Below are 115343 nucleotides of genomic sequence, written 5' to 3' on the forward strand. Positions count from 1 at the left end.
TTTTAATTGTAAACCAGATTGACGGATGTTTTGAAAACGACCAAAACGTTCAATAATCGCAGCGGTTTGTTGCTTAACAATAAAAAATGAAGATAATAAAACGATAACCCCGATAGCAATAACCGGATACATGTAAATTGACATAGTTTTTAATATTTAAATGTTAGTAATTTTTTTGATAAAGATACTACTTAATAGTAGATATTTATAGGACGAATTTTTTCATAATTGTTACAATTATTTTTTTAAAATTACATTTGTAAAAAATCAATTACATGGAACTTATACAACAAAGCATAACAGAAATTTTAATCTTACTTTTTTTAATCGTTACTTTTTTACAATCGGGAATTGATAAAGTGAGTGACTGGAAAGGAAATTTGTCTTTTATTAGAGGCCACTTTAAAGATTCACCTTTAAAAAATTCAGTACCAATTTTATTAGCCGTTATTTTAGTGATGGAATTATTAGCAGGTGCATTAATGTTTGTTGGAATTTTCCACTTATCAACAACAGGAAATCATAACATCGCTTTAATTGGTGTAGAATTATCTGCAGTAACATTAATCTTTTTATTAATTGGTCAACGATTAGCAAAAGATTATGCAGGGGCGATGACCTTAGCAGTTTACTTTATAATTGCAGTTTTAGGCGTATATTTATTAAATAGATAAAAACTATTAAAAACATAATAAATAATTAATATTTATTATTTAAAAACCTCTTAAAAATCTAATTTTAAGAGGTTTTTAAATTTTAACAAGGTATTTGTATGTTTTAGTGTTTAAAACTACTTAAAATAGCTTTAAATTTAGTTTTACTTACTTTTTAAGATGTAAATTAAAGAAGAATATTCACCAGAACGTTTTGCTTTCATATTTGACTTTAAACCTGTTAAAAAAGCATGAATAGGTCTTGATTTTTTTGTTTTATATTTTTCTGATAATAAAGAAACATAATATGAATCAAACTTCATTGGAAGTATTTTTTCAACTTTTATTTCAACGAATGAAAATATTTTTGAAATAGTTGTTTTTGAAAAATGCCATAAATGTCTTGGAACATCATAAGCAGCCCAAAACTCTTTGTAGTGTTCTGAATCAAAGCTTTTATAATTAGGAACAGCAATAATTAAAAATCCATTTGGTTTTAAAAGTGATTTAAGTTGTTGTACATACTCTGTTAAATTAGGAATATGTTCTAATACATGCCAAAGTGTAATAACATCAAATTGCTTATTATCTATTTTAGAAATATCCTCTACAAGATTTATGTTTTTGTTTTTAGCAAAATCTCTAGCTTTTTCAGAAGGTTCTACTCCATTAATTCTCCATCCACCTTTTTCACATACTTTTAAAAAATCACCAGTACCTGCTCCAATATCTAAAATTGATTTTTCTTCTGTATTAAAAGAGTTAATCAATTTTAGTTTTTTCTTTAAAGTGTAATTTTTTACAAACTGATATGTTTTATCAAAAAGAGAAGTTTTACTATCTGTGTGTGAAATATAATCTTCACTAGCATAATATTTTTCTAAGTTGTTAGGTACAGGTGAAGTTACCAACATATCGTAATCTTCATTTCTCATTACCTCATAACTTTCTTTTGATACTGTATGATCAATACAGTTTAAAAAAGGTTTTAAGTTTCTGTAGAATTCTTTATCTGTAATCAAACTAATAAAATGTGTTGAGTGTTCCTTGTGGAACATTATTTTTTATCGAACAATTATACATAAAAAAACAAAACGTTCCACATGGAACATTTTGTTTTTTGTAACTCTAAATTAGAATTTACCTACCCATGTAAACAAGTAGTACTGATATATCACTTGGTGAAACACCACTTATTCTACTTGCTTGTGAAATGGAAGTAGGTTGAATTTTTGTTAACTTCTCTCTAGCTTCATATGATAAAGACTTTACTTTAGTATAATCAAACGTAGAAGGAATAGGTACGTTTTCTAATCTATTTAATTTATCGGCATTATTCTTTTCTTTTTCGATGTAGCCAGAGTATTTTAAATGAATCTCAACTTGCTCTATTATTTCTTCATCAATATCGTTTTCTTGAATATAATTTTCAAGCTTATCAATCGATCTAAAATCTGAAAAAGATAATTGTGGTCTAGCAGCAATCTTATATAATTTCATAGATTGATTAATGGTTGCTAAATTCTTATTCTCTAAAATAGGATTTACCTCTTCTTTTGTAATACTTAATTTAGTGATAAAATCTATTAAGTTTTGAGTTTTGTTTTGCTTCTCTTCTACTCTATCCATTCTTTCCTGTGAAGCTAATCCTAATTTATAAGATCTTTCAGTAAGACGTAAATCAGCATTATCTTGTCGTAATAAAGTTCTATACTCTGCACGAGAAGTAAACATTCGATAAGGTTCTTCTGTTCCTTTTGTAATTAAATCATCAATTAAAACACCTATATAAGCTTCACTCCTTTTTAAGATAAATGGTTTTTTATTTTGAGTTTTTAAGGCTGCATTTACACCTGCCATTAAACCTTGTGCAGCTGCTTCTTCATAACCCGTTGTACCGTTTATTTGTCCAGCGAAAAATAAGTTGTTAACTAATTTAGTTTCTAAATTGTGTTTTAATTGCGTAGGTGGAAAATAATCATATTCGATGGCATAACCGTATCTAAAAAACTTTACGTTTTCAAAACCAGCGATAGAACGAATAGCTTTGTCTTGAATATCTTCTGGAAGCGATGTTGAGAAACCATTTACATAAATTTCAACTGTATTCCAACCTTCTGGTTCTACAAAAATTTGATGACGTTCCTTCTCTGCAAAACGATTAATCTTATCTTCTACTGAAGGACAATAACGAGGTCCTGTAGATTTAATTCTACCATTAAACATTGGCGAGCGTTCAAACCCTTCACGAAGTATATCATGTACTTCAGGATTGGTGTAAGTAAGATAACAAGAACGTTGCTTAGTTAATGTTTTTGTAATAGGTAAATACGAGAATTTTTCTGGAGAATCATCACCAGGTTGTTCCGTCATTTTAGAATAATCTAAAGAGCGTCCATCAACACGAGGAGGAGTTCCAGTTTTCATTCTACCAGCTTCAAAGCCTTTCGTAACTAAATCTTCAGTAATACCTGTTGAAGCTCCTTCACCTGCTCTACCTCCACCAAAAGTTTTATCACCAATATGAATTAAACCATTTAAAAAAGTACCCGCTGTTACGATTACTGTTTTAGCTTTTATTTCTAAACCTAAAGCAGTTTTAACACCTCTAATAATATCTCCATCAAACAATAATCCATTAACAGAATCTTGATAAAAGTCTAAATTTTCTGTTTGCTCTAACATCGTTCTCCAACACTCTGCAAATTGCATCCTGTCTGATTGAGCTCTCGGACTCCACATAGCAGGCCCTTTTGATTTATTAAGCATTTTAAACTGAATAGCTGTCTTGTCAGTTACAATAGCACTATAACCACCCAAAGCATCAATTTCTCGTACTATTTGCCCTTTTGCAATTCCACCCATAGCAGGATTACAACTCATCTGAGCAATGTTTTGTAAGTTCATTGTAATTAACAAAGTGTGTGCTCCCATGTTTGCACTTGCTGCAGCTGCTTCGCTTCCAGCATGTCCACCTCCTATTACAATTACATCGTATGTCGTATTAACTAAACTCATTTTTTATAGTCAGTTCCACGTGGAACTCTTTTATATTTTATCTAAAATTTCTAAACATTCATTTTCCTTAGAGCGCATCATTTGCTTCTCTTTCTCAGTCTTGTCTTTGTATTTCATATAATGTAAAATACCATGAATTATCACTCGGTGTAATTCATCTTCAAAAGAAGTATCAAACTCGTTAGCATTATCATTTACTCTTTCTATAGAAATAAAAATATCGCCCCCTACTAACTTACCCAACGTATAATCAAAACTGATAATATCAGTTAAAGTATCGTGTTGTAAAAACTCAACATTGAGTTTATGTAAATAGGCATCGTCACAAAAAATATAGTTGATTTCTCCTAATTCAAAACCTTCTTTTTCGATACATTCTTGTATCCATTTAGAAGTGTTTTCTTCATTGTTTAATTGAAACTCGGTTTCGTAATTAAATGCAATCATTTCTTTATATCAAATACTATTGTTAATGTCTTAAAAAAAATCAATTAAAAAGCGATAGTATTTGTATAATCTAAAGGCTTTTTAATGTATTATTTTTTATCCTTTGGAAGGCTAAAATACTCTTGCACCTTCTTTTTGTAATTTTGGCGCAAAGGTAGTGATTGTCTGTTTAATATCTCTGTTTGGTTATAAAACAACTTTTTAAACTTCAATTCTTTAGAAGTATTGTTATTAAACTCTTGTAAATTGGTATTCGATTTACGTTGCTTATCTTTATTTTGTTCAAAAGATGCTTTGTCTAATTTTAGTAACTCATAGTTTAACTGTTGCATTCTATTTATACTTTCTTGTGTAAACCCTTTTTCTAAAATCTCATTTTCTAATTGCTCCATTTCCTTTAATGCTTTTTTAGCTTCACCATTCCCTCTTTTTCCTTTCCTAATAGCATTTTCTAATTGCTCTCTTAACTGTGATTGTTCTTTATAAATTTGATATAACTCGCGATCTAAATCATCACTTTGTTCTCCGTTTTGTCCTTCTTTTTCACCTTCTTTATTACCGTCTTTTCCATCCTTTGGGTTTCCTTGATTTTTCTTTTGCATACCTTGTTTCATCTTTTCCATCAATTCGTTTTGTTTTTGAATGATGTCTGGTAAGCTAAACGATTTCCCTTTGCCCTTTCCTTTTCCGTTACCAGGTTTAGGGTTTTGCATGGCATCTAAAGTATTACTCAACATATCTGCCAACGTATTAGCAGAAGTCATTACATACTGCTGATTGGAGATACCGTTCTGAAAATAATTATCTGCAAAGTTCTCTAAAGACTGATCTAAATTATAATGTGCCTGTGCTAGATGATCTTGAATTTTAGAAGATATACTGGGAACCCTCATAGAAAGCACAAATAGACTATCGTCAATATGTTCAAAATAGGTTTTAAGCTGATGTTGTTTTTGTAGGTTTTTACCAAAATTTGGATGCGATGAATTCGATGAAGAAAACTCATCCATTAGTGCTTCTTGGTCAAAAGAAAATGTAATTAAATTTTCTAAAATTTGACGTAATCCTTCCATGTTCTCCTCCTCCATTTCAGCACTCATCGATTGCATTGACTGTTGCATTTTTTGACTCATTTCCTGCATCTTTTTAGCAGCTTTTTTCTGATTTTTTTTAGTTTCAGAAGCATTATTTTTATCTAAGTTTTCTTCAGCTTTATTCAGTTCTTCTTGAGTTTGTTTTTCTAAATTTTCCATAGAAGGCATATCCATGGGTTGTTTTAACTCTTTATTGTCTTTTTCTAAGTCGTCCAATTCTTTCTTTGCTTTTGTAAACTCTTCATTAACCTCTTGCTGTTCTTCTTTACTAGCTTTTTTTTTACTTAACTCTTCTTGTTTTTTAGATAAATCATCAAGTTTATTAGCTAGTTGATTCATCTTTTGTTCAACATAAAAACGTTTAGTCATTTCTAAAATACGTTCCAAACTACGCTCCTGTTGTTTGTTTTGTTCAGCTAGTTCTTTAGTCTTTTTAATTAAATCTTCTTTCTTCAGTTTATCTGCTAGCTTATATAATTCATCTAGTAATTTTTGCTGCTTTTCTAACTTCTTAAGTTCTTCAATACGCTTTTTAAGGTTCTCTTTTTTCTCTTGAAGTGTTTCATTTTCCTCTTTCTTTTCAGAAAAATTTTCTTGTAATTTTTGTGTTTGACGTTGCATCATTTGCTTGTATTGCTCTTGACGCTTTATTAAATTCTGAATTTTTTTCTGATCATTCCAGTTGATATTCTTTTTGTTTTGTAAATCAAACTGAATCTTTTCTAAATCTTTCTTGCTTTTTTGTTGCTGATCTAACGAGTTAGTGATGTTTTGAATGTAGTTTTTTTGCTCTTGCAATAGTTCTTCTTCTATTTCCTCTTCAGTTTTTTGACGATAACTAAATTTTCTACTGATGGCCTTTTTACTACCATTTACAAGATCATTATCGTATACCTGAAAGTACATTTCATAGTCTATTCCTTTCTTTAAATCTAAGCTTCCAGGAAACTCTAAATAAAAGGTCTGAATAATCTCTTTGTTAATGTTAATTAATTTATTATCAGTTTTTTGAATATTATTTTTATCATAATAAACCAATTCTAACATCTTAAAACCGTAATCATCAGAAATTTGACCTATAAACTGAGCATCTCCACGAGAAATACTATCAATATTTGAATTTACATTGATAGTTGGATATTCATCTTTAGTTACATTAATAGAAAACTGTAGCTGTTCGTAATCTGTTAGATTTTTGTTAGATGTTGTAATTTGATAATTAGTATTGTTCAGTACACGTTTAGAAAACTCGAATTCGTTGTTTTCTTTTTGTTTAAAAATTGTTCTTTTTTCTTTTTCTATAAAGGTAACTGTATCGGTTTCAGAAGTTTTAATATCCCATTTTATAATTGTTCCTTGTGGAACATTTAAGTTTCCGGTGTTGTTAATTGTTTCAGAAGCTTTTCCTATGTATGATGGATAGGTTAGATTTAATGAAATATTTTGAATCGATGGAGTTTTAATAATCGTTATGTGATACTTATTAGATTCAATTCCGTTGGCACTTGCATAAAAAGTAATTGGGTTTTGAACTTCTGAAAATGTATACGAAAACAAACCATTTCCTTCATTCTCCATAAAGTATTGTTGATTATTAAAATGAATTTTGGTTTCCTGTGGTATTACCTCCCCTTCTGTTTGTAAATACACGGTTACATCTTTTCCTTTAATAACACGTAAATCTTTTGCAGTTAAATTAAAATAAAAAGGAGCTGGAGGATTATAAGCTACGGAATGATTTACCACACGATTAAAACTTTGCGAAAGCTTAGTAGAAGTTCCTGTAAGCAAAGAAATACCCCAAATAAGAAAAGGAATTAAAGCATACTTTATATATTTTTTATTTCCACTAAAATCGATAGCTTTATTAAAAGAAACAGGTTGTAACTCTTTCGACTTTTGTTCAATACTAGCAGCTAATAAATCAGACTGCTGATTGTTTTGCTGTAATTGTAAAACATTTAATAATTTATCTTTTACTTCAGGAAAATGATTTCCGATGATTTTAGAAGCCTCTTCAAAAGAAATTCCTTTCTGTAATCCCACAATTTTAAAAATAGGAAAACAAATAAAACGGAATAGTAAGAATACTTCCACCACAATAAATAACCAAAACAAAATAGTTCTAGCTGTAGGTTTTAACCATAAAAAGTATTCAATAAACAGTGTGAAAAGTAAATAGATTAATCCTAATGCAACAAATAAAATGCTTCCTTTTATCAATTCATTAGTGTAAAACTTCTTGCTAAACTGCTGTAGCTTTTGTTGTATTTTATTAAAATCTTTCATATCTAAGTATAAAAATACATGTTTTATGAAGAAATCTTAGTTAAAGATTTATTTAAACGCACATATCCTCTTAATAAATCATTTTAAAATAGTATTTAAAGAAAAAATAAGGACTTTCCATACCTTTTATAAGGTAAAATAGGTGATTCGTATTTAAAGTTGAATTAAATTGCTAGTACTAATTTAAAAACTTTAAAGATGTTAAAAAACATTTCAAACTTAGGTATTCTACTGAATAAAGTAGCTCAAAAAAATATTAATGGAGGGTTTTCAGGAAATAATGAATGTGATATTACAGGTTGTCATGAAAGATACCCTGGAGGAAATGGGTATGTTGGTTTTGGAGAAGGAAATCCATGTGCATTTGATACGCCATATGATATAAGCTGTGTAGGAATTATACAAAATGGATTGTGTTGCATAAGTTAAAAACTTCAAGTAGAATGTATGAAAGCAGTATTAAATTTAATGCTGCTTTTCTGTGAAGTGTAATTAATAATAAAAAAATGTTACTTAAAAAATAAGTCTTTTGTAAGGAACGAAAGCTTTTGTAAACTAATTATAAAATCTTTTTAGCATGAAACAACTAGTTTTACCAGCATTATTTTTAATTACACTTAATGCTTTTTCTCAAAGTCCATGGACAAAAAATAAAAACGAAGGATATATTCAAGTATCATATACTACCATTGGAAGCTATGATAAAATCTATGGAAACCCAGACTATAAACCACAACGAGAAATAACCGATAATACAGTACAACTATACGGAGAATATGGTGTAACTGACAAAACAACACTATTTGCTAACATTCCTTTAAAAATGGTAAAAACAGGCGATTTTACCGAAGACATGTCAGTAATTTTTCCTTCTTTTACCATTGATGAAGCTTCAGAAACTTTATTAGGGAATATTCAATTAGGAATAAAACATAATTTTTCTAATAATAAGTGGTTGCTTTCAGGACAACTTTCTATAGAAGCAAATACAAGTACCTATAAAGAAAATTCAGGATTACGAAGTGGTTACGATGCGTGGACATTTACCCCGTTGTTTTTAACAGGTAGAGGTTTTGATTCATGGTATATACAAGCGTTCACAGGGTTTGATATTAGAACTAATGATTATAGCTCTAACTATAAACTCGGAGGAGAAATAGGGTATAAAGCACTAAATTGGTTATGGATAGCTGGGTTTTTAGATGGTGTTGCTTCTTTAAAAAATGGAGATATAGTATTATCTAAGGAAAATTTAGCTACAGGTTTGTATGTAAACGATCAAAGCTATGCTGCCTTTGGATTAAAACTTATAGGTGAGTTCAATAAATCTTTTGGAGCTAATGTTGGTTTCGGAGGAGCTTTTGCAGGAAGAAATGTTGCCAAAGCCCCAGCATTGAGTTTCGGATTGTATCATAAATTTTAAAAAGTATGGTTTTTCCTTACTTTTTGTAAGGTAAAATAGACGAGGAGTGTTTAAAGTTTAATTAAATTGCTAGTACTAATTTTAAAAACTTTAAAGATGTTAAAAAGCATTTCAAATTTAGGTACTACCCTAAAGAAAAAAGAACAAAAAAATATCAATGGAGGGTGGAGAAACATTAGATGTCATACCGATAAAGATTGTCCACCTTGGGATTCTTTTTGTCTTAATGGTTACTGCCAGTATAAATAAGATAACACAAAGCGAGCATTAGCTCGCTTTTTTATTGATCAATAAAAAAGTAAGGTTTTGCCTTACCTTTTGTAAGGCAAAAAAAGTGTTAAGTATTTAAAGTTTAATTAAATTGCTAGTATTAATTTTAAAAACTTTAAAGATGTTAAAAAACATTTCAAATTTAGGTACTACCCTAAACAAAAAAGAACAAAAATTTATTAATGGTGGTTCTAGAGGAGGACGTATGCAATGCAATTCGAATAGTGATTGTAGTATTCTTAATTCTTTACCAGGAATGGAAAATGAAGTTTTCTTTTGTTACTGGGGTTATTGTCAAATATCTTAAAAATATATTATGCTAAAGAACATTTCAAATTTAGGTACTACCTTAAAAAAGACTGAACAGAAAAATATTAATGGAGGTTTCGGACTTACTAGGTGTAGATATGATCAAGACTGTCCGAGAAGGGATATGTATTGTTTCCATGGTTACTGCCAGTATAAATAAGATAACACAAAGCGAGTTTAACTCGCTTTTTTTCTTTTTTCTCTTTCCTCCTTTTTCTTTTCTATTAACATACAACTATCTTTGCGCTTTCAAATCAATAAAAAAATGACTGAGAACGTAAGAGTACGCTTTGCTCCGAGTCCGACAGGACCATTACACATAGGTGGTGTAAGAACTGCTTTATTCAATTATTTATTTGCTAAAAAACATAACGGAACCTTTGTTTTACGTATCGAAGATACAGACCAAACTCGTTATGTAGCCAATGCAGAAAAATATATCATCGATTCTTTAGAATGGTGTAACATTCCGTTTGATGAAGGTCCAGGTAAAAACGAAAAATTCGGACCATACCGTCAGTCAGAACGTAAAGATTTGTATAAAAAATACGCTGATCAACTAATTGGAAGTGGTTGGGCGTATTATGCATTTGATACAGCTGAAGAGTTAGATGCACATCGTAAAAATCACGAAGAGCAAGGAAAAACGTTTATCTATAATTGGCATAATCGTTTAAAGTTAAATAATTCGTTGGCTCTTTCTGCTGATGAAGTTGCAGCTAAGATTAGTGCAGGAGAAAAGTATGTAATCCGTTTTAAAACTCCACAAGATGAAACGTTGATTTTACAAGATGAAATTCGTGGTACGATTAAAGTGGAAACAAACACGTTAGATGATAAAGTATTGTTTAAATCTGATGGAATGCCAACCTATCACTTAGCAAATATTGTAGATGACCATTTAATGGAAATTTCGCATGTAATTCGTGGTGAAGAATGGTTACCTTCTCTCCCACTACATGAGTTATTATATCGTGCGTTTGATTGGAAAGCACCAAAATTTGCACACTTACCATTAATTTTAAAACCAGTAGGAAAAGGTAAATTAAGCAAGCGTGATGGTGACAAATTAGGTTTCCCAGTATTCCCGTTAGAATATACCAATGAGCAAACAGGAGATGTTTCACGTGGATATAAAGAAGACGGTTATTTCGCTGATGCTTTTATAAATATGTTAGCGTTCTTAGGGTGGAACCCTGGAACAGAACAAGAAATTTTTAGTTTAGAAGAATTAACAGAAGCGTTCGATTTAGCGCGCGTAAGCAAATCAGGAGCTAAATTTAGCCCTGATAAAGCAAAATGGTTTAACCAACAGTATTTACAGCAAAAGTCTAACGAAGAGCTTACAGCGTTATTCTTACCTATTCTTGAAGAAAAAGGTATAAGTACATATAAAGATCAGGCAGAAAAAGTAGTTTCTTTAATAAAAGAGCGTGCGACGTTTGTAGCTGATTTTTGGGAGTTATCTAGCTTTTTCTTTGAAAACCCTTCAGAATACGATGCTAAAGCAGTTAAAAAGCAATGGAAAGACACTACGAGTGAGCTAATGCAAGAGTTAATAGAAGTCATTTCTAATATAGAAAACTTTTCAATTGAAAATGCACAAACAGAAATTAAAGGATGGATTACCTCTAAAGAAATAGGCTTTGGTAAAGTGATGCAGCCACTTCGTTTAAGTTTGGTAGGTAAATTAGCAGGACCCGATTTGTTTGAAATTATGACAATGATTGGTAAAGAAATGACCATGACAAGAATACAAAATGCAATAAACGCATTATCATAAAAATAAGAAAGCCGCTTTTAAAGCGGCTTTCTTATTTTTATAAAATTAGAGAAGTTTAAAACATACAACCTCCTAAATGTTTTGCAGCATTACGACCATTGTTATCACCACCATTGTTCCAGTTTAATTTGAAAACAACACCTAAAGTTCCTTGAATGTGCGAACGCATACTTTCATAACCTTCAAAAGAATGTTTATAGTATAATTGTGGATTAATACCGATGTTATCGCTAACCCAGTAAATTCCACCAGCACCAACATTAAGTGTAGGTGTCATTTTACGTTCAGAATCTACTACACTTCCTCCTATAAAAACATACGGAGCAAATTTATCTAACACTGCATTTAAGTTATAACGAAATGAAGCATCCATAGAAAAATACTTTGCCGAATTTTTAATAAAACCAACATCATCAATAGTATTAAAAGACACAGCACCATCTAAAGAAAAACGATCACCAATAGGCATAGTTAAACTTACAGTAGGTACTTGAAATAAATATTGATCGCCAATAAAAGCAGCGTCACTTTCACTAAATTTTGTTATTCCAAAACCTACACCTATTTGCCAAGAGTCGTTTAAATTTTGAGAAAAAACGGATGTTGTTAAACAGGTAAAGATTGCTATGAATAAAATTTTATGTTTCATCGGGAGATAAGTGTTTAGAGTAATAACTGGTTTAATAAGTTTTTAGTATAATTAAATTAATTGGCATTCACCTTTTTAATAGCTGCGGTAAAATCATCTAAGTTGTTATCATTTAAAACTAAATGAACGGCTTCATCACAAACTTTCTCAGCATTTTCTGCAGAGAAATGCAAAGCTACTGCAATTTTACGAAGTATACCAACTTCTTCTTTAGCTACATTTTCATCAGCAAAAATCATTCTTGTTAAACGATATAAGCGCTCAATACGCTCATCATAACTTACAGGGGCGTTTATTGGATATTTTTCAGGACTTTTTAAAATTAGCTTATATTCTTCTTCACTAATATTTAACTTCTTTGCGGTTCTGTCTAATAATAACTGTTCCCCTTCTGAAATAATTCCATCAGTCTCAGCAATTTTTACTACACTAGCAAAGTGCCCTATTTCTTGTTTATGTTTTCCGGTTGAATATAAATCTGATATTGACATAATTTTTTGTTTTTTTATGATTGAAAGTAAGTGGTATTTATTTAGAAGCAAAGTTTAAATAAAGTCACATAAATACCGCCGAAAGTTAACAATTCTAACCAAAAACAAAGTATTATTTTTTTTTATTGTAATTTAAAAACACATAAAAACTACTAATAAATAACAGCTATTTTTTAGGTGTTTTAAAGAGTTTTTATTTTTAGTTAATACGAATGTTTATACTAGTGTTTTTTTATTCTTTAAAATAGCGATTAAACAGGTTTTAATAAAAAAAATAGAAAAAAGAAAATTTAATAGAGAATACTTATAGAACACATAAAAAGAATCAATAAATCTTAATTTCGTTTTTAAAATTACTAACTTGTTAACAAATGAATTTTTAATCTTATCAAAGTGAAAACGGCATACACTATTTTAATTTTTCTAATTTCAATTACGTTTAGTTTTTCACAAAATAAAGGAGTAATAGAAAAAGAAGTCAACCAACAAATATGGCAACCATTTAAAAAATCTTTTGAAGCTAGAGATTGGAATACATTTAATAGTTTGCATACTAATGATGTTTTAAGAGTTAATAAGTATGGAATTCGTATAGGTGAAGAATACAAAACATCAGTGCAAACATCTTATCAAAAACCAACGACTAAGAAAAGACAAATAGATTTTTGTTTCAATCAAAGAACTTACAAAGAAAGTACTGGTTATGAAGTAGGTTATTACCGAGTTATATATACTGAAAAAGACAAAGAACCACGTATTGTATACGGTAGGTTCCACGTGGTACTTAATAAAAAGAATGGTGTATGGTTAATTTCACAAGACTGGGATACTGATACAATTAACGGAGAACCAATTACTAAAGAAGGTTTTGAATCAGGTAAATGTTTGTAAATTAGATAGCAATTTTCTTTTATATGATCTCAACAAACAGATTGTTTTGGTCACCTATTCCTTCGAAATAACGTTGAGGTGGTATAACCGATTAAAATAAGGGAATAAAAGCATAAAAATAATTTTCAAAATACCTTATTTTTATGAGCAGAAGCTTTAAAACCAGCCTATGAACAACGAGAAGAATTCTGAAACTTGGAAAAAACTCTATCAAAACTCACAAGAACTCACCAAACCAACCTCTGTAGATAACATACTTTCTGATGACGATGTAATCTTTTTAAAACAAGAATTAAAAAACATCATCAATCGGTTTTTAGACAAGGGAGAACTCCACAAAGGCATTAAAGTATATATAAACCACGAACTTCAAAACGGAATAGCAGAAGAAATGGTAGCCAATAGACCAAAAGAAGAGGAAACTATTGAGCAATGGTGTAGGAAGCTCTTCGGAGATCAGAAATTCGGAGTTGTTTTCAATAGTTTAGAAAGCTTTAGCAATGAGTTTACCGAGAGAATGTGTCACATTGTTTCTCCACTACTTGAAAAAGCAGGAATGCCTTTAGGCGGACTCTCTTTTTTATTTTTTATGGGAAACTATGGTTTTACCCCTTTCGGAATTCATAAAGAAGCCAAAGGAGAAGAAGGTTTTTTGTTTCATTTAGGTCCAAACTCTAAAGACTTTTATACTTGGGATATTGAAAAATACAACCAAATAGAACACAATACTCAGGTGTTCCACGAGGTAGATGCAATGTTATCAACATCTACAAAATACCCGTTAAAAGCAAAATCGGCGATGTTTATTCCGCATCATGTATATCATATTGCAAAAACTGATGAATTTTCGCTAAGTGTGGTAATGGATTATATCAATCCGTCTAGAGACTATTTAGAAAAAACAATTGCTACACAAATAGCGTCTAGTGAATTAATAAAAAATCCAAAAGTAGGGTACTTACCACCCGTAGATATCACAACCGAAGAATTGGATTGGAATCCCTTATTAAACCCTGAAACGTGGGAACAGCAATATAAAAACACACTTTCAAAATATATTACTAGGCTAAAAAGTAACGCAGGAGTTTTACAGCCTTCAATAGTTGAAAACAAAAAAGGTTTACCTAACCCGCCATTTCAAATTATGGGAAAAACAATTTTTCCGTTGTTGCTACACACAGAAAACACAGAGAAAACCTGTATAATGGCAAGAGGAAATGAAGTTGTTGTTAGCAATAACTCACAACTAAGCACAATTATAAAAAAGCTAAACACAGGAGAAACCATAAGTTTTGACGAACTACAAAACCACCTCACTCCTACTTGGGAATTAATGGATGTATTTGATTTTGTAAGTCAGTTAGCACGAGTTGGAGCGATTACTATTTGTAAGGAATAAAACCTTTTTTTGTACAAACTTTTTTCTACAAAAAAAATCCTTGTACAACATAAGAAAGACGTTGAGGTTGCATGGTGTCCTGTCATTTTCTGTAAAGGTTAACTAATTCGTTGACAGTTTTGGTTAAAAATATTAGGAGCCACACCATTTAAACTTTGGTGTGGTCTTTCTTGATTATAATAATAAATATATTGTAATATTTCTTCTTTCAAATGTTCTTTAGATTCAAAATAAGTTCCATGGATTACGTCCTCTTCAATTGTTCTCCAAAAACGTTCAATTTTTCCATTGGTTTGTGGTCTATAAGGTTTAATATATCTATGCTTTATTTCTAATTCAGTAAGCATTCTTTCAAAAGGATGGCCTGCCTTAGATTTACTTTCTTTTTTACCAAACTCAGGACCATTATCAGTTAAAACTTCCTTGAACTTAATATTATAATGACTGGCAAGAATGTTAAAGCTTCTAAGCCCAGAGAACATAGTTGTTAACGCTGTTAAATCTTCTGTTAACTCTACCCAAGCAACTCGAGTACAGGAGTCTATAATACCGTACAAATAGTAACGTTTTTTAGGTTCTGAGTTAACAATTCCTTTAGGCAAGTAGTGAGTATCAATATGACCTAACTCTCCTGCTTTCTTCTTAATGATTCTTCTTTTGTTTTCAACCATTTTTGGACTTAATCTATTTAGACCATGACGTTTTAATATATTATAAACTCCAGAGGGTGTAGGTGTAAACTGTTTTAATTTAGGCTTTAAAATACAACTAATCTCATATTTATTATTGCCTTGCTCTCTTAAAGCTAATACTTTTTGTTCAATAAAAGGTAATGGTCTTCTAGTTTTCCATTTAGGTCCTCGTTTTCGAGGTAATAAATCCCTTTGATTACCACTTTGTTTGAAACGATTATAATACTTCAAAAAAGTACGTCGATCTGTGCCATTGGCTTCATAAAATTCTTTTACAAAACGATAACGAGGATGTGTTTTGTTTTTTACTTGTTCATACTCACTTATCAAAAATTGATACTTCTGTAAATAGCTTCGAACTAGAGTTAAATCATCTGTATTTATACGCATAACAAAATATAAGATTTTGTCAACGAATTAGTTAACCTTTACAATTTCGACCGTAGGGAGAAATCTGCTTAATTTGAGTAGGAAACACTCTTTTAAATACCTAACATGCGACTGTAAGATTTCTCAGTCATGCCTCCTTCGAAATGACGTAATGAGTTGTCATTTCGACCGCAGCGAGAAATCTGTTTAATTCTAGTTAGAAGCATTATTGAAAATACCTAATAGACCATTATAAGATTTAGCTCTGCTGAATCTTGAGACTTCTCAGTCGTAGCTCCTTTGAAATGACGTTTAGAATTTTTCATATCTTTAAAATAAAAAATGCTAGACAAATATGTTGTGTACATCATCACAAACAAGAACAAAACCACGCTGTATATTGGTGTGACTAACAACCTCCAAAAACGATTATCTCAGCATTATTTTGATAGTGAGCATGCTAAAAAATCCTTTGCAGGAAAATATAATTGCTATTATTTGATTTATTACGAAGCTTTTGAAACGATAAACGAAGCAATTTACCGAGAAAAAGAATTGAAAAAATGGCGTAGAGAAAAGAAAGAAAGCCTGATTAATAATTTCAATCCTGAATGGAATTTTTTAAATAATGAAGTGTTTTAATTAATACTGTCATTCCAATTCTTTCTGTCATTTCGAAGGAGCGATTTTATGAGCGACAGAGAAATCTCAATAATGGGAGTCAGAAACACTCTTGAAAGTTCCCTACACACAACAATAAGATTTCTCACTTCCGTTGTACTTCAGTTCGAAATGACGTATAAGTTGTCATTTCGAGCGATAGCGAGAAATCTGCTTAATTAGAGTCACGAATACCCTTTAATATTTCTAATACATAACAATAAGATTTCTCAGTCATACTTCCTTCGAAATGACGTAATGAGTTGTCATTTCGAGCGATAGCGATAAATCTTTTTAAAGAGAGTTACAAATACTCTTAAAAACTACAAACACCCTTACAAACTCACACACAAATAAATAACCCTTGCCTCTCTCCTCTTTTTTTACTATGTTTAACACGCTAAAAAACAAAAAGTAGTACTACCCCTTATCTCAACTATTTTTTTATTAAAAAAGTAACAACAAACACTTCTTTATGGATTGTCGTAAAGAATCGTGGTTGTGTATGTTTAGTTTTGAAGATAACGTAGATAAAATATACTATGATAAAGAAAATTAAAGAGATAGAAAACTTTGGAATATTTGAAAGTATTTCGAATCAATCTAATTATTTAGAATTTAATAGATTTAATTTATTTTATGGACATAATGGAAGTGGGAAATCAACATTATCACATCTTTTTTCTTTATTAGAGTCAAAAGATATTCAAACAAGATTCCCAGATTCTAAATGGGGTTTCCATATTGACGATACAACAATATTATCTAATCTTAATGATATTGATAATGAGTTAAATATAAAAGTTTTTGATAAAGGGTTTATGGAAAGAAATATAAATTGGAATAAAGTAATCAAAGGAATTCTAGTTGTTTCTGAGGATAAAAAAATAGAAATACAGCAGAGAGATAATAAGATTAAGGAAGAGAAAGGAATTAAGAGTTCTATAGAGAAATTAACTCTTGTTCTAGAGGGTGATGGCAAATCCAAGGGAGAAAAGGGGCTTGTAAAGGATAATAGTAGTTTTTTATCAGAAGCAGCCAGAAACATAAAACAAAAATTCCAACTAATTGAAGTAGATGATACTTACCTTTCTAATTATAATAAAACCAAATTAGAGAATAGACTTAAAGAAAAACAATTAGATATACAGAAACCTCAAATGAATGTTTCTGAAATTGAAAAATTAGCTCAAACAATTAAACCACAAGATAAAGATATTATTAACAAGCCTGACTTATCTAAGTTAGAGCAAGTAGATAAAGCTTACGATAGGATAAACCTTATATTAGAGTCTACAGTTGCTTCTAAAGTAATAGATATATTAAAAGATTCTCCTGAAAAAAGTGAATGGGTAAAAAAAGGACTAGATATTCATAAAGAAAATGAAGAATGTTCTTTTTGTGGTAATCAAATAACAGATAAACGAATAGAAGAGTTAAACAGTTATTTTAGTGATTCTTATCGAAACATAATAGAACAGATTGATAGTGTTATTAAATGGATAGAAGATTTTGAATACCCATATATTCCAAGTCAAAACTCATTTTATAAGGAGTATCAAAAAGATTATAAAAAGTTTTTTGATTTTATTCATGATGAATTAAAAAAACTTGAGTTAGTTAAATCTGATTGGAAACAATTACTTGAAACAAAAAGAAAAGACCCTTTTAAAATTATTGAAGGTAAGTTATTAGTTTTTGATAGTACTTTAATATTAAAGTATTTTGGAGAGATAGATTCATTAATTAGTTACCATAACGATAAATTTAAAAATGCAGATTCTATAATAAAAAAGACAAAAATAAATTTAGAATTAGAATATATAAAAGAGGAGTTGAAAAGGTATGATTATTATAAAAAATCAAAAGAAGAAATTAATAAACTGAACGAACAAGAAATTTTAAAAGAGAAGAATAAGGAAATAGAAGTTGAGATTAAGCAATTGAATAAAAAGATTTCAACTGAAGCCCTTGGTGCTGAAAAATTTAATACTGATTTATGGAAGTTTCTTGGGAGAAAAGATATTTCTTTAGTTCCACAAACAAAAGGAGGTTATGTTATTGAAAGAAATAATGACCCAAATACTAAGGGACAGTTTTTAAGTGAAGGAGAAAAGACAGCTATAGCTTTTGTATATTTTATAAATAAACTTAAAGAGCAAGATAATCGTATTAATAATTCAATAATTGTTGTTGATGATCCTATATCCAGTTTTGATTCAAATAATTTATTTAGTTCATATTCTTATTTAAAGTTAAATTGTAATGAAGCCAAACAATTATTTGTTTTAACCCATAACTTTAATTACTTCAGGCTTGTTCGTGATTGGTTTAATGCCAAAAATAAAAAGCAAAAAGAAAAAAATATAAAAGATAGTTCAAAACCGAAATCAATTTGTAATTTTTACACATTAGAGGTACAATTAAATAAAAAAAATATAAGGTATTCAGAGATTAGAAACGCAGATGAAACACTTTTAAAATATTCATCGGAATATCATTACCAATTTAAAAAGCTAATTGATTATTCGAGTGAAGTAAAAGTAGATTTAGATAAGGCATACCTTACAGCAAATGCAGCTAGAAAAACATTAGAAACTTTTTTAAAATTTAAATATCCTAAAAAAGTAAATGATTTTAGACAGCTGTTTGAGAAGTCAATAAAGAATACAACTTTAAAAGAAAAAGAAGAGTATATATATAAATTTATTAATAAATATTCCCATGCCCAAGATTTTGATAATGATTCATCAGATAATCAATTAGATGAGGGGATAAATGTAGCTAAAGATGTGTTAAATTTAATAAAAGAGATTGATGAAACACACTTTGAAGAAATGGCAGAGGTATGTGCTAATTAAAATAAAACCTAATTAGATTCAGTTAAAAATTATAATTCTTAACCACAAAAAAATAATCCTCGTACATTTGCGTAAAATTTTTGTACGTTGAGCAAGCAAGCAATTGTAAATCACTATCAACAATCTGAGAATGTAAAACAGATTGTTCATCAGCTTCAACAAGATCCACACCATTTTCAAATAACGAATTTGGTCGGTTCTTCGTTGTCTTTTGTCATTTCCGAAACTTTTAAACAAGCCGATAAACCTTACTTGTTAATTTTTAACGACAAGGAAGAAGCCGCTTATTATCTGAACGATTTAGAGCAGTTATTGGGCGATAAAAACGTATTGTTTTATCCGGGTTCGTATCGCAGACCCTACCAGATAGAAGAAACCGACAATGCCAATGTACTGCTGCGTTCAGAGGTGTTAAACCGTATCAATTCTCGTAAAAAACCTGCGGTTATTGTTACCTATCCTACTGCCCTGTTCGAAAAAGTGGTGACCAAAAAAGAGTTAGAAAAAAACACGCTAAAAGTGATGGTGGGCGAGCAAGTATCGCTCGATTTTGTCAACGAAGTACTGTTCGAATATCATTTTAAACGTGTTGATTTTGTGACCGAACCAGGAGAGTTTTCGGTACGTGGTGGAATTATTGATGTGTTTTCGTTTTCTCACGACGAACCCTATCGTATAGAGTTTTTTGGCGATGAGGTAGACAGCATCCGAACCTTTGATGTAGAAACGCAACTTTCTAAAGAAAAACTGAAGAAAGTGAGCATTATGCCGAATGTAGAAAACAAAACATTGCAGGAATCGCGAGAAAGTTTTTTAAAATACATATCGGCTAAAACGGCTGTTTTTGTGAAGAATGTAGACTTGTTAAGCGATTCATTAGACAAATTTTACCGAAAAGCAGAATTGTCGTTCAACGAACTCTCTACAGAAATCAAGCACGCAAAACCCGAAGAACTGTTTTGCAACGGCGAGTTAATTCGAAGCCAGTTACAAGATTTTATAACGGTTGACATCGGTAAAAACCTTCATTCTGAACGAAGAGAAGAATCTCATGAAGGTGTTCCAAGTATCAACTTCGATACCCACCCCCAACCGTCTTTCAACAAAAAATTCGACCTGTTAATTCAGAATTTCAACGAGTTTTCGGCAAAAGGATTTACCAACTATATTTTATGTTCTAACGAACAGCAAGCACAACGTTTCCACGATATTTTTGATGACCACGAAGAAAAGGTTTCTTATGAAACCATTGTGTTTCCGTTGTATCAAGGGTTTGTGGATATTGATAGCAAAATTGTTTGTTATACAGATCATCAAATCTTTGAGCGTTATTACAAATTCCGATTGAAAAACGGATACGCGAAAAAGCAATCCATCACCCTACAAGAGCTCACCAAATTAGACGTAGGTGATTATGTAACCCACATCGACCACGGAATTGGAAAGTTTGGCGGACTTCAAAAAATAGATGTAGAAGGCAAAAAACAGGAAGCCATCAAGTTAATTTATGGCGACCGTGATATTTTATACGTAAGTATTCACTCGCTACACAAAATATCAAAATTCAACGGAAAAGACGGAAAACCGCCGAAAGTATACAAACTAGGGTCGAACGCTTGGAAAAAAGTCAAGCAAAAAACCAAAGCCCGCGTAAAACATATTGCGTTTAACCTTATTCAGCTATACGCAAAACGAAAACTACAAAAAGGATTTGCTTTCGGACCCGATACGCACATGCAACATGAGTTGGAAGCGAGTTTCTTATACGAAGACACGCCCGATCAGTTTTCTTCTACCCAAGAGGTAAAAGCCGATATGGAAAAAGAACAACCGATGGATCGTTTGGTATGTGGTGATGTTGGTTTTGGAAAAACAGAAATTGCCATCAGAGCCGCTTTTAAGGCGGTAGATAACGGAAAGCAGGTTGCGGTGCTCGTACCAACGACGGTTTTAGCATTTCAGCACTTTAAAACCTTTTCTAAGCGATTAAAAGACTTTCCGGTTACGATTGATTACCTAAACCGTTTTAGAACCACAAAACAGCGCAAAGGCGTGTTAGAAGGTGTTACCGATGGAAGTGTAGATATTGTAATAGGAACACACCAGTTAACCAATAAAGCAGTTCAGTTTAAAGATTTGGGATTATTGGTTATTGATGAGGAACAAAAATTTGGGGTAGCAGCGAAAGACAAACTAAAAACCATTAAAGAAAACGTAGATACGTTGACCTTAACGGCAACGCCAATTCCACGTACTTTACAGTTCAGTTTGATGGCGGCGCGAGATTTATCGGTAATTAAAACACCACCACCTAACCGTCACCCCATAGAAACTAATGTAATTCGCTTTAGTGAAGAAACTATTCGCGATGCGATTTCGTACGAGGTTTCACGTGGAGGACAGGTGTTTTTTATCCATAACCGTATTGAAAACATCAAAGAAGTAGCAGGATTGTTGCAACGTTTGGTACCAAGTGCTAAAATTGGTATTGGTCACGGACAAATGGAAGGAAAAAAGTTAGAAGAACTCATGCTAGGTTTTATGAACAATGAGTTTGATGTACTAGTTTCTACTACGATTATTGAAAGTGGATTGGATGTACCGAATGCGAATACGATTTTTATCAACAATGCGAATAATTTCGGACTGTCAGATTTACACCAAATGCGTGGTCGTGTAGGGCGTTCAAACAAAAAAGCCTTCTGTTATTTTATCACGCCACCGTATCATCATATGACCGACGATGCACGTAAACGAATTCAGGCATTAGAACTGTTTTCTGATTTAGGAAGCGGATTGAATATTGCCATGAAAGACTTGGAAATTCGTGGTGCTGGAGATTTACTAGGAGGGGAACAAAGCGGATTTATCAATGACATTGGTTTTGATACTTATCAGAAAATATTACACGAAGCGATTGAAGAACTGAAGGAAAATGAGTTCAAAGATTTATATCCTACGGATGAAAATGCACCAAAAGAGTATGTAAAAGAGGTGCAAATTGATACCGATTTTGAAATTCTGTTCCCAGATGATTATGTCAACTCAGTAACCGAACGTTTAAGTTTATACAACAAATTAGGAACCTTAACTACAGAAGAAGAATTAGAAACCTTTGAAACTGAAATTATCGATCGTTTTGGAGAATACCCAACCCAAGTGGCCGATTTATTAGACAGTGTTCGTATTAAATGGTTAGCGAAAGAATTAGGCTTAGAAAAGGTGGTTTTAAAGCAAAAAAGATTAATTGGGTATTTTGTATCCGATCAGCAAAGTGCTTTTTATCAAACGGAAGCATTTACGAAGATGTTGAAATACGTACAGCACAACCCGAAAAGTTGTGTAATGAAAGAAAAGAAAACCAAAAACGGATTGCGTTTACTCATTACATTTATTAAAATTGATAGTGTACATAAGGCATTAGAAACCTTACAGAAAGTGTAAAACGTCATCACTCGCAATGAAGGAACAAAGAAGTTGTCTGTTCGAGTAATTTTCACGATTAGAATGAGTGAAAATTGTATCGAGAACTAGTTTATATGCATCTCGATACAAATTTCTTTTCTCTATCGAAAAAGAAATTCACTCGATGTGACAATTAAATTCATAACCAAAGGATGGGGTACGTTGCCCCTAGCAATGAAGGAGTAAAGAAATTGTCATTCTTGAAAAAGGGTAACTAATTCGTTGATAAACTTTAAAATGAAAATATACTTTGTTTACATATTACAATGTTCAGATAAAAGCTATTATACAGGAGTAACTTCAAATCTATCTCAACGAATATTTCAACACCAAAACGGAACTTTTAAAGATAGTTATACTTCAAAAAGAAGACCTGTAGAATTAGTCTTTTATTGTGAATTTACTAACGTAGAAATGGCTATTGAAAAAGAAAAACAAATTAAAAAATGGTCAAGAGCAAAAAAAGAAGCTCTTATAAATAATGAGTTTGAAAAACTACCTAATTTAGCAAAAAAGAAGTTTAATAGTTAAGATTGTCTGTTCGAGTGGTTTTTACGATTAGAATGAGTGAAAACTGTATCGAGAACTAGTTTATATGCATCTCGATACAAATTTCTTTCCTCTATCGAAAAAGAAATTTACTCGATGTGACAGCTAAATCTAAAACAATTTTGTTTGTTTTGAAATAACATACATTTACGCCCATGCAAACCAACCACGTAAAAAATATTTCAGGGTTATTATTAGCCACTTTTTTTATAAGTACTTCAAGTGTGTTGGGTAAGTATATTGCAATGCCTTCGGAAGTGATTGTTTGGTTTCGTTCAGTATTTGCCATGGTAGTTTTATATGCTTTTTGTCGGTTTAGAAAGATTGATTTAAAAATACAATCGAAAGGGCATGTACTTCCGTTTATTATAGGTGGTGTTTTTATGGCAGCGCATTGGATTACATATTTTTATGCTTTAAAACTATCTAATGTTGCAATCGGAATACTTTCTTTATATACCTTTCCGGTAATGATTGCGTTTTTAGAACCCTTGTTTTTAAAGGTAAAATTCAATCCAATTCATATAATTTTAGGCTTGTTAGTACTACTTGGGTTATACATTTTAGCACCAGAGTTTGATATTAAAAACACGCAAGTACAAGGAGTATTGTTTGGTTTACTTTCCGCATTGTGTTATGCTGTTAGAATTTTAATTTTAAAGCAATATGTACAGCAATATAACGGAGTGATGTTAATGTTTTATCAAACGGTAATTATTACCGTTTTATTGGTTCCTGTACTGTTTTTTATGGATATTTCAGGTTTTAGAGAGCAACTCCCCTATTTGTTACTATTAGGGTTGTTAACTACGGCTATCGGACATAGTTTAATGGTACACTCACTACAATTTTTTTCAGCATCAACGGCAAGTATAATCAGTAGTATTCAGCCCATTTTCGGAATTTTGTTGGCGTTTATTTTTTTAAACGAAATCCCCACATGGAACACTTTTATTGGTGGAAGCTTAATTTTAACAACGGTACTTATTGAAAGTATTCGAAGTAGAAAAGGTTAGTGCAACTTTTGTTGTTGTTGAATAATGGTTTTCATACTCACATCTTCATAATTTCTACGAACAAAAGTGAGTGCACTGTCTAGAACCTCTCCCATACCATCACTGTCTCTAAAATTAATATCACCTGTGAATTCAAAAATTTCAGACTTTAGCTTTTCAATATTTTTAGGAGTAGAAATATTATCAGATTTCATGGCAGTAAGCAAACGGTTTAATCGAGAACGTGAACCTAAAATTCTTTTAGCAACAATTGATCGCTCTTCTATTTGATATTGCTCAATAGACTCTGAAGTAAGCTTATCTCCTACTAGTTGAACGAGTTTTATGTTTTCTTTAAAAAACTGCGGATAATACACTTTAAACTTTCCTTCGTAACACTGTTGGTCAAAATCTATCGGACGAATTTTATACACAACATTTTCAAAATCGTGTGTGGGTACTACTACATAGTTATACGAACGCATGTCACCCAACAAACGAATCATACAACGTTCATTAAACTTTACAAACTCTTTGGCTAATTGCGCTTTTTCAATATCTAAACAATCCTCTAAATAATCGTTAATAAAAACATCACCTGGAATTCCTGATATATGTTCTTCTATCAAGGTGTCTTCATATACCAAAAAGTTTAAGTTATAAGGTGATAAAATATCCTCTAACTCCAGCCCGTAAATACGAGAAGCATCAGTTTTTTTTACGTAAAAATACGTATAATTATCATTTAAAATATTTCTAATTTTAATACGAAAAGGTTTAGAGTTACCAAATGTACAAAAGTCGATAGCATCAACATTTAGGTGTTTAATACTGGCATCAGAACCGTTAGAGTGTAAAATATTATATACCTTTTTAAGGTATAAATCAATTTCGGCTCGCTCAAACTCATTGTAAAAAACGCGTATCCATAAGGTATCATTATCGTGTTTATCATACACAGCAACTGCTCCTTGAAAACGTAACAAATCATCATAAAAAATAGGGATTTTAATAGTTCTGTTATGCCTTTTTAAGTAGTTTCCTAGTTTTTTGTTAACAGGAAACGCTGGTTTTTTTTGTGATATGAGTTTATATTCTGACATTAAAAAGCCTTTTTTTTCAAAGATAATTCAATTTATTTTTTTGGAATAATATTTGTTGATTCTTAACAAAAACTACTTACTATGAAAAGCTACAAACTTACGATTCCAAAACCATGTCACGAAGATTGGAATACTATGACACCTAATGAAAAAGGAAAATTTTGCAGCTCTTGTGCAAAAACAGTCGTTGATTTTACCCAAAAATCATCAAAAGAAATTCAAGAATATTTACTAGCGAACAAAGGACAAAGAGTTTGTGGTCACTTTTACAGAAAGCAATTAGATAGTATTGTAATTCAGCTACCAGAAACAACTTTTTATCAACCGTTGACGTTTCAAAAACTGTTTATTTTATCGTTGTTATTTGTAATGGGAACTACGTTGTTTAGTTGTAAAACTGATACAGGAAAAACACAAAAAATAGAAAAGGTTGAAATAATTAATTCTATTCCTAAAATTGAAATAACAATAGATTCTTTGAAGGTTGATAAAGACACAATTATTCAAAAAAAGAAACGTAAAGTTCCTCCACCGCCTTTAACAAAGGGAATATTTGTTGTAGATGATACTAAAATGAAACCATTATTTCAAAAAGATAGTGTTCCAGAAGTTGTAATTATGGGAGATATTGTTGAGGGTGAAATTGAAATAGAACCAAATGAACCGTACGCTTTTATTCAAGTTGATATCAAGCCTAAATTCAAAAACTCTAAAGTTAGCTTTGGAGAAGACATTAATCGTCTTATCGAAAAAAAACTTGATAATGATCTACTCAATAAACTTGAAGTATATAAAAAAAAAGAAATAGCGTATGCACAATTTATAGTAGACACAATGGGCAATATTTCTAACATAAAAACAAGAGCTCCACGCCAAAAAGTAGAAGATTGGATAATAAACTTTGTTGAAGATTTACCCCAAATAATACCAGCAAAGATTGATGGAAAAAATGTAAATGTACGATATACACTACCGATTACTTTTGAAGTAGATTAAACTTCAAACATTTTTCCGGGTAAAGGTTTTATGGCTCCTTTCAACTCCATTTGAACTAAAATAGATGATAATTGATAGGTAGGAAGATTACAGTCTAATGCAATAACATCCAGTAACTGCTTACCATTTACTTGTAAATAATCATATATTTTTTGTTCGATTTCACTTAAGTCAACAAAAAGTTTGCTTTGAATGGGAGTCGAGGTTCTCGGTAGATCCCAGTTGAGCATTTTTACAATATCTTCAGCTGAAGTGAGTAAATGTGCCTGATTATTTTTAATAAGGTTGTTACAACCTTTGCTATACATATCAGTAGCTCTACCGGGTAGCGCAAAGACATCATGATTGTAAGAGTTGGCAATATCAGCAGTAACTAACGAGCCACCTTTTTCAGCAGATTCTATAATGATAGTTGCTTTTGAAAGCCCTGCTACAATACGATTTCGTTTTAAAAAGTTCTCTCTCATAGGTTGCTCATCGTGCCAAAACTCGGTAATAAAACCACCATTCTCATTCACTTGATGAATATATTTTTTATGAGTTTTCGGATAAATTTCATCTAACCCATGCGCTAATACAGCAATAGTTTGCAAGTTATTTTTTATTGCGGCTTTATGCGCAGAAATATCTACTCCGTAGGCAAATCCACTTACAATTATAGGATTATGTTCTTTTAAATCCTCAACTAGTTGATTGCAGAAATTGCGCCCGTAGGAACTCATTTTTCGAGTTCCCACAATTGAAATAATTTTATTGTTGTTGAGGTTGAGGTTTCCATCCTTAAAAAGTAAGATAGGAGCATCTATACAATGTTTCAAGTGTTGCGGGTAATCAGGCTCTAAAAAATAAGAAAAAGGAATGTTGTTTTGTTGAATATAGGCTAGCTCTTCTTCTGCTCTTTTTAGGTTGTTTTTATCAAAAAGATGTTGGGTTACGTGAGTTCCAATTCCGTTAATTTTATGTAGCGCATTTTTCTTTTCTAAAAACACTTGTTGAACACTACCTGTAGCGGTAATTAGCTTTTTTGCCAAAATATCACCTACGTTTTTGGTTGCTTGTAATCGTAGAATGGCTAGTAATTTTTCTGAGTTCATATAGCAATAATTTGAGTATCAATATACAAAAAACTGTTAATAAAAATTAAGAGATTACTTGAAAGTAATGGACTAAAAAGCTATATTTGTTCTTATGACATTAGCCAACTACATTAACGATTTATTATATAGATACGATTGCGTAATTGTTCCTAATTTTGGAGGGTTTGTAACCAATAAAATTGGTGCTAGAGTAAATACTACTACACACACTTTTTACCCACCCAAAAAACAACTTACATTTAATGCGTATTTACAGCATAATGATGGTTTATTGGCTAATTATATAGCTTCAAGTAAAAATATCTCTTTTGAAGAAGCTGTTGCTTTCATTGCTGAAGAAGTTACGAAATGGAATGAGAAATTGGAAACGACAAGTGTTACTGTTGCTTCTGTAGGAAGTTTATCTTTAAACGAAGCTAAACAAGTTGTTTTCGAACCTAACCCAACTAGTAATTTTTTAACGGAATCTTATGGATTAGCTGAGGTTTCAACACCATCTGTAGAGAGAGTAAAAGAAGTAACAATTAAGTCGTTAGCCACTACAGCCACTGAAGAAAATAAAAAAACAATTCCGTTATATGTAAGAAGAGCTGCAGCAGCGGCTGTTTTTGTGGGAATTGCTTATGTGGGTTGGAATGGCGTTCAAAATCAGGAACAGCAGAAGGTACTAGCAAACCAAGAAAAAGCTGTTGAGAAGAAAATTCAATCAGCAACTTTTGTAATCGATAATCCGTTACCAACCATTAACTTAAACGTTAGTAAAGAAGCTAGAAATTTTCATATCATAGCAGGAGCTTTTCAAGAAGAGCACAATGCTGAAAATAAGTTAGCTGAACTACAAGATAAAGGTTATGATGCTTCTATAGTTGGAAAGAATGGATTAGGCTTAACTCAAGTAGCTTTTGCGAGTTATGCAACAAGGGATGAAGCTAGAAAAGCCTTAGGAATTATTAAAGAATCAGTAAGTGAAGACGCTTGGTTATTGACCAAATAAACTGCATTTATTCTAGGTAGATTTTTTTGTTGCTGTATCTTTGCAGCAAAATTTAATTGATGAGAGCAAAATCACCAAAAGAATCGTTAACTGTACTTACCGATTTAGTTTTACCAGGAGAAACAAATTATTTAGATAACCTTTTTGGAGGAGAATTATTAGCTCGTATGGATAGAGCTTGTAGTATCGCTGCACGACGTCATTCGAGAAGAATTGTAGTAACCGCCTCTGTAAACCATGTAGCATTTACGAAATCGGTGCCTGTAGGAAGCGTGGTAACTTTAGAAGCAAAGGTTTCACGTGCTTTTAAATCATCAATGGAAATTTATGTAGATGTTTGGATTGAAGACCGTCAATCAGGTGAAAAAACAAAAGTAAATGAAGGAATTTACACATTTGTTGCCGTTGATGAAACTGGTAAACCAGTGCCAATTCCTCAAATTGAACCAGAAACCGAATTAGAGAAAAAACGTTATGAAGCAGCGTTGCGAAGAAAGCAATTAAGCTTGGTTTTAGCAGGTAAAATGGATCCTAAGGAAGCTATAGAGTTGAAGTCTATTTTTATAGATTAAAACAGGTTATATTTCATCTACATTGCCGCTTTCAGATAAGAAAATGGCAATGTCTTTTGTTTTCTCAAACTGAGAAAAGATAATAATCATAATTACTGTAATAGGTACAGAAAGTATCATTCCTGTAATTCCCCAAATTTCTCCCCAAAGAGCTAAAGAAAGTATGGTGACTAACGGACTTAAGTTCAGTGACTTTCCGAAAACTCTAGGTTCTACAATATTACCAACCACTACTTGAATACTACCTACTGCAAACAATACAATTAAAAAAGGAGGAAATTCTCCAAATTGAATTAAACAAAATATGGCAGGAAATGCAGTTGCTACAAGTGAACCGATAGTAGGGATGTAATTCAGTAAAAAGATAAGAAATGCCCAAAATGGAGCACCGTCTACTCCTACTAATAACAAAACAAAATAACTAAGTATACCTGTTAATAAACTTACGTAGGTTTTTAGTCGTAAATAGTTTGAAATAGAGTCTTCAATCTTTTTTAAGATAGACTGAAAGCTTTTAGAGTTGTTTTGAGAACTCATAAATACCTTTTGTAATTTCTTTTTAAAATTACTTTCCTCTAAGAAGATAAATAAGGCATAAATAATAATCATAAAGGTGTTACCTAGCAAACTGCTAATTCCGTTTGCTATATCGCCTAAAACAGAGCCATAATCAAAGTCTCCAACAACAGATTGTAACGACTTGATAATATCTATGTGAAAATAGGCGTCTAAACGTTTTATAATAGCATCAACATTAGGTTCATATTTTGAGTAAGAAGTGGTTAAGTTAGAAATACTATTGGTAATTATTTCTGAAACAAAACCAAACCCTAAAATAATGAATGTAAAAACAAATACATTACTTAACCAAAACGGGATAAACCGTTTGGCAAAGGGGATTTTGTATATGGTTTTGCGGATTTCACGAGTTAAAAACCAAAAAATTAGTGCAAAAACAAAAGGAATTAAAATCCCTTTTCCAATAACCAACGTTGCAATGATAGCTACGGTTACAATAATAAAGTTTGATGCGTTTTTCACACGTTTAAATTTTGATTACAATTTAAAAATAAAATTTATTAATGTTCTTGTTTTGGGGTTATGAACGAATCCATTTAGCAGGATTCAGTCGGTTTTTGTTTTTATATAGCATAAAACTAAGTTGTGTTTTACCAGTTACTTTGTTAGTAAATACTTTACCTAACTTATCACCAGTTTTAACAACATCACCTTTTTTAACGTATACTTCTTTTAATTTGTTATATGCAGAAATGTAATTACCGTGCTGTACTAAAACTGATTTTCTACCATCAGAATGTAATTGAATAACCAATACTTTTCCGTTAAAAATACTTTTTACATCGGTGTTTGCTTTAGTCGCAATGTATAATCCGTGACTATTGATACTGATTCCGGGAAATGTAGGGTGTGGTTGCACTCCATATTTTCGTGTAATTACGCCTTTTACTGGCCAAGGTAAATTACCTCTATTTTGTTCAAAGTTGGCGAGCAAAGCTTTTTCTTCAGCATTTAAAATAAAACCGGAACTTTTAGTTTTACCTTTCGCTGTTTTTTTACCCTTATTTGCTTTAGCAATAGCATCTCTAATTAACTTATCAATTTTGGCAGCAATTCTTTTTTCTTCTCGTTGCTTTTTCTGTAAATCACTTTTATATTTTTTTTCTTCTTTTTTAATTTTAGAAATGAGTTTCTCTTGGTGTTTTTTATCACCTTCGATTTCTTTTTTCTGACTTTTCTCGTCAGAAAGTAAAGCTTCTTTTGATTTTTTTTGCGCAGTTAACGAGTCGTTTAATTGTTCTACTTCTTTTGCTTTAACTATAATTTCTTCTCCTTGTTTTTTCCTAAAGTCTTTATATTGCTGCATATATTTTAGCCGCTTGTAAGCTTGGTAAAAGCTTTCTGAAGACAACAAAAACATAGTTTTGCTTTGTTGCGATTTGCTTTTGTATGACTTTACTACCATGTCTCGGTAGTCATTTTTCAAGTTCTCTAACTCGTCATTATATTTTTTTAATTGTCGCTCGTTTGAATTGATTTCTTTTGAAAGTAATTTAGCTTCTAACTCAATAGTTTTAATTAAACGTTCTCTAACACTTATTTTTTGGTTTAAGTCTTTTAAATCATCTAAAGCACTGCTCTTTTTTTTCTTTGTTTTAAATAATAGGTTGTTAACTTGCTCTATTTCATTTTTAAGTTTTTTTCGCCTATTTTCAAGCTCTTTCCTACTTTGAGCAAAAGAAGAAATTCCTACAAAAAACAGGCATAAAAAAGAGATGTAAAAAACAGGGTACTTCATAATTATAGTTTAATTTCTTTGTATCCGCTAGGGATATTAAAGTTTACATTAAGCTTAGTGTCATATTCTACTGAGCGAGTAGTTATATCAATAATAGTAAATTTATTTTTTTCTTTAGCTTTTATGTTAATCTTCTCAGGGAAGAAAGTAGTGTTCTTTTTATGATATTTTGGGTAACTAATAGCTAAACGTTGATCTTTTAACGAGTTTACTATTAATTGCTTGTTTAGTTTAAAATGTTGAGGGTTTACATAAAAAAACAAGTCGAATAAAGTAGGTTGTTTTTTTGGCGATAATTGATACGATTTTTCTTGAACTTGAACTTCTTGTCGTTCAGACTTTACATCCATTAAAGCTTCACCTAATAACATGCTTTGTAATTGTTGGAAATTAATATCAGTTCCTAATAATTTTTTTAGCATTAGAAAGTCACCATCGAAATAATTCTTTTCATACGGAGAATAAAATTGCACTTTTGTTGGGGTAATTTTAGCTTTAAAAATAGAGATGATTTTGGTTCCCTTTAACCAAATAACTTCATCTTTTTTAATTTTCATTCGTACCGAAAACCCTAAGCTTTCTTTGTTGTTCTTGTAATTAACTTTTAAACGAGCATCTACCGTTTTTTTGTCAAAACTTGTGGCAATATGTTTTTTAGCTACTTTTCGTGCCGACAACTCTTTAATGACGGCACTACCAGTGACGTTTTTGGTAGATTTACAAGAGGTTAAACCTAAAAATAATATAAGTAATAAAGTGGTATATTTCATAAAACTTGTACTAAGGAAACTTATTTTAAAATCTTTTCAGCTTTGTTTTTGTAAGAATTGGCTTTTTTAACATTGTTCAACCCTTGATAAGCTTTTGATATTTCTAAGTAAAATTTGGCTTCTATTTCATTATTATCAATAACAAAATCAATGCCGTTTTGTAAGGTTTCTAACGCTTTTTTATAATCTCTATTGTTATTAAGTGCCTTTCCATTCATTAAATATACAAAAGGTTGCGCAGGAAAAAGAGCTAAACCCTCTTCACTGTATTTTAATAAATCAAGATTATTATCATCAGCTAATTTATCCAATAAAGCTTTTAAACTTCCATAGGATTTTTCTTTTTCAAAAAGCGATTTAGCATCGAGGCTTTCTGTAACTTTTTTAGGCTGTACTTTGGTTATTTTTTGAAGATTTATTTTTCTTTCGATAGAGCGAAGTCTGGCATTTAATAATTTAGCTTTTTTTAATTCAGCCAACACTTTTTCAGCAGAGATTACATCTTTGTTTTGAAGATGTAAAAAAACAAGTAACTGTTTTTTCTTTGGGTATATTGCAGCTATCTTTTGTTGTGTAAGAATAGCATCATTAAAATCAGCTAATTTTCTTAAAATAAATACCTTGTGCTCAAGTAACCAAACATTATTAGGCTCTACTTTTAAGGCTAAATCAATATAGGTTAAAGCTTCAGGGTTTCTGCCTAATTTTTCATAGTTTTTAGAAAGTTCAAACAAAACAGCTTTATTGTTTGGAAATATTGTGTTACACTTTTCTAGGTTTTGTATAGCTTTTTGGTAATTAAAAATAGCTTTGTCTGAAAGTGCTTTAAAAAAATATTGTTGAAATTCAGTATTGTTTTTTTCAGCAATGTTAACCGCAGCAGGAATACTATCTTGAGCGTTTAGAAAGAAAGAAAAGAGAAGAAATATAAAGGACAATACCGTTTCAGAAAAAAAACTTTTTCCTTTTCTTTCTTTCTTCTCTTCTCTTGAAATTTTATGTAAGTTCTGTATAATCACCTATACTTACTGATGTATAATTAGCATTGTATTTTACATGATTACCAATCATAGCGTTATCTAAATTGGCATTTGAAATACGAACATTTGTTTGAATTAAAGAGTTTGTTATTGTTGAGTTTTCAACGATACTATTTTCACCAATTGAAACAAAAGGACCTATTTTAGTGTTTTTCAACACTACATTTTTTCCAACATAACAGGGCTGAATAATTTCAGCGTTCTCTAATACAACGCTTTCAGCTACTAAATTGTTGCCATCAGCTTGCTCAAAACCTAAAACTTGCTTGTTGGTATCTACTGTTGGATCTTTTTTGCCACAATCCATCCAAGTATTTACTTTTCCAGGAATAAATTTAGCCCCTTTTACTTTTAAAGCTTCCAAAACTTCAGTTAATTGATACTCACCAGAAGGTCTAATATCATTATCTATTAAATATTTTATTTCTTCCAATAATTTATCAGCATCTTTAAAATAGTAAATACCGATAATGGCTAAATCAGAGACAAATTCTTTTGGTTTTTCAACAAAATCAGTAATAAAGCCGTCTTTTAATTTTACTACACCAAAAGCACTTGGGTCTTCCACTTGCTTCACCCAAATAGCTCCATCAGCATTAGCATCTAAAGTAAAATCAGCTTTGAATAAAGTATCTGCAAAAGCCACTACACAAGAACCTCCTAATGATTCTTTAGCACAATAAATAGCGTGTGCAGTTCCTAATGCTTCTTCTTGCACGTATACAGAACCTTTTGCACCTAAATTTTCGGCTATTTTTATTAATCTATCTTTTGTATCTGCAGGAAACCCTTTAGCGGCAGGTCCAATTATAAAAGCAATTTCCTCTATAGGTTGATCTACAACAGAAGTAATATCTTCTACTAATCGTTGTACAATTGATTTACCAGCAATAACGGTTAATGGCTTAGGAGTAGTTAATGTATGAGGTCTTAAACGAGACCCAATTCCTGCCATTGGTACTATAATCTTCATATTCTTTCTTTTCGTTTTTAACGGTGCAATATACCATTAATAACGCAGTGAAAAAAGTTACAGCCCTTTTGGGATAGCTTCTATTAAAGTTTGAGTATATTTTGTCTTTGGATGTTGATAAATTTCGTCAGCATCAGCTATCTCCTCTACTCTACCTTTGTTCATCACAACCAACTTATCTGCCATGTATTTTACCACAGATAAATCATGAGAAATAAAAATATAAGTAAAGTTAAATTCTGCTTTTAATTGGTTTAATAAGTTCAATACTTGGGCTTGTACCGAAACATCAAGGGCCGAAACCGATTCGTCACAAATAATTAGTTTTGGTTGTAAAGCTATAGCACGAGCAATTCCTATACGTTGACGTTGTCCGCCGGAAAATTCATGTGGATAACGATTAAAATGAGTTGCTTCCAAGCCTACTTTTTTTAACAAGTTGCACACATATTCTTTTCGCTCTTTATTAGAACCTAAAATTTTATGAACTTTCATTGGTTCTAAAATAGTATTACCAATAGTAATTCTTGGGTTTAATGAAGAAAACGGATCTTGAAAGATGATTTGAATTTCTTTTCGAAGTTTTTTAAATTCAGATTTAGAAAGTTTAGTAATGTCTACTCCCTTGTATAAAATACTTCCCAAAGTAGCTTTTTCTAGTTGTAAAATAGTTCTACTCAAGGTCGTTTTTCCGCAACCACTCTCTCCTACTAGTCCTAAAGTTTCACCTTCATAAATTTTAAAAGACACATCATTCACCGCTTTTATCACAGTTGGTTTTGAAAACCATGAAGCATTACTGATAAAATCTTTATGTAAATTAACGATTTCTAACAGTGGAGGTTGGGTATATATTTTTTGATGAAAAGCAGTACGCTCTTCATCTGTATAAATTGTAGAATCAATAGTTTCATTGATAAAATCGTAAACAGTAGGTAAAGTTTTGAGTCGTTTCTTTGTATTAGGTTTTGAGTTGATTAAAGCTTTTGTATAATTTTCTTGTGGATGTAAAAAAACATGATTAGCACTTCCCTTCTCTACTATTTTTCCTTTATGCATTACCACAACAGAATCTGCAATTTCAGAAACTAATGCTAAATCGTGTGAAATAAAAATAATTCCCATTTCAAACTCTTGTTGTAATTCTTTTAATAAAGAAATAATCTCTTTTTGTACCGTCACATCTAGCGCTGTTGTAGGCTCATCAGCAATAAGTAATTGAGGTTGACAAGCAATAGCCATAGCAATCATTACCCGCTGCTTTTGTCCGCCACTTATTTGATGCGGATACGAATTATAAATAGCTTCAGGTCTTGGAAGTTTTACTTTTGAAAATAATGAGATTACTTCCTCTTTAATTTCATGATTAGATAATTGTGTATGCTGTTGTAGCATTTCAGCAACCTGGACACCACAAGTTAATGTAGGATTTAGAGAACTCATAGGTTCTTGAAAAATCATGGCAATTTTTTTACCACGTATTTTTTGAAAATCCTTCTCATTAAAATCTAATAAAGATTCATGGTTAAAAAGTAGTTCACCCTTTACAGTAGCAGTTTTAGGTAGTAATCCTAAAATAGCTAAGGAACTTATTGATTTTCCGCTACCACTTTCTCCTACAATTCCTAGTATTTTGTTTTTCTGAACATTAAAAGAAATTTGCTGAACAACAGGTGGAGAGTCTTTAAAGGATATTTCTAAGTTTTTAACTTCAAGCATTAATTATAAATTTTAATAAAAATACAATTAATATTTTCCATTTCTTTTCTCAAGAAGAAGGTTTTTGCCATAACTGTTTGATAGTAAGTAATAAAAAAATATTTTTTTTCTTTCCTAGAAAACCTAGTGTTTAGCTGGGATAAAAGAGTATTTTGTTTTATAAAACAAACATAAACAGTTAATTAACTGTCTAAAAAGTATCTTTTTTTGTCTTTTTTTATATATTTGTCAATGTTTTAACAAATAATTAAGAATTTGTATTAAGGATAACAGCCTTGGAAAGACTCTTAAATTTTATTAACTCAATTAAAAACCCTTCAAAAATGAAAAACAAAATTACCCTAGCACTTATGTGTTTATTTTTTGTTGGTGCTTTGTATGCCCAAGAAAAAAGAAACTGTCACTCAATGGAAAATCTTGAGTACAGACAATCCCTCAATCCTTCTTTAAAAAGTAAAATGCAAGAAATTGAGTCCTTTACTCAAAAAAGGCTTGCAGAAAAGAAAAATTATCAAGGAAAAATAGTTGGAGATATTATCCAAATTCCAGTAGTTGTACACGTTATTTATAGTAATTCACAAGAAAATATCAGTGTGGCACAAATTCAATCGCAACTTGATGTTTTGAATGAAGATTACCGTAGAACAAACTCTGATGCAACCAATAAATGGTCACAAGCAGCAGATACACAGATAGAGTTCTATTTAGCTCAAGTTGATCCAAATGGTAATCCAACAAATGGAATTACAAGAAAATCATCATCTAAAACTTCATGGGGAACTAATGACGCAATGAAAAAGTCATCTCAAGGAGGAGTAGACCCATGGGATACTTCTGAGTACCTTAACATGTGGGTATGTAATATTGGAGGTGGAATATTAGGATATGCCCAGTTCCCCGGAGGTAGTGCTGCTACTGATGGAGTAGTGATGGGACCTCAATATTTTGGAAGCTCAGATAAAGGTTCAGGTTTCTATTTATCATCTCCATTTGACAAAGGAAGAACAACAACACACGAAGTAGGTCACTTTTTAAACCTTAGACATATCTGGGGAGATGGTGGTTGTGGTGTTGACGATTTTGTTTCTGATACTCCAGAATCTGATGCTGCAAACTACGGATGTGCTTCAAGTCACTCTTCTTGTGGATCAGCAGATATGGTTGAAAACTATATGGATTACTCAGACGATACTTGTATGAACCTTTTCACCCTAGGACAAAAAAATAGAATGCGTGCTGTTTTAGAGTCAGGAGGTGTACGTAGAAGTTTAGCTTTATCTGATAAAACAGGAGGTTCTACTTCATGTACAGCAACGGTACCAACAGGAGTAACTGTATCTGGTGTTACTTCATCAGAAGCATCAGTTTCTTGGACAGTAGTTTCAGGAGCTACTTATGACGTAAGATACCGTCAAACCGGAACTTCATCTTGGACAACCAACGCAGTTTCAGGAACATCAACATCTTTAAGTGGATTATCAGCTTTAACTGAGTATGAAGTACAAGTACGTAGTAAATGTTCTGATGGATCTAATTCAGCATATAGTGCTTCTTCAACTTTTACTACTCCTGAAGTTACACTTTCTTATTGTTCTTCAAAAGGAAATAGTGTTTCTGATGAACATATCGGAAGAGTACAATTAGGAACTATTGATAATAGTACAGGAGGAGGAAATGGTTATTCAGACCATACAGCCGTTTCAACAAACTTAGCAAAAGGAACTGCTCATACAATTACCATTACACCAACTTGGACAGGAACAGTATACAATGAAGGATATGGTGTTTGGATTGACTATAATCAAGATGGAGATTTTTCTGATTCAGGAGAAACAGTTTGGACAAAATCGGCATCTAAAGATACGCCAGTTAGTACATCTTTTACAGTGCCAGCTACAGCTACAGATGGAGCAACAAGAATGCGTATAGTTTTAAAATATAATGCAACTCCAACGGCATGTGAAGCTTCTTTTTCATACGGAGAAGTAGAAGATTATACAGTAGTAATCGGAGCAGGAACAACAGACACAACAGCACCAACAGCGCCAACAAACTTAGCTGCATCTAGTGTAACACAGACTTCGTTAACGTTAAATTGGTCAGCATCTACTGATAATGTTGGAGTAACTAGTTACGATGTTTACCAAGGAACTACAAATATTGGATCTGTAACAGGAACTACAATGAATGTAACAGGGTTAACAGCAGCTACTACTTATACTTTCTCAGTAAGAGCAAAAGATGCTGCAGGAAATATTTCATCTTCTAGTAGCACAATAAATGTAACAACGTTGTCAAACTCAGTTTCATATTGTGACTCAAAAGGAAATAACTCTTCTTATGAGTGGATTGATAATGTAGAGTTAGGAGGAATGACCAATGCAACTGGAGATAATGGAGGATATGCAGATTTTACTTCTAAAACAGCAACTTTAGCAGTAGGAAGCTCAAACCAAATGACTGTTAGCGCAGGGTTTAGTAGCTCTTCATATACAGAACATTGGGCTGTTTGGATTGATTTTAACCAAAATGGAACATTTGAAAGCAGTGAAAAAGTAGTAACAGGGTCTTCATCAAGTGCAAATAACTTAACTTCTACTGTAGATGTACCTGCAGGAGCAACTTTAGGAACAACAAGAATGCGTGTTTCTATGAAATATAACGCTGCTCAAACAGCTTGTGAAACATTTACTTATGGAGAAGTAGAAGACTATACGGTAAATATTGTTTCTAGTACAAGACAAGAATCTTCAGCTAGTATAAATGGAGAAAGATTAGGTAATGAAAACAGCTTAGACTTAATGGCATACCCTAACCCAGCAGTAGACTTTATACAAGTAAAATTAGCCTCTAGAGCTGATAATATGACTTATAAAATTGTAAATACCATTGGTAGAGTAATGAAAGAAGGTCGCTTAAATTCTTCAAACATCGATGTTTCTAAACTAAATACAGGTATGTATATTTTACAAGTTAATGATGGTCAAAAACTACTAACGACTAAAGTATTTAAAAAATAAATTCTTACAAAAAAGCCTGAGTTATTTCTCAGGCTTTTTAATTAAAATAAATTAACTAAACCCTTCAAAAATGAAACAGAATTATGCAAGAACTGTGTTTTTATCTGCTTTTCTACTTACAGGAATTTATACTATAAATGCCCAAGAAAACAGAGAATTAAAACACGTTAAGTTCAACAAATCCTCAAAGGTGTCTTTACAAAAAGCACCAGATTTAATTAGACAAAAACTAAAGCTATTTAAAAATGATGGCTTGCAAAAAATTAAGTCAAATAGAGACGATCTAGGCTTTACACATGAAAAATTTCAACAAAAATTTAAAGGAATAAAAGTAGAATTTGCCACTTATACAGCTCACGCAAAAAATGGTGCTTTAATGAGTATGAATGGTGAGTTTTACGATGTTGGAAAGGTTAATATAAGCCCAAAGCTATCCAAAGCTCAAGCATTTCGAAAAGCTTTAACGCATACAGGAGCAGAGAAGTATTTATGGGAATATCCTGAGGCAGCCAATGAAATGGATAATTATAAAAAGCCTGATGGAGAGTTATTAATTCTTCCTAGAGAAGTTATAGGAAAAAAAGAAGCAAGACTAGCTTATAAGTTCGATATTTTTGCTACAAAACCGCTAAGCAGAGGGTATTTATACATAGATGCTCATACAGGAGAAGCATTATTTTACAATGCAATTATAAAACATGCAGATAAGTTTGGCCATGTAGGAGAGTTAACTACTCACGCAAAAAAAAGTAAAAAAGCGGCGAACGCTATTTCGGCTGCATTTGCAGCAGGAACTGCACAAACACGTTATAGTGGAACTAGAACCATTGAAACATCACTAAGTGGAGGAAACTATATTTTGAGTGATACTGGAAGAAAAATCCACACAAGAGATGCAAAAAATCAAGCTCCAGGTTCTACATATCCATATGTTACAAATTATGACCAGTTTACTGATAATGATAATAATTGGACTACAGCTGAACATAGTGCAAACAAAGATGATGCAGCATTAGATGCTCATTGGGGTGCAATACAAACATATGAGTATTTCTTGCAAAAACATAATAGAAATAGCTATGATGATAACGGTGCTCAAATTAGAAGTTATGTACATGTAGATACGAATTACGATAATGCCTTTTGGAATGGTTCTGTAATGTCTTATGGAGACGGTTCTTCTAACGGACAAGAAGGAAACGGTAGTTTTGATGCATTAACCTCTATTGATGTTGCAGCACATGAAATAGGACACGCAGTTTGTACTCATACAGCGAACTTAGCTTACCAAAGAGAATCAGGAGCTTTAAATGAAGCTTTTTCAGATATTTGGGGAGCTGCTGTTGAGCATTTTGCAAAAGGAAACGGAAATGATTCAAACCCAGACCTTTCAGTATGGTTAATAGGAGATGAAATAGATAGGCGTAGTGGTTCTGCTGCTTTACGCTCAATGAATGACCCAAAATCACAAGGTCAACCAGATACCTATGGAGGAACTAATTGGAAAAACCCAAATTGTGGAGTACCGACGAGATTTAATGACTACTGTGGAGTTCATACAAATTCAGGAGTTTTAAATAAATGGTTCTATTTGCTAACTGTAGGAGGGTCAGGAACAAATGATGCATCTGATACATACAACGTTACCGGAATTGGAATGACAAAAGCCGCAAAAATAGCGTATCGTACCGAAGCAAATTACTTATCAGCCAGTTCAACATATGCCGACGCTAGAACAGCGGCAATACAAGCTGCAACAGATTTATACGGAGCAAACTCTCAAGAAGTAATTTCTACAACAAATGCTTTTTATGCGGTTAATGTAGGAGAAGAGTTTGTACAAAATTGTGCTTTAGCAGCACCAACAAACTTAAATTCATCAAACATTGGTGATAACGGATTTACAGTAACTTGGACAGCAGTTTCAGGAGCAGCTTCTTATGATGTAACTATTGGAGGAAATACAACAAACGTAGCAGGAACATCATTTAACGCTACAGGATTATTAAGTGGAACAGAATATACGGTATCTGTAGCTGCGAAATGTACAGAAGGTGGAACAGGAACACCAGCAACAGTAAATGTAACAACAACAGGTACGCCACCGCTTAACTATTGTGATTCAAAAGGAAATAGCGTTGCTGATGAATATATTGAGAGAGTTCAATTAGGAAGTATCGATAACACTTCTGATGGAGGTGGAGGATATTCTGATTTCACTACAATTTCAACAGATTTATCTATTGGTGACTCTAATACAATAACCATTACCCCAAAATGGACAGGAACTGTTTATAGTGAAGGTTATGGAGTATGGATTGATTATAATCAAGATGGAGATTTTTCTGACTCTGGAGAAACGGTTTGGACCAAAGCAGCGTCTAAAGATACTCCAGTAAGCACATCATTTACAGTACCTGCTTCAGCAACCGAAGGAGCTACTAGAATGAGAGTTGTACTAAAATACAATGCTACACCAACGGCTTGTGAAGCATCTTTCCAATATGGAGAAGTTGAAGATTATACAGTTAATATTACAAATGCTACACCAGATACAGAAGCACCAACAGCACCTTCTTCAGTAACTGCATCTAATATTGAAGAAACAACAGCAACATTAAGTTGGACAGCATCAACAGATAATGTTGGAGTAACTAGTTACGAAGTATTTAATGGAATTACAAGTGCAGGCACAGTTAGTGGTACATCAATAAACTTAACAGGGTTAACTGCAAATACTACATATAACTATACAGTAAAAGCAAAAGATGCAGCAGGAAATGTTTCAGTAGCAAGTAATACAGCAACATTTACAACAAAAGATGTGTCAGTAGTAGAGTATTGTGCTTCACAAGGAAACAATTCTTCTTATGAGTGGATTGATAGAGTTTCTATGGGAGGAGTTGATAATACTACAGGAAATGATGGTGGTTATAAAGATTATACGAACCTTACAATGAATGTAACTCAAGGTGCTAATAGACTATATGTAAGTGCTGGATTTAGTAGCTCTTCTTATACCGAGTACTGGAAAGCTTGGATTGATTATGATAAAGATGGTGTTTTTGAAGACACTGAAGTAGTGTTAAGTGGTTCATCTTCAAGCGCAGGAGAGCTTTATGAAGATTTTACAATTCCATCAAATGTTTCAGGAACTACAAGACTTAGAGTTTCTATGAAGTATAATAGTGCTCAAACAGCATGTGAAACATTTACTTATGGTGAGGTAGAAGATTATACAGTTAATATTTCTTCTGGTTCTTCAGTGGCTGCAATAACAGGTTTTTCAGCGAATATCAGTGGAGAAGCAATAGGAAATGAAGAAAGCTTAGATTTATTAGCATACCCTAATCCAGCAGCAGACTTTATACAAGTAAAACTTGCTTCAAAAGTAGAAAAGATAAGTTATAAACTTATAAATACTGTTGGTAAAGTAGTAAAAGAAGGTTATTTAAAATCTTCTAATCTAGACGTTTCAAAGTTAAATACTGGAATGTACATTTTAGAGGTAAACGATGGACAAAAACTCCTTACAACTAAACTGTTTAAAAAATAAAACTTATAAAAATATAACAAACAAGAGTCTGAGTTTTTTACTCAGGCTTTTGCTTGTTATAAATTGTAAAATACTATGAGAATAAAATCTTTGACTTAGCTAGGGGCGGCTGAACCATTAAAAACTGATTTATAAAGGGTTAAATTAAGAGTCTTTTCAATTGAGTGTAAAAGGCAAAGAAAAGGTACAGTAACAAAAAGCGCTAGGAAATAAAACTTAATTATTTAATTAAATTAATTCAAATGAACAAAAAGTTTAAATTTCTAATTGGAGGGCTGTCTGTTGCGGCGGTTTCAATTATTGGTTCAGATTATCTTAAAAAGCAAAGTGTTGCTGATAAACTGGCCGAACAACGTAAAGTACACAGTACTTTTTTAAAGGAAAGCCCTTTAAATGAATCGTTAAAATGGGGGAAAAAAGAAAGAAAACATAGAGGGTTACCACCTAACAGGTATTTTGATCAAATGCAGTTACTCACCATGAATCCAGCTACAGGAAAAATGGAAGATGGGAGTTTAGCAGGATTGAGAGAAGATCTGTTGAAAAAAAGAGCACAACAAAAAAACCCTGGAGACAATGGAAACTCTTGGATAGAAAGAGGACCTAACAATGTAGGAGGACGTACAAGAGTTGTTTTATTTGATCCAAATGACGCTACAAATAATACCGTATATGCTGGTGGAGTAAGTGGAGGTTTATGGAAAAACACTAATATTAGTAATGCCAACTCACAATGGACAAGAGTACAAAATGTACCAGGAAACCTATCGGTAACTTCTATCACTGTAGATCCAAGAAACTCTAATAGATGGTATGTAGGTACAGGAGAACAATACACAGCAGGAGACGTAGTAGGAAATGGTGTTTATGTAACTACCGATGGAGGTACAACATGGAACGTAGTTAATATACCAGCAGCAGGTGATGCAATTATTAATTACAATGCAAGCAATGTTTTCTTATCAGGAATTCATTATGTAAATGATGTATTAGCGTGGGATAATGGGGCATCAACAGAATTATTTGTTGCAGTTGGAGCACATGTGTATGGAGACTCTTCTAGTCCTAGAAACTGGTTAGGGTTACAGTCTGCAGGATTGTACCGTTCTACAGATAATGGGGCTACATGGAATAGAATAGAATCTGCTAATATGAAGTATACCTTCGGCGGAAAAGATTACTATTATATAGCGAATGATTTAGAGGTAAGTGCTAACAATACTTTATGGATGGGAACTATTGCGTCTGCTTTAGGTGAAGGAGGAGGTAGAGTATTCAGTTCTACAAATGGAGGAACTTGGTCAGAAGCAACAGCATCTCCTTTAACTGAATCTAACAGAGTTGAAATTGAAACTTCTGCTACTGATGCAAATAAGATTTATGCATTAACACAAGGAACAACAAGTGCGGCACCTGTTCATATTTATAAAACAACAAACGCGTTTTCAACAGCGAGTGCAACATCATTACCAAATGATGCAGATACAAATATTTCAGCAAACGATTTTTGTCGTGGGCAAGCATTTTATGATTTAGTAATTGAAGCAGATCCTACAGATGATGATATAGTTTATGTTGGAGGGATAGATTTATTTAAAACTACTAACGGAGGTAATTCTTGGTCTCAATTATCACATTGGTATGGAGGTTTTGGTCATCAAAATGTTCATGCAGATCAGCACTCGATGGCTTTTGGAAATAATGACTCATCAAAAATATTATTCGGTAACGATGGAGGAATCTATTATTCAGGAAACTCTGGAAGTACAATTAGCGTAAGAAACAAAGGATACAATGTAACTCAGTTTGTAAAAGCAGGAATTGGTCCTGATGGAGCAGGTGATGTTGATGGAATTTTTAGTGCAGGAGCACAAGATAACGGTACACAAGCATTTAGAAATGCAGTTGCAGGAGTTAATAGCTCAACAGAACTAAGCGATGGTGACGGATTCTATACTTTTGTTGATAAAGATGGAGACTACATGATTGCTACGTATGTAAACAATGTAATATATAGGTTTAACTTACCATGGAATGGTTTGGGTAGACAGCAAGGAGGAGCGACAACATTATCAAGTGACCAAAATACGGGAGACTTTGTAAACCCTATGGGGTATGATAATGATGCTAATCGCTTATTATCTAATGCATCAACAGATTCTTCAAATTCAATTTTGAGTATTAATGTAGCATCAAATTCAAAAGGAAATATTACAAATGCATTATTAGATGCAAGCCCAACAGCTTTTCAAGCGTCTCCTTTTACAAATAATGCATGGTTTGTAGGATTAGCGAACGGAAAACTATTAAAGTTAACAAACGTTACTAATTCTAATGCTACATGGTCAAATATCAATACACCTTTTGTTGGTTCAGTATCTTCAGTAAGATTCGGAGCTACAGAAGATGATATTTTTGTAACGATACATAACTACGGAGTAACAAGTGTTTGGGCTACTTCAGATGGAGGAGCAAACTGGGTAAGCAAAGAAGGAAACCTACCAAATATTCCTGTAAGAGATATTTTACAAAATCCATTAGATAGAACAGAAGCTATTTTAGCAACACAATTAGGAGTTTGGTCAACATCTAACTTTAATGATGCAAACCCTAATTGGAATCAAGCTTATAACGGGATGAGTGATGTTAGTGTTACTTCATTTGATTACTGGAACGTAAGTGGAGACCATGTTACTAACAAAGTAATAGCATCTACCTATGGTAGAGGAGTGTTTACAGGTTCATTTACAAGTAATGCAGCTGCCGATACCGAAGTACCAACAGCTCCAACTAGTTTAGCTGCAAGTTCTATAACAGCAACAAGTTTAACGTTAAACTGGACAGCATCAACAGATAACGTAGGTGTTACAGGATATGATGTATATCAAGGGTCAACTAAAATAGGAAGTTCAACAACTACTTCATATAATGTAACAGGTTTAACAGCAAGTACAGCATATACTTTTACTGTGAAATCAAAAGATGCGGCAGGAAATGTTTCAGGAGATAGTAATACCGTAAACGCAACTACTACAGCAGCAACAATTACGTATTGTACTTCTAAAGGAGATAGTGTTTCTGATGAATATATTGGAAGAGTTCAATTAGGAAGTATCGATAATTCTTCAGGAGGAGGAAATGGATACTCTGACCATACTGCAGTTTCAACAAATTTAGAAAAAGGTGCATCAAATACCATTACGATTACTCCAAAATGGACTGGAAGTAGTTATGATGAAGGGTATGGTGTATGGATTGATTACAACCAAGATGGAGATTTTTCTGATGCAGGTGAAACGGTTTGGACAAAAGCTAAATCGAAAGACACTTCTGTAAGCACATCATTCACGGTGCCAGCTTCAGCAACTGAAGGAGCTACTAGAATGAGAATTGTAATGAAATACAATGCAACACCAACAGTTTGTGAAGCATCTTTCCAATATGGAGAAGTTGAAGATTACACAGTAAATATTACAGAAGCGGTAGCTGATACACAAGCACCAACAGCACCTAGTAGTTTAGCTACATCAAATGTTGCACAGACTACATTGACGTTATCTTGGACAGCATCAACAGACAATGTAGGTGTTACAGGATATGATGTATATCAAGGAGCAACTAAATTAACAACTGTTTCAACAACGTCTTACAATGTAACAGGTTTAACAGCTAATACAGCTTATACATTTTCAGTAAGAGCAAAAGATGCTGCCGGAAATATTTCTTCAGCAAGTAATACGGTAAATGTAACTACGTTAGATAATGTTGTTAGCTATTGTTCTTCAAAAGGAAATAGAGTTACTTACGAGTGGATAGATTATGTTTCTTTTGGTGGAATGACAAATACAACTTCTGCAAATGAAGGGTATGGTGATTTTACAAGTAAAATAGCAACGGTTACTCAAGGAACAACAAATCAAATTATTGTAAGTGCAGGATTTGGTGGTTCTTCATATACTGAGTATTTTACCGTTTGGATTGATTATAACCGTAATGGAACTTTTGAGGCTAGTGAACAAACTTCTTTAGGTTCTTCTAGTACAGCAGCAAACAGATCAGCTAATATTTCTATTCCATCAAGCGCGTTATTAGGACAAACAAGAATGCGTGTTTCTATGAAATATAACGGAGCATCAACAGCTTGCGAAACTTTTGCAGATGGAGAGGTAGAAGATTATACAGTGAATATTGTTAATTCATCATCTTCAGTAGCAGGAAATACAAGTAATGAGTTTGCTGAACCATTAGACAAGGAAGCAAAATCAAGCTTAATAGCATTCCCAAACCCAGCAATAAGTAATGTTACTGTAAAATTTGGAAGCAACGAAAATGTAAATTACAAAATAACAAATACAATTGGTAGAGTTGTATTAACAGGAAAAACAGTTAATGGTACTGTAAATGTTTCTAATTTAAAAACAGGAATTTATTTATTAGAAGCGAACGATGGTAAAAAATCAGAAACCATTAAATTAATGAAGAAATAAAAGCATTTCTTTTAATTATAACAAAACCCGAGCTATTGCTCGGGTTTTTTGTTTCTTTGCATAAAATTTTAGAGAATGAATTACCTATCAGTAGAAAACATAGCAAAATCGTATGGTGAAAAGGTCTTGTTTGAAGATATTTCTTTTGGAATTAATAAAGATCAAAAAATAGCCTTTGTTGCTAAAAATGGTAGCGGAAAAACCTCTATTTTAAACATTATTGCTGGAAAGGATACACCAGATGAAGGACAAGTTATAAGCAGAAAAGGAATTAATATTGCGTATTTGGCGCAAGATGATGACTTGAATCCAGATTTAACTATTGAAGAAACTATTTTTTCTGCTGAAAGTACCATTCTTCCAATTATTAAACAATACGAAAAAGCCTTACAAAATCCTGACGATACAGAAGCGTATCAAAAAGCATTTGAGCAGATGGAGCAGCATAATGCATGGGATTTCGAAACACAATACAAACAAATTTTATTCAAGTTAAAACTTGATGATTTATCACAAAAAGTAGGAAATCTTTCTGGAGGACAAAAGAAGCGATTGTCGTTAGCTATTATTCTAATTAATAAACCAGATTTATTAATACTAGATGAGCCAACAAACCATTTAGATTTGGAAATGATTGAATGGTTGGAAGCTTTTTTTGCGAAAGAAAAAATTACGTTGTTTATGGTTACACACGACCGTTATTTTTTAGAGCGTGTGTGTAATGAGATTATTGAATTAGACAACGGAAAACTATATAAATACAAAGGAAACTATTCGTACTATCTTCAAAATAAAGAAGAACGAATGGCTTTAGAAGCTACTAATTTAAGTAAAGCTAAAAGTTTATTTAAAAAAGAGTTGGATTGGATGCGTCGTCAACCAAAAGCCCGTACAACCAAATCTAAATCGCGTATTGATGACTTTTTCCAAATTAAAGAAAAAGCACATCAACGTAGAAAAGAGCACGAAGTTCAGTTAGAAATAAACATGGAACGTTTAGGAAGCAAAATTGTAGAGCTTCATAAACTAAAAAAGGACTTTGGTGATAAAGTTATTTTAGATGGGTTTGACTACGTTTTTAAGCGAGGTGAACGTATAGGAATCATTGGAAAAAACGGAACAGGAAAATCTTCTTTTTTAAACATACTAACGGGTAAATTGCCTGTTGATGGAGGTAAGGTAATTGTTGGTGAAACAGTAAAATTTGGCTACTATACTCAAAAAGGAATCCAAATAAAAGAAGGACAGAAAGTAATAGAAGTTATTAAAGAATTTGGAGAAGAAATTCCGTTAACTAAAGGAAGAAGAATTTCTGCAGCACAGTTATTAGAACGCTTTTTATTTGATAGAAAAAAACAATACGATTTTGTTGAAAAATTAAGTGGAGGAGAGCAGAAGCGTTTGTACTTATGTGCTGTTTTAATTCAAAACCCTAACTTCTTAATTCTAGATGAGCCCACGAACGATTTAGATGTGGTAACTTTAAACGTGTTAGAAAGTTTTTTACTCGATTACCCAGGGAATTTAATGGTAGTATCGCATGATCGTTATTTTATGGATAAAATCGTAGATGGTTTATTTGTGTTTAGAGGAAATGGAGTAGTGGAGAATTTTCCTGGAAATTACTCTGATTACAGAGCGTATGAGAGCTCGCAGCCATCAGAACCTAAAGAAGAAAAGAAAGTAACTGAAAAGCAAGAAAAAACCCCTCAAAAAGGAAAGTTAAGTTATAACGAAAACAGAGAATACGGATTACTTGAAAAAGATATTGAAAAACTTCAAAAGAAAAAAGGAGTAATTGAAGCCCAGTTTGCAAATAACGAAGTTTCACCTGAAGAGATTAATGAAAAATCGTTAGAGCTACAGCAGATTATTGATAGTTTAGAAGAAAAAGAAGAACGTTGGTTTGAGCTTTCTATGAAATTGGAGGGCGAATAGTTAAACGCTAACAATATTATCTTCTTCAACCAAAGGCTTGTTCAAAAAGCGCAATAATAATTGTGCAACAGCCACGGTATCGCGTTCACAATACTCAACAATACGAGGTAGGTTTTTTTCTTGATAATACACGTTTGCTACTTCGCTTCCATCAATATCTTGTTTGGGTGACGGAATTCCTAAAATAGCAGTAAGTAATTTTAAAGAAGTATAGTGTTTATAATCGCCAAATTTCCATAGGTCTAAAGTATCTAAATGCGGAACTTCCCAAGGCTTTTTACCAAATAAATTTAGTTTGTTAGGTAAATCTATTTTGTTGATAACCATACGACGTGCGATGTACGGGAAGTCAAACTCTTTACCATTATGAGCACACAATAAGTGTTTATTTTGGTTAAAATGTGTATCTAATAAGTTTTTGAAATCGGTTAACAATTTAGCTTCATCATCTCCATAAAAAGAGGTAACTCGCAGTTGGTTTTTACCATCTCGATCTACAAAGTAGCCTACCGAAATACAGATTATTTTTCCAAATTCAGCCCAAATTCCTGCTCGATGATAAAATTCTTCAGGAGTAAACTCATCTTTACGTTGATACTGAGTTTTCAATGCGTACAATTCTTGCATTTCAGGAGATAAATCAGCAAATAATTCCACTTCAGGAACCGTTTCAATATCTAAAAATAGGATGTTTTGTAAGTTAGTTTTATTCAGCATTTTCTTTAATTAACACGTAAGCACTAGCATTAGATAAGTGTTTTTCGGTAGCATCATCAATTTTTGATAGATTTATATTTTGAAAAACGAACTTTATATTTAGAGTTTTAAAACGATGTTCAATTGTCATTAAATCTGGTACTATACCATAATTTTTTTCTTGATTTTTAAGTCTTTGAATCATTTCTGAGCAGTCTATATCTCCAATACGAGTATCTCCTTTTGAAACTTTGATAATGTTGGTTTTTTCACTTAAAGAAAAACGATAGCTATTAATAGAGTTACGATTTTCATAAGAATTAAAATATAGTATTTTTAAGACATCATAATTTTTAGTATTGATAATCATTTTAGAATCATCAATACTATAATAACTATTTCTGTAAGTATCATTAGCGTCATCAATTACTTTTATATTCAAACTATCCATTAACCTGTTTTGTAATTGCCAATGACTGTTGGTTTTAAACGCTGTTTTTGGATTATACCCTAAAACGTTTTCTACTTTATGTAATTCCTGTTTATTGTTTAAGTATCTAATAATAGAACGAAGTTGATTTTTCTTTTCAAACGTGGTAGAAAAGTTATCTTTTTTAATATCAGTATATACCTTTTCAAATTGAAGAAGTTGACTCTTTGTTGATATTGAAAAAGTTCCCCAAAACCCAAAAGAAATGAGAAAAGTAATAAGAGCTAAACTAAAAGGAAAGACTTTAATTTTTTTACGCTTACTAAAAAGTATGTACAAGGTCATAGCTAAAATCCAACAAACTACAACAAGTACGAAATAACGGTTTTCGGTAATCCCATATTCGTTAATACGTCTAAAAACAGCAATAAAAAGTAAAATTATTAACGGTAATAACAAATAATAAAACCATGGATAAAACTTTCTAATTGTACGAGAGTTAATAGTTTTTTGAATAGGATTGATAAGTATTTGCACAATAAAACCTAAAAATGAAAGAGCAATAACCAAATAAGAAACCCACCCTTTAGGTAAGTTCCAATTAATTACAATTTTTAAACTATAAGCATATAAAATGATGAGGTATAAAATTACTAATGGAATTAAAATATACTTAACTAATACCTCTAAAGCTTTTGTGTAGTTAATTGCAAGTTGGTTATGAACATCTTTAGGAAAATCTGAAAGGTAAATCCAAGTATTTACAACTCCTATACAAAGCACAAAAACCTGAAAAAAACGTTCTCCTTTAAAATCTATATTAAATAAATGTTTAATAGCTAAGAGTGCCAAAACAATTCCTAAATATAAAACTAGTGAAAAAAATAAACTTCTAATAATTGCTATAAAAACTGATTTTACGTAATTAAAATAAGCAGATTTATTCCATTTAAAGATAAAAGGGGCTACCATCACTAGTAAATGACCTGATACAAAGTAAAGTATAAATCGAATAGTAGAATTTTGTTGAATTTTTGAACCATTAACTTCAATACTAAAATAAAATAGAAGTAAAAAGCCAAGAGTTAGCAAGAATATCCATGTTTTATCTCTTTTAAATTGTTCTTCTAAAAAACGAGTAGCGATTAACCAGCTAACTCCTAAAGTAAAAGTTATAATAACTTTACCATAAAAAGCGTTATCAAAAGTATCTGTTTCAATTGTAAATAAAGTAAACAATGTACCAATGATTGCCCAACAAAGGGCTATAGGAAATCGCTTAAAAGCATTTTTAGCATTGGAAGTAATTTCCCCTAGGGAAGAAATAATTTTCATAGGAAACAATTTGTATAAAGATACAAAAACTACAAAAAAAGAAAAAACAAAAGAAATCTCTTCGTTTTCTTTAAGCAAAAGTTTGGTAAATATTAAATGAACGTTAAGTTAAGCGTGTATATAAAGGGTTTATTATTTTATGATTACTTTTGGATAACACAATATAAATGAATAATGAACACTAGCGATATTAAAATTTTACTAGTTGACGATGAGCCAGATATTTTAGAAATTGTAGGTTACAATTTAAAATCAGAAGGGTATCAGGTTTTTACTGCAAACAATGGAGCAGAAGCTGTAAAAACAGCAAAAAAAGTAACTCCACATTTAATTTTATTAGACATTATGATGCCTGAAATGGATGGTATCGAAGCGTGTGAAAAAATTAGAAATGTAAAACCTCTTGAAGATGTGATAATTTCTTTTTTAACCGCTAGAGGAGAAGACTACTCACAAGTAGCAGGTTTTGACGCTGGAGCAGATGACTATATAACTAAACCAGTAAAACCAAAAGTGCTAATAAGCAAGGTAAAATCGTTACTACGTCGTTTAAAAACTGAGGAAAAAGCGGATACCACTACAAAAATTGGAGATATAGTCATCAATAGAGACGAGTATGTAGTTTTTAAAGGAGAAGAGAAAATATCTTTACCAAGAAAAGAATTTGAATTATTCTCTTTATTAACTTCAAAACCAGGAAAAGTATTTAAAAGAGAAGTTATTTTAGATAGCGTTTGGGGAAATGAAGTAGTTGTGGGCGGAAGAACGATAGATGTACACATACGTAAACTTCGTGAAAAAATAGGAGATCACTATTTTAAAACAGTAAAAGGAGTTGGGTATAAGTTTGTATTAGACGAAATAGATAAATAATTTTTTAAACTCAAAATTTTATAAGTAGATTGCTAGCTAGCAATCTATTTTTTTATAATGAAATGAGCTATAATAATTTTGATTCTTCTTGAGATAATTATTGGCGAATTACATCTGACATTTAAAAAATAATAGAAAAAACAGATGAAAAAAATAAAAAAAACGTATAACTACGCACTTTGGTCGGCGTTATATTCAACGCTATTATCTATTGTCATAGCAGTATTATCGTACTTGTTTTTATTAAACAGCTTAGGAGTTGTAACCATTGTAATTTTTGGTCTTGTAATGTTTATTATCTCCTTTTTTGTAATTCAATACAGAGCAGAACATTTTATTTACCAACGAGTAAAAAAGATGTATGAAGACATTTCTATTTTAGATGAGAATGATTTAAAAAGAAATAAAGTAACGACCGATGTAGAAGCGTTAACTAAAAGTGTACAAGAGTATGTTGAAGGGAAGAGTGAAGAGATAGCTAATTTAACCCAGCGTGATTCATTTCGCCGTGATTTCTTAGGAAATGTAGCTCATGAGTTAAAAACACCACTTTTTACAGTACAAGGATATATTTTAACGCTTATTGAAGGAGCTGCTGATGACAAAGAAATTCTTGAAAAATATTTAGAAAGAGCTAATAAAGGGGTAGAACGATTAACCTCAATTGTTAAAGATTTAGACATGATTGCTAAGTTAGAAACTGAGGGAATGAAAATGAACATGCAAACCTTTAATATTATAGAGCTTATTCAAAACGTGTTCGACTTGTTTGAAATGAAGGCGAAAAAACGAAATATCACGCTACGTTTTGATAAAGTGTATGATTTCCCTCATTTAGTAAAAGGAGATGTTGAAAGAATTGAACAGGTACTTATTAATCTTGTTGTAAATTCTATTAAATATGGTAGAGTTGGAGGTATAACTACAGTGAGTGTTGAACCGTACAACCAGAATAAGCTTATCATTAAAATAAATGATAATGGTGAAGGAATAAAACAAGAACATATTTCTCGTTTATTTGAACGTTTTTATCGAGTAGACCAAAGTCGCTCACGTGAACAAGGAGGTTCGGGGCTTGGACTTTCTATTGTAAAACATATTATTGAAGCGCATAACGAAACCATTCTTTTAAAAAGTGTGCACGGAGAAGGTTCCGAGTTTTCGTTTACGTTAGAAAAGGCAATGAAATAAATAAAGGAGTTGAATTTTCAACTCCTTTATTATTAAAATTATTTTAAATCGAAACCGATATCTTTTCGATAATTCATTTTATCAAAAGCTATTTTATCGATGCTCTTATAAGATTTTTCTATGGCTTCTTCTATAGAGTCTCCAAAAGAAGTAATTGCCATTACACGTCCACCGCTCGTAACAACTTTACCATCTTTTAAAGTGGTTCCTGCATGAAAAACGATAGAATCGTCTACAGTATTAAAACCTGTAATTTCTTTTCCTTTTTCATAAGCTTCAGGATACCCACCAGAAACTAACATAACTGTAGTTGCTGTTTGTGGGGTAACTTCGTATGATTTCTCTCCTAAAGTTTGCGTAGCAACTCCTTCAAACAACTCTACTAAGTCTGATTGAATACGTGGTAATACCACTTCTGTTTCAGGATCCCCCATACGAACGTTGTATTCAACTACCGAAGGATTTCCGTTATCGTTCATCAATCCGATGAAAATAAATCCTCTATAATCAATTCCGTCTTTTTGTAAACCTTCAATTGTTGGTTTAACAACCAATTCTTCCACTTTCGTTAAAAAATCATCCGTAGCAAAAGGAACAGGAGAAATAGCTCCCATACCGCCTGTATTTAGCCCTGTGTCACCTTCTCCAATACGTTTGTAATCTTTAGCAGAAGGTAATATTTTATAATTCTTTCCGTCCGTTAATACGAAAACAGATAATTCTATTCCTTTTAAGAACTCCTCAATAACTACAGTTGATGAAGCACTTCCAAATTTTTGATTAGAAAGCATTTCTTCTAACTCAGCTTTAGCTTCTTCTAAATCATTTAAAATTAAAACTCCTTTACCAGCAGCTAATCCGTCAGCTTTTAATACATACGGAGCATCTAAGGTTTCTAAGAATTTTTTTCCTTCGGATAATGTTTCAGTAGTAAAAGATTGGTAACGAGCTGTAGGAATATTGTGTTTTTCCATAAACTGCTTCGAAAAATCTTTACTTCCTTCTAGTAAAGCACCGTCTTTTTTAGGGCCAATTACAGGAATATTTTTTAACTCTTCATCAGCTAAGAAAAAGTCATGAACCCCTTCAACTAAAGGCGCTTCAGGACCTACAACTACCATAGTAATGTTGTGTTGTAAAACAGTTTCTTTTACTTGTGTAAAATCAGTTGGATTGATGGCAATATTCCTTGCTATTGCATCAGTTCCCGCATTACCAGGAGCAACAAAAAGATTATTGATTTTGGTACTTTCTGAAAGTTTTTTAGCAAAGGCATGTTCTCTACCGCCCGATCCTAAAATTAGAATATTCATTGTTGTGTGTTGTTGTATTGTGAGTGCAAATATAAAATAAGAAAAAAGGCTATGAGCAAAACCTGTCTTTAAAATTATGTAAAAAACTAAAAAGACCTCTTTTAATTTGAAAAGAAGTCTTTTTTATGGTTTAATTAGGTTTTTTGGTAGTCGTTCTGCGACTAAAATATTTGTTCTAGTATTTTTTGCGTAATAGCATAAGTTGGTGTTACGCCGCTCATTCCAAGTCCTCCAGAGGCAAGTGTAGCACCTGTTTCTAGTGGGTTATCTGAGGCGTAATATGCATAACGTACTTTTACATTTTCTGAAATATTTCCTCTAATTTTTGAGGCAGATTGAATCGCTTTTTGATAATGCGCTCCTTCCATTTCTAGTCCGATTACATTCCAAGTTGAATCGTGGAAGAATCGTAGTAAATCTTTGTTTTGTAACGACGTTCCTAAGACAGAAATCATTGCTCCGTCAAAAACTTGAACACCAAAACCTTCTAAATCTTCTTTTGATAGTTCGTTTTTAAATGGGTAATTATCAGCAGTTCCTTCAAAAATATGTGAAGAAGGAATCATAATATCTCCTTTACCACCTTCTAAAATACCTGCTTTCCCCATAATTGAAACAGATTGAACATCTAAATGGATTTTTTCTCCTTTTGTTTTATAGGGCTTTAAAAGCTCGTCCATAGTTTCAAAAGCCTGTTCACCAAAAGCATAATCCATTACAATGATTACAGGATCTTCTCCAACTGAATTAACTTTGTTAAAAGAGTTTGTTTCAAAATCAATTTTTTGGGTATCAATTACCTGAACATTGATATTGGTTCCTGAAGTGTCTTTGATATATATTAATCCGTTTTCGGAAGCATAATTTTTAACGGCAGATTGCAAAGTACTGCTATTAGCATTACTCAATACTTCAAAAAGTTGAAAATCTTTGTGCTTTTTAGCTTCTTTTGGTAAAGCGTTTTGTGCATAAATACTATTCATTACACTATGCATGTTTGCACTAATGATATGGATAGGGCGTTCTATTAACTCGTTGTCTAACAATACCTTTTTAATGTTGTTAGCCCACATTTCTCCATAATAATGGTGTCCTATTTCTTGAGTTAAAACAGAACTAAATTTAATAGAACGTTTTTGGTCATATAGTGTTTCATTAATCGCTAATTTACCTAACCAGTAAATTAGATGGAAAAACCTGTTTGGGTTCTCTTCTGTTGAAAATGTGTTATAAGCATCATATACTTCATCGTAAGTTCTTCCTAAAATATTACCAAGATGTACAACAATTACATCTTTTTCTTCATCCGTAAGTGTTTTATTGTGTATTACAATATCTTCTAATAATAGCCATTCACGAATAAAGCTTTCTCCATTATTAAAAACCACTCGGTCTTTAATTTTATGAGATTCAATAAATAAAAAAGTCAAGTGTGTAAGAATATCGTAAATCTCAGAGCGCCCTCTAGTAATTTCAATATTCATTTGATCTTTATCAATGCGATAACAGTTTCTCCTTCTTTTAGGAGGAACGATAGCCTTAAATTTTGAGTTACGATATCCCTCATCTGCGGTTAAATATATAAACTGACATTCTTCAATTCCTTCAGGTAAACGTTCAATAACGTATACCAATCCGTTTAATTCAGTTTTATTTTCTGCAATAGAACCATAAATTTCTGGTCGTAATGATAATAGTGATTTACGTAAGGTTTCACCAGAAACCCCCATTGGTTTATAAAAACCGCGACTAAATAAGTGTCGCATTGAAATGTATAAACGCTCAATAGCATTTGTAGATTCTTGGGCTCTTGTACGTTCTTTTAGGATAGGTTTCGACATATGTTTTTAAAGTACAAATATACAAATTATGTTAAAGAAGCTATTTTTTTAAAGTAGTGCTATATTTTTTAGGGTTATTTAGCAAGTTTACAGCATTTTTTATAGTTATATCATTTTTAAATAAATGCTCATACATTCCTTCTTTGTACGCATAACGCTCAATAATTTCATTTTCAATTTCTTTAGATAAAAGATCTTCATTCTCCAAAACTTTAGCAACTTTAGCTGCTTTTAATTCTTGGATAATTGAGTTATATTCTGAAGTGATTTTGTTGTTGTTTTCTACTGATTCGTATGCTTTCTGAAAAAGCTTCTCTTCTTTAGAAACAAAAGCAGTGTCTTTACGAAGTAAATAGTCTTTAAATTTATTGAAATCAGAAGGAGAAAAAGTATAGTTTTCAGTAGATAAACTAGGGTTTTGATATGTGAAATCAGTTACAAAATTGAATATTGCTCTTGATTTTAGTAAATCATCTGTTTCTTCTGTTTTCTTCGAAAAATTATTTGCTATATCAGGAGTTACACCTCCACCATCATATACTTTTCGTCCGTTTTGAGTTGTGAACTCATTAAGAGTAGCATCAGAAAATTTAGGAACTTTTCCTGTTTTCGGATCTCTATTGGCATAATCTAATTCTTGAATACATCGTCCGCTTGGGGTGTAATATTTAGAGATTGTGATTTTCATTTGTGTTCCGTAACTCAAATTAAAGTAACGTTGTACTAGCCCTTTTCCAAAAGAACGCTCTCCCATAATTACAGCTCGATCATAATCTTGTAGGGCACCAGAGACAATTTCTGAGGCAGAAGCCGATCGACCATTTATTAAAACTACGATAGGAATTTCAGCATCTAAAGGTTCTCTACTTGTTTTATAAGTTCTACTATTTTTTTTAGTTTTTCCACGAGTATCAACAACTTTCAACCCTTTTGGAATAAATAAATTGGTAATATTTACTGCATCAAATAAAGAACCACCAGGATTGTACCTTAAGTCAAAAACCAATTTTTTCATCCCTCTTTTCTTTAGATCACTAAACGCATTTACAACACTTTCGGTAGCCTTTTGACTGATAAATCGTGTTAAAACAATATACCCTGTTTCAGTATCAATCATATCGTAAAAAGGGACAGGGTTTAAAATAACTTTATCAAGTTTTACAGATATATTTTTTGTTTGACCATTTCTTTTTACCTGTAAAGAAAGCTCTTTTCCCGGAACTCCTTTTAACATTTGTGAAAATTGACCTCTCTCCAAAGTGGCTAACTCTTGTCCGTTTACATTGGTAATAATATCACCTGCTTTTAAGCCAGCTTTATCGGCCGAAAAACCTTTGTAAATTTCAGAAACCACAATTCCTCTTTTGGTGTAAAATGTAGAAATACCAATACCTCCATATTCACCTTCACGACGAATGCGTGCATCTTCAACATCTTGTTCATTATAAAAATTGGTGTATGGGTCTAAATTCTTAAGGGTGTTTTTTATCGCCTTGTCAGTTAAATTACCAGGGTTGATTTCATCAATATAATTAATGTTCAACTCTTTAAAAAGGTTGTTGTAAATTTCAATTTGTTTAGCAATCTCAAAAAAACGAGATTGAAAAGAAAAGAAAAGAGAGATGACAATAAGCGAACCAAAAAAAAGGAATTTTCTATTTTTCATCTTGAGTAACTTCTGTAATAAACTTTGTTAATAATTTCTTCATTTTATGCTCTAAATCGGCATATTTCCATTCATCTCTTGCAAGATAAGAAATCATAAATACATACGGTTTATCTACAGTCTCATAAATAGTATACTTCTCTTTACGGTAGGTTTCACGAAGTAATCGTTTTATACGGTTTCTATCCACGGCTTTTTTAAAGTTACGTTTAGGAACAGAAACGCCAACTTGTGCGGGAAATTTTGAGGTGTGTTCGGTTTGTATATACACCATTCTTAGCGGAAAAATTTTTATCACCTTTCCCTCCTCATATAGTCTTCCTATAAGCTTTTTGCTTTTTAAACGCTCCTCTTTTCCTAAAGTAAATCTCATTAGTACAAACATACGCAAACCTGCACGAATAACCATTTTTTTAAGTATTTTTGAATCAATTCTTTTAAGAAACCGCATACAACAAACCGCGATTAATTTTACGTTTCTCTTATACAATTAGTAAAATTAATTTTAAAACATATTTATGAAGTCTGATTTATTTCAAGCCCCAGATTATTATCAAGTAGACGATTTATTAACCGATGAACATAAACTTGTTCGAGACACTGCTCGTGAATGGGTTAAGAAAAACTTATCTCCAATTATTGAAGAGTATGCACAACGTGCAGAATTTCCGAAGGAATTAATTAACGGATTGGCAGAAGTAGGAGCTTTCGGATCTTATATTCCTGAAAAGTATGGAGGTGCAGGGTTAGATCAAATTTCTTATGGGTTAATTATGCAAGAGCTAGAAAGGGGTGATAGCGGAATTCGATCTACTGCTTCAGTACAGTCTTCTCTTGTTATGGGGCCTATTTATAACTACGGAACCAAAGCACAAAGACAAAAATACTTACCAAAGTTAGCTTCTGGTGAATGGATGGGAAGCTTTGGGTTAACTGAACCAAATCATGGTAGTAATCCTGGAGGAATGGAAACCAAGTTTAAAGACATGGGAGACCATTATTTATTGAATGGAGCAAAAATGTGGATTTCAAATGCGCCAATTTGTAATGTAGCTGTTGTATGGGCAAAAAATGAAGAAGGACGCATTCATGGTTTGATAGTTGAACGTGGTATGGAAGGTTTTTCTACGCCAGAAACACATAATAAATGGTCGTTAAGAGCATCAATTACAGGGGAGTTAATTTTTGATAATGTAAAAGTTCCAAAAGAAAACTTATTGCCAAATAAATCAGGGTTAGGAGCTCCATTATTATGCCTTGACTCTGCTCGCTATGGCATTGCTTGGGGGGCTATTGGTGCAGCGATGGATTGTTATGATACAGCATTACGTTATGCGAAAGAACGGACACAGTTTGGTAAACCAATAGGGCAATTTCAGTTACAACAAAAAAAGTTAGCTGAAATGATTACTGAAATTACCAAAGCACAATTGTTAACATGGCGTTTGGGCGTTTTAAAAAATGAAGGTCGTGCAACATCTGCTCAAATATCTATGGCAAAGCGAAATAATGTTGATATGGCATTAAAAATAGCACGAGAAGCAAGACAAGTGTTAGGAGCAATGGGAATTTCTGGAGAATACTCAATTATGAGGCATGCAATGAACTTAGAAAGTGTAATAACCTATGAAGGAACACACGATGTTCATTTATTAATCACAGGATTGGATATCACAGGATTAAACGCATTTAAATAAAAAAGAAGAAGAAGCACTCAAACGTTAAACCACTAACACATTATTAAAGAGTGCTTCTTCCATCAACTATTAAAACTAAAATTTACCTACTCTTTCTTCTTGCCACCATTAACAAAAATTAAAAGAGCAGTTACTAAACCTATACAAACCAAACCAAAAATAACCATCATAATGGTTCCGTTTGTCCAAGATACCATTGGGATATTCATTAATTGTGTCATTTCTTCTTATACTTTATTGCTTCAAAAATACAAGTATAGTTTAAGTTAAAACATGATTTTTATCAGGGTTTAAAAAAATGAAGAGATTTTAAAAGTTGATTAAGAAGATGTTTCCTCTTTTAGTAAAGTGTCAAAGCCATCGATACTAGTTTGGTTTCTGTCATTCCAATATTGTTTAATTTCTTCTTCACCTTTTTCAATAGCCCAATCATTTAATTGATTTCGCTCTCCTTGGTACTCATAAAAAGGAATAGACATTCCACAAGAGGTTTGTACACTTTCAACAGAAACAATAAATATTTGACGAGTACCTGGAAGTTTAGGGAACAAATCAGCATAGTTACTCCACTTATCATGAGTTGGAATAATTTCTTCTGCTTTTCCATATAGTCTGAGTATGTTTGGAGCACCTTCAAAAGAACAAAACATAATTGTTATTCGGTTATCAGCTAATAAATGTGCGGAAGTTTCATTTCCGCTACCTGTAACACTTAACCAAGCAACTGTATTTTCGTTAAGTATCCTAAAGGTATCCATTCCTTTAGGAGAAAGATTAATTCGTCCTTCTTTTGCAGCGGTAGCAACAAAAAAGAGCTTTTGTGCTTCAATAAACTGTTGAACTCGAGTTGTTATTTTGTCGTAAAATTTTGCCATGATTATTTAACTCTAATTTTTCTTAAATTTTTTTATGATTTCGTTAAAGTTTATACCCAATCCAGCTATATTTGGTTTTAATTCTAAATTATCAGTATCCCAGACCTTATTCCAAAAGTTTTCTTTTTCACCTAGATTTTGTCTCCTTTCTTCTTTTAAACTTTTTTTTATTTTATCTAAAGAAGATTTATATTCAGGAGTGTAGTTGGGTCTTTCATTTATATTTTTTTCAAATTCTTCCATTTCTCTAGAAATGTTTAAAGAATTACTATTTATTAATTTATAAGCAATTTCCACATGAAGATAATTTGAAATTACATGAAGCCTAGATTGATACCCAGTAATTTTAAGATCTCCGTTTTCTGTAACAAAATCTCCATTTTCAATACATAAATCACCTTCTCCTTCTTTCTCAATTCCTTTTAACAAATAATTTATATCCTTATAAAGTGTTTCAATTAACCTAGGGTTATCCTTTCTTAAAGGGTCTAATACTTTTTCAATAAAAGTATCTAAAGATTTTTCTTCTGTATTTCTAATCTCTTCAATTAAATCAAGGTATTCTCTTCTCTTAAGCATTTATATATATAATTATTTAGTCAATCCAATCTTTAGTACGTTCAACAGCTTTTTGCCAAGTACGGTATAGCTTTTCTCTTTTTTCTTTAGAGAAAGATGGAGTAAATGTTTTATCTATTTTTCGTTTGTTAATAATATCGTTTTGTTGCCAAAAACCAACACAGAAACCAGCTAAGTAAGCGGCTCCCATTACGGTGGTTTCAATTTCTTCGGGGCGTTCTACAGCTACATTTAAGATATCTGCTTGAAACTGCATCAATAAATTATTAGCACATGCTCCACCATCTACTTTTAAAGAGGAAAGTTTAAGCATGCTATCTTTCTGCATAACATCTAAAATATCTTTGGTTTGATAAGCTAATGATTGTAATGTGGCTTTAATTAAGTGATTTTTTCCTGTATCACGAGTCAAACCAAAAACAGCTCCTCTAGCATACATATCCCAATATGGAGCACCTAGTCCAGCAAAAGCAGGTACTACATACACAGGGTTTTCTTCGGTAACTTTTTCAGCAAAAAGCTCACTTTCTTCTGCGTTATTGATAATTTGTAACCCATCACGTAACCATTGAATTGCAGAACCAGCAACAAACACACTTCCTTCGAGAGCATAATAGACTTTGTTATTAATTCCCCAAGCAATTGTAGAAATTAAACCATTTTCAGAGTATTCTAAGTTCTCACCTGTATTCATCAACATAAAGCATCCTGTTCCGTAGGTGTTTTTTGCTTCTCCTTTTTTAAAACACGCTTGTCCAAATAAGGCAGATTGTTGATCTCCTGCAATTCCGGCTATTGGAATTTGAACTCCATCTAATTCATAATTTCCAAAATGAAAGGATGAAGGTTTTACTTCTGGCAACATTGAAATTGGAATGTTTAATTCTTTTACTAAAGTTTTATCCCAACACAAGTTTTTTATATCATATAGCATCGTACGCGATGCATTACTGTAATCGGTAGCATGGATTTTTCTATTGGTCAAGTTCCATAAAAGCCAAGAATCAATAGTTCCAAATAACAAATTTCCTTTTTCTGCTTCTTCTTGAGCTCCATCTACATGATTTAATATCCAATGAATTTTCGTTGCAGAAAAATAACTGTCAATTACCAGTCCAGTAGTTTTACGTACATAGTTTTCGAGTCCAGTTTCTTTGAGTAACTCGCAAGTAGCTGCTGTTCTTTTGTCTTGCCAAACAATTGCATTATATATAGGTTTGCCTGTGTTTTTATTCCAAACAACAGTGGTTTCACGCTGATTGGTAATACCAATCCCTGCAATTTCTAAAGGCGAAATTTTAGCTTGTTCTATAGCTTTTTGTAAAGTGCTTAGTTGTGTTTGTAAGATTTCATTAGCGTCGTGTTCTACCCATCCTGACTGTGGGAAAACCTGCTTGAATTCTTCTTGAGTTTTTGCAACTATCTTTTCTTCTTTATTCAGAATAACTGTACGACAGCTAGTGGTTCCTTGGTCTAAAGCAATAATATATTTTTGAGTCATTTAGGCATAAAATGATTGAACGCCTAATTTACAATTTTAGTAGTGGTAATAAAAAAACCTTCTAGGATTTCTAGAAGGTTTGTACACTTAAGTTTGGTTAGTTAACTTTTAGTGTCTTAGAGCATAGCCAGCTCCTTTACCAAATTCAGCTAAAACTGAAAGTAAAGTGCTTAAGCTTTTGTTCGTTTTGCGTAGTAGTAATTTTCCCATTTTAAAAATTATTTAATTCCCCTTAAATTAATTGTCATTAAAGAATGAACACTTCAAATATATGCTGATAATCAGGAGTGTAAAAAGGGATTACCGAAGTTAAAAGTGTAATTTTCCGTAAAGAGCATAAAAAAACCTTCTAGAATTTCTAGAAGGTTTATTATTCCCCTTAAATGTCTTTTTTCAATTAATCTTGAAAAGAAGATGTTACAAATGTAATGAGAGGTTAAAGGTTAAAAAAGGGTATTACCGCAAAAAAAGGTGCGGATTTCCGCAAAAGAGTTAAAGAGACAGTTTTACAACAAAAAGCCTTTAGATATCTAAAGGCTTTTTTTATTTTCTCTCTCTTTTCAAGATTCTTCCCAACAATGGTTTGAATTCCATTGCGAAATTATTACTTAGTTGTAATGTATAAAACGGGATAACCGTAAAAATAAATGCGGATTTCCGCAAAACAAACTAATCTATAATTCCTAATTCTTTTGCTTTTAATACTAGGTCTGTATTGTTATTGGCTTGTAAGTCAGTTCTTAATTTAGATAGTTTACTTTCTATTGAGCGGACTTTTATTAACGAACCATCATCTTTTTTAATTAAGCCCTCTAGATTAGAAATTTTAGCATGCCTAGGAAGCTCTTTTAAGATTTGAATAGCAATATCATCCATTTGTATTTCAACTAAGGCTCTTTTTAAGAGTTTTTGATGAATTTCATGCGTGTAATACACTTCTCCCTTTAACATTTTTTGAATGGCAAAGGTTAATTCATCGGTACTACACTTTCCTTTTAAAATATAGGCAGAAGGATTTAAATTGTGTATTACATTAAAAATTCTGTTTGTTTCAGAGTGTCCAGTAATTACACCTACTTTAATAGGAATTTTTTCTTTAAGGATAGACTTTATAAAAGCTTCGCCTCCATCTAAAACTACGTTTTGGTTTTGATTGTCAAAACTCAAATCCGTAAAAACAATATGAAATGGATTTTCGCTTAAACTTGATTTTATTTTAGAAAATGCTTCGTCACACGAATTTGCCGTTTCAATTTCTAAACCATCTATACCTTTCAAATACGAAAGAATTCCTTCTAGAATCAATTGATGGTCATCAACTAAAAGTATTTTTGTTTGTCCAGCCATTTAAGGGTATTTGAATACTGGTTTGGGTTCCTTTACCTACTTCACTACTAATAGTTAATTTACCGTTTAACTCTTCAATACGTTCCTGTAGGTTTTGTAAACCAATTCCTTTTTTATTAATGGCGGTATTAAAACCAATACCATCATCAATAATACCCAAATGTACGTATTTTTTACGTACAGAAAAATTGATAATAATCTTACTTGCTTTTGCGTGTTTTTTGCAGTTTTGTATACTTTCTCGAATGCTTAAGTAGAGTAGACGTTTTATAGAGTTATCAACTGCTAACCAATCGTAGTTTTGTAATCCGTTGAGCTTAATTTTAAAGTCTAATTCAAAATAATCACTCACTAAGTTGATAATTTGATCCCTAAACGAAACTTTATTAAAACTAACACTACTCAATTGATGTGATAAATTACGTACATTTTCTTTTACTGCATCTAATTTTTGAGCTTCCTCTAATAAATTAGACTTTTCTAACTTACGATGTAGTAAACGCAAATCACCTGCAACTTCATCATGTAAGGATTTGGCTATTTGTTTGCGTTCATGTTCTCTTGCCTGTATTCTTTCTAATTGGGCTTGATAGAGTAGTTTTCTTTTTCTATTAAAATAAAATAAAACACCTACTCCAAATAACAATAAACTAAGAACAAAAAGTAACCACCCAATAGTTTTCTGCTGTTTATGTTGGAGTATTTCAGCTTGCTTTTGTTGGTTTTCTGTTTTTAAAACTACATTTTCTTTTTCTTTTTTATCAGTTTCGTATCTAATTTTAGCAAATTGATTTTTTAACCTACGTTCGTTTTGAAATAAGCTATCATTCAAGGTAATGTACTCTTCTAAATACTGTTTTGATTTATCACCAGTTGTTAAGTCTGAAAGTTTTATTAAAGACTCTAACCGTTTTTTATTATTATGGGTTTGTTTGGCATATTTTAAAGCTTCATTAGCATGAAATAGAGCTTTATTAGTTTGATTAAGATTTTTGTAATAATCTGCTAAGTTTATATGAGTTGTACTTAATTGCGAAAAATCTTTTTCTCCTTCTCGTATGCTTAGAACTTCATTATACTGCTGCAGTACATTTTCTTTTTTATCTAATAAAAAATTACTAGCAGCTAAATTTTCTAATAACAAAGCGTATTGTATTGGATACTTTTCTTTAATACTATCTTTTGATAACCCTTTTTTAAAATAAGTAATAGCTTTTTTATACTGTCCTTTACTTTGATAAAAAAAACCTAAATTATTAATAATGTATAAATAACCGGTATTTTTTTTGTTTATTTTATTATAAGTTAATGCTTTGTTGTAGTATGATAAAGCTTCGTTTTGTTGTTTCAATTCTTCTGAAACAATTCCTAAATTATTATAAACACTTTCCAAATAAATAACAGAATTGATAGGTTCTAAGTATTGTAAAGCTTCAATTAAACTTATTTCACTACCTAAAAAATCTTTAGCTTCTTTTTGTAAAATAGCTAAACTTAATAAACGCCTTCCGACAGCTAAAGAATCATTGATTTTTTTAGAGATATCTTTTGAAAGATGATAATAGTAAAAAGCACTATCGTTAGTATAAGTAAGTTTATTTTGTAGGGCTTTAAAGTGAAAGTATTTGGCAAGTAGAATAGAGTCATTAGTTCTTTTGTATAAAGAATCAACCTGTAAGGTGACTGTATTTAATAATGCAAGGTTTTTATCAAAAAATGCTTGCCTTCCTGATTCTATTAATGTATTTCTTTTAGAAAAATAATCCTTATTTTCCTGAGAAAATACAAAGGAAGAACAAAATAGAATAATGTAAAGGAAGTTTTTCATAGTGTAGTTATAAAATAAAACCATTACTTTTCCAAAAGTAATGGTTTTTAGACTTATGTTGTGTGCCAAATGTAATTTTTTGGCTCTAATCACCTCCGTCACTTCCTGTTGCTCCACCAGTATCACTACCTCCTTCAGTAATTTCAGTATCTCCACCAGGGCTTAAATTCATTGCTGTTTCTTTTAAGTACTTGTTTTCCATATTAAATAGGTTTTTTTAATTACAAAATAATACTTGGGATAGGGGATAATTAAGTCCCTAAAATAACAGGTTTTTTGAGAAGAGACAAGAAAATAATAGGTTTTTAACGTTTTTTGTTTGTTGTTAACAGTGAGATAGCCACGTCGTTACCACTCCTCACTATGACGCTCTGAATTATTATAATGGTGTTACTTTTCCATTTTAGTAAACAAATCCCATAAAACTACACCACAACTCACAGAGATATTCAACGAATGTTTGGTTCCTAATTGCGGAATTTCAATACAAACATTAGAAGCAGAAACAACTTCTTGCTGTACACCTTTTACTTCATTTCCAAATATAACAGCGTATTTTTGGTTGGGTTCAGGAGTAAAAGTATCTAACATTGTGCTGTTTTCCGCTTGTTCAATAGCTAAAACCTTTACATTTTCTGATTGTAGTTTTTCAACCAAATCAACTGTGTTTTCAACATATTCCCAATCTACAGATTCGGTAGCACCTAAAGCCGTTTTATGAATCTCTTTATTAGGCGGCGTAGCGGTAATACCACACAAATAAATTTTTTCAATTAAAAAAGCATCCGAAGTTCTAAATACCGATCCTACATTATTCAAACTACGAATATTATCTAACACTACAATGAGAGGAGTTTTATCCGTTTGTCTAAACTCTTCAAGGGTTTTTCTGCCTAGTTCGTTGTTTTTTAATTTTCTCATTTTGTTGGGTAACTTTTAGAGGTCAATAGCTAAAAGCTAATGACTAAAAGCTAATGACTAAAAGCTAATGACTAAAGACTTTTTTCTATCTTCGCAAAACTAACCCAAAAAATCCATAAACTTGGCAAAAACAAAGGCAAAAAAGGTAACTCCATTAATGCAACAGTACAACGGAATTAAGGCAAAATATCCGGACGCGATGTTGTTATTTAGAGTAGGCGATTTTTATGAAACCTTTGGAGAAGATGCTATAAAAGCATCCAAAGTTTTAGGTATTATTTTAACCAAAAGAGGAAGTGGAAGTGAAAGCGAAACCGCATTAGCTGGTTTTCCGCATCATTCTTTAAATACCTATTTACCTAAGTTAGTAAAATCTGGATTGCGTGTTGCTATTTGCGATCAGTTGGAAGATCCCAAAATGACCAAAAAGATTGTGAAACGTGGGGTTACGGAGTTGGTAACTCCTGGTGTTGCGTTGAATGATGAGGTGTTACAATCAAAGTCAAATAATTTTTTAGCAGCCGTCCATTTTGGTAAAAAGTTATTAGGAGTTTCGTTTTTAGATGTGTCAACGGGAGAATTTCTCATCGCACAAGGAAATGAAGAATATATAGATAAACTCTTGCAAAACTTTACACCAAGTGAAGTTTTGGTAGAAAAGAAATACAAGCAACAATTTTTAGAAGTATTTACCAATCGTTTTCATGCATTTTATTTGGATGATTGGGTGTTTCAAAAAGATTATGGAGATGAATTACTTCGAAATCATTTTAAGGTAAAAACGTTAAAAGGATTTGGAGTTGAAGAGTTAGAATATGGAATTGTGGCTGGAGGTGCAGCCATGTACTATTTATCGGAAACACAACACAACAAAATAGAGCACATACAATCTATCAGCAGAATTGCGGAAGATAAGTATGTGTGGATGGATCGATTTACCGTAAAAAACTTAGAATTATACGGAGGTAATTCTGTGAATTCGGTTTCGTTATTGGATGTAATTGATAAAACAATTTCTCCAATGGGAGGGCGTTTGTTAAAACGTTGGTTAGCGCTCCCGTTAAAAGATTTAGCTCAAATTCAACAGCGACATGAATTAGTAAAGTTTTTAATTGATGACGATGCCTTTTCTGAAACAGTAAGCTATCAGTTAAAACAAGTTTCTGATATCGAACGACTCATTTCAAAGGTTGCAACAGGCAAAGTATCTCCAAGAGAGGTTATCTTGTTGAAAAATTCGTTAAAAGCGATTCTTCCGATAAAGACTTCCGCAGAAAGCAGCGAAAACGCTGCCGTTAGGTTATTAGGAGAAAAAATTAATACGTGTGATGAATTAATTGATAAAATTACGGAAACGGTATTAGAAGAAGCTCCTGTAAATATAAACAAAGGAAATGCGATTGCCAGCGGAGTTTCTGAAGAGTTGGATGAATTACGTAGTATTTCAAATTCTGGAAAGGAGTATTTAGATACCATGTTAGCTAGAGAAACAGAACGTACAGGAATTCCGAGTTTAAAAATAGCCTTTAATAACGTATTTGGATACTATATTGAAGTTAGAAATACGCATAAAGAAAAAGTTCCAGAAGAGTGGATTCGTAAGCAAACCTTGGTAAATGCAGAACGTTATATTACTGAAGAATTAAAAGAATACGAAGCCAAAATTTTAGGAGCAGAAGAGAAAATTCAGCAGTTAGAAACTGAGATTTTTGCCAAATTAGTACAATATATTATTGGCTTTGTACAACCTGTACAGCAAAATGCACAAAATGTGGCTAAGGTTGATGCTTTACAATCTTTCGCAACCTTAGCTACTGAAAATAATTATGTACGTCCGTTAATGGATGATAGTACCGATATTGAAATTAAAAATGGTCGCCACCCGGTTATTGAAAAGCAATTACCATTAGGCGAAGAATACATAGCCAATGATGTTGTGTTGAACCGTAATCAGCAACAAATTATTATGATTACAGGTCCGAATATGTCGGGTAAATCAGCCATTTTACGTCAAACTGCTTTAATTGTATTATTAGCGCAAATGGGAAGTTATGTTCCTGCTCAAAATGCTCGAATAGGTATGGTGGATAAGATTTTTACAAGAGTAGGTGCGAGCGATAATATTTCGATGGGTGAGTCGACATTCATGGTTGAAATGAATGAAACCGCATCGATCTTAAATAACATTTCCGACCGTAGTTTGGTGTTGTTAGATGAAATTGGACGAGGAACATCTACCTATGATGGAATTTCCATTGCTTGGGCTATTTCAGAATACTTACATGAACATCCATCGAAAGCAAAAACACTATTTGCAACGCATTATCACGAGTTAAACGAAATGACTTCCACGTTTGAACGTATTAAGAATTTTAATGTATCGGTAAAAGAGCTAGATAATAGTATTATTTTCTTACGTAAGTTAGTAGCTGGAGGAAGTAATCATAGTTTTGGTATTCATGTAGCAAAATTAGCGGGAATGCCAAGTATGGTAATTCATAGAGCAAACAAAATTCTAAAAGAGTTAGAAGACTCACATTCACACAAAGAGGTTAAAGAAACCTTGAAAGAAGCACAGCATGCAGATATGCAAATGAGCTTTTTTCAGTTAGACGACCCTTTGTTAGAAGATATTCGAGAAGAAATTTTAACAACAAACATCGATACCTTGACCCCAATTGAAGCCTTGATGAAGCTGAATGAAATAAAACGAATGTTAACGAAGAAGTAATTGGTTAATTATTCTCTATTTTCAAACTCGCAAATTTTAAAAAACTCATTACGAACAGCTAAATCATTAAAACTTCCTCCATACTCAATAGTTGTTGTGTAACTATTCTTGTCTTTAATTCCGCGAGAAGAAACACATAAGTGCTTTGCATTCACCAGTACAATTACATCTTCCGTTTCCAAAGTTTTTTGTAAATCTGTTAAGATTTGTAAACATAATCGCTCTTGTACCTGTGGTCTGTGTGAATAATAATCTACTAAACGATTAATTTTCGAAAGCCCGATAACCCTATTTTTTGGAATATAACCAATATGTGCATAGTCACTAATAGGAAGAAAATGGTGTTCGCATGAAGAATCGATAGTAATGTTTTGTTCCACTAGCATTTTACTATAACCGTATTTATTCTCAAAAGTATAAGCTTTGGGTCTATTAGATGGGTTCAATCCATAAAACAACTCTTTAACATACATTTTAGCAAAACGATAAGGTGTCCCAGACAAACTATCATCTGTTAAATCTAAACCGAGCTCCTCCATTATTTTTGCAAAATGACCTTGAATATTTGCAATCTTTTCTTCGTCTGACTTAACAAATGCATTTGGTGCTAAAGGTGTTTCAATATTTGTTAAAATGTGATTATCTCCTATATAGTCATGCTTGTTCATTTCTTAAACTATTTAATTAATTATTAGCGCAACAAGTGTTGTTTGCACACTGACAATACTTTCTATTATATGTATGTAGAAATACTAACCCTAAAGATGGTACATAAATACTTTTTTCAGGTAATTTAATGCTTTGTATATATTCGTTTAAAATGATTATAAATAAAAGCACAAACGTAATCCAAAGAGCATACTTCATCCATTTTTTTGAAGTAGTTTGAACCGAATTTTGAATAGCAAAAAATGAAATGACTAGAAACAAAACGTCTATACTTTTCCACCAAAAAGGAACAGTTTCATGACTACAACAGGCAGCATGAGATTGTATAACAAACAGAAAAGGTGTAAATATGCAATGTACCAAACATAGACCGCTCGACAAAGCTCCTAATGTATCTGATTTTTGTTTGAGTACCATTGAATTTCTTAATTTAGTATTTTGAAAAGTAAAAGTACGTTATTTTTTTAATTGCAACAAAGTTGCGTTAATGGATTTTATGGGAGTTATTAGGAAAACAAAAGCAGTAAAAAAATTATTAAGCTTATTTGAGTCTGGAGTTTCAGCAATTGCTGCTGTTGATTTAGTGAGTAAATTAAATGAAGAAATGAATAAAACTACGGTCTATAGAGTTTTGGATCGCTTAGAAAATGATGGTGTTATACATTCTTTTATGGGAAAAGAAGGTGTAAAATGGTATGCTAAATGTACTAGTTGTTCTTCGCATCATCATAATGATATTCATCCTCATTTTCAATGTACTGACTGCAAAAAAGTAACATGTTTATCTATAGATATTTCAATTCCTCAGGTTGAAAATTATATCATAGAAAGTGCTACTGTTTTTTTAACAGGTAAATGTGAGGTTTGCTCTTAAATAAGATAAATAGAAATCACATACTTCGATAAAAACAATACATTGCAATTTCATTTTTCAACTTCAATAATAGTTATTTTTGTTAACTATTATGCAACATGACATTAGTTTTAAACACATAAACAAATTAGCAATGCCTGCATTAATTGCAGGAGTTGCTGAGCCGTTACTTTCTACCACAGATTTAGCCATTGTAGGTAACATTGAACACAATGCTACCGAAAGTATTGCTGCCATAGGTATTGTAGGGGCTTTTTTATCCATGTTAATTTGGGTATTTGGGCAAACACGTAGCGGAATTTCTTCTATCGTTTCTCAATATTTAGGAGCTAATAAGCTCGACGAAATAAAAAACTTACCAGCACAAGCTATTGTTATTGTGTTAGGAGTAAGTGCACTTATTTTAGGAATCAGTTACCCGTTTGCAAAAGAAATTTTTGAGTTATATAATGCTTCAGGAACCATTTTAGACTATTCTGTTGCGTATTATAAAATTCGTGTTTTTGGATTTCCGTTTACGCTTTTTACGATTGCTGTTTTTGGTACGTTTAGAGGTTTACAAAACACCTATTACCCAATGATAATTGCTTTAGTTGGTACGTTTATTAATATAGGGTTAGATGTTGTGTTGGTGTATGGAATAGAAGGTTTGATTCCTGCAATGCATATTCAAGGTGCAGCGTATGCAAGTGTTGTAGCACAAGCTACTATGGCAATAATTTCGGCGGTATTATTGGTAAAGAAGACAGATATTCCATTAAAATTCAGCCTGCCTCTTAATGCTGAAATACCAAAGTTTATAAACATGGTTTTAAATTTATTTGTGCGAACTATAGCGTTAAATGTTGCTTTATATTTTGGAACTTCCTATGCTACTGATTATGGCGACGCTTATATTGCAGCTTATACAATTGGTTTCAATTTATGGCTTATGGGAGCTTTTATGATTGACGGTTATTCTTCTGCAGGAAATATATTATCAGGAAAATTATTAGGAGCAAAAGCTTATAAAACCTTAGTCACGTTGGGGAATAGGTTAATTACTTACGGATTCCTTTTCGGACTCTTACTCACAGCTATTGGTTTTGTTTTGTATCAATTTATAGGAAAAGTATTCACGAAAGAACCTGAGGTTTTACAACAATTTTACAATACTTTTTGGATTATTTTAATCATGCAACCTATTTGTTCTATTGCTTTTATTTATGATGGAATGTTCAAAGGGATGGGAGAAATGAAGTACTTACGAAACGTTTTATTATTAGCAACAGGATTCGTATTCGTCCCAACCTTATTATTTTTTGATTCATTAGATTATAAACTGTATGCTATTTGGATTGCTTTTTTCCTGTGGATGATTGCTAGAGGAACTCCATTAATTATAAAGTTTAGAAGAAAGTTTTTACCACTTGCTCAAAAAACGTAATTTTGAGCAAACAACAAATAAATGACTACAACTAGAGAAAACGGAAGTTTATATACACATATTGAAAATAAGATTGCTACGGTTGAATTCGGGCACCCAGCTAGTAACTCTTTTCCAAGTGTGTTGTTAGAACGTTTAGCAAATGAGTTTGATAAGCTTTCAATTAATAATGAAATTTCAGTAATTGTACTAAAATCAGAAGGAGATCGTGCTTTTTGTGCAGGTGCTTCTTTTGATGAATTGGTAGCAATTGATAATTTAGAAGATGGAAAAGCTTTTTTTTCAGGTTTTGCAAATGTTATTAATGCGATGCGAAGTTGTTCGAAGCTAGTTGTTGGTAGAGTACAAGGAAAAACTGTGGGCGGTGGAGTTGGATTAGCAGCTGCTTGTGATTATGTATTAGCTACAGAGCATGCTTCTATTAAACTTTCTGAGTTTACGATAGGTATTGGTCCTTTTGTAATTGCACCTGCCGTAGAGCGCAAAATAAATGTAAGTGGATTAGCGGAACTAACCTTAGACGCTACCAGTTGGAAAAATGCGTATTGGGCGAAAGAAAAAGGTTTGTATGCCCGTGTTTTTGAAACACAAAGTGAATTAGATAAAGAGGTAGAAATATTATCAGAAAAATTAGCTTCGTATAATCCAGAAGCATTGGCAGAAATGAAAAGGGCTTTATGGACTGGAACGGAACATTGGGAAGAACTCTTGATGGAAAGAGCAGAAACCTCAGGAAAATTAGTATTGTCTGAGTTTACCAAAAAAGCCTTAGAAAAATTTAAGAAGTAAGAATGTTTTTAATTCAAGATGAAAAAAGTTCTACAGCATATAAAGCCGGATATGAAATAGGACAATGGATAGCACATAATTCTTTCCTGGCTGTGTTACTCGGAGTAGTGGTTTCAGTAGGTTTTGTGTGGATATTAACAAAAGTTGTAAAACAAATTCGTAATTTTGGCGAATAAAAATAAAATAGTATGGGTGGAGATTATTTATTTGCCATTTTAGCAGCAGGTGTTGCAGTAGTTTATTTCTTTAATAAATATAGAGCAAACAAAAAATTTAAGAGAAAATAAGAGCCTTTTAAAAAGGAGAATATATGAGCAATATTAGAATTACCAAACAGTTTACTTTTGAAACTGGACATGCGTTGTACGGTTATGATGGAAAATGTAAAAATGTTCACGGGCATAGTTACAAGCTTTCGGTTACCGTAATTGGCTCTCCAATTACAGATGTTTCCAATGTTAAGTACGGAATGGTAATTGATTTTGGTGATTTAAAGAAAATCGTAAAAGAAGAAATTGTTGATGTATTTGATCATGCTACGGTATTCAACAAAAATACGCCACATGTAGAGTTAGCCAGAGAGTTAAAAGACCGAGGACACCATGTGATATTGGTAGATTATCAGCCAACAAGTGAAATGATGGTGATTGATTTTGCTAAGAAGATACAAAATAGACTTCCTGAAAAGATTAAACTGCACGCCATTAAACTACAAGAAACGGACACTAGTTTTGCTGAGTGGTATGCTTCTGATAATTAACGAATAATCAGTTATCATTGAAGGTGGATAGTTGTTCACTGGTAATTGATGGGTTATTTCCCATTAAACTCATTCATAGTATTAGCTAAACCTGACGTAATAAAAGAGGTTACAGCTTTTACAGAAAAAGGAATACGCTCAATCATCGCGCTTTCTTCATCAGCATTCCATTCGCCCAAAACATAATCTACTTGACGACCTTTGCTGTATTCAGCCCCTACACCAAAGCGAAAACGAGGATAGGCAGCTGTATTAAACTTATCTTGGATGTCTTTTAGACCATTATGTCCGCCAGAACTACCTTTTCCTTTAATACGAATCTTTCCGAAATCAATATTTAAGTCATCGGTAATAATTAATAAGTTTTCAACTTGAATGTTTTCTTTTTGCATCCAGTATTTAACAGCTTTACCACTTAAATTCATATAAGTGTTCGGTTTTAAAACGATAACTGTCTTACCTTTAATTTTAAGTTTGGCAATATCTCCTAGTTTTTCAGTTTCAAAAGAACTTTCATGTTCTTTTACGAAAGCATCTACGATTTTAAAGCCGATATTATGACGTGTATTGGTATATTTTTCACCAATATTACCTAAGCCTACGATTAAAAATTTCTTCATTGAATTGTCTTCTTTCTCTGTTAATTGTTTTGTAGAAAAACCAAATAATCTTTTCAAAAAAGTTGTAAAAACCATGCACCAAAAATAAAAAAAGCGCTACACATGGTAACGCTTTTGTATAATTATAGTTTTGCTGTCTAAGCTTCTTCAGTTTCAGATGCTGCTTTAGCGGCATTACGAGACATACGAACTTGAGCAACTACTGTGTTGTCTGGGTGTAAAAATGTGTATTTGTCATTTTTTAACTCAGTAACATATAATTTATTACCAATTTCTAATTCAGTAATATCAGCTTCGATATAATCTGGTAAATTAGCTGGTAAAGCTTTTACTTTTAACTTACGTAAGTTGTGACGTAAAGCACCACCTACCATAACACCTTTAGAAGTTCCAACTAAACGAACAGGAATATCCATTGTTACAGCTTTGTCTTCAAATAATTGGTAGAAGTCTACGTGTAAAATACTATCTTGTACTGGGTGGAATTGTATATCTTGCAATACAGCACTGTATGTTATACCATCTAATTCAATCGTAGCAGTAAATACGTCTGGAGTATATACTAATGGCTTGAACGATTTTTCGTCAGCTGAAAAGTGTACTGGCTTGTCTCCTCCGTATAATACGCAAGGAACCTTTCCAGCATTACGTAAGGCTTTGGTTGCTTTTTTACCTACGCTTTCTCTTTGAGATCCTTTGATTGTAATTGATTTCATTACTTTGTTTATTAAATTTATTTACATTAAAAATTGATCACTAATTGATGTATTGTCTTGGACTTTATGCATCACATCAGCGAATAAAGTGGCGCAAGATACAATTTTTATTTTAGATACACTCTTCTTTAAGGGTATTGTATCTGAAACAATTAGCTCTGTTAATTGAGAGTTTTGAATTCTTTCGTAAGCATTGCCAGAAAGAATAGGATGAGTACAGATGGCACGTACACTTTTTGCTCCTCTTTCCATCATTAAATCAGCTGCTTTAGTAAGAGTTCCTCCAGTATCAATCATGTCGTCTACAAGAATCACATTCTTGCCTTCGACCTCACCAATAAGCTCCATATGAGCAATTACATTAGCTTTTTGACGCTGCTTATAACAAATAACCACATCACTTTCTAAATACTTAGAATAAGCATAGGCTCTTTTTGAACCTCCCATATCTGGAGATGCGATTGTTAAATTATCTAACTCTAAGCTTTCTACGTATGGTAAAAAGATAGTAGAAGCGAATAAATGATCTACTGGCTTTTCAAAGAATCCTTGAATTTGATCAGCATGTAAATCCATAGTCATAATCCTAGTTGCTCCAGCTGCTTCTAGTAGTTTTGCAACTAATTTGGCACCTATGGCTACACGAGGTTTATCTTTTCTGTCTTGACGTGCCCATCCAAAATATGGCATTACAGCTGTAATATGTCTTGCTGATGCACGCTTAGCGGCATCACACATTAATAACAATTCCATTAAATTATCTGTTGAAGGAAAAGTAGATCCTATAAGAAAAACTCTACGCCCTCTAACTGATTCTTCAAAAGCTGGTTGAAATTCACCATCGCTAAAATGTGTTGTCGTTAAATTTCCTAACTCAGTTCCATATGCGTTAGCGATTTCTTCTGCAAGTTCAACACTTTGTGAACAGGCAAAGACTTTTGGGCTTAATTGATTTGTAGCCATTTACAAAAAGATATTTTTAGTTAGTGTTGTTGTCAAGGCAAAAATAAAACTATTTTAAGAGTTTAAAAGATATTTTAAATGAAATATTTTATAGATTTGCACTCTCCAAAAGCCAAAGTGGTGGAATTGGTAGACACGTCGGATTCAAAATCCGATGCTCGCAAGGGCGTGTGGGTTCGAGTCCCACCTTTGGTACTAAAAAGCACTTAAACTCAGTTTAAGTGCTTTTTAGTTATGAGTTAATTTCTCTTTTGACTTGTTCAAACTCTTCAGGAGTATTGATGTTTCTTATAAGGCCGTCATCAATTTCAATAATTTCAACTTCGGAATTGATTAACATTTTACGAGGGCAAGAATAACCTTGTGCTAAATAAGCTAATAATTTTCTGTAAGCTTTTGGTTCGTAAATGGTGATTAAAGGCTCAGGAAACTCTTTGTTTTTACCTTTGATTGCAGTAGCAACTTTACTTGGATTCCTTTTTTGTAATAATAATTGAATAAGGTGATTATTTACAAATGGAAGATCTGTAGCGATAACTAACCATGCTGAGTTTGGATCTTTTTGAAAAGCAGAACAAATACCTCCAAATGGCCCTAAGTTTAAAAAGGTATCGGGAATTTCATTTGTTGTTTCCGAATAAGTAGATGAACCTCTTACAGAGTAAAAAGTTTCTAAATTGTTGTTTTCTAGTAACTCTTTTACATGTTCTTTTTGAGGCTTTTTATAGTACACTAACTCCGATTTGTCACGTCCCATTCGAGTACTTTTTCCGCCTATTAAAACCAGCCCTTTTACAGGAGCAATGTTTTCTTTAATGAGATTGTGTATATGATTAGATATTTTATCAATCTCATTAATGGTATAAGAGGTACTATTTTTGATGTTTGGAAAACGCTCTAGTAAACAATCAAAATATACTGAATCTTCGTTCAACTTAATTATAAACTGAATGTTTGTTAATTGGTCTAACCTTTTTTTTACAGAAGCTTCTTTCTCGTCATCTAAAATCAAAATTTGTTTCGCTCCTTGGTAATGATTTCCGTTAACGAATACAAAATCGTGATTGTAAAACTGTAAGCGTTGTTCGTATTTGTTTACAATAGCAGTAGTATTTAGCTGTAAATTACCTTTATGATGAAAGGTATATTCAGATAAAGTATTTTGCTCAACATCTTTAGCATGCGAAGCATCAAAATAGCCTAAATTATATTTCGATAACCTTTTTGAAACTTCATTAACTAAATCAGTAATAACCCCGCATTTTGTTCCTAAAATAGCTACTTCATTAGGAGCAAAATTATCATTATGCTTTTTAACAAGGTTTGTATGTTTGGTATGCTTCTTATCCATTTTTTATATCTGATTTTCCGCCTGTTTTTTCTACTAGCTTTACTTCTTTAATTACCATTTTTTGACTGATAGCTTTACACATATCATAAATAGTTAAACAAGTTGCTGAAGCTCCTGTAAGTGCTTCCATTTCTACTCCCGTTTTTCCTTCAATAGTCACTTTACAAAAAACCTCTACATGTTCATCGTCTACAATATTGATGTCAATATCCACTCCGTTGATTAACAAAGGATGGCACATTGGGATGATATCAGAAGTCTTTTTTACGGCTTGAATTCCAGCAATGATAGCTGTTTGAAAAACAGGCCCTTTTTTAGTGATGAGTTCATCATTGGTAAAATGACTTACAATTTCTGAACCTAAAAACATAGTAGCTTTAGCGACGGCGGTACGTTTCGTAATTTTTTTATCAGAAACATTGACCATTTTAGGTTGATTTTGTTCGTTTATGTGTGAAAAGTTGCTCACTTTTTATAAGTTTTAAATATTGAGTTCTTGTCAGGTTTAGTTGTCACATCGAGTGAATTTCGTTTTCGACAGAAAAAAGAAATTAGTATCGAGATGTATATTAGACTGGTTCTCGATACAGTTTCCACTCATTTCGAACAGACACTTTTACTTTTTAAAGTTCTTTTTTGCTAAGTTAGGAAGTTTTTCAAACTCATTATTTATAAGGGCTTCTTTTTTAGATCTAGACCATTTTTTAATTTATTTTTCTTATTCCAATCATGAAAACCACTTGAACTAACAAGATTATTTTTCATAATTAAAAGCTCAACATTCAAAACTAAAAACTACGATACGTTAGTGCCGGAAAAACACATCCTTTTTTAAATGCTACTTCTTCTGTTTTTGGTAGTTCAATAAAACCATCGGCTTCTACTAAACTAGCTAAATCACCAGAACCATTTCCTTGTATTGGGTTTGCGTATACTTGTCCGTTTTCTGAAGTTAATTTTACTTGTAAAAAACAGCTTAAATTAGGTTTAAAAGTGATGTCTTTTGCTAAAGTAGCTGTTTTTTCTTCGGAAGAAACTCCAACAGATTTTTTATACCAAGGATAAAAATACACCAAACAATTTACAAATGTGGAAACTGGATTCCCAGGAAAAGCAAACACGTTGCAGTTATTTGTAGTGCCGAACCAAAATGGCTTCCCTGGTCGTTGTGAAACTCTATGGAATAATTTTTCAACACCCAATTCATCTAAAACTTCGGGTAAAAAATCAAACTTACCCTTACTAACAGCACCACTAAATAATAGCACATCATATTCTTTTAAGTAGGATTCTATTTTTTCTTTTAAAATTTGTTTTTCATCAGCTATATGCGCTGTTTCTGCTGGAATTTTTAAATTGTTCAATAAGGAAACTAACGTGTATACATTACTTCTCCGGATTTGGTGGTCTAACGGATTTTCATTTACATCAACCAATTCATCACCCGTAGAAACAATCATCACTTTAGGTTGTTTGGCAACTTTTACAGTGGCTTTTCCAACGGTAGCTAATACACCAATTTCAGCGGTGGAAATAATCGTATTCTTTTTTATTAGAACTGTACCTTTATTTTTATCAGAACCTTTTCTGTGAATGTTTTGCCCTTCTTTAGTTTCATCAACAATAATAGTTGCTACTTGAGTGTTAATTTCAACATCTTCATAACGAATTATTGTGTCACAGTTGTTAGGTAATACTGCACCCGTCATTACTTCATAACAGTTGGCAGCATTATTTAGTGTTTGTTGTGGACTTCCAGCAGCTTGGATTCCTTCTATTTTAAAGTCATGAAGCCCTTGTTCAAAAAAACGATAGTTGATCGCGATTCCGTCCATGGCTACTCGGTTGAAAGGGGGAAAATCTCTGTCAGCAACAATATCTTCCTTTAAAACTCTTCCGACAGCTTCTAAAAAAGAAATTTCTTCAACACCAAAATCTTGTGTGTTTTCTAAAATTATATGTTTGGCTTCTTTTACTGTAATCATATGTTAAAGTGTAACTGTTAAAAAGTTTAATTGTTACAATTTCAAATTATCTAATTGACACATTGAAATTAGCCTCCAATAGTACTCATACTTTCGGTTACGTTTTCTTTTCTATTTGCCTCAGCAACAAAACCATTTTCAGGTTTTTCTTTTATCAATGATAAAAACAAGGTTTTTAAATCTTCATTGCTTGCACCATTTCTAATAAAGTCACGTAGGTTAAAAACGCCGTCATCAAACAGGCAGTTTTTAAAAGTTCCTGTTGAGGTAATCCTAATTCGGTTACAATCATTACAGATAGTACGAGTGAATGCAGGTATTATCCCTATAGTTCCCTTATGATTCTCTATGGAAAAATTTCTAGAGGTAGATGATTTTTTTGAGGGAAGTTCAGTAACAATAAACTTAGATTGTATCTTATCTAAGATTTTGTTATAGTTCCAAACCTCTTCTGCATTTCGTTGTCCTTTTCCATTAAAAGGCATTTCTTCAATAAAACGAACTACAATATCCTTGTCTTTAGTAAGCTGAACAAAATCGTTAATTTCATTAGTGTTAAATCCAGACTGAACAACAACATTCAGTTTTAAATTCAATGAACTTTTTTCTAATAACTCAAAGGTTTTATATACTTCTGTAAAAATATCCCTACGAGTAATTTTAGCAAACTTTTCAGGGTGTAAACTATCAATACTTAAATTAATATTCTTAACCTTTTTAAGGTTTTCTATCGTTTTTATGTGTTTATAAATAAGAGCTCCATTGGTTGTGATATTAATGTCATCTAATAAATCATTATACGATAACATCTCCAAAAAAGAAACAAAATCTTTTCTTACAAAAGGCTCACCACCTGTTAAACGAACTTTGTTAACCCCCAATTCAGTAAGTACTCTAATTATACGGTACATTTCTTTGTAGGTAAGTAGCTCTTTACGAGGTACAATATCAATTCCTTGAGCAGGCATACAATATTGACAGCGTAAGTTACAACGGTCGGTTACCGCTAATCGAACGTAGTTAATTTGTCTTCCAAAACTATCAATAAGTGTACTCATATTGTAAAGGTAGTAAAACTAAAAATCATACTCTTTTAAAAGGGTAAAAAATCGTATTTTCGTTGTATGCCAACATCACTCGAACTTCAAGTACAAACACTACCGAACTCGCCAGGAGTTTATCAATATTTTGATAAAGAAGATGTGATTATTTATGTTGGAAAAGCAAAGAATTTAAAGAAGCGGGTTTCGTCTTATTTTACTAAGAATCATGAGAATGGTAAAACACGAGTTTTAGTCAAAAAAATTGTTCGAATAGAGCATGTGGTGGTAGATACTGAAACGGATGCGTTGCTGCTTGAAAACAACTTGATAAAAAAATACAAACCACGATACAATGTGTTATTGAAGGATGATAAGTCATATCCGTGGATTTGTATAAAGAAAGAGCGATTTCCTCGCATATTTTCTACAAGAAGAGTTGTTAAAGATGGATCGGAGTATTTTGGACCTTACACAAATATGCGAACGGTGCATGCGTTGTTGGATTTAATTAAAGAGTTATACCCGCTACGTACTTGTAATTATGATTTAAGTCAAGAAAAGATTGACACTGATAAGTATAAAGTTTGTTTAGAGTATCATTTAGGAAACTGTAAAGGACCTTGTGAAGGATATCAAACCGAAGAGGATTATTTAGAAGATGTTAGAGCAATTAGAAATATCATTAAAGGAAATTTTAAAGAGAGTTTACAGCAGTTTGAAAAAATAATGCTCGATTTCGCTGCTGATATGCAATTTGAAGAGGCACAAAAAATTAAAGAAAAGCTAGCTTCTTTACAAAATTACCAAGCTAAATCAACTATAGTAAATCCATCAATTAATAATGTAGATGTGTTTTCTATCATTTCTGACGAGTCGCATGGATATGCAAACTTTTTCAAGATAATGAACGGTTCAATTGTACAATCCTATACCACAGAAATTAAGAAAAAACTGGAAGAAACGAATAAGGAGCTTTTAGAGTTGTTTATTATTGAAACTCGCCAACGATTTAACTCGTTATCAAGAGAAATTTTTGTTCCCTTTAAAGTAAATGTGGGTAAAGATATTAAAGTAACGATACCTAAATTAGGAGATAAAAAACGTATTGTTGAATTGTCTGAACGCAATGCAAAGTTTTACCGTCAAGAACAATTTAAACAAATAAAGATTGTAGATCCTGATCGTCATGTAAAAAGAATCATGGCGCAAATGCAAAAAGATTTACGATTAGGAAAAGAACCACGTCATATTGAATGTTTTGATAACTCAAATATACAAGGAACAAATCCTGTTGCTGCGTGCGTGGTTTTTAAAGACGGAAAACCAAGTAAAAAAGACTACCGCCATTTTAATATAAAAACAGTTGAAGGTCCTGATGATTTTGCTTCTATGGAAGAAGTTGTATATAGAAGATATAAACGATTATTAGACGAAGAACAGCCTTTGCCACAGTTAATAGTAATTGATGGAGGTAAAGGACAGTTATCTTCTGCCTTAAAGAGTTTAGATACTTTGGGTTTAAGAGGGAAAATAGCCATTATTGGTATTGCAAAAAGATTGGAGGAGATTTTTTATCCTGGAGACCCAGTTCCGTTGTATTTGGACAAAAAATCAGAAACACTTAAAATAATTCAGTATTTGCGTAATGAAGCACACCGTTTCGGAATTACTTTCCATAGAAATAAACGAAGTAAAAGCGCGATACAATCTGAATTAGAACAAATTCCTGATATAGGAAAACAAACTATTACTAACTTACTACGTAAGTTTAAATCAGCCAAAAGAGTAAAAGTAGCTACTTTTGAAGAACTGAAAGAGGTGGTTGGAAATGCTAGAGCTCAAAAAATATACAAACACTATCAAAAAAAAGGGAAATGAAAAAGTTATTAATTTTATTATTGCTGCCAATCTTTATGTTGGCGCAAAACCAACCTAAAGTAGGACTGGTATTAAGTGGAGGAGGTGCAAAAGGAATTGCCCATATAGGGATTTTAAAAGAGCTTGAAAAAGCAGGTGTACAAATAGATTATATCGGAGGTACAAGTATGGGGTCTATAGTCGGAGGTTTGTATGCTTCAGGTTATACTGCCGATCAAATTGAAGACGCTGTTCTTAAAACAGATTTCATTGATTTATTACAAGATAAAGTTTCTAGAAGACAAAAACCTTTTTTTAGTAAAGAACATGGTGAAAAATATGCTATTTCTTTGCCAATAAAAAAAGGTAACTTAGGATTACCTTTAGGTTTGTCTAAAGGACAGAATGTGTTAAATTTCTTGACAGAATTGTTAGCTCCAGTTGATGAGGTTACGGATTTTTCTAAATTACCCATACCTTTTTATTGTATAGGAACAAATATAGAAACTGGTAAAGAAGAAGTGTTAGAAAGTGGTTCGTTACCTCTTGCTCTTAGAGCAAGTGCAGCCTTCCCTTCATTATTAAATCCAGTAGATATTGATGGTAAGTTATTAGTTGATGGAGGAGTGGTTAACAACTTCCCTGTAGATGTAATGAAAAAGAAAGATGTTGATATAGTTATAGGTGTAAGCGTACAAGGAGAACTTTTAAAAAGAGAAGAATTAACATCTATAGCATCTCTGCTAATGCAAATAATTAATTTTCAAATGTATCAGAAATCAGATGAGCAGATTGAATTATTAGATATTTATATAAGACCTAATGTGATTGATTATAGCGTCATTTCATTTGATGCAAAGAAGGAAATTTTAGCGCAAGGAGAAAAAGTAGCTAAAACATATAGAGTGGTTTTTGATAGTATAGCAAAGATGCAACCTAAAAAAAATAAAATATCAAAAATATCACCTAAAGGAAAAAGATTTTTAGTTGATAGAATTATTATACAAGGAAATAAAAACTATACAAATAATTATATTTTAGGAAAGTTACAATTACGTGAAGGAGATAGTGTGTCCTATAAAGAAATTTCTAAAAAAATTAATACGTTAACAGCTTCAAAAAACTTTAAAAGAATAGACTATCATTTTGAGAAGTCTTTTGAAGGAAAAAAATTAGAGCTAACAGTTAAAGAAGAAAAAATACAATCTTTTTTACGATTAGGCTTACACTATGATTTGCTATATAAATCAGCTGTGTTATTAAATTACAATCATAAAAAAATGCTTTTTCAGAATGACGAGTTTTCTTTGGATGTAGGTGTAGGAGATAAAATTAGGTATAATCTTGAGTATTTTGTTGATAATGGTTTGTTACCAAGTTATGGCTTCAGAACAAGGTACAATGTGTTTAACAGTGATTTTATACATGATACAGGACTCATAAATGGGAGGTATAGAGATTTTTCTACTTCATTATACCTACAAACAACATTTGATAAAAAGTTTGCAATAGGTATAGGAGCAGAGCATAAAAATATTAATGCAAGCACACAAAATATTTCAACAGAAGGAAAAGAAGACTTTTTTGATAAAAGTAACTATGTAAACACCTTCGCATTTTTAAAATTAGACACTTACAACAAAGAAATGTTTCCTACAAAAGGCTTTTATGCAGATGTAGGGTTTAAGTGGTTTTTATGGTCAGATAGAGATAACCGGTTAGATAAATTAATAGAAAATAGTGGACCCTTTCATCAATTTTCTCAATTAGGAGGAACATTAGGGTTTGCAACAACTTTTTATGATAAGTTAACATTCCAATACACTTCGCAAGGAGGATACACACTAGGGAAAAAATCGTTTGAAATATTTGATTATCACTTAGGAGGTTATAATCAAAACTACATCAATAACTTTATTCCAATGTATGGATATGATACAGGAGGGTTAAATAATCAGTCTTATTTAAGATCAGAGTTTAACTTTCGTTATGAAGTTTATAAAAAGCACTATGCTATGTTTATAGCTAATTACGCACGTGTAGAAGAAGATATATTTGAAGATGGAGATTTATTTAAGAATACGAAGTCTGGATATGCAGTAGGGTACAGTGTAGAAACATTTTTAGGTCCTATAGAGTTAAAATATACATGGTCACCAGACCACTCAGAGCATTATTGGTTGTTTAACCTTGGTTTTTGGTTTTAAGAGATAAAAAAATCCCGTATCGAAACGATACGGGATTTTTATTTCATAATAAGATTGCCTTACTTACTTTTTTTATTCTTTTTTAAATAGAACTTATATTGCAAGTATTGGTAAGCGTCTCTAGGTAATATTTTAATCCACTTTTTGTGTTGAACAAACCATTTAAAACGGATTGAATTAACGCCTTTTGTTAAATAAGCAGCTATAAAAGGATGTACATTTAATGTGATTTCCTTATATTTTTTACCGCTATTAAGTATGCGTTCTAATTCAGCTTCTATTTTGTCTAATAACACAATAGGAGCTTCAACTTCTCCATCTTTATTTGGGTTTGGTTCACGTGTTTTTATCTCTAATTCAGGTCGTACACGTTGTCTTGTAATTTGAACTAAACCAAATTTACTTGGAGGTAAAATTTTATGTTTAGTACGATCAAAAGACATTGCTTCTTTCAAATGTTGATATAATTTCTGTCTATTCTCAGCAGACTTCATATCTATAAAGTCAACAACAATAATTCCGCCCATATCTCGTAACTGTAACTGACGAGCTATTTCACTGGCTGCAATTAAATTGACTTCTAAAGCAGTTTCTTCTTGGTTTAAGGATTTGTTAGAACGGTTACCACTATTTACATCTATAACATGTAAAGCTTCGGTGTGTTCAATAACTAAATAAGCTCCTTTACTCATTGAAACTGTTTTACCAAACGATGTTTTAATTTGTCTTTCAATACCATATTTTTCAAAAATAGGTACATCAGAACGATGGAGTCTTACGATATTTTCCTTTTCAGGATATATTTCTTGTAAGTATTCTTTAATTTCAACCTTTAAGGTTTCATCGTTGGTTACTATACTTGTAAAAGAATCATTCATAACATCTCTTAAGATAGAAGATGCTCTGTTTAACTCACTTAATATTTTTGTTGGTGTATTGTTATTAGCAATGCGTTTACACATTGTTTTCCAACGGTCAAGTGAGTTTTGTAAATCTTTGTCAAGTTCTGCTACCTTTTTACCTTCAGCAACAGTACGTAGAATAAGTCCAAACCCTTTAGGTTTGATACTTTTTGCTAATTTTTTTAAACGTTCCTTTTCTTTCGGATCTGCTATTTTCTGTGATACCGATATACGGTTAGAAAAAGGAACTAAAACTAAAAACCTACCTGCAATAGAAAGTTCCGAACTAATACGCGGACCTTTGGTAGATATAGGTTCTTTTACAATTTGTACTAATAAATTTTGACCTGATTTTAGTACATCATTAATACTTCCATCTTTGTTGATGTCTTCTTCAAAGCGAAAGTTTTTTAAAGTGAATTCTTTATAATTACCTGTGCTTACCTTCTTAATGAATTTATTTAAAGACTGCACTTGAGGACCTAAATCGTGGTAGTGTAAAAAACCATCTTTAGGATATCCAACATTTACAAAAGCAGCATTTAAACCAGTCATAACTTTTCCTATTTTAGCAAGGAAAATGTCACCAACTGAAAAATTATTGTCGCTTGTTTCTTTGTTTAACTCAATAAGTTTACCATCTCTTAGTAAGGCGAAATCAATATCAGAAGAATTGGAACGAATTATTAATTCTGTTTTCATTCTGAATATGGTTTTGTGCCAACGTAAAATTACGCAGACGGATTAAAATTTGTAAACAGGTATATGTTTATACCATTTTAAGGTGTTAAAACCTTAATGTCAATGAACGTAGCTTATAAAAGCAACGAAAAAGTAAGCTATTGCTTACTTTTTCTTATGACGGTTTGCTCTTGCTCTTTTCTTTCTTTTGTGTGTAGAGATCTTAGCTCTCTTTCTTTTTTTACCACTTGGCATAGTTAAAATGTTTTGTAAAACCTTTTAAATAAGGTCTTGGGTTAATAATTTTTTAATTACTTAACAGCTACTTTTGTCTTCACTCCTTCAGTAAACACTTTAGAAGGTTTGAAAGCAGGTATATTGTGTGCAGGAATCTTGATAGTTGTATTCTTAGAAATGTTTCTACCAGTTTTTTCTGCTCTTGTTTTAATGATGAAGCTACCAAAACCTCTTAAATATACATTATCCCCATTCTCTAATGCATCTTTTACTTCGTCCATAAATGCTTCAACAGTTGCCAAAACATCCGCTTTTTCAATTCCACTTTTATCTGAAATCTTAGATACGATATCTGCTTTTGTCATTATAAATATATTTTTGTTTGTTTTCTTTAAAAAATTGAGGGTGCAAATATATGATAATTAATTCATTCCGGAAAAAATAAGAATAAAAAACCCAAAAAACAATTGTTTTTTGGGTAAGTTTAATGAGAACAAGGTTTTTATTTGACTATTGTAAATACAAAGTCTGGGTCACCATCACTTGTTAAAATGGCAGTATCGGGATTAACTAATTGGACTTTATAAGGAGACTTATCAACTAATAAATCAACTAATGGGTTTAAATGTGGTAATAAGCTCCAGTTCGTACCAGGGGCTAATTTACCTATGGCTAATAAATCTTTGTTACCTAAAACACCAGAAAAAGACATACCGTGTACTCCAGAAGTAGATCCTATTAAGAAGGTAATTTCACCGCCTCCAATAAGATATATATCATTTAATGGAAAAGGAGGAAATAATGAGTCATGAATAGGTTTTACTGTATTAAAAGTATCTATAAACTCTTGATTGCTAAAGGCAGGTCTAGCTGCTGTAGTCCAAGTAACAGTCATGTCGATGGGACTAGAAACTAAAGATATTGAAAAGTTACCGTCAATAGAGGTGTATTTATTTTCTGTTTCGTTTAATATAAATTCAGAATATTTCGTCCCATTAACGTCAATTGCTGGTGAAATTTCAATACCATTGGAAGTGAAACCAACTCCAAAATTTAGTAAAGCATTTCCTTCTAGGTTTGTAGCAAACCTAACTTCACCATTTCCATTGTAAGAGAAATTGTGAACAACTCCATCATTTTCGTAGGCTAAATGTCCAGAAGAATTATTAAGAAAGTCTTTCATGTCTTGGTACTTTTGAAAATCAGTCCAATCTTCTGCTGTAGCTTTCTTAAATCTTATTTCAACAAAATCTCTAGAAGTTCTAAAAACAATTTCATCGTTTTCAACACCGTAGTACATAAAGTTAAAATCACCTTTGTAACCACTACCGCCAAAGTTAGGCAATGGAGCTGAGTTACCTGAATCTGATAATTCATGAAGCTCACTTTTTGTTGTGAAAATTAAAGTTGTTGTAGTGTTTAAACCTATGGTATATTCACTTTCAACTGGTGAAATATTATTATTAAAGTTACCTATTGTTCTAACTTTAGATTCGTCTAAAAAATCAAACAAGAAAGTATATCCTCCTAGGTTATTATTATCAGTAAAGTATACTGTTTTCCATCCGTGTTCTGAAGAAAGAAGTAAATCTCTTAATTCTTTCTCTCTTTGATTCATACGTTCGGTTGGCGATTGATTAAATAACTCTTCTTCTTTATTTTCATTACAAGATGTAATAAAAAGAGATAGAGTAAATAAAGCCAAAAGCACACGTATTTTAGTTATATGTTTTTTTACCATTTTAATTATTTAGTGAATTCATCAACATTTTTTGCTACTAACTCTTGTAGTTCATACAAGTCTATATTAAAATTATCTTTGTAGTATTTAACTACAATAGCTTCCTTTTTTCTGATATCTTCTTTTGCTTTAGTGCTTGTAATACCGTTTACTTTTGCATCATAATCTGCTTTGTTTGAAGATAGCATAGCGTTTATCATTTCAGCAAAATCTTCATGTTCGTTTGCTCTTGCATAAGCAGAAATAAACCCTAATTCTCTAGCCTCAGCATCAGATATTTCAAACCACTGACCTGTGTAATCAGATGGAGTAATGTTTCTATAAGCTATCTCATCAAAGGGGATTCTTTGGTTTAAAATATGTATATATTCATGTTGAATTGTTCCGATGAATTGAATTAATTGATTTTTATCTTTATAATCTTGATTATCTACTTCAAAAAAAACAATTCGCATTCCGCTTTCTGCTAAACCTAGAACAGAAGTTGCTCCACCTGGGTTTATGTTTTGTCCACCCACTAAGAGAATTTCTCTTGGTGCTATATTTTTAATAAAGTTTTCACCTCCTAATTGCGAGTAAGGTTCAACCCAAACTGCTTTAATAGCCTCCATTGCAGGTTTAACATTTTCTATCTTTGGTGGGTGTAAATACCTGTTTAAATCAACTTTTCCAGGTCCCCATTTGTAAGAAACCTCTATGTTATAGGGTGTAGTATAATTATCTCGTAACCATTTGTCGGTTTCATTCAGTACAGGTGTAGAGGCATCTATATTACTTGAACCTAAATCTTCCTCCTTTGTTGTGCATGATGAGCAAATTAATCCCAGCATGCCAATACCTAATAATAATTTGTTTATTTTTTTCATACTGTTTGTTTTATCTTGGGTTTTGCTGTAAACCTCCGCTTTGAGCTGTTAAAGGTATTTGTAATTGTTTTCTTAAATCTTGTTTTTCAAGCACAATATCTGAACCATTATCTAGTTCGTGTGTAATGCTTAGGTTAAAACGTCTTACATCGAACCAACGGAAACCTTCATGGTAAAACTGTCTTCTTTTAAACTCAGCTATAGCTTTAATATATAATGTTTGTCTATCATTTAGTGAATAGCTCGGAGTGTATTCGTTAGGTATTACAGGGTATACTTCTTGAAGTTCTGTGTCTGTTAACATATCAGTGTTAGGGTCATAGGTTTCTGTTTTGTTTCCTATATAAGCGTTTAAGTAATTTAAGGCTTCATTGTAATTTTCTAGCATAACAGACGCTTCTGCTCTATTTAGTATTACTTCGTCTTTATCAAACATTGTTTGTGCTAAATAAGGAAAACCTATACCAGCACTTTCATTTGTATACTTAAAATATTCGTTATACTTTGGAGTGAAATAAGTGTACTGATTAGATCTATATGTATCATAGGCCCAATTCTTTTTAAATGGGTTTGATGATCCTGTAAATAGTTGAGGTCTTATTTTATCTACCGACAACCCAAATCGTGAAGACCTGTGTTTTCTAGCCCATATTGAGTTTGTAGAAATAATTAATAAATTGGCAGGCTCGTCAACACTATTATATAGCATTCTTACTCCTGTTAAATTCATGTTTCCGTAAGCAACCATATTTCTAGCTTCAGAAGCAGGATTGGTAACTACTCTATCTGCATGTTCAATTACTTTGTCCCATTGACCTTTGTATAAATAAAATCTAGCAGCAAAGGCATTAGCAGCGTCTTTAGTGAAATGAAACTTAGGAGCGTTATAATTATCACCAACCAGTGAAAGTCCTTCAGTTAAATCTTTCTCAATAAAATCATATACCTCTTGAACTGTATTTCTTTTGTAGGTTTTAAAAAGAACAGTTTCAGGTTCTAATACGTAAGGAATTCCTAAGTCAGTAGAAGCTGTTGTCACATCATAATGTTTAGCCCAAAAATTAACTAACATAAAGTGAGCATATGCTCTAGCAATTAAAGCTTCTCCTTTTTGTGTACTTAAGTCAAACTTATTTTTTAATTCTTCAATAGAAGCTAAAGCTTGATTTGCTTGTGAAATTGCCTCATAACAAGAGTTCCAATAGTTAACAGGTGAGCCTCTTTCTTCTAAATTAGAGTCTTGCCACTGGTATAGTTGTAAATCTAATTGTTCGACACTTGAGATATTACCTTTATCATCAGCATTATCAGACATTATTTCTGCCATCAGTGCATAATCTTGATCTGGATATGCTGCTGTAATTAATTGAGAAACTTTATCAGGAGAATCAATTAATGTTCTGTTATCTGGTAATTCAGATAAATACTCACTACACCCTACAAAAGCAAAGGCTAATGTAGCATATAGTATAACATTGTTTATTTTATTTTTAATCATACTATTATTTTATTAAAATCCTAAGTTTAAAGAGAAAGTATATTGCCTTGTAATTGGTAATGCAACTCCGCCTGTTTGGAAGAATTCTGGGTCTTGACCGTTAAGTTTAGAGTCAGAATATAATAAAAACAAGTTTGTTCCTTGAAATTTAACTTTTAAATGTGAAAGTCCTAGTTTTTCAACTAATTCATTATTGAATTTATATCCTAATGAAATGTTTTTCATACGTAAAAAATCTCCATCAGCTACTCGTTCTGTTGAATAATTATATGCATTGTAAACAGTTCTTAAGTTGGTATTTCTTTGAAAAGCAGAAGGATCTGGTACTACAGGGATGTTGGTTATATTCTCATCACCTGGATTAAGCCATCTATTTACATGACTTTTTGAAAAGATACTTGTATCAGAATAAGTTGAACTAAACATAGGGTTTAATCTTACCTTATTTCCTCCGCTACCGGTTATTAAGACCCCTAAATCCCAATTTTTATAGGTGAAATTATTTGAAAATCCAACCGAAATATTAGGGTTTACAGAACCTTCATGCTTTAAGTAGTCAGTTAAGTTTTCGTTGTTTTGAAAGTCTAATACAGAAGCTATTTCACCGTCTTTGTTTGTGAATTGAGGTAAACCTTCATTATTTAAACCTGCAAATTGAAAAGAAAACATAGAGTTAATAGGGTAGCCTACAACATTACCTCCAGTTTGATCTACTAAATCAAAAGCAATAGGTGTATTGTCTAATTTTGTAATTTCTTGATCAAAATATGAGAAGTTAATGTTAGAAGACCATGTAAAGTTATCAGTTACTATGTTTTTAGTATCTAAAGTAAATTCTATACCATAAGTTTCAACATCTGCGTTATTTCCTTGTTTTATAAATTGCCCACCGATACCAGAAGTTCTTACAAAGTCAATATTGTCAAAAATATCTCTTTTGTAAACGTCTGTTATTAAATTAACTCTATTATTGAATAAACCTAAGTCGACACCAAAGTTTAATTCATATTGCTTTTCCCATGTTAACTCAGAGTTTTGTAATGCAGTTATATTTAAGAAATTTTCTCTATCTGCTGGTAAAAGTCTGTCTGCTATTTGACTTGTAAATATAGCTAATGCATTTGTTGCATTCCCTGGAGTTGCTACTAAACCATATGAAGATCTAAACTGTAGATTGCTAATAGTATTTGAATTTTCTAAGAAAGATTCCTTGCTAGCATTCCATTTAGCACTAACAGTTCCTGTTGGTAGCCATCTTGAACTACTACTACGTCCTTGCCTGTTAGATCCGTCGTATCTTCCTGTTAAAGAGAAAACATATTTATCATCATAAGAATAAGTTGCCTTACCAAAGAAAGCTACTGTTCTTTCTCTTTCTTTAGTTAATCCAAAATAAGCTTCGCCTCCATTTATCAGTTTTTCAAGAATTCTAGGGTCTGTAAATGCTGTTAAACCATTGTCGTATTGTAATCCATATCCTGTAAACCTGTCTGAATTTCTGTTTACAAATCTTATCTCTTGACCTAACAATGCATTAAAATTATGTTTTTCATTAAACGTATTGTCGTATTTAAAGCTATTTCTAGCATAAAAAGTCGTTAAGTAGTCGTCGTTTTTAAAATAGATACCACCGTTTGGTAAAACCGCAACAGGTAAAGCATCAGGATCTGTAGGGTCTTGATATAAGAATATATTATCATCTCTTAAAACAGTTGAAGAATCAGCATTATAAGCTCTTACAACGTTTGAGTTTTCTCTTACATTATGCTCTCTTACAGTATTAACAAAACGACCAGCTCCATTAAAATCATAGGTAATATTGTCTGTTATTTTATAGGAAGCATCTAATTGGAATCGAATATCTCTTTGATTAATATCAATAGAATTGTTTGCTAGCTCTTCTAGTATATTAAAATCAGCCCAGTTATTTCTGTAATATTCATATCCTCCAGCATCGTTATATGGTCTTAACGTTCTAGAGGTATTAAGAGCGTAACTAAAAGGGTTAATATCAAATTCGCGAGATATGTCTCCTGTTACTGGATCTGATTCCCTGCTGAATGTACCAGGAGCTTTTTGTTTTCTTATAGATGCGTTTACGGCAAAAGTAGCGTTAAACTTATCAGAAAAATAGAACGTATTTTTCAAGTTAGTTGTAAAACGAGTTACCTTATCAGCAATAGTCCACCCCGGATCATGCAAAAGACTCACAGAAGCATAGTAAGAATTACTTTCACTACCACCAGAAAGACTTAAAGAGTGGTTTTGCATTAAAGAGCTATTTCTAAATAATGTTTTAAACCAGTTAGTATTAGCTAGTTCGTACTTGCGTAAAAAAGCTTCTCTAGCTTCGGGAGTGTTTCCTAGTTCAAACATTCCGGTAGATTCGTTATAATTATCTAAAGCAGTAGCTCTAATGTAATAAACACCGCCGTATCTACCTCTAGAAACACTAGGTAATTGGAAAAAACCTCTACTTTCATTTTCTCTAAAAATAGCCATACTTTCTTTTGAGTTTAATAAATCAAAATTACTATATGAAGGTATGTCACGTATTGTTTGTTCTAGGTTGTAATTAAGTTTTAAAGGAGAATCTTTTCTACCAGACTTAGTAGTTATTACTACTACACCATTTCTTGCTCTAGCACCATAAATAGATGTAGCCGAAGCATCTTTTAAAATATCTATTTTTTTTATGTCATTGGCGTTTATACCAGCTATAGATGAGCTAATTAAAGTTGAAGGATCTCCTGATGTTAATTGATCTAAGTCTTGTTCTATCACATCTTCTTGTACCACACCATCAATTACATATAAAGGTGTGTTGTTCCCAAAGATAGAAGAAGAACCTCTAATGGTAATGTTTGGAGCAGTACCAAAAGTTCCAGAAAGGTTTTGAATGTTAACCCCTGCAACTCTACCTTCTAACATTCTAGTTACATCTACAACTCCATCTATTTTTAAATCATCGATTCCAACAGAAATAGCAGATCCAGTAAAGGTTTTTTTGTTTATTTTGTCATAACCAGTAGCGATAACTTCTACTTCGTTAAGGATATTAGAATCATCTTCCAATACTAAATTAATGACGGTTTGGTTTTGTACCTTCACCTCAGTGGTTTTTTTACCAACAAACCTGAAGACAAGCACATCTCCTTGGTTTACTTTTATGGTATAATTTCCATCAAAATCTGTGTCTGTCCCTTTGGTTGTGTTCTTGATTAAAACAGTAACGCCGGGTAGAGGACCAGTAGTGTCGGAAACTGTACCAGAAATACTTTTTTCTTGAGCATAGGTTATTCGCCCAAGTAACACTATAAATAGTGTTAGTATGAATTTAGATTTCATTAATTAAATTATTTAAATTAGTACCCAGGAAAAATAAATTTTCCCCCTTCTTTATTGAGTATAATAACAGGTGAAAATGTTTATACCCTACTTTTTTTTATAAAAATGTTAAATAAGCTATATAATTACATTGTTTTGTTGTTTTTTCTTGTTGATTGGTTAATTGTGTTGGTGTGTTTTTGTTTTTTGTTAAAAATAAATGTGTTTTTTTATGACTTTTAGATTGGTTTCGTGGTATTTTCAGAATAAAAGAGAGCTTCCTTGGAGAAAAACAAAAGATCCTTATAGCGTTTGGTTGAGCGAAATTATGTTACAGCAAACACGTGTAGCACAAGGGCAGCCTTATTTTTTAAAGTTCACAGAAGCGTTTCCAACGGTGTTTGACTTAGCAAAAGCAGATGAAACTGAAGTGTTAAAGTTATGGCAAGGGCTAGGTTATTATTCACGAGCCAGAAACTTACATTTTACAGCTAAGTTTATAGTGGAAGAGTTGAATGGTGTGTTTCCTAAAACATATAAAGAGTTACTCAAATTAAAAGGAGTAGGTGATTATACAGCTTCTGCAATAGCTTCTATTTGTTATAATGAACCAGTTGCTGTAGTAGACGGTAATGTTTATAGGGTTTTATCGCGTTATTTTGGTGTAAATACTCCAATTAATTCAACAAAAGGAATTAAAGAATTTAAAGAGTTAGCGCAAACGTTAATAGACGAAACACAACCAGGAGTATATAATCAAGCTATAATGGATTTTGGAGCGTTGCATTGTAAACCTCAAAACCCATTGTGTAATGAGTGTCCGTTAGCTGACAGTTGTGTGGCTTTAGCAAAAAATCAAATAAAAGAGCTTCCAGTAAAAGAGAAAAAAATAAAAGTAAAAAAACGATACTTTAACTATTTAGTGCCAGTTACAGAAAGCAACGAAACTGTTTTACAAGAAAGAAAAGGGAGAGGAATTTGGCAAGGACTGTATCAATTTCCTTTGGTAGAAACACACAAGAAAATAAACGAAGAAGAATTAGTAGAGAGTGAACAGTTTGTCAAACTTTTTCCCAAAGAAACTACGATTTCTCTTTTTAATAATAAAGACATTGTTCATAAGCTATCACACCAACATTTAATCACTAAGTTTTGGATAGTAAAAACCATAGATGTAAATACAAAAACTATGGATTGGATAACGGTGAAAAAATGCCCAGTACCAGTGTTAATTAATAAGTTTTTAGAGGAATATTTAAACAAAGAATCTTAAAATTTGTATATTTGATTTTACACAAAACTATAAGGCTATGGCAGGAACAATAAACAAAGTTATTTTAATAGGTCATTTAGGAGATGAGGTTAAAATGCATTATTTTGAAGGAGGGAATTCAATTGGGCGTTTTCCTTTAGCAACTAATGAAACTTATACGAATCGTCAAACAGGAGAAAGAATAACAAATGTAGAATGGCATAATATAGTAGTGCGTAATAAATTGGCTGAAATCTGTGAAAAATATTTAACCAAAGGAGATCGAGTGTATTGTGAGGGGCGTATAAAAACACGCCAGTATGAAGTTGACGGACAAAAAAGATATACAACCGAAATTCATGTGCAAGACATGACGTTTTTGTCTACAAAAAAAGACCCGAATAATGCGCAGTCAAATGAAACACCAACTCAAGGGAACTCTAACCCCACACCACCAAGTGTAGCTAAAGAAGAAGAAGATGATTTGCCATTTTAGTTTAATTAAATTTTAAAAATTGGACCCAGAACCCGAACCTTTACTTTTAGTATTATCAAGTTTTGATTGGTTGACTGCCATCAACTGTTTATTGCTACTTTTATTATTGATTTGTTCTGCGTTAGTTTCAGGAACTGAAGTTGCTTTCTTTTCAATTTCGCAAACAGAATTAGATGAGTTATCAGCAAATTCCAAAGAAGAAAATACCGTAGTAAAACTACTTCAAGATCCTAAAAAGTTATTAGGGACCATTTTAATAACAAATAACTTTATTAATATTCTTATTGTACTGCTCTTTGCAAGTATTGGTAAGGTGTTATTTGCAGGGTTAGATTATGAATTGGACTTTTATTTTTTCAATGTATCTGTCCTCTTTTTAATAGAAATAGTACTTATTACTTTTTTAATTTTATTGTTTGGTGAAGTGTTGCCAAAAGTATATGCTAGTAGAAAATCATTACAGTTTGCTGAGTTCATGGCTAAGCCTATTCAGGTATTAAATACGTTATTAACTCCGTTAAGCCTGCCATTAATCAAAATAACAAGCGTTGTTGAAAATAAGTTAGGGAATAAGAACAATAATCTTTCCGTAGAGCGTTTGTCACAAGCGTTAGAGTTAACGTCTGATGATGCAACAACGAAAGAAGAGCAAAAAATTTTAGAAGGAATTGTAAGTTTTGGGAATACTGAAACGGTACAAATTATGAAGCCTCGAACAGATGTATGTGCAATAGCAGATGATACTAGTTACGAAGAGGTGTTACAAACTATTTTAAAAAACGGATATTCAAGAAACCCAGTATATCATGAAAGTATTGATAATATTACTGGAGTTTTATATGCTAAAGATTTATTAGAGCACTTGAGTAAGAAAACGTTTAAGTGGCAAAAGTTGTTGAGAGAACCATTTTTTGTGCCAGAAAATAAAAAACTAGATGATTTGCTAGTAGAGTTTCAAGAAAAGAAAAAACATTTGGCAATTGTAGTTGATGAGTATGGAGGTACTAGTGGAATTGTAACGTTAGAGGATGTAATAGAAGAAATTGTAGGAGATATTAATGATGAATTTGACGATGAAGACCTCACTTATTCGAAACTTGATGAAAATAATTATATTTTTGAAGGAAAAATAACTATTAAAGATTTTTGCCGTGTCTTAGAAGATGAAGATGAGGAAAAATTTGAAGAGGCTAAAGGAGAAAGTGAAACTATAGCAGGTTTTATTTTAGAAGTCTCAGGTAAATTTCCAAAAAAAGGTGAAAAAATAAACTTTAGTAATTATACGTTTACTATTGAAGCGTTGGCTAAAAAACGTATAAAACAAGTAAAAGTTACCCGAAATGCGTAAACTCTCTTTGCTGATATCAGCAATATTTTTAATAAGTTGTGGTGAGGAAACCTTACCTAAGCCAAAAGGTTATCTAAGTTTAGAGTATCCTCATAAAACCTACAAGAAAGCAAATTTAAATAAACCGTATACGGTTGAAATAGCTCAAATAGCTCAAGCTAAAGATTTGCCAAAAAATTGGATAAAAGTTGAATATCCAAGTTTAAAAGCATCTGTAGATATTACGTATCGTCCCATTGAAGGGAATTTAAGAGAATTGTTAATAGAATCTGAGAAACTAGTATTTGAGCATGCAATAAAGGCAGATCAAATTACTGCTCCTGTTGAATATACAAACCCAAATACAAAAGTTTACGGAAGTTTATACCAAATTCTAGGTAACGCTGCTTCACAAGTGCAATTTCATGCAACAGATAGTTCTAAACACTTTTTAAAAGGGTCTTTATTCTTTTATACCAAACCAAATTATGATTCTATTTTACCAGCAGTTGAATACATTAAAAAAGATATGATTCACATGATGGAAACCTTAGAGTGGAAGAAGTAAAGTGTTATATTAGCTAGATGAAAAAGATATTTTTATTTTGTGTATTTGTTCTCGTGTCAGAATTTTGTTTCTCACAATCTGATATTTCTTTTGAAAAAGGAGTTAGAACTGTAGAGAAAAAAGAGACGGAAAATTTTGTTACACCAAAATCAATTCTTTTTATATTCGAAGGGGATACACATTTAATTAATTACTATTTAGAGCTTAGAGAAAAAATAAAAAAAGAAGCTAGAAAAAATAAAATAAAGGTAGGGTTTAATTATGAATTATCGTCTACAGATCCTTTAAAGGAAGATTTAGAGTCCATTCCGAAAAAAAAGAAAGAAAAATTAGATTATGAAACGACTTGTACAATATCTTCTTCTTTTTCTAGAACTCCAGAAAGATGGGGTAAATATCAAAGTATAAAAAAAAGAAAGACACAGCATTTTTTAAATTTTAAAATAAAGAATATAAAAAATGAAGAAATATTTACTTGTAAGTTAGATATTCATGCGTATTATACCATTGTTACAGAAAGTAAAAAATCAAGTAAATTGTTTTTTGAGTTAATTACTAATTAATAGTTCTTAATTTATTTTGTATGATTGAAGCCACAAATAAAACTGTAACCCGAATAAAATAGCACCTGATAATAAGTGTATAGCTTGGGTTCCTAAAGGAAAATCTGCATAGTACATTAAAATACCTGTAATCGTTTCTAAAAAGATTAAGAACACTATCCAGTTTACTAGTTTATATCCTAAATTTTTTATTTGATTTAAGTAGAATAATCCAAGATTCACCAATACAATAGCTATAGTAAATGAACGATGGATATAAAATTTAATGTTCGGATCCATCAAGCTATAATGTTTGTTTTCAAACCCATGTAGTTTTACTTGTTCGTCAATAAATTGGCGTACCTGAGTTCCTAAAGCAATTTGAATTAGTGAAAATACAGCTGAAAGTATTACTAGCTTACTAAATAATGAATTGTATTTGTAGGATGTTTTTTTTCGATCGGAAACAATGTAAAGCAGCCATAATAACAAAGCAACAATAACTAACCCTCCAACCATGTGAATGGTAATTATTGTTGGTTTTAAGTTAGAATCTACTACAGTTTTACCAAGCCACGCCTCAAATAACATCAAAAAGAATGCTCCGAATGATAAAAGCGTAATTTGTTTGTTTTCTTTCCAAAATTTAACAGAAACAAAAATTAAAAATAGAAAAGGAATTCCAGCCAAAGCAGAACTTAATCGGTTAATATACTCTGTCCAGGTGTGAAATTTATTGAATTTTGCGTAGTCGTGCTTTGTGTATTTTTCCCAGTTATTGCTATTGAACTCTTGAGTAGTTTTTATATCGTGTCCTGCTACAAATAAGACTTCACCTTTTACGATAATCATCCCTTTTTTATATTCAGAATCAGGTTGCCATGTAATTTGTTCTTCAGAGGTCGGGGGAATGTAATATCCAAAACACTTTGGCCAATCAGGACACCCCATTCCTGAACCTGTCATACGAACAACTGAACCAGCTAAAAAAATAACATATACAGCAATTAACGAGATTTTTACAATGAGGGGAAAGTGTTTTTTCATCAGAAGAAAATTTTAGCAAAGATACTTAAAAGGCATAAAAAAAGCTCCTAATTTTAGGAGCTTTCGATATTGTTTGAATTAACAATTATGCTTTTTTGTTTTCAGTACAACAAGCCATAGTACAACCTTCTTTACAAGCTTTCTTTTCAGTCTCGGTTTTTGTACAACACTCTTTTTTGCAATCGGTTTCACAAGATTTTTTGTCTGCTTTTTTAGCAGCGCAACAAGCCATTGTGCAATCTGTTTTACAAGTTTTTTTAGCGGCTTCTGAAGCCTTGTACATATCACCACTTCCAATTCCTTCAACAAAAGCAATTAAATCAGCTTTACTTGTTTTGTTAGCATCATATTTTATAGTTGCAATACTATCGTTAAAAACAACGTTTGCTTCTAAAACACCTTCTTTCTTACTTAAGTCAGAAGCTATTTTTCTAGCACAACCTATTTCACAAGTCATTCCTGAAATATTTAGTGAAAGATCTTTAGTGTCAGCAGCAATTTCCGTTTTTTGCTCCTGAGTAGCTTCCTCTTTTTTAGTCTCATTTTTACATCCAACAGCTAAAAAGCTTACGATGGCTAAAATGAATAATATTTTATGAATTTTCATCATTTTTATTTATTGAGTTATTCAGCAAATTTATCAATAAAATCAAAATTAAAAACAGAAATAAACGACTTTTGTACTTAAATTAAATGAAAATGAATAATCAACAACAAAAATGGTTGTTTTTAATAGTGCTTTCGCTAGTTTGGGGAAGTTCTTTTATTTTAATGAAAAAGGCATTAATTGGATTAACTCCAATTCAGGTAGGTGCTTTACGAATGTTAATTACAGCATTTTTTTTATTGTTAGTTGGGTTTAAGAGTTTAAAAAGAATTCAAAAAAAACATTGGAAGTATGTGATGATTACGGCTGGTTTAGGAACTTTTTTTCCTGTATTTCTATTCGCATTTGCAATACAGGGAATAGATAGCTCAATAGCTGCTATTTTAAATTCGCTTACACCCTTTAACACTTTTGTTTTTGGAGCATTAGTTTTTGGATTTTCTTTTAAAAAGAAACAATTAGTTGGAATTTTAATAGGTTTAATAGGTACTTTAATTTTAATTTTAAAAGGAGCAGGGTTAAATCCTAACCAAAATTATTGGTATGCGTTATTAGTAGTAGTTGCATCAATAGGTTATGCTTTTAACGTTAATACAATAAAAAAATACTTATTTGATTTGGATGCTTTAGCAATTACAGTTGGACATTTTGTAGTGCTTACTGTTCCAGCATTCTTAGTTTTAGCTTTTTCTGACTTTTTTTCAACTTTTGAAATAACAACAGAAACTACTTCTGCATTAGGTTATGTAGCAATTTTAGCTGTTGTAGGTACTGGGGTAGCAAAAGTGTTATTTAATAAAATGGTACACTTATCTTCACCTGTTTTTGCTGCTTCTGTAACATATTTAATTCCAGCAGTTGCTGTGATGTGGGGAATTATTGATGGAGAAAAATTAAGTTTAATTCAGTTGTTAGCGGGAGGGATTATTTTGTTTGGTGTTTGGTTGGTTAATAAGGCTAGATAGCTTTAAGATTACTAAAAATAAAAAAGAGCCAAAATATTGCATTTTGGCTCTTTTAGTTTTTATAGACTTAAGTCTAATTATTATTTAAAGTCAGCGTCAGAAACTCCTTCATTAATTTTAATTTCTTTAGTGATGAACTCAAAAGTCATTGGTCCATTTTTTTGAATCATTTTATGAGGAAATTTAATTCCATTTACTTCTTTGTAATCTGAAAACAGAACAGGTACTTTCATTTCTCCTTGTGGCCCTTTAGCTGTTTTTACCTCTTTAACCTTTAATCCAGAATTAATATCATAAAAGATTTCTTTCTTACCATGTTTAATTACATAAGCATTTTTTCCATCTATAGGTTCAATTCTATCTAAAGTACCTGTTTTATAGGCTTTATCAGCAAAAGGAGTAGTAGTGTTTTTAACTTCTTCTAAATCATCTCCTGCCATTTCTTTTTTCTGACCTTGAACTTCTTGATATCCTTTAGTTCCGTCAAAAATTACTTTTTGCATTACGTTACCCATCATAGAAACAACTACAGAAGATTTATTAGGAGTGGCGCTTTTTTGGATTAAACTTAATTGCATTCCTTGAACTTTAGCTTCAGAAGAAATCATTAGAGAATTTATGCTTGCTATTTTGTCTTTACCTCCAATGGCTTTAAAGTAGTTGTCAACAACTGAGCTTGCTGTAGTACCTGCTGGAATAGGTAAACTCATTTCAGGCTTTTCAGTAGGGTTGGCATATGCATCAAAATAATTGATTTTATATTCTGATGTTTTTTCTAAGTTTTTTAAAACATCAATTGCCTTACCTGTAATAATTATACGAGCTTTATCTCCTTTGAAGTGCTTAATTGCTGCATTTTGAACATCGTCTAAAGTAACAGAATTAATGTTTTCTAAATATTTTTCATAAAAATTACTTGGCAAGTTATAACGAGCAATATTTAATGCAAAATTAGCTGCTACAGATGGTTTTTGAACATTACGTACAAAACTACCTATGTATTCTGCTTTAGAGTTTTTTAATTCTTCAGGTGTTACTTTTTGGTAACGAATTTTATTAATTTCCTTTTGAATTTCTACCACAGCACTATCTGTAACTATGTTTCTTACAGCTGCACTTGCTTTAAAAATTCCGGCATTTTTATTTTTATCTTGTGAAAGACTTGAATAAGACCCGTAAGTATAGCCTTTATCTTCGCGCAAGTTCATAAATAAACGCGCAGTACCACCGCCTCCTAAAATATTATTAGCTAATAAAGCTGCGTAATAATCTTTATCACCTAATGTTAAATCAACTGTGTTAATTACAGCTACTTGAGATTGTACCGCATTTGGCATATTTATAAAATTAATTTCGGTAGTCTCAACATTGGTAGGTGTATTGTAATTAGTAGCAGGTATGGTTCCTTTTTTCCAGTCGTTGAATAAACTTTTAACTAACGTTTTGGTTTTAGAAGGATTAATATCTCCAACTATTACAAGATATGCGTTGTTTGGTTTGTAATAAGTATTGTAATTGTTTTTTGCATCTTGTAGTGTAATATTTTTAATACTTTCTTTAGTTATGAACTCGCCATACGGATGATTTTTACCATACACTAAAGCATCTTCAACCCTACTAGCAACAGCTTCTACACTTTTTTCGTTAGATTTAATTCCTTCTAAAGTACGTTCAATTACTTTATCGAACTCTTCTTGAGTAAATTTAGGGTTTTTAACCCCGTCAGCCATTAAACCTAAAACCTCTCCAAAATACTTTGTTAATGATCTTACTGAGGCTCCGTTGCTTCTAAAAGAAACATTTGCTCCAAGGTAATCAACCCTTTCATTAAACTCATCTTTAGGCATATTTGTTGTGCCGTTGCCTAGCATGTCTCCCATAACCTGAGAAACACCTGTTTTATCACCTTCTAAATAAATGGGGTTATCAATTGTTAATGAAGCGGAAACCCTTGGTAATTTATGGTTTTCAACCATAATTACTTGTAAACCATTATTTAATTTGAACTTTTCAGCTTTCCCTAACTTAATTTTAGGAGCTGGCCCTGGCTTTGGTTGTACACTTCTATCTATTTGAGCATTTACAGCAAAAGACATGCTTACAACTGCTAATGCTGCTATTATTATTTTTTTCATATTGAATGTCTTATTACTGAATTATTTTTTTGATTCTGGTAAATATTCCATTACCAAACGTTGGTTAGTGTTTAAGTATTTTTTTGCTACGTCTCTAATTTCCTCACGTGTAATTGATCTATAAATATCAATTTCAGTATTTATTAAATTAGTATCACCATACAATACATTGTAGCGAGCTAATGAATTAGCAATACCTTCTACACTTGAGTTAGCATTTACAAAGTTATTTTCAAACTTATTTTGTAGTTTTTGATAATCTTTTTCTGAAATTAAATTTGTTTGAAGTTTTACTACTTCTTCATCAACCTCTTTTACTAAACTTTGTAAAGAGTTATTTCCTAACGGAAGTGCAAATAAAATATAGGTTCCATAATCTTCTTGACTTAGGTTTATTGCACCAGCCTGTAAAGCCATTTTTTTAGTATCAACTAATTTTTTATAAAGTACAGAGCTTTTTCCACCACTTAAGTAAGTAGAAATCATGTCTAACACTCTAGCATCTCTGGTTTTCATAGAAGGAGTTCTATAAGCAGCCATAATTGCAGGTATTTGAATGTTAGGGTCGTAAGCTTTGGCAAAAAACTCTTTTGTAATAGGATCTTCTTTTGGGAAATTTCTTACAATATCTTTACCTCTAGGTATAGGTTCAAAGTAATCTTTTATAAGTCGTTTAGCTTCTTTAAACTCAAAATCTCCTGCAACTACCAAAGTAGCATTATTAGGAACATAATATTTTTTATTAAATGCTAAGAATTCCTCTAAGGTAGCAGCATCTAAATGTTCCATCTTACCTATAGTAGTTCCTTTGTATGGATGTTTTTTAAACATGTTTTTCTTAACATTCTCTAAAAAACGAGAGTAAGGTTGGTTATCTACACGTAAACGTTTTTCTTCTTTTACAACTTCGTTTTGTGTGTCTACACCCTCTTGACCAATAATTGGATGTAATAAACGTTCAGATTCCATCCATATCCCTAATTCTAAATTATTAGAAGGAAAAACCTCGTAATAATACGTTCTATCATCGGTAGTATTGGCATTGTTAGTACCTCCATTAGAAGAAACTATTTTAAACCACTCTCCTTTTTTAATGTTTTTTGTACCCTCAAATAATAAATGCTCAAAAAAGTGAGCCATTCCTGTTCTATTTGGTTGCTCATCTTTAGCGCCTACATGGTACATAACAGATGTTGTTACTACTGGTGCTGTATTATCTTGATGTAAAATAACATGCATTCCATTGCTTAAATCATACTCTTCAAAATCAACCTTTTGAGCATACGTAAAATGAAATGCCATAAAAGCTGAAGTTAGAGCGATAACTCTTTTTCTCATTGATTAAAGTTTAATTTTTAATAATTTTCGTGTATATGACGTGAATTTAATTACTTTGTTACGTTTTTAACAAGGTTTTTTGAAAAAAATAAAAAGCCTCGTTAATTTGAAGTTAAATAACTTTCTTTTTTATCTTTTATAATAGGTTAGTATATAGTTTTGCTTGCTCGTTATTAAATAAAATTCATAATTATGAAGATAAAAAAATACTTTTTTTGATGCTTTTTAGTTGCTTAACATTAACTATTGTTAGCTGTGAGAGTGATGACATTGAACAAATAAAAAGTTCTTATATAGATGGAGGTATAGGGACTTCTACTATTACTGGAGCTGTTAATTTTAATATTCCGCAGAATCACTATACAGGTCATGTTCGTATAATAATACATGGTCCTATCGGTGATCAAGAAAGAACTGTAAGTGGTAAAGGGAATCGACAAGTTTCTTTTTCTAATGTACAAAGTGGTGTATATGATTATACTTTTGAATATTATTATGTGGATAACAACTATGATTATGCTGGAGGAGAATATGATTTTTCTACAAAGAACTGGTCAAACTACTATAACGAAACAAGTTATATCCCCAGCTTACATAAAGGATCGTCAATAAGTGAAGTATTGGAGATTAAAAGCGGAATGACCTTAGTTTTTGATTTTCAATTGAATTAAGTCAGAAATACATTTTAATGTGTTTAAAAAATATGTATATTTGCACCCGCATTTTTATTAAGAAAGTGTGAATTTGAAGTATAAACGCAAAACAAATAGTATGTACGCAATCGTAGAGATAGCAGGGCAGCAATTTAAAGTAGCAAAAGACCAAAAAGTATACGTACACCGTTTACAAGAGGCTGAAGGATCAAAAGTAACTTTTGATAATGTAATGCTTATTGAAGATAAAGGAAACGTTACTATTGGCGCCCCAGCTATAGAAGGTGCAGGAGTAACTGCAAAAATTTTAGGTCACTTAAAAGGTGATAAAGTAATCGTTTTCAAGAAGAAAAGAAGAAAAGGTTACAAAAAGAAAAATGGACACAGACAGTATTTAACTGAAATCCAAATCGAAGGAATTTCTGCGTCAGGAGTAAAAAAAGCAGCCGCTAAAAAAGAAGCTCCTAAAGCTGAAACAAAAGAAGAATCGAAGGATTTAAGTTCAATGACTGTAGCAGAATTAAAGGCTTTAGCTAAAGAGCAAGGTATTACAGGATATACTTCTTTAAAGAAAGCAGAATTAATTGAAGCATTAAGTAAATAATTAACTTTAAAAACTTACAAAGATGGCTCATAAAAAAGGTGTCGGTAGTTCGAAGAACGGTCGTGAATCAGAATCGAAACGATTAGGAGTAAAAATTTTTGGAGGACAAGCCGCAATAGCAGGTAACATTATTGTTCGTCAAAGAGGAACTCAACACAATCCAGGTGAAAATGTTTACATGGGTAAAGATCATACTTTACATGCTAAAGTTGATGGTGTTGTTAAATTCCAAAAGAAAAGAGATGATAAATCATACGTTTCTGTAACTCCATTCGAGGCTTAAGAAACTAACTGATTAGAATAAGATAAAAGCTCAACTAAAAATAGTTGAGCTTTTTTGTGTACATAAACTTGAACATTAAAATTTATATAAAAAAAAACACCACTTTAAAGTGGTGTTTCTTAACTTAATATCATTATTGATTAATCCCCCAATTTATCAATATGATTCCCCTTGTGTATTACACTACAAATATCAGAGGAAAAAATATTTTTTATAGTAATGGATGTATAAATGGTTTGTTTTTTTGTGTAAATGGTAAAAAGATTATAGTTATCATACAGTTTTAGCCTATTTCTTTGCTAAAACCGTATTGGTTATATTTTATTTTTAAAATATTATCTGTTACATTTGGTATAAATGTACATAAAATGTTAAGAGCAGTTATAGTTGATGACGAACCAAAAGCAATACAAGGACTTTCTTGGGAGTTATCAACCTTTGAAAATGATATAGAAGTTATAGAAACATTTACAATAGCAGAAAAAGCAATTAAATTTATAAATGAGAATAGTATTGATTGCCTTTTTTTAGATATTGAAATGCCTACGATGGATGGTTTTCAATTATTAGAAAAATTAGAGAATAAAGACTTTGCCATAATTATTACAACTGCATATAATGAGTATGCAATTAAGGCATTGAAGAACCAAGCAATTGATTATCTTCTTAAACCGATAGATTCTGATGACCTAGAGGAAACAATAGGAAGAGTTAAGCAGCATTATAAGAAGAATAACAATACTGAAAAGGTTGAAAAAATATTATCAAGCTTTAACAGGAAGTTTAATAGAAGAAAGATAACTATTAATACAGATGGAAAACTAGTTTTTTTATCTCAAGATGAAATCTTATTTGTAGAGTCAGACGGTAATTATTCAACAATATATACCACAGGATCTAATAAAAAAATAGTAGTAACTAAAAAACTAAAAGAAATCAATTTACTACTTCCTGAAGACCATTTTTTTAGAATACATAACTCATATATAATCAACTTAAATAAAATAAAAGAATTTTTAAAATCAGATGGTTATGTTGTGCTAGAAAATAATCATAAAATTCCTGTTTCTAGACAAAGAAAGTCAGATTTCTTAGAAAAACTTTAAATGAAACAATTAATAACAATCGCTTTTTTATTTTTCACAGTGTTTTCTTGTTTTTCACAAGAAGAAAAGAGACGTATAGATAGTTTAATACAGCTAGTAATAGAAAAAAAAATAGATGATTATTATGACTTGTATCGTTTTTTTAAAGAAGAACTATTTAAGAAAGAAGATATAGGTTTTCTTTTAAAAGAAAGTGAACGAAGAGAATATAGGTTAGGAGAAGTATATGCTTATAACTTACTTGGATGGCATTACAGAAATAACTCATTTTTTGATAGCTCAATAGAGAATCATTTGAAAGCACTGAAATTATCAAGAGAGATAGGAGATGTTAATGCAGAGATAGTTACGCTAAATCAAATAGGGGTAGTATATAGGAGACAAGACAAGATTAGAAGTGCTTTGAATTATCACCAAATGGCACTTGAGTTAGCTGATAAAATTGAACTTCCAGATGTTGATACCAAAATAAGTATAAGTATATCAAATAATAGTATTGGTAACATCTATTTAGCTCTTAAACAATATCAATTAGCGTTAGAAAAGTTTAAAAAAGCAATCTTAATTCAAGAGAAAACTGACGATAAAAGAGGATTGGCAATCAATCATCAAAACATGGGGTTGGCTTTTCAAAACTTAGGAGATATTGATGCAGCATTAGAGCACTACAATAAATCTTTACAATATAATATTGAAAATAATTCAAGTATAGGAAAGGTCATTTGCCATAATAGCATCAGCAATGTTTTATTGTTGCAAGGAAAGTATGAAGAAGCTTATAAGTATATAAGCGAAGTCGTGTCTCTTTCAGAAAAAACAGGTAACCAATATTATACCTCAGATGTATATATTACTTTAGGTAATGTACAGTTAAAGTTGGATAGCCTGGATAAAGCAAAAATATATTTAGAAAAAGGTTTAGCAGTTGCTAATAAGCATAAAATTCCATCAGGAGTTAACCAGTCCAAATTATACTTATCTGAGTTATATGAGAAAAAAAAGAATTATGAAAAAGCATATGGTTTTTACAAGAAGGCTATTGAAGGAGAACGTAAAACATTTAATGACAAAAACATACTATACGTAAACAACCTTATTAATAAGTATGATAATGAGGTTAGTAGAAATAAAATAAAAAACTTAGCAAAAGAGAATGAAATTGCAACATTAAAACTATTACGAAATAGAAATGTTTTAATTATAGCATTGGTTTCTATAGCCTTTTTAGGAGTATTGCTGTATTCGATGTATAGACAACGCTTGTTAAACAACGATAAAAAAATATTGATGTTAGAGCAGGAAGCTTTGAGAATTCAAATGAATCCGCATTTTGTGTTTAATGCATTAAATTCTATTAAACTATATGTTATAAATAATGAACAAAAAAATGCGGTATACTACTTAAATAAATTCTCAAAACTAATTAGAAGTATTTTAGAGTCTTCATCTGTAAAAGAAGTAACGTTGAGTGAGGAGCTAAAAACTATGAATTTATATATGAGTATCGAAAATATTCGATTATCTAATGAAGTTAATTATGTTGAAAAAGTAGATTCGAATGTAAACATAGAAAGAATAAAAGTTCCACCATTAATATTACAGCCTTTTTTAGAAAATTCTATTTGGCATGGACTTTCGTGTAAGAAAGGAGAAAAAGAAGTTTCGTTATCGGTTACAAAAATATCAGACGAATTTATACAAATTGATATTGTAGATAATGGAATTGGTAGGGATGAGGCTATGAAAATTAGAAAAAACAAATCGTTAAATCGCAGATCGATAGGTATAGATTTAACCAAAGAACGATTACGAAACTTTGCCAACGAGTATGCTAATAATTATTCATTAATCTATACGGATATAATTGATGAGAAAGGAAACCCGAAAGGAACCAAAGTATCGTTAAAAATACCGATACTTTAAAAATCAAACCGTAATTGTACCCAAACAGGTTTTTTTTTCTCAGTATTTAAATTACTAAAAGAAATACCTAACAATCGAACTGAATTATTAAGTGTGTCTTGATACAGTAGCTCTTTTACAATAGGATAGAATTCTTTTTTTAACTGTAGGTAATGGTCGGTAGTCTTGCTGCGAGTTTGTTGTGTAAAATCGCTGTATTTGATTTTTAAGGTTACTGTTTTTCCTTTAGTATTCGATTTTTTCATGCGACGCTCTAACTCATCAGCAATTTTATCAAGTCGCTCTAACATGAAAACCTCTGAAGATAGATTTTCTCTAAAAGTAGTTTCGGCAGCAATTGATTTTCGAATACGGTTAGGTTTTACTACTGAATTATGAATACCTCGAACAATATGGTAATAATGCATCCCAGACTTTCCAAATAATTTAGAAAGTTCTTCCTGTGATTTTTGTTTTAAATCTAAACCTGTAAAGATGCCTAAGTTATGCATTTTAGCAGCAGTTACCTTACCTACACCATAAAATTTATTTACAGGAAGCTGTTCTAGAAACTCAAGAACCTCTTCAGGATTAATGGTTTTTTGTCCATTGGGTTTATTAATGTCGGAAGCAACTTTTGCAATAAATTTATTAATAGATATACCTGCGGATGCTCGCAATTCTAATTTGTCCCAAATACGTTGACGAATTTCTTGAGCAATCATGCTAGCCGACGGATTTCCTTTTTTGTTCTCAGTAACATCTAAATAAGCCTCATCCAATGATAAAGGTTCCACCAAATCGGTATAATCGTAAAAAATCTTTCTAATTTTAGATGAAATTTCTTTGTAACGATCAAATCTTGGAGGGACGAATATAATATGCGGACATTTTTGCTTTGCCAAAACACCACTCATGGCAGAACGCACCCCAAATTTTCGAGCTTCGTAACTGGCAGCAGAAACTACACCTCGTATCTCTCTACCACCAACAGCAACTGGTTTTCCTCGCAATTCAGGATTATCTAATTGCTCAACAGATGCATAAAAAGCATCCATATCTACATGAATAATTTTACGAAAAGGAGGCTGTAATTCCATCAATACAATCTAAATAGATTTAGATAGGTTTGTTAAAACATTTATAGTTTTTGTTTCATCTTTCTTGTCAACAAAAATATGATCATGATAAAAACCTGCAACAACATTACAGCTAATATCATGTTTAGCAAGTTCAGAAGAAAAAGCAGCTGTTAAACCAACTGCATCTAAAGCAGAGTGAATTTTTAAGGTAATCCAAGACGCTATAAAACTGTAAGCCAATTCTAAATTATCTGCAACCTTCTTTTCAAGAATTAAAGTGATTCCTTCTGCTTCTTTGAACTGACCAACTATATCTTCTTTATTAATGTTGTGTATATCTTTTACCGTAGTAAAAACATACTCTCCTTTATTTACAAAAGGCTTCATTTCTCTGATAAGTACGGATAAATTTTTTTCTCCAGTCATGGTGCTTATTTTAGATAAAAATACATTTTTTTAAACTAATAAAAGCCCTCATAAGAGAGCTTTCATTAGTTTTGATTTTTTCTAACAGGAAGTAGTTTTTGTTAAAATTACACTTGTTTTACTTCAATAATTTTAACAGGACACGCCTTTTTTGCTTCATAAGAAGCTTCAAAAATACTATCATCGTGTGATTTTATGGTAAAGAAACCTTTCTTTTCTGTAGAATGTAATAAAACAGATTTTCCATCCTTTTTCGACATTTGAAATTGTGCTGGAGCTAACTCCACGCAATAATTACAACCAACACATTTGTTTCTTTGTAGCGTAATTACGACCATTAGTTTTTAGCAAATTCGGTTTTTACAATTTTGTATAATTTATCTGATGGACGAATCCTGAAATCTAGTTTCATAGTAACTTCATCACCTTTAGTAGCAGTTTGTGCTTCTTTGTTATTTACAAACATGCTTTTTAATTCCGTTTCTTGAGCACCTGTTGTTGGTCCTGTAATTAAAATAGTATCACCAATTGCTAAATCGTAGGCTTCAATTTTAAACTCTCCAACTTCTGCTTTCGGAAAATAGTGGATTCCTTTTCCTAAGTATACTTTCTTTTGAGTAGCATGCGAACCAGGTTCTTTGCTCCACTCTCCTAATTTCTGACCTAAATAATATCCATTCCAAAAACCACGATTGTATACTTCTTCAAGTTCTTGCATCCAGCTAATTACTTTCTCTTTGTTGTAAGTTCCATTGTATAAACTGTCAATGGCATCACGATAACATTTGATAACTTTAGCAACATATTCAGGAGCACGACCGCGTCCTTCAATCTTCAATACTTTAATTCCAGCATTCGCAACTTGATCTAAAAAATCGATGGTACATAAATCTTTAGGAGACATGATGTACTCATTGTCTAATTCCATTTCAAAACCAGATTCTTGATCAATGACCGTGTATTTTTTACGACAATTTTGTTTGCAAGCACCTCTATTTGCAGAAGAGTTATGCGAGTGTAAACTCATATAACATTTCCCAGAAACAGCCATACAAAGTGCTCCGTGACCAAAAATTTCAATTTCTAACAAACGACCAGAAGGGCCTTTGATTTCTTCTTTTTCAATCTGCTCAGTAATCTTTTTTACTTGACGTAAGCTTAATTCCCTACTCAATACCACAGTATCAGCAAACATGGCATAAAACTTAACCGTTTCTATATTGGTAATGTTAATTTGAGTAGAAATGTGAACCTCCATACCTTCAGCCCTAGCCATGGCAATTACAGCTTGATCCATTGCAATCACAGCAGTAATATTAGCTTCTTTAGCTCTTTTGATTAAGGTTTTTACAATCGATAAATCATGGTCGTATACAATAGTATTTAATGTTAGATACGTACGAACATTTTTCTCAGTACATCTACGAGAAATCTCTTCTAAATCATCTAAGGTAAAATTGATAGATGCTCGAGCACGCATATTTAATTGCTCTACACCAAAGTATATAGAATCACATCCGTTGTCTAAAGCTGCTTGTAATGATTCAAAATTACCAGCAGGAGCCATTAACTCAATCTTTTGCATTACTTTTTAAATTTTAAAGCTTCTGAACGTCCTTTTTTAAATATTTTATTGCTTGCGTGCTTTCCTTTACGCAATTCTTTTTGTTCTTCGAATGGTAAATGAATGATTTCTTGACATTCAGGAGAACAAGTGTTTTCCATCTTTTCAGCACAGTCATCACATTGAATGAATAATAAGTGACACCCTTCGTTAGCACAGTTGGTATGTGTGTCACAAGAGTTTCCGCATTGATGACAATTGGCAATTACATCATCAGATATTTTTTCAGCTCTTCGGTGATCAAACACGAAGTTCTTGCCTAAAAACTTGTTTTCTAAACCTTCTTCGTTTACCTGGCGTGTATATTCAATGATCCCTCCTTCTAACTGAAAAACATTTTTAAAACCTTTGTGTTTGTAGTAGGCAGAAGCTTTTTCACATCGAATCCCACCTGTACAATACATCAATAAGTTTTTATCTTCTTTATGGTTTTTTAAATCTTCTTCAATAATATCTAAAGAATCTCTAAACGTATCAACATCTGGAGTAACAGCTCCATCGAAATGACCTATTTCACTTTCATAGTGGTTTCGCATGTCTACACAAACCGTATCAGGATTGGCTAACATCTCATTAAACTCTTTAGCGTTTAAATGAACACCTTTATTAGTTACGTCAAAAGTATTGTCATTTAATCCGTCAGCAACAATTTTGTTACGAACTTTTACTTTTAGTTTTAAAAAAGATTTATTATCATGTTCAATAGCTACGTTTAAACGAATTCCATTTAAAAAAGAGATACTATCTAATTGATCTTTTAAGGCTAAAAAGTTTTCGGAAGGAACAGATATTTGAGCATTGATTCCTTCAGAAGAAACATAGGTTCTTCCTAAAACGTCTAGTTCATTCCACTCTAGGAATAATTTATTTCTAAATAAAGTTGGGTTTTCTATCTTATGATATTGATAGAATGAGATTGTAATGCGGTCTTTTCCCGCTTCATCTATTAATTTAGCGCGTTCTTCAGCGCTTAACTTGTTGTACAGTTGCATGCTATACTTTTTTAAGTTAAACAAATATGTTGTGATTTCAACAAAAAATCGATGCAAATGTACTGATTTTTTGAGTTTTACTGTTTAAAACAATACTTTTTAGTTGAAAACGATATATTTTAAACTTTAACGTATTTTTTCATAGAAAATAAATACAACTAATTCGTTTTTTTTAAACCTTTGTAACTCGTTAATAATAATTTTATACTCAAATAGTAAAAAGATGAGAGTAGCAGTAGTAGGCGCTACCGGTATGGTAGGTAATGTAATGTTACAAGTATTAGCAGAACGTAATTTTCCGATAACAGAATTAATTCCTGTTGCATCGGAACGTTCGGTAGGTAATCAAATTGAATTTCAAGGAACAAATTATACAGTAGTAGGTTTAGAAACTGCAGTAGCTATGCAACCAGATATTGCATTGTTTTCAGCTGGAGGAGATACTTCTTTAGAATGGGCTCCTAAGTTTGCAGCAGTTGGTACAACCGTAATAGATAACTCGTCAGCATGGAGAATGGATCCAACAAAAAAACTAGTGGTTCCAGAAATTAATGGAGATGTGTTAACTAGCGAAGATAAAATTATCGCAAACCCAAACTGCTCTACAATTCAATTAGTAATGGCTTTAGCGCCTTTACATAAGGAATATAAAATGAAACGAGTGGTAATTTCAACGTATCAGTCAGTTTCAGGAACAGGTGTAAAAGCAGTTCAACAATTAGATAATGAAGAAGCAGGAATTGGAGGAGAAATGGCGTACCCACATCCAATAGGAAGAAATGCATTACCTCATTGTGATGTGTTTTTAGAGAATGGATACACCAAAGAAGAAATGAAGTTAGTAAAAGAGCCTAAAAAGATTTTACGAGACGATTCTTTTTCAGTAACGGCTACGGCAGTTAGAATACCTACAGCTGGAGGGCATTCTGAAGCAGTTAATGTACAGTTTGAGAATGATTTTGAATTGGAAAAGGTTCGTGAACTGTTGGGTAAAACTGATGGAATTGTTGTACAAGACGATGTGCAAAATAATGTATACCCAATGCCAATTTTAGCAAATAATAAAGATGAGGTTTTTGTAGGTAGAATTAGAAGAGATGAATCTCAACCAAATACTTTAAATATGTGGATTGTTGCTGATAACTTACGTAAAGGAGCGGCGACAAACACTGTTCAAATAGCAGAATATTTAGTGGCTAACAATTTGGTTAAACCATCGGTTACTGCATAAAATAAATTATAATAATACTTTTAAAATCCTGTACTTATAAGTGCAGGATTTTTATTTTTGGATTATGAATAAAGAACAGATAATACAAAACACCATTGAGTTTGTAAAAGAAACCTTACAAGGAGCAGAAGGAGGGCATGATTTTTTTCATATTGAAAGAGTCTACAAAAATGCTTTACTCATAGCAAAAGATGAAAATGTTGATGAATTTGTGATTTCATTAGGTGCATTACTCCATGATATTGCAGATAGTAAATTTCACAACGGCGATGAAACCAAAGGGCCTCAAAAAGCTAGATTTTTTCTTGAAAATCAACAAGTTTCTGAAGAGGATATTATTCATATTGAAAATATCATTACTAATATTTCTTTCAAAGGAGGGAATTTTAAACAAAACTTTAAATCTCTTGAGCTAGACGTAATTCAAGACGCTGATCGTTTGGATGCTATTGGAGCCATCGGAATTGCTCGTTGCTTTAACTACGGAGGATTTAAAAATAGAGAATTATACAATCCAGAGGTTCCTCCAAATTTAAAGATGACCAAAGAGGAATATAAAAAGTCTACAGCGCCAACAATTAATCACTTTTACGAAAAACTACTGCTGTTAAAAGACAAAATGAATACTACAGCAGGAAAAGCAATAGCAAAGGAAAGACATACCTACATGGAAACGTTTTTAAATCAATTTTATAATGAATGGAATGGAATTATTTAGCTTTTATTGTGTTAATAATATAAATTTTGTATTGCTTTAATAAAAAGTTTACGTTAAAATTTGGATGTTATTGAATTTGGTATATATTTGTCTCAGTTAATAACCCCCAATTTATTAATGTAATCCCCTTATTGTAAAAATAGCATCTAAATAGAATTTTAGATGCTATTTTTTTTATACAGATTATTTTTGTGAAAATTACTTTCCTGGGAATTCAGGC

Annotated in this window: 98 protein-coding genes, 1 tRNA gene and 1 pseudogene (2 of these 100 cut by a window edge); 45 read left to right on the forward strand and 55 right to left on the reverse strand. The window is 31.8% G+C overall.

Annotated elements, in window-relative coordinates:
* Positions 1-144: the 5' end (the start) of an SPFH domain-containing protein gene (locus Q4517_RS00295; protein ID WP_303504926.1), read on the reverse strand. 783 nt of this gene lie to the left of the window's left edge; 144 of the gene's 927 nt are visible here — the first part of the coding sequence; it begins with the start codon at positions 142-144; its stop codon lies off the left edge, out of view.
* A 131-nt stretch (positions 145-275) separates the two neighbouring features.
* Here Q4517_RS00295 and Q4517_RS00300 point away from each other — a divergent pair, with 131 nt between their 5' ends.
* Positions 276-674, forward strand: a complete 399-nt coding sequence (locus tag Q4517_RS00300) for a DoxX family membrane protein (protein WP_303504928.1) — start codon at positions 276-278, stop codon at positions 672-674.
* A gap of 143 nt (positions 675-817) precedes the next feature.
* On the opposite strand, the gene Q4517_RS00305 is transcribed toward Q4517_RS00300, so the two are convergent.
* The 4 genes from Q4517_RS00305 to Q4517_RS00320 all read right to left on the reverse strand — a co-directional run bounded on the left by Q4517_RS00305 (position 818) and on the right by Q4517_RS00320 (position 7501).
* Positions 818-1711, reverse strand: coding sequence for a class I SAM-dependent methyltransferase (locus Q4517_RS00305; RefSeq protein WP_303504932.1), 894 nt, complete (start codon positions 1709-1711; stop codon positions 818-820).
* Between the two features lie 82 nt (positions 1712-1793).
* Positions 1794-3671 carry a tRNA uridine-5-carboxymethylaminomethyl(34) synthesis enzyme MnmG gene (gene mnmG / locus Q4517_RS00310; protein WP_303504934.1) on the reverse strand — a complete coding sequence of 626 codons (1878 nt, stop codon included), beginning with the start codon at positions 3669-3671 and terminating at the stop codon, positions 1794-1796.
* 30 nt (positions 3672-3701) lie between these two features.
* On the reverse strand, positions 3702-4118 hold the full coding sequence (gene ybeY / locus Q4517_RS00315; protein ID WP_303504937.1) for an rRNA maturation RNase YbeY: 417 nt from the start codon (positions 4116-4118) through the stop codon (positions 3702-3704).
* 89 nt (positions 4119-4207) lie between these two features.
* Positions 4208-7501, reverse strand: a complete 3294-nt coding sequence (locus Q4517_RS00320) for a DUF4175 family protein (RefSeq protein WP_303504939.1) — start codon at positions 7499-7501, stop codon at positions 4208-4210.
* A gap of 198 nt (positions 7502-7699) precedes the next feature.
* Here Q4517_RS00320 and Q4517_RS00325 point away from each other — a divergent pair, with 198 nt between their 5' ends.
* The 5 genes from Q4517_RS00325 to gltX all read left to right on the forward strand — a co-directional run bounded on the left by Q4517_RS00325 (position 7700) and on the right by gltX (position 11286).
* A complete protein-coding gene (locus tag Q4517_RS00325) occupies positions 7700-7930 on the forward strand; it encodes a hypothetical protein (protein ID WP_115899646.1) in 231 nt (76 codons plus the stop codon).
* Between the two features lie 148 nt (positions 7931-8078).
* Positions 8079-8924, forward strand: coding sequence for a hypothetical protein (locus Q4517_RS00330; protein WP_303504942.1), 846 nt, complete (start codon positions 8079-8081; stop codon positions 8922-8924).
* A gap of 96 nt (positions 8925-9020) precedes the next feature.
* Positions 9021-9173 (forward strand): hypothetical protein, encoded by a 153-nt coding sequence (locus Q4517_RS00335; RefSeq protein ID WP_303504944.1) that lies wholly within the window; start codon positions 9021-9023, stop codon positions 9171-9173.
* A 142-nt stretch (positions 9174-9315) separates the two neighbouring features.
* Positions 9316-9501 (forward strand): hypothetical protein, encoded by a 186-nt coding sequence (locus Q4517_RS00340; RefSeq protein WP_303504946.1) that lies wholly within the window; start codon positions 9316-9318, stop codon positions 9499-9501.
* Positions 9502-9768: 267 nt separating this feature from the next.
* Positions 9769-11286 (forward strand): glutamate--tRNA ligase, encoded by a 1518-nt coding sequence (gene gltX, locus Q4517_RS00345; RefSeq protein ID WP_303504948.1) that lies wholly within the window; start codon positions 9769-9771, stop codon positions 11284-11286.
* 55 nt (positions 11287-11341) lie between these two features.
* On the opposite strand, the gene Q4517_RS00350 is transcribed toward gltX, so the two are convergent.
* Entirely contained in the window at positions 11342-11935 is a 594-nt protein-coding gene (locus Q4517_RS00350; RefSeq protein WP_115899651.1) for an outer membrane beta-barrel protein, read from the reverse strand.
* 56 nt (positions 11936-11991) lie between these two features.
* A complete protein-coding gene (locus Q4517_RS00355; RefSeq protein ID WP_303504953.1) occupies positions 11992-12426 on the reverse strand; it encodes a TerB family tellurite resistance protein in 435 nt (144 codons plus the stop codon).
* Between the two features lie 393 nt (positions 12427-12819).
* Between Q4517_RS00355 and Q4517_RS00360 the strand changes: the two genes are divergently transcribed.
* The gene (locus Q4517_RS00360; RefSeq protein ID WP_303504955.1) at positions 12820-13317 is read left to right on the forward strand and encodes a nuclear transport factor 2 family protein; all 498 of its coding nucleotides are present in this window, start codon (positions 12820-12822) and stop codon (positions 13315-13317) included.
* Between the two features lie 169 nt (positions 13318-13486).
* A complete protein-coding gene (locus Q4517_RS00365; protein ID WP_303504957.1) occupies positions 13487-14716 on the forward strand; it encodes an RNA methylase in 1230 nt (409 codons plus the stop codon).
* A gap of 98 nt (positions 14717-14814) precedes the next feature.
* On the opposite strand, the gene Q4517_RS00370 is transcribed toward Q4517_RS00365, so the two are convergent.
* A complete protein-coding gene (locus Q4517_RS00370; RefSeq protein ID WP_303504959.1) occupies positions 14815-15798 on the reverse strand; it encodes an integrase core domain-containing protein in 984 nt (327 codons plus the stop codon).
* Positions 15799-16119: 321 nt separating this feature from the next.
* Between Q4517_RS00370 and Q4517_RS00375 the strand changes: the two genes are divergently transcribed.
* From Q4517_RS00375 to Q4517_RS00395, 5 genes are all read left to right on the forward strand, one after another.
* The gene (locus tag Q4517_RS00375) at positions 16120-16419 is read left to right on the forward strand and encodes a GIY-YIG nuclease family protein (RefSeq protein ID WP_303504961.1); all 300 of its coding nucleotides are present in this window, start codon (positions 16120-16122) and stop codon (positions 16417-16419) included.
* Positions 16420-16979: 560 nt separating this feature from the next.
* Positions 16980-19298, forward strand: a complete 2319-nt coding sequence (locus tag Q4517_RS00380) for an AAA family ATPase (RefSeq protein WP_303504963.1) — start codon at positions 16980-16982, stop codon at positions 19296-19298.
* A gap of 87 nt (positions 19299-19385) precedes the next feature.
* Positions 19386-22742 (forward strand): transcription-repair coupling factor, encoded by a 3357-nt coding sequence (gene mfd / locus Q4517_RS00385; protein WP_303504965.1) that lies wholly within the window; start codon positions 19386-19388, stop codon positions 22740-22742.
* A gap of 258 nt (positions 22743-23000) precedes the next feature.
* The gene (locus tag Q4517_RS00390; RefSeq protein WP_115899659.1) at positions 23001-23294 is read left to right on the forward strand and encodes a GIY-YIG nuclease family protein; all 294 of its coding nucleotides are present in this window, start codon (positions 23001-23003) and stop codon (positions 23292-23294) included.
* A 173-nt stretch (positions 23295-23467) separates the two neighbouring features.
* Complete coding sequence (locus tag Q4517_RS00395; RefSeq protein WP_303504969.1) at positions 23468-24328, forward strand: DMT family transporter; 861 nt, start codon at positions 23468-23470, stop codon at positions 24326-24328.
* Here Q4517_RS00395 and Q4517_RS00400 read toward each other — a convergent pair.
* Positions 24325-25410 (reverse strand): hypothetical protein, encoded by a 1086-nt coding sequence (locus Q4517_RS00400; protein WP_303504971.1) that lies wholly within the window; start codon positions 25408-25410, stop codon positions 24325-24327. The two genes, Q4517_RS00395 and Q4517_RS00400, sit on opposite strands and share 4 nt — an antisense overlap.
* Positions 25411-25491: 81 nt before the next feature.
* Here Q4517_RS00400 and Q4517_RS00405 point away from each other — a divergent pair, with 81 nt between their 5' ends.
* On the forward strand, positions 25492-26406 hold the full coding sequence (locus tag Q4517_RS00405; RefSeq protein ID WP_303504973.1) for a hypothetical protein: 915 nt from the start codon (positions 25492-25494) through the stop codon (positions 26404-26406).
* On the opposite strand, the gene dprA is transcribed toward Q4517_RS00405, so the two are convergent.
* Complete coding sequence (dprA, locus tag Q4517_RS00410) at positions 26403-27500, reverse strand: DNA-processing protein DprA (protein ID WP_303504975.1); 1098 nt, start codon at positions 27498-27500, stop codon at positions 26403-26405. The genes Q4517_RS00405 and dprA overlap by 4 nt on opposite strands.
* Before the next feature lie 94 nt (positions 27501-27594).
* Between dprA and Q4517_RS00415 the strand changes: the two genes are divergently transcribed.
* Positions 27595-28497: an SPOR domain-containing protein gene (locus tag Q4517_RS00415; protein WP_303504977.1), complete on the forward strand. Its 903-nt coding sequence runs from the start codon at positions 27595-27597 to the stop codon at positions 28495-28497.
* Between the two features lie 59 nt (positions 28498-28556).
* Complete coding sequence (locus Q4517_RS00420) at positions 28557-29069, forward strand: acyl-CoA thioesterase (RefSeq protein WP_303504979.1); 513 nt, start codon at positions 28557-28559, stop codon at positions 29067-29069.
* Positions 29070-29075: 6 nt separating this feature from the next.
* Here the strand turns inward: Q4517_RS00420 and Q4517_RS00425 are convergent, their stop codons facing one another.
* Genes Q4517_RS00425 through Q4517_RS00450 form a run of 6 tightly spaced genes read right to left on the reverse strand, consistent with a single transcriptional unit; the run spans position 29076 to position 35888 of the window.
* On the reverse strand, positions 29076-30110 hold the full coding sequence (locus Q4517_RS00425) for an AI-2E family transporter (protein ID WP_303504981.1): 1035 nt from the start codon (positions 30108-30110) through the stop codon (positions 29076-29078).
* A 58-nt stretch (positions 30111-30168) separates the two neighbouring features.
* Positions 30169-31386 (reverse strand): murein hydrolase activator EnvC, encoded by a 1218-nt coding sequence (locus Q4517_RS00430; protein ID WP_303504983.1) that lies wholly within the window; start codon positions 31384-31386, stop codon positions 30169-30171.
* A gap of 2 nt (positions 31387-31388) precedes the next feature.
* Complete coding sequence (locus Q4517_RS00435; RefSeq protein ID WP_303504985.1) at positions 31389-32156, reverse strand: DUF4292 domain-containing protein; 768 nt, start codon at positions 32154-32156, stop codon at positions 31389-31391.
* A gap of 20 nt (positions 32157-32176) precedes the next feature.
* On the reverse strand, positions 32177-33175 hold the full coding sequence (locus Q4517_RS00440) for a lipopolysaccharide assembly protein LapB (RefSeq protein WP_303504987.1): 999 nt from the start codon (positions 33173-33175) through the stop codon (positions 32177-32179).
* The gene (locus tag Q4517_RS00445; RefSeq protein WP_303504989.1) at positions 33153-34169 is read right to left on the reverse strand and encodes a sugar nucleotidyltransferase; all 1017 of its coding nucleotides are present in this window, start codon (positions 34167-34169) and stop codon (positions 33153-33155) included. The genes Q4517_RS00440 and Q4517_RS00445 overlap by 23 nt, the downstream gene beginning before the upstream one ends.
* Positions 34170-34226: 57 nt before the next feature.
* Complete coding sequence (locus Q4517_RS00450) at positions 34227-35888, reverse strand: ABC transporter ATP-binding protein (RefSeq protein WP_303504991.1); 1662 nt, start codon at positions 35886-35888, stop codon at positions 34227-34229.
* 323 nt (positions 35889-36211) lie between these two features.
* Here Q4517_RS00450 and Q4517_RS00455 point away from each other — a divergent pair, with 323 nt between their 5' ends.
* The 4 genes from Q4517_RS00455 (at position 36212) to Q4517_RS00470 (ending at position 48889) form a co-directional block, all read left to right on the forward strand.
* Positions 36212-38908, forward strand: a complete 2697-nt coding sequence (locus tag Q4517_RS00455) for a GEVED domain-containing protein (protein WP_303504993.1) — start codon at positions 36212-36214, stop codon at positions 38906-38908.
* 70 nt (positions 38909-38978) lie between these two features.
* Positions 38979-42464, forward strand: coding sequence for a M4 family metallopeptidase (locus Q4517_RS00460; protein ID WP_303504995.1), 3486 nt, complete (start codon positions 38979-38981; stop codon positions 42462-42464).
* 242 nt (positions 42465-42706) lie between these two features.
* On the forward strand, positions 42707-46951 hold the full coding sequence (locus tag Q4517_RS00465; RefSeq protein ID WP_303504997.1) for a GEVED domain-containing protein: 4245 nt from the start codon (positions 42707-42709) through the stop codon (positions 46949-46951).
* Positions 46952-47026: 75 nt separating this feature from the next.
* On the forward strand, positions 47027-48889 hold the full coding sequence (locus Q4517_RS00470) for an ABC-F family ATP-binding cassette domain-containing protein (RefSeq protein WP_303504999.1): 1863 nt from the start codon (positions 47027-47029) through the stop codon (positions 48887-48889).
* Here the strand turns inward: Q4517_RS00470 and Q4517_RS00475 are convergent, their stop codons facing one another.
* Together Q4517_RS00475 and Q4517_RS00480 are read right to left on the reverse strand one after the other, a co-directional pair.
* Positions 48890-49606 carry a 3'-5' exonuclease gene (locus tag Q4517_RS00475; protein ID WP_303505001.1) on the reverse strand — a complete coding sequence of 239 codons (717 nt, stop codon included), beginning with the start codon at positions 49604-49606 and terminating at the stop codon, positions 48890-48892.
* Positions 49596-51350: a DUF4153 domain-containing protein gene (locus tag Q4517_RS00480; RefSeq protein WP_303505003.1), complete on the reverse strand. Its 1755-nt coding sequence runs from the start codon at positions 51348-51350 to the stop codon at positions 49596-49598. Before Q4517_RS00480 ends, Q4517_RS00475 begins: the two co-directional genes overlap by 11 nt.
* A gap of 174 nt (positions 51351-51524) precedes the next feature.
* Between Q4517_RS00480 and Q4517_RS00485 the strand changes: the two genes are divergently transcribed.
* Positions 51525-52223, forward strand: a complete 699-nt coding sequence (locus tag Q4517_RS00485; protein ID WP_303505004.1) for a response regulator transcription factor — start codon at positions 51525-51527, stop codon at positions 52221-52223.
* Between the two features lie 144 nt (positions 52224-52367).
* Positions 52368-53414 carry a cell wall metabolism sensor histidine kinase WalK gene (locus Q4517_RS00490; protein WP_303505005.1) on the forward strand — a complete coding sequence of 349 codons (1047 nt, stop codon included), beginning with the start codon at positions 52368-52370 and terminating at the stop codon, positions 53412-53414.
* A 38-nt stretch (positions 53415-53452) separates the two neighbouring features.
* Here Q4517_RS00490 and purD read toward each other — a convergent pair whose 3' ends face one another.
* From purD to rnpA, 4 genes are all read right to left on the reverse strand, one after another.
* Entirely contained in the window at positions 53453-54727 is a 1275-nt protein-coding gene (gene purD / locus Q4517_RS00495; protein ID WP_303505006.1) for a phosphoribosylamine--glycine ligase, read from the reverse strand.
* 161 nt (positions 54728-54888) lie between these two features.
* A complete protein-coding gene (locus Q4517_RS00500) occupies positions 54889-56568 on the reverse strand; it encodes a DUF6909 family protein (RefSeq protein ID WP_303505007.1) in 1680 nt (559 codons plus the stop codon).
* Positions 56569-56608: 40 nt separating this feature from the next.
* Complete coding sequence (locus Q4517_RS00505; RefSeq protein WP_303505010.1) at positions 56609-58234, reverse strand: S41 family peptidase; 1626 nt, start codon at positions 58232-58234, stop codon at positions 56609-56611.
* Complete coding sequence (gene rnpA, locus Q4517_RS00510; RefSeq protein WP_303505012.1) at positions 58224-58643, reverse strand: ribonuclease P protein component; 420 nt, start codon at positions 58641-58643, stop codon at positions 58224-58226. Before rnpA ends, Q4517_RS00505 begins: the two co-directional genes overlap by 11 nt.
* Positions 58644-58752: 109 nt before the next feature.
* On the opposite strand from rnpA, the gene Q4517_RS00515 reads away from it, so the two are divergent.
* Entirely contained in the window at positions 58753-59931 is a 1179-nt protein-coding gene (locus Q4517_RS00515) for an acyl-CoA dehydrogenase family protein (protein WP_303505014.1), read from the forward strand.
* Positions 59932-60017: 86 nt separating this feature from the next.
* Here the strand turns inward: Q4517_RS00515 and Q4517_RS00520 are convergent, their stop codons facing one another.
* The 7 genes from Q4517_RS00520 to Q4517_RS00550 form a co-directional block, all read right to left on the reverse strand.
* Entirely contained in the window at positions 60018-60152 is a 135-nt protein-coding gene (locus Q4517_RS00520) for a hypothetical protein (protein ID WP_303505016.1), read from the reverse strand.
* 99 nt (positions 60153-60251) lie between these two features.
* Positions 60252-60806 (reverse strand): pyridoxamine 5'-phosphate oxidase family protein, encoded by a 555-nt coding sequence (locus Q4517_RS00525; RefSeq protein ID WP_303505018.1) that lies wholly within the window; start codon positions 60804-60806, stop codon positions 60252-60254.
* A gap of 12 nt (positions 60807-60818) precedes the next feature.
* Positions 60819-61385: a hypothetical protein gene (locus tag Q4517_RS00530; RefSeq protein ID WP_303505020.1), complete on the reverse strand. Its 567-nt coding sequence runs from the start codon at positions 61383-61385 to the stop codon at positions 60819-60821.
* A gap of 16 nt (positions 61386-61401) precedes the next feature.
* The gene (glpK, locus tag Q4517_RS00535; protein WP_303505022.1) at positions 61402-62886 is read right to left on the reverse strand and encodes a glycerol kinase GlpK; all 1485 of its coding nucleotides are present in this window, start codon (positions 62884-62886) and stop codon (positions 61402-61404) included.
* 669 nt (positions 62887-63555) lie between these two features.
* The gene (locus Q4517_RS00540) at positions 63556-64233 is read right to left on the reverse strand and encodes a response regulator (RefSeq protein WP_303505024.1); all 678 of its coding nucleotides are present in this window, start codon (positions 64231-64233) and stop codon (positions 63556-63558) included.
* Positions 64202-66130, reverse strand: a complete 1929-nt coding sequence (locus tag Q4517_RS00545) for a tetratricopeptide repeat-containing sensor histidine kinase (RefSeq protein ID WP_303505026.1) — start codon at positions 66128-66130, stop codon at positions 64202-64204. Before Q4517_RS00545 ends, Q4517_RS00540 begins: the two co-directional genes overlap by 32 nt.
* Before the next feature lie 321 nt (positions 66131-66451).
* Positions 66452-66982, reverse strand: a complete 531-nt coding sequence (locus Q4517_RS00550; protein ID WP_303505028.1) for an RNA methyltransferase — start codon at positions 66980-66982, stop codon at positions 66452-66454.
* A 121-nt stretch (positions 66983-67103) separates the two neighbouring features.
* On the opposite strand from Q4517_RS00550, the gene mutS reads away from it, so the two are divergent.
* Positions 67104-69713 (forward strand): DNA mismatch repair protein MutS, encoded by a 2610-nt coding sequence (mutS, locus tag Q4517_RS00555; protein WP_303505030.1) that lies wholly within the window; start codon positions 67104-67106, stop codon positions 69711-69713.
* Positions 69714-69721: 8 nt separating this feature from the next.
* On the opposite strand, the gene folE is transcribed toward mutS, so the two are convergent.
* Positions 69722-70381, reverse strand: coding sequence for a GTP cyclohydrolase I FolE (folE, locus tag Q4517_RS00560; protein WP_303505032.1), 660 nt, complete (start codon positions 70379-70381; stop codon positions 69722-69724).
* 16 nt (positions 70382-70397) lie between these two features.
* Positions 70398-70799 (reverse strand): MerC domain-containing protein, encoded by a 402-nt coding sequence (locus Q4517_RS00565; RefSeq protein ID WP_303505034.1) that lies wholly within the window; start codon positions 70797-70799, stop codon positions 70398-70400.
* A gap of 70 nt (positions 70800-70869) precedes the next feature.
* Between Q4517_RS00565 and Q4517_RS00570 the strand changes: the two genes are divergently transcribed.
* The 5 genes from Q4517_RS00570 to Q4517_RS00590 all read left to right on the forward strand — a co-directional run bounded on the left by Q4517_RS00570 (position 70870) and on the right by Q4517_RS00590 (position 74231).
* A complete protein-coding gene (locus Q4517_RS00570) occupies positions 70870-71256 on the forward strand; it encodes a Fur family transcriptional regulator (RefSeq protein WP_303505036.1) in 387 nt (128 codons plus the stop codon).
* 91 nt (positions 71257-71347) lie between these two features.
* The gene (locus Q4517_RS00575; RefSeq protein WP_303505038.1) at positions 71348-72682 is read left to right on the forward strand and encodes an MATE family efflux transporter; all 1335 of its coding nucleotides are present in this window, start codon (positions 71348-71350) and stop codon (positions 72680-72682) included.
* 21 nt (positions 72683-72703) lie between these two features.
* Positions 72704-73471 (forward strand): enoyl-CoA hydratase/isomerase family protein, encoded by a 768-nt coding sequence (locus tag Q4517_RS00580; RefSeq protein WP_303505041.1) that lies wholly within the window; start codon positions 72704-72706, stop codon positions 73469-73471.
* Positions 73472-73473: 2 nt separating this feature from the next.
* Positions 73474-73647 carry a hypothetical protein gene (locus tag Q4517_RS00585; protein ID WP_303505043.1) on the forward strand — a complete coding sequence of 58 codons (174 nt, stop codon included), beginning with the start codon at positions 73474-73476 and terminating at the stop codon, positions 73645-73647.
* A 134-nt stretch (positions 73648-73781) separates the two neighbouring features.
* The gene (locus Q4517_RS00590; protein ID WP_303505045.1) at positions 73782-74231 is read left to right on the forward strand and encodes a 6-carboxytetrahydropterin synthase; all 450 of its coding nucleotides are present in this window, start codon (positions 73782-73784) and stop codon (positions 74229-74231) included.
* Between the two features lie 53 nt (positions 74232-74284).
* Here Q4517_RS00590 and pth read toward each other — a convergent pair whose 3' ends face one another.
* The 3 genes from pth to Q4517_RS00605 all read right to left on the reverse strand — a co-directional run bounded on the left by pth (position 74285) and on the right by Q4517_RS00605 (position 76530).
* Complete coding sequence (gene pth / locus Q4517_RS00595; RefSeq protein WP_303505047.1) at positions 74285-74851, reverse strand: aminoacyl-tRNA hydrolase; 567 nt, start codon at positions 74849-74851, stop codon at positions 74285-74287.
* Positions 74852-74988: 137 nt separating this feature from the next.
* Positions 74989-75567, reverse strand: a complete 579-nt coding sequence (locus Q4517_RS00600) for a 50S ribosomal protein L25/general stress protein Ctc (protein WP_303505049.1) — start codon at positions 75565-75567, stop codon at positions 74989-74991.
* A gap of 21 nt (positions 75568-75588) precedes the next feature.
* Complete coding sequence (locus tag Q4517_RS00605; protein WP_303505051.1) at positions 75589-76530, reverse strand: ribose-phosphate pyrophosphokinase; 942 nt, start codon at positions 76528-76530, stop codon at positions 75589-75591.
* Between the two features lie 111 nt (positions 76531-76641).
* Here Q4517_RS00605 and Q4517_RS00610 point away from each other — a divergent pair.
* Positions 76642-76725 (forward strand) — tRNA-Leu (locus tag Q4517_RS00610).
* A 37-nt stretch (positions 76726-76762) separates the two neighbouring features.
* Here Q4517_RS00610 and Q4517_RS00615 read toward each other — a convergent pair.
* From Q4517_RS00615 to moaA, 5 genes and pseudogenes are all read right to left on the reverse strand, one after another.
* Positions 76763-77881 carry an NTP transferase domain-containing protein gene (locus tag Q4517_RS00615; protein ID WP_303505053.1) on the reverse strand — a complete coding sequence of 373 codons (1119 nt, stop codon included), beginning with the start codon at positions 77879-77881 and terminating at the stop codon, positions 76763-76765.
* Positions 77874-78350: a cyclic pyranopterin monophosphate synthase MoaC gene (gene moaC / locus Q4517_RS00620; protein WP_303505055.1), complete on the reverse strand. Its 477-nt coding sequence runs from the start codon at positions 78348-78350 to the stop codon at positions 77874-77876. Before moaC ends, Q4517_RS00615 begins: the two co-directional genes overlap by 8 nt.
* 147 nt (positions 78351-78497) lie before the next feature.
* Positions 78498-78590, reverse strand: a pseudogene (locus Q4517_RS00625) (endonuclease); the annotation flags it as partial.
* Between the two features lie 79 nt (positions 78591-78669).
* A complete protein-coding gene (locus Q4517_RS00630) occupies positions 78670-79866 on the reverse strand; it encodes a molybdopterin molybdotransferase MoeA (RefSeq protein WP_303505057.1) in 1197 nt (398 codons plus the stop codon).
* Positions 79867-79934: 68 nt separating this feature from the next.
* Entirely contained in the window at positions 79935-80924 is a 990-nt protein-coding gene (gene moaA / locus Q4517_RS00635; RefSeq protein WP_303505059.1) for a GTP 3',8-cyclase MoaA, read from the reverse strand.
* A gap of 66 nt (positions 80925-80990) precedes the next feature.
* Here moaA and uvrC point away from each other — a divergent pair, with 66 nt between their 5' ends.
* Positions 80991-82787, forward strand: a complete 1797-nt coding sequence (gene uvrC / locus Q4517_RS00640; RefSeq protein WP_303505061.1) for an excinuclease ABC subunit UvrC — start codon at positions 80991-80993, stop codon at positions 82785-82787.
* Entirely contained in the window at positions 82784-84973 is a 2190-nt protein-coding gene (locus Q4517_RS00645; RefSeq protein ID WP_303505063.1) for a patatin-like phospholipase family protein, read from the forward strand. Before uvrC ends, Q4517_RS00645 begins: the two co-directional genes overlap by 4 nt.
* A 59-nt stretch (positions 84974-85032) precedes the next feature.
* On the opposite strand, the gene Q4517_RS00650 is transcribed toward Q4517_RS00645, so the two are convergent.
* The 6 genes from Q4517_RS00650 to Q4517_RS00675 form a co-directional block, all read right to left on the reverse strand.
* Positions 85033-86577 (reverse strand): ribonuclease E/G, encoded by a 1545-nt coding sequence (locus Q4517_RS00650; protein WP_115899699.1) that lies wholly within the window; start codon positions 86575-86577, stop codon positions 85033-85035.
* A gap of 290 nt (positions 86578-86867) precedes the next feature.
* Positions 86868-87158: an HU family DNA-binding protein gene (locus tag Q4517_RS00655; protein ID WP_028891679.1), complete on the reverse strand. Its 291-nt coding sequence runs from the start codon at positions 87156-87158 to the stop codon at positions 86868-86870.
* A gap of 137 nt (positions 87159-87295) precedes the next feature.
* Positions 87296-88534 carry a DUF4302 domain-containing protein gene (locus Q4517_RS00660; protein ID WP_303505072.1) on the reverse strand — a complete coding sequence of 413 codons (1239 nt, stop codon included), beginning with the start codon at positions 88532-88534 and terminating at the stop codon, positions 87296-87298.
* 5 nt (positions 88535-88539) lie between these two features.
* On the reverse strand, positions 88540-89400 hold the full coding sequence (locus tag Q4517_RS00665) for a substrate import-associated zinc metallohydrolase lipoprotein (RefSeq protein WP_115899701.1): 861 nt from the start codon (positions 89398-89400) through the stop codon (positions 88540-88542).
* Between the two features lie 10 nt (positions 89401-89410).
* The gene (locus Q4517_RS00670; RefSeq protein ID WP_303505077.1) at positions 89411-90898 is read right to left on the reverse strand and encodes a RagB/SusD family nutrient uptake outer membrane protein; all 1488 of its coding nucleotides are present in this window, start codon (positions 90896-90898) and stop codon (positions 89411-89413) included.
* Between the two features lie 12 nt (positions 90899-90910).
* On the reverse strand, positions 90911-94246 hold the full coding sequence (locus Q4517_RS00675; RefSeq protein WP_303505079.1) for a SusC/RagA family TonB-linked outer membrane protein: 3336 nt from the start codon (positions 94244-94246) through the stop codon (positions 90911-90913).
* A gap of 211 nt (positions 94247-94457) precedes the next feature.
* Here Q4517_RS00675 and mutY point away from each other — a divergent pair, with 211 nt between their 5' ends.
* Genes mutY through Q4517_RS00700 form a run of 5 tightly spaced genes read left to right on the forward strand, consistent with a single transcriptional unit; the run spans position 94458 to position 98431 of the window.
* On the forward strand, positions 94458-95498 hold the full coding sequence (gene mutY / locus Q4517_RS00680) for an A/G-specific adenine glycosylase (RefSeq protein WP_303505082.1): 1041 nt from the start codon (positions 94458-94460) through the stop codon (positions 95496-95498).
* A gap of 37 nt (positions 95499-95535) precedes the next feature.
* Positions 95536-95973 carry a single-stranded DNA-binding protein gene (locus Q4517_RS00685; RefSeq protein WP_303505084.1) on the forward strand — a complete coding sequence of 146 codons (438 nt, stop codon included), beginning with the start codon at positions 95536-95538 and terminating at the stop codon, positions 95971-95973.
* A gap of 19 nt (positions 95974-95992) precedes the next feature.
* Complete coding sequence (gldE, locus tag Q4517_RS00690; protein ID WP_303505086.1) at positions 95993-97321, forward strand: gliding motility-associated protein GldE; 1329 nt, start codon at positions 95993-95995, stop codon at positions 97319-97321.
* Positions 97314-97868, forward strand: a complete 555-nt coding sequence (gldD, locus tag Q4517_RS00695; protein WP_303505088.1) for a gliding motility lipoprotein GldD — start codon at positions 97314-97316, stop codon at positions 97866-97868. Before gldE ends, gldD begins: the two co-directional genes overlap by 8 nt.
* A gap of 17 nt (positions 97869-97885) precedes the next feature.
* Complete coding sequence (locus tag Q4517_RS00700; RefSeq protein ID WP_303505090.1) at positions 97886-98431, forward strand: hypothetical protein; 546 nt, start codon at positions 97886-97888, stop codon at positions 98429-98431.
* A gap of 6 nt (positions 98432-98437) precedes the next feature.
* Here Q4517_RS00700 and Q4517_RS00705 read toward each other — a convergent pair whose 3' ends face one another.
* Both Q4517_RS00705 and Q4517_RS00710 read right to left on the reverse strand, forming a co-directional pair.
* Positions 98438-99457: a heme A synthase gene (locus tag Q4517_RS00705; RefSeq protein ID WP_303505093.1), complete on the reverse strand. Its 1020-nt coding sequence runs from the start codon at positions 99455-99457 to the stop codon at positions 98438-98440.
* Between the two features lie 85 nt (positions 99458-99542).
* A complete protein-coding gene (locus tag Q4517_RS00710) occupies positions 99543-100067 on the reverse strand; it encodes a cation transporter (protein WP_303505096.1) in 525 nt (174 codons plus the stop codon).
* An 89-nt stretch (positions 100068-100156) separates the two neighbouring features.
* On the opposite strand from Q4517_RS00710, the gene Q4517_RS00715 reads away from it, so the two are divergent.
* Complete coding sequence (locus Q4517_RS00715) at positions 100157-101029, forward strand: DMT family transporter (RefSeq protein ID WP_303505099.1); 873 nt, start codon at positions 100157-100159, stop codon at positions 101027-101029.
* 80 nt (positions 101030-101109) lie between these two features.
* Here Q4517_RS00715 and Q4517_RS00720 read toward each other — a convergent pair whose 3' ends face one another.
* Both Q4517_RS00720 and Q4517_RS00725 read right to left on the reverse strand, forming a co-directional pair.
* Positions 101110-103164 carry an insulinase family protein gene (locus Q4517_RS00720; RefSeq protein ID WP_303505101.1) on the reverse strand — a complete coding sequence of 685 codons (2055 nt, stop codon included), beginning with the start codon at positions 103162-103164 and terminating at the stop codon, positions 101110-101112.
* A 21-nt stretch (positions 103165-103185) separates the two neighbouring features.
* Positions 103186-104502, reverse strand: coding sequence for a pitrilysin family protein (locus Q4517_RS00725; RefSeq protein ID WP_303505103.1), 1317 nt, complete (start codon positions 104500-104502; stop codon positions 103186-103188).
* A gap of 218 nt (positions 104503-104720) precedes the next feature.
* Here Q4517_RS00725 and Q4517_RS00730 point away from each other — a divergent pair, with 218 nt between their 5' ends.
* The 5 genes from Q4517_RS00730 to Q4517_RS00750 all read left to right on the forward strand — a co-directional run bounded on the left by Q4517_RS00730 (position 104721) and on the right by Q4517_RS00750 (position 109071).
* The gene (locus Q4517_RS00730) at positions 104721-105173 is read left to right on the forward strand and encodes a hypothetical protein (RefSeq protein ID WP_303505105.1); all 453 of its coding nucleotides are present in this window, start codon (positions 104721-104723) and stop codon (positions 105171-105173) included.
* Between the two features lie 100 nt (positions 105174-105273).
* Entirely contained in the window at positions 105274-105759 is a 486-nt protein-coding gene (gene rplU / locus Q4517_RS00735; protein ID WP_115899714.1) for a 50S ribosomal protein L21, read from the forward strand.
* A 22-nt stretch (positions 105760-105781) separates the two neighbouring features.
* Positions 105782-106042 carry a 50S ribosomal protein L27 gene (gene rpmA, locus Q4517_RS00740; protein WP_115899715.1) on the forward strand — a complete coding sequence of 87 codons (261 nt, stop codon included), beginning with the start codon at positions 105782-105784 and terminating at the stop codon, positions 106040-106042.
* A gap of 368 nt (positions 106043-106410) precedes the next feature.
* Complete coding sequence (locus Q4517_RS00745) at positions 106411-107148, forward strand: LytTR family DNA-binding domain-containing protein (RefSeq protein WP_303505111.1); 738 nt, start codon at positions 106411-106413, stop codon at positions 107146-107148.
* Positions 107149-109071: a tetratricopeptide repeat protein gene (locus tag Q4517_RS00750; RefSeq protein ID WP_303505113.1), complete on the forward strand. Its 1923-nt coding sequence runs from the start codon at positions 107149-107151 to the stop codon at positions 109069-109071. It begins immediately after the preceding gene.
* Here Q4517_RS00750 and dinB read toward each other — a convergent pair.
* The 5 genes from dinB to Q4517_RS00775 form a co-directional block, all read right to left on the reverse strand.
* Positions 109068-110150 carry a DNA polymerase IV gene (dinB, locus tag Q4517_RS00755; protein WP_303505114.1) on the reverse strand — a complete coding sequence of 361 codons (1083 nt, stop codon included), beginning with the start codon at positions 110148-110150 and terminating at the stop codon, positions 109068-109070. The two genes, Q4517_RS00750 and dinB, sit on opposite strands and share 4 nt — an antisense overlap.
* Positions 110151-110159: 9 nt before the next feature.
* Positions 110160-110558, reverse strand: a complete 399-nt coding sequence (locus Q4517_RS00760) for an ACT domain-containing protein (RefSeq protein WP_303505116.1) — start codon at positions 110556-110558, stop codon at positions 110160-110162.
* 107 nt (positions 110559-110665) lie between these two features.
* The gene (locus tag Q4517_RS00765) at positions 110666-110896 is read right to left on the reverse strand and encodes a ferredoxin (RefSeq protein WP_303505118.1); all 231 of its coding nucleotides are present in this window, start codon (positions 110894-110896) and stop codon (positions 110666-110668) included.
* The gene (locus Q4517_RS00770; RefSeq protein ID WP_303505121.1) at positions 110896-112143 is read right to left on the reverse strand and encodes a peptidase U32 family protein; all 1248 of its coding nucleotides are present in this window, start codon (positions 112141-112143) and stop codon (positions 110896-110898) included. Before Q4517_RS00770 ends, Q4517_RS00765 begins: the two co-directional genes overlap by 1 nt.
* A complete protein-coding gene (locus Q4517_RS00775) occupies positions 112143-113174 on the reverse strand; it encodes a rhodanese-related sulfurtransferase (protein WP_303505123.1) in 1032 nt (343 codons plus the stop codon). Before Q4517_RS00775 ends, Q4517_RS00770 begins: the two co-directional genes overlap by 1 nt.
* Positions 113175-113397: 223 nt before the next feature.
* On the opposite strand from Q4517_RS00775, the gene Q4517_RS00780 reads away from it, so the two are divergent.
* Positions 113398-114405 carry an aspartate-semialdehyde dehydrogenase gene (locus Q4517_RS00780; protein WP_303505125.1) on the forward strand — a complete coding sequence of 336 codons (1008 nt, stop codon included), beginning with the start codon at positions 113398-113400 and terminating at the stop codon, positions 114403-114405.
* 64 nt (positions 114406-114469) lie between these two features.
* Positions 114470-115123 (forward strand): HD domain-containing protein, encoded by a 654-nt coding sequence (locus Q4517_RS00785; RefSeq protein WP_303505127.1) that lies wholly within the window; start codon positions 114470-114472, stop codon positions 115121-115123.
* Positions 115124-115321: 198 nt separating this feature from the next.
* Here the strand turns inward: Q4517_RS00785 and Q4517_RS00790 are convergent, their stop codons facing one another.
* Positions 115322-115343 carry the end of an enoyl-CoA hydratase/isomerase family protein gene (locus Q4517_RS00790; protein WP_303505129.1) on the reverse strand. Its footprint extends 761 nt past the window's final position, so 22 of the gene's 783 nt are visible here — the last part of the coding sequence; its start codon lies beyond the right edge, outside the window; it ends in the stop codon at positions 115322-115324.

The sequence above is a fragment of the Tenacibaculum sp. 1_MG-2023 genome, from assembly GCF_030547425.1.
In the GTDB taxonomy this organism is placed as follows: domain Bacteria; phylum Bacteroidota; class Bacteroidia; order Flavobacteriales; family Flavobacteriaceae; genus Polaribacter.

What these genes read in the sequence shown, in the direction of transcription:
- Q4517_RS00300 (WP_303504928.1), top strand. Translation starts at nt 276, where the DNA reads ATGGAACTTATACAACAAAGCATAACAGAAATTTTAATCTTACTTTTT.
- Q4517_RS00305 (WP_303504932.1), bottom strand. Translation starts at nt 1,711, where the DNA reads ATGTTCCACAAGGAACACTCAACACATTTTATTAGTTTGATTACAGAT.
- mnmG (WP_303504934.1), bottom strand. Translation starts at nt 3,671, where the DNA reads ATGAGTTTAGTTAATACGACATACGATGTAATTGTAATAGGAGGTGGA.
- ybeY (WP_303504937.1), bottom strand. Translation starts at nt 4,118, where the DNA reads ATGATTGCATTTAATTACGAAACCGAGTTTCAATTAAACAATGAAGAA.
- Q4517_RS00320 (WP_303504939.1), bottom strand. Translation starts at nt 7,501, where the DNA reads ATGAAAGATTTTAATAAAATACAACAAAAGCTACAGCAGTTTAGCAAG.
- Q4517_RS00325 (WP_115899646.1), top strand. Translation starts at nt 7,700, where the DNA reads ATGTTAAAAAACATTTCAAACTTAGGTATTCTACTGAATAAAGTAGCT.
- Q4517_RS00330 (WP_303504942.1), top strand. Translation starts at nt 8,079, where the DNA reads ATGAAACAACTAGTTTTACCAGCATTATTTTTAATTACACTTAATGCT.
- Q4517_RS00335 (WP_303504944.1), top strand. Translation starts at nt 9,021, where the DNA reads ATGTTAAAAAGCATTTCAAATTTAGGTACTACCCTAAAGAAAAAAGAA.
- Q4517_RS00340 (WP_303504946.1), top strand. Translation starts at nt 9,316, where the DNA reads ATGTTAAAAAACATTTCAAATTTAGGTACTACCCTAAACAAAAAAGAA.
- gltX (WP_303504948.1), top strand. Translation starts at nt 9,769, where the DNA reads ATGACTGAGAACGTAAGAGTACGCTTTGCTCCGAGTCCGACAGGACCA.
- Q4517_RS00350 (WP_115899651.1), bottom strand. Translation starts at nt 11,935, where the DNA reads ATGAAACATAAAATTTTATTCATAGCAATCTTTACCTGTTTAACAACA.
- Q4517_RS00355 (WP_303504953.1), bottom strand. Translation starts at nt 12,426, where the DNA reads ATGTCAATATCAGATTTATATTCAACCGGAAAACATAAACAAGAAATA.
- Q4517_RS00365 (WP_303504957.1), top strand. Translation starts at nt 13,487, where the DNA reads ATGAACAACGAGAAGAATTCTGAAACTTGGAAAAAACTCTATCAAAAC.
- Q4517_RS00370 (WP_303504959.1), bottom strand. Translation starts at nt 15,798, where the DNA reads ATGCGTATAAATACAGATGATTTAACTCTAGTTCGAAGCTATTTACAG.
- Q4517_RS00375 (WP_303504961.1), top strand. Translation starts at nt 16,120, where the DNA reads ATGCTAGACAAATATGTTGTGTACATCATCACAAACAAGAACAAAACC.
- Q4517_RS00380 (WP_303504963.1), top strand. Translation starts at nt 16,980, where the DNA reads ATGATAAAGAAAATTAAAGAGATAGAAAACTTTGGAATATTTGAAAGT.
- Q4517_RS00390 (WP_115899659.1), top strand. Translation starts at nt 23,001, where the DNA reads ATGAAAATATACTTTGTTTACATATTACAATGTTCAGATAAAAGCTAT.
- Q4517_RS00395 (WP_303504969.1), top strand. Translation starts at nt 23,468, where the DNA reads ATGCAAACCAACCACGTAAAAAATATTTCAGGGTTATTATTAGCCACT.
- Q4517_RS00400 (WP_303504971.1), bottom strand. Translation starts at nt 25,410, where the DNA reads ATGTCAGAATATAAACTCATATCACAAAAAAAACCAGCGTTTCCTGTT.
- Q4517_RS00405 (WP_303504973.1), top strand. Translation starts at nt 25,492, where the DNA reads ATGAAAAGCTACAAACTTACGATTCCAAAACCATGTCACGAAGATTGG.
- dprA (WP_303504975.1), bottom strand. Translation starts at nt 27,500, where the DNA reads ATGAACTCAGAAAAATTACTAGCCATTCTACGATTACAAGCAACCAAA.
- Q4517_RS00415 (WP_303504977.1), top strand. Translation starts at nt 27,595, where the DNA reads ATGACATTAGCCAACTACATTAACGATTTATTATATAGATACGATTGC.
- Q4517_RS00420 (WP_303504979.1), top strand. Translation starts at nt 28,557, where the DNA reads ATGAGAGCAAAATCACCAAAAGAATCGTTAACTGTACTTACCGATTTA.
- Q4517_RS00430 (WP_303504983.1), bottom strand. Translation starts at nt 31,386, where the DNA reads ATGAAGTACCCTGTTTTTTACATCTCTTTTTTATGCCTGTTTTTTGTA.
- Q4517_RS00435 (WP_303504985.1), bottom strand. Translation starts at nt 32,156, where the DNA reads ATGAAATATACCACTTTATTACTTATATTATTTTTAGGTTTAACCTCT.
- Q4517_RS00445 (WP_303504989.1), bottom strand. Translation starts at nt 34,169, where the DNA reads ATGAAGATTATAGTACCAATGGCAGGAATTGGGTCTCGTTTAAGACCT.
- Q4517_RS00450 (WP_303504991.1), bottom strand. Translation starts at nt 35,888, where the DNA reads ATGCTTGAAGTTAAAAACTTAGAAATATCCTTTAAAGACTCTCCACCT.
- Q4517_RS00455 (WP_303504993.1), top strand. Translation starts at nt 36,212, where the DNA reads ATGAAAAACAAAATTACCCTAGCACTTATGTGTTTATTTTTTGTTGGT.
- Q4517_RS00460 (WP_303504995.1), top strand. Translation starts at nt 38,979, where the DNA reads ATGAAACAGAATTATGCAAGAACTGTGTTTTTATCTGCTTTTCTACTT.
- Q4517_RS00465 (WP_303504997.1), top strand. Translation starts at nt 42,707, where the DNA reads ATGAACAAAAAGTTTAAATTTCTAATTGGAGGGCTGTCTGTTGCGGCG.
- Q4517_RS00470 (WP_303504999.1), top strand. Translation starts at nt 47,027, where the DNA reads ATGAATTACCTATCAGTAGAAAACATAGCAAAATCGTATGGTGAAAAG.
- Q4517_RS00475 (WP_303505001.1), bottom strand. Translation starts at nt 49,606, where the DNA reads ATGCTGAATAAAACTAACTTACAAAACATCCTATTTTTAGATATTGAA.
- Q4517_RS00480 (WP_303505003.1), bottom strand. Translation starts at nt 51,350, where the DNA reads ATGAAAATTATTTCTTCCCTAGGGGAAATTACTTCCAATGCTAAAAAT.
- Q4517_RS00485 (WP_303505004.1), top strand. Translation starts at nt 51,525, where the DNA reads ATGAACACTAGCGATATTAAAATTTTACTAGTTGACGATGAGCCAGAT.
- Q4517_RS00490 (WP_303505005.1), top strand. Translation starts at nt 52,368, where the DNA reads ATGAAAAAAATAAAAAAAACGTATAACTACGCACTTTGGTCGGCGTTA.
- purD (WP_303505006.1), bottom strand. Translation starts at nt 54,727, where the DNA reads ATGAATATTCTAATTTTAGGATCGGGCGGTAGAGAACATGCCTTTGCT.
- Q4517_RS00500 (WP_303505007.1), bottom strand. Translation starts at nt 56,568, where the DNA reads ATGTCGAAACCTATCCTAAAAGAACGTACAAGAGCCCAAGAATCTACA.
- Q4517_RS00505 (WP_303505010.1), bottom strand. Translation starts at nt 58,234, where the DNA reads ATGAAAAATAGAAAATTCCTTTTTTTTGGTTCGCTTATTGTCATCTCT.
- rnpA (WP_303505012.1), bottom strand. Translation starts at nt 58,643, where the DNA reads ATGGTTATTCGTGCAGGTTTGCGTATGTTTGTACTAATGAGATTTACT.
- Q4517_RS00515 (WP_303505014.1), top strand. Translation starts at nt 58,753, where the DNA reads ATGAAGTCTGATTTATTTCAAGCCCCAGATTATTATCAAGTAGACGAT.
- Q4517_RS00520 (WP_303505016.1), bottom strand. Translation starts at nt 60,152, where the DNA reads ATGACACAATTAATGAATATCCCAATGGTATCTTGGACAAACGGAACC.
- Q4517_RS00525 (WP_303505018.1), bottom strand. Translation starts at nt 60,806, where the DNA reads ATGGCAAAATTTTACGACAAAATAACAACTCGAGTTCAACAGTTTATT.
- Q4517_RS00530 (WP_303505020.1), bottom strand. Translation starts at nt 61,385, where the DNA reads ATGCTTAAGAGAAGAGAATACCTTGATTTAATTGAAGAGATTAGAAAT.
- glpK (WP_303505022.1), bottom strand. Translation starts at nt 62,886, where the DNA reads ATGACTCAAAAATATATTATTGCTTTAGACCAAGGAACCACTAGCTGT.
- Q4517_RS00540 (WP_303505024.1), bottom strand. Translation starts at nt 64,233, where the DNA reads ATGGCTGGACAAACAAAAATACTTTTAGTTGATGACCATCAATTGATT.
- Q4517_RS00550 (WP_303505028.1), bottom strand. Translation starts at nt 66,982, where the DNA reads ATGAGAAAATTAAAAAACAACGAACTAGGCAGAAAAACCCTTGAAGAG.
- folE (WP_303505032.1), bottom strand. Translation starts at nt 70,381, where the DNA reads ATGAACAAGCATGACTATATAGGAGATAATCACATTTTAACAAATATT.
- Q4517_RS00565 (WP_303505034.1), bottom strand. Translation starts at nt 70,799, where the DNA reads ATGGTACTCAAACAAAAATCAGATACATTAGGAGCTTTGTCGAGCGGT.
- Q4517_RS00570 (WP_303505036.1), top strand. Translation starts at nt 70,870, where the DNA reads ATGGATTTTATGGGAGTTATTAGGAAAACAAAAGCAGTAAAAAAATTA.
- Q4517_RS00575 (WP_303505038.1), top strand. Translation starts at nt 71,348, where the DNA reads ATGCAACATGACATTAGTTTTAAACACATAAACAAATTAGCAATGCCT.
- Q4517_RS00580 (WP_303505041.1), top strand. Translation starts at nt 72,704, where the DNA reads ATGACTACAACTAGAGAAAACGGAAGTTTATATACACATATTGAAAAT.
- Q4517_RS00585 (WP_303505043.1), top strand. Translation starts at nt 73,474, where the DNA reads ATGTTTTTAATTCAAGATGAAAAAAGTTCTACAGCATATAAAGCCGGA.
- Q4517_RS00590 (WP_303505045.1), top strand. Translation starts at nt 73,782, where the DNA reads ATGAGCAATATTAGAATTACCAAACAGTTTACTTTTGAAACTGGACAT.
- pth (WP_303505047.1), bottom strand. Translation starts at nt 74,851, where the DNA reads ATGAAGAAATTTTTAATCGTAGGCTTAGGTAATATTGGTGAAAAATAT.
- Q4517_RS00600 (WP_303505049.1), bottom strand. Translation starts at nt 75,567, where the DNA reads ATGAAATCAATTACAATCAAAGGATCTCAAAGAGAAAGCGTAGGTAAA.
- Q4517_RS00605 (WP_303505051.1), bottom strand. Translation starts at nt 76,530, where the DNA reads ATGGCTACAAATCAATTAAGCCCAAAAGTCTTTGCCTGTTCACAAAGT.
- Q4517_RS00615 (WP_303505053.1), bottom strand. Translation starts at nt 77,881, where the DNA reads ATGGATAAGAAGCATACCAAACATACAAACCTTGTTAAAAAGCATAAT.
- Q4517_RS00630 (WP_303505057.1), bottom strand. Translation starts at nt 79,866, where the DNA reads ATGATTACAGTAAAAGAAGCCAAACATATAATTTTAGAAAACACACAA.
- moaA (WP_303505059.1), bottom strand. Translation starts at nt 80,924, where the DNA reads ATGAGTACACTTATTGATAGTTTTGGAAGACAAATTAACTACGTTCGA.
- uvrC (WP_303505061.1), top strand. Translation starts at nt 80,991, where the DNA reads ATGCCAACATCACTCGAACTTCAAGTACAAACACTACCGAACTCGCCA.
- Q4517_RS00645 (WP_303505063.1), top strand. Translation starts at nt 82,784, where the DNA reads ATGAAAAAGTTATTAATTTTATTATTGCTGCCAATCTTTATGTTGGCG.
- Q4517_RS00650 (WP_115899699.1), bottom strand. Translation starts at nt 86,577, where the DNA reads ATGAAAACAGAATTAATAATTCGTTCCAATTCTTCTGATATTGATTTC.
- Q4517_RS00655 (WP_028891679.1), bottom strand. Translation starts at nt 87,158, where the DNA reads ATGACAAAAGCAGATATCGTATCTAAGATTTCAGATAAAAGTGGAATT.
- Q4517_RS00660 (WP_303505072.1), bottom strand. Translation starts at nt 88,534, where the DNA reads ATGGTAAAAAAACATATAACTAAAATACGTGTGCTTTTGGCTTTATTT.
- Q4517_RS00665 (WP_115899701.1), bottom strand. Translation starts at nt 89,400, where the DNA reads ATGAAAAAAATAAACAAATTATTATTAGGTATTGGCATGCTGGGATTA.
- Q4517_RS00670 (WP_303505077.1), bottom strand. Translation starts at nt 90,898, where the DNA reads ATGATTAAAAATAAAATAAACAATGTTATACTATATGCTACATTAGCC.
- Q4517_RS00675 (WP_303505079.1), bottom strand. Translation starts at nt 94,246, where the DNA reads ATGAAATCTAAATTCATACTAACACTATTTATAGTGTTACTTGGGCGA.
- mutY (WP_303505082.1), top strand. Translation starts at nt 94,458, where the DNA reads ATGACTTTTAGATTGGTTTCGTGGTATTTTCAGAATAAAAGAGAGCTT.
- Q4517_RS00685 (WP_303505084.1), top strand. Translation starts at nt 95,536, where the DNA reads ATGGCAGGAACAATAAACAAAGTTATTTTAATAGGTCATTTAGGAGAT.
- gldD (WP_303505088.1), top strand. Translation starts at nt 97,314, where the DNA reads ATGCGTAAACTCTCTTTGCTGATATCAGCAATATTTTTAATAAGTTGT.
- Q4517_RS00700 (WP_303505090.1), top strand. Translation starts at nt 97,886, where the DNA reads ATGAAAAAGATATTTTTATTTTGTGTATTTGTTCTCGTGTCAGAATTT.
- Q4517_RS00705 (WP_303505093.1), bottom strand. Translation starts at nt 99,457, where the DNA reads ATGAAAAAACACTTTCCCCTCATTGTAAAAATCTCGTTAATTGCTGTA.
- Q4517_RS00710 (WP_303505096.1), bottom strand. Translation starts at nt 100,067, where the DNA reads ATGATGAAAATTCATAAAATATTATTCATTTTAGCCATCGTAAGCTTT.
- Q4517_RS00715 (WP_303505099.1), top strand. Translation starts at nt 100,157, where the DNA reads ATGAATAATCAACAACAAAAATGGTTGTTTTTAATAGTGCTTTCGCTA.
- Q4517_RS00720 (WP_303505101.1), bottom strand. Translation starts at nt 103,164, where the DNA reads ATGAAAAAAATAATAATAGCAGCATTAGCAGTTGTAAGCATGTCTTTT.
- Q4517_RS00725 (WP_303505103.1), bottom strand. Translation starts at nt 104,502, where the DNA reads ATGAGAAAAAGAGTTATCGCTCTAACTTCAGCTTTTATGGCATTTCAT.
- Q4517_RS00730 (WP_303505105.1), top strand. Translation starts at nt 104,721, where the DNA reads ATGCTTTTTAGTTGCTTAACATTAACTATTGTTAGCTGTGAGAGTGAT.
- rplU (WP_115899714.1), top strand. Translation starts at nt 105,274, where the DNA reads ATGTACGCAATCGTAGAGATAGCAGGGCAGCAATTTAAAGTAGCAAAA.
- rpmA (WP_115899715.1), top strand. Translation starts at nt 105,782, where the DNA reads ATGGCTCATAAAAAAGGTGTCGGTAGTTCGAAGAACGGTCGTGAATCA.
- Q4517_RS00745 (WP_303505111.1), top strand. Translation starts at nt 106,411, where the DNA reads ATGTTAAGAGCAGTTATAGTTGATGACGAACCAAAAGCAATACAAGGA.
- Q4517_RS00750 (WP_303505113.1), top strand. Translation starts at nt 107,149, where the DNA reads ATGAAACAATTAATAACAATCGCTTTTTTATTTTTCACAGTGTTTTCT.
- dinB (WP_303505114.1), bottom strand. Translation starts at nt 110,150, where the DNA reads ATGGAATTACAGCCTCCTTTTCGTAAAATTATTCATGTAGATATGGAT.
- Q4517_RS00760 (WP_303505116.1), bottom strand. Translation starts at nt 110,558, where the DNA reads ATGACTGGAGAAAAAAATTTATCCGTACTTATCAGAGAAATGAAGCCT.
- Q4517_RS00765 (WP_303505118.1), bottom strand. Translation starts at nt 110,896, where the DNA reads ATGGTCGTAATTACGCTACAAAGAAACAAATGTGTTGGTTGTAATTAT.
- Q4517_RS00770 (WP_303505121.1), bottom strand. Translation starts at nt 112,143, where the DNA reads ATGCAAAAGATTGAGTTAATGGCTCCTGCTGGTAATTTTGAATCATTA.
- Q4517_RS00775 (WP_303505123.1), bottom strand. Translation starts at nt 113,174, where the DNA reads ATGCAACTGTACAACAAGTTAAGCGCTGAAGAACGCGCTAAATTAATA.
- Q4517_RS00780 (WP_303505125.1), top strand. Translation starts at nt 113,398, where the DNA reads ATGAGAGTAGCAGTAGTAGGCGCTACCGGTATGGTAGGTAATGTAATG.
- Q4517_RS00785 (WP_303505127.1), top strand. Translation starts at nt 114,470, where the DNA reads ATGAATAAAGAACAGATAATACAAAACACCATTGAGTTTGTAAAAGAA.